Raw genomic sequence first — 104,581 nt, 5'->3', positions numbered from 1 at the left:
CAGATGGAGTCAGATCGCTCAGCTGAACCTTGACCCGGAGACCCCTTTCAGCAAGTGGATTTAATTACCAATCCATTGTGCCAAAAATCATTGATTTTTGGCACACCACTTATTTTTGGCACACTCGTCTGCTGAATTTGCATGCAGAGCCTCAAAGGTGCACCGGCTCTTCTCCTGCTGTACCTGGAAACTGGTAATCACTCCGGTTGATTACGCTTTCAAAAGAGATGTATTGGCGATTTTTAAAGAAAAATCGCAGATACGCCTGGTTCTTTGTACCCATTTTCAGGCTTCAGTGTGAAATTTCCCTAATTTGACGCTCGTTTGACCACGTTGCAGGCAGAAGTACAGAGAAAAAAGGAATCCCTGCCGGCCTCTGTCTGTTTGTTTTTCAGTTGTTTATTCTTCAGCTGTCTATTCTTTGGGCTTCCACTCCCAGTTCTTTTCAGAGATCTCGTTGAGGTCGTAAGGAGTCGCCTGGTAGACATAATAATTGATCCAGTTGCAGTAAAGGTTATTGCTGTGAGACCGCCACTGCAGCAGGGGACGCTGCGTGGGATCATCATCAGGGAAATAATTCTTGGGGACCTCTATGGGCAGACCCTTGCGGACGTCCCTGTTGTACTCATCCCTGAGGGTATTGCGGTCGTATTCCGGATGTCCCATAATAAAAAACCTTCGCCCATCTCTGGACATGCACAGAAGGATGCCCGCTTCTTCGGATTCCGCAAGGATCCGGAGCTCTTTGCAGGCGTGGATCGCCTTGGCGGGAACCTCTGTGTAGCGGCTGTGGGGGATCAGGAAATAGTCATCAAAACCGCGGACAATGGGTTCCTTGCGGTGACGGACTTTGTGGGAATATACGCCGAAGAGTTTTTTGTCCAGAAGACGCTTGGGCAGGCCATAGTGGTAATAGAGGCCGGCCTGCGCCCCCCAGCAGATGTGGAAGGTACTCGTCACGTGGGATTTGCTCCATTCAAAAACACTGCAGAGCTCCGGCCAGTAATCGACCTCCTCGTATTCCATTTTCTCCACAGGAGCTCCGGTGATGATCAGCCCGTCAAAATGGCTATCCCTGAGTTCCTCGAAAGTATAATAAAACTGCATCAGGTGAGAGGCTGCAACATTGACCGAGCGGTGCATGCTTGTCCTCATAAAAGTGATATTGAGCTGAAGCGGGGTATTGGAAAGCATTCGCAGGAGCTGGAGCTCTGTCTCCTCTTTGGTCGGCATAAGGTTGTAGATGCAGATCTCGAGCGGACGGATGTCCTGATCAATGGCTCGTTTCTCGTCAATGACAAACAGATTTTCTCTCTCCAGTATCTCCTTGACCGGTATGTTGTTCTGAATCCTGATGGGCATTAGTTTCCTCTTTTCCACTTTTCCACAGCTTTGCAGGCAGGAAAAGGCGCTGTTTGCTGTCTGATGTCTGATTTTTGTTTTTCCTTAAAAATACTTCTGCTTACTTGTTTCAGAACCATCCGTTTTCTGATCGTAAAAAAGTATTCGTTACTGTTTTTACAAAACTTTATAACTTTATAAAAAAGGCCTGGAAAAACAAGTCTGTTACGTTTAAGTCATGCCTCGCCGGCAAGCTTGAGGAAATCCTCTTCGGAAAGGATCGGAATCCCCAGCTGGGCGGCTTTTTTATTTTTGGAGGATGTCGAAGTGACATCGTTGTTGATCAGATAATCTGTCTTCGCGGAGACACTGCCCGTGACCTTTCCGCCCCGGTCGGCGATGAATTCCTTGAGTTCATCCCGGTTGGAGAAGTGAAATACTTTTCCAGTTACGACGAAGGTCTTTCCCTCAATGGGGTCGGGCCCGGTTTCCGTGCTGCCTTCCTGATCCTCTGAAGACAGTCCCCCTGTCCCGCCTTCGCCGGGGCCGGCGGCAGTCAGTCCGCCTTCCGAAGCTTCTGCCTGACGGGAGGGACGGGTCGATGCCCTGTGGACAGGATGCACTTCCTTCAGGAGATGTTCCAGGACAGACCTGTTCTTTTCAGAGGCAAACCACTCTGAGACCGCGGCGGCCAGCACGGGGCCTATCCCCTCCGCCTGTCCGATCTCCTCCGCGGAGGCAGCTGCCATAGCATCCAGGTCCTCTCCAAAATGATTACAGAGGATCCGGGCATTGGCCGCGCCTATGCCGGCTATGCCGAGGGCATAGACAAGCCTGGGAAGGGTGGTCTGCCGCGACCGCTCCACGCTCTCGATCAGGCGGGTATAGGATTTTTCCCCAAAGCCTTCCATATCCACGATGGCATCCCGGTGCTGATCCAGATGGTAGATATCCGCAAATTCATGGATAAAGCCTTCAGCGATGAATTTTTCCAGGGTCATCTCGGACAGACCTTCGATATTCATGGCGCTGCGGCTGGCGAAAAGGGTAAAGGCCTTGATCTTTTTGGCTGGACATTCCGGATTCGTACATACAAGGACCTCTGTATCGATCTCCCGGCGGATCTCCGTTTTTCCCCCGCACACCGGACAGACCTCCGGGATCTCCAGGGTCCCGGACCTGGTCAGATTCTCCGCGATCTGGGGAATGATCATGTTGGCCTTGTAGACGGTCAGCCTGTCGCCGATCCCCAGCTGCAGGGCACGCACAATGCTGACATTGTGGACGGAAGCCCTCTTTACGGTCGTTCCCTCCAGTTCCACGGGCTCGAAAATGGCAACGGGATTGATCAGGCCTGTGCGGCTGGCGCTCCACTCCACTTCTTTCAGAGTAGTCTCCTGCTGCTCGTCCGCCCATTTAAAGGCAATGGCGTTGCGGGGGAACTTAGCTGTCCTGCCCAGAGAATCCCCATAGGCGATGTCATCCATCAAAAGGACCAGGCCGTCCGACGGAATATCAAATCCCGCAATCTTTTGTTCAAAAAGATCGACCTGATCAGCTACGGTCTCTCCGGTCACAACAGACGTCTCCACCGTTTCAAAGCCCTGGTCCTGCAGGAACCTGAGCTGCTCCAGACGGGAATTGTGAAAGTCCGGAACAGACTGCCCGAAAGATGAAACCACAGAAGCCTCCACCAGGGTGAAGGCATAGAACCGCACCCGGCGTTTCGCTGTGACAGAGCTGTCCAGCTGCCGGACGGAGCCGCTGCAGAGATTGCGGGGATTTTTGTACCTGACGTCCTCCAGGGTTCCCTTTGCGGCAGCCTCCGCGGCAATTTCTTCATTGATCACGGCAAAATCCGAATAGCGGATGACCGCCTCTCCCCGAAGCGTCAGCTTTCCCTTGAAAGGGATCACTGCCGGGAGATTGCGGAAAGCGGCCGCGTTGGCGGTGATCTCCTCGCCGATCTCCCCGTTGCCCCGGGTCACCGCGCGGGCAAGCTTTCCTCCCTCATAGGTAAGTACGACCGTAAGGCCGTCAAGCTTCCAGGACAGAAGGCCTGTCTGGTCTCCCAGCCACTGTGCCAGGGCCTCCCTGGATTTAGTCTTGTCGAGAGACAACATGGGCTGTTCGTGACGCACGCGGGGAAGCTCATCCACGGCAGCATAACCGACGCGGAGTGTGGGAGAGCCGGACAGCACGAAGCCGCTCTCCTTTTCCAGAGCCTGGAGTTCATCATAATAGCGGTCATATTCCAGGTTGGACATGATCTCCGTATCGCGGGCATAGTAAGCCTCTGAAGCTTCGTTCAAAAGTCCCGCGAGGTATTCCATACGGCTTCTGGTCTCAGCAGAGAGTTCCTTCCTGTCTCCCCCCATCTTCTTCTCCTCAATTGATTCTGGTGCCTGCAGATATGACTATCGAAGGTCCTTCCGCAATGCAGATCATGCAGATCATACCGGTCATGAAGGGAAAGCAAGGCTGTACAGCTGCTCCAGCTCTTTCCCGGTGATCCTGCGCTGCTGTCCCGGCTTCATAGCGCCGAGCTCGACGTTAAGGACACGTACCCTTTTGAGGAACCGGATCTCATGCCCCAGGACGGCGCACATTCTGCGGATCTGCCGGTTCATACCCTCAGTGAGCACGATACTGAACGTCCTGTCGCCCAGCCGTTTTACCGTGCAGGGCTTTGTCTTTCTTCCAATCTCTTTTAAATACATGCCGGAGGCAAGTCTGTGCAGGTCCCCGTCAGAGATCCTGCTGCGCACGCGGACGTAGTATTCTTTTTCATGGCCGTTAGCGGCCCGCATCATGGCATCGATCAGCTTCCCGTCATTGGTCATGATGAGAAGCCCCTCCGAATCCCTGTCGAGCCTTCCCGCATAGGTGAGCCTGACCGGATAGCGGAAGGCATCCTGGATGGTCCTCTCGGCGTGAGGATCCCTCTCGGTGCAGGTCACGCCCACTGGCTTATACCAGGCAACGACCACCGGCTCCCGGGCAGGCCTGATCACCTTTCCCCGCACACTGACAGTCTCTTTTCCCCCGATCTGCATACCGGGGACAGCCGGGACCCCGTTCACCAGAACCTCTCCGGCCTGGATCAGGCGGTCCGCCTCCCTGCGGGAGCAGATCCCGCAGGACGCGATATACTGGTTCAGTCTCATTGGGCAGCCGCCTCCGATGCAGGCCCTGAAGAGGCAGAAGAGACATCCTCACCCGGCTCCTCTGTTGCAGGACTGCTTTTGGCAGAAGGTTTTCTGCGGATCCTGGGAATCTTCCCGCCCGGCATAACCTCCATGAACACTTCAATGGCCTTGTCTTTTTCAATACAGATCCCATGCTCAGTGACAAAGGAGATATGCTGCTCCTCCGAGGTCACAAGTTCTCCAAACTCATTTGCCGAAAGGATCCATCTCTCCAGACCTTCAGGTGTGCGGTCGGTCCGACGAAGGATCAGGAAATAGACATCGTCCTCCTTCAGGTAATAGAGCGACGAGCTGACCGGTCCGGCATTGGCAAATACCCTGCAGCAGTCCATTGCATCCCGGATGGTATAAAATGAGAACATATAGGATTCCGGCTTTTTACCGGCGGTTTTATCCCGGTCTTCTCCATCAGTCTTCGCTTCCTTCTCCGGATGCTTTTCTGAAGAAAGAATCGAGCCGATCAGGCTGTCCTGGGCATCCTGCCCGTCGGTCTTTCCGGCAGACTCCTCAGCTGCTTTCGCGGCGATCGATTCGAAGATGTTTTTCGCGATCCGGCGCACCTCATTAATTGCGCCCTCTTTAGAGTCCTCCCTTGTGATCAAAAGACTCAGGGAATGATCCGGCAAAACAGAGACGCGCATGGTCGTAAACTCTCCCTGGAGATCAAAATTCTCCGAGATTGCTGCCTGAATGACTGTCGAACGGATAAAATCGACCGCTTCTTTTTTCTTTTCAAAAAAATCGTCGATCCTGAACCCGTTTGCCCGCAGATCTTCCGGGGAGATGATACAGCTGATCGTATTTTCATTAATTCTTCTGATCTTCATAAATCTCCTGCAAAAAACATGTTAGAACTCGGTTTATTCTTCATCGCGCAATACCCGTGACTTCAGTCGTGGGATACGCGCGCAAAAATAGAAACTTGCTTCATCGCGCAATACCCGAGAGCGAGTCTTGAATGCGTTAAAGCCACGCAAAAGCGCCTGTAATTCTGACTGTATTGTTTTTTTCATCATACCCTTTTGCCGGGAAAGTTACAAGATGCAGTTCGTTCACAGCAGATGTCCGCAAGAGAAAAAAATTCATTTTCTGCGGCAGGAAATGAAAAGAGCGCCTGTATGAAAACAACCATACAGGCGCATAATTGCAAAATCCGGCGCATTCAAAGAGGAAGTATTACCTCTTGATCTGACCCATAACCTCTTCTGCGAAATTCTCGACCTTCTTCTCGATGCCTTCGCCGGTCTCGAAACGGACAAAACGGCGGATAGTGATCTCTGTGCCGTTTTCCTTACCGACCTGCTGGAGATACTGAGCAACGGTCTGCTTGCCGTCCTCGGCCTTGACATAGACCTGGTCATACAGGCAGATCTGCTTGAGTTCCTTGTTAAGTCTGCCGATCAGCATCTTCTCGATGATGTTCTGAGGCTTACGCTTGTTCTCAGGAAGCTTCTCGTTCTCTTCGACTGCCTGTGCGAGAAGAATCTCTTTCTCGTGCTCCTTGTACTCTTCGGGAACATCTGCCACGGAGACATACTTGGGATTCATGGCAGCGACCTGCATGGCAATGTTGGTCAGCGCCTCTTTGACAGCGTCATTGACAACAGCGGTCTTGGCGTCAACGATGACGGCGATGCGGCCTTTGCCGTGCAGATAAGTCACGACGCAGCCGTCCTCGGCAACGACCTTCTCGAAGCGGCGGATGCTGAGCTTCTCGCTGATGACAGCGATCATGTCAACCAGGGCATCCTTGACGGACTTGGCTGCATCATCGATCCAGGGCTCTGCCATGAAAGCTTCGATATCAGCAGAGGCTGTCTTCAGGGCCTGATCGGCGACCTTTGCGACGTAGGTGCGGAACTTCTCGTTCTGAGCGACGAAGTCTGTCTCGGAGTTAACTTCGACGACAGCGGCTTCCTGATCACCGTTGCTGGCGATCAGGCAGATGCCCTCTGCTGCGATCCTGCTTGCCTTTTTCTCTGCCTTAGCCTGACCCTTTTTGCGAAGGACCTCGATAGCGGCATCCATGTCGCCGTTGGTCTCTGTCAGAGCCTTCTTGCAGTCCATCATACCTGCGCCGGTAACTTCGCGCAGCTGTTTGACCTGTGCAGCTGTAATTGCCATAATCTAATACCTCTCGATCTATCGTATATTCCATACGCTGATTTCAAGCCGGAAGACCCGGCCTGAAACAGCATATTCAATTTCAGTTCATTATCAATCTACACGGTTCTTCTCTGAATAGTCCTGAAGGATCAGAGAGTCCCCTCCTTATCCTGCTCAGCCTCGGAATCGGCAGACTCTTTTGCCAGAGCATCCTGCTCAGCGGAATCGGCCTCTGCGCCCTGGTTTGCCTCGATGACTGCATCTGCCATCTTGCTGCAAAGGAGCTTGACAGCGCGGATCGCGTCGTCATTTCCGGGGATGATGAAGTCGAGCTCTTCGGGATCGCAGTTGGTATCGCCGATACCGATCAGAGTGATGCCGAGAGCGTGAGCCTCTGCCACGCAGATCCTCTCCTTCTTGGGGTCGACGACGAAGATCGCGTCGGGAATGCGGTGCATATCCTTGATACCGCCCAGGTTCCTCTCGAGCTTGTCCCACTCCTTCTGGAGCTTTGCAACTTCCTTCTTGGGAAGGACATCAAAGGTGCCGTCCTGAGCCATCTGCTCGATCTTGCGGAGACGATCCACACGGCTGCGGATGGTCTTGAAGTTGGTCAGCATGCCGCCGAGCCATCTCTCATTGACATAGTACATGCCGCAGCGGGTAGCCTCAGCCTTGACTGCGTCCTGTGCCTGCTTCTTGGTGCCGACGAACAGGATCGTGCCGCCCTGCTCAGCGATCTGGAAGACTGCCTTGTAGGCCTCATCTACGAGGATGACAGACTTCTGAAGGTCGATGATGTGAATGCCGTTGCGCTCTGTGAAGATATAGGGAGCCATCTTGGGGTTCCAGCGTCTTGTCTGGTGTCCGAAGTGCACGCCTGCTTCGAGGAGCTGTTTCATTGATACGATACCCATTTTTTTACCTCCTTGGTTAAAGGAAACTGCTTTCTTCTTTTTATGATCCGGTATTGAAAGACCATACAGGGCAGTTTCGTTCTTCCGCGCCCTTTCGCGGTCTGTGAGGATCCTGCCACTTCTTAAGAAGATCTTCTACGTGGTAAGTGTTACGCACCGGGACTGTCCTGTACAGGGCAGATCTGTGCGCAGCGCTCCTTTGTGAATGATCGACATAAAAAGCACCGGCATCCGCTGGGACGCGTGTCTGATAAAAAGACTATTATATGTAACTGTGTGCAGTACTTATAGAAATATGGACTGCAACTCAGCTATCATACCATATTCATTACAAGGGTGCAAGAATAATTTTTATGGCTGCACCTGTTTTCTGAGCCATGCCAGTTCACCGTAGATCGCATCGTTGAGGACCTTGATGTAGGTTCCCTTCATGCCGGATGACCGGGACTCAATGACACCGGCGGACTCGAATTTGCGGAGGGCGTTGACGACGACGCTGCGGGTGATCCCCGCCTTGTCGGCGATCTTGCTGGCGACCAGGATGCCTTCCACGCCGTCAAGCTCCTCAAAGATGTGGATGATGGCGTGCATCTCCGTGTAGCTGAGAGTTCCGATCGCGGACTTGACAACAGAGACCTTGCGGTTTTCCTCCGCGGTCTCCTCTGTGACGGCGCGCAGCATTTCCAGGCCCACCACAGTCGTCCCGTACTCGGAAAGAATGATGTCGTCGACATCAAAGTGTTCCCCATCCTTATAGATAAACACTGTACCAAGGCGCTCCCCTGCGACCTCGATCGGGAGTACGATCCCCATCAGGTCTTTGTCTTCGGGTGAAAAGAAGCCCAAAGTGTTCAGACTCACATTTTCATGTGTGGACAGGATATCCAGGAGCCTGGAATTGAGCTCCGGATCCACGAATGTTCCCACCTCGTCCTCGATCAGGCCGTGGGCTGCGTGAACATTGGCGCACTCTCCGACACCCAGCACCTTTCCTTTTTTACTGATCACCAGGATATGGGCGTCCAGGATCCCGCTCATGACCTTACAGATATCGTTGAACACGACCTTTCCTGTATCATTGTTGTGGATCAGTTTTTCTATTTTTCTTGTATTGTCCAATAGGATCACATTGTTTGCCGCCTGCGTTTTATTCACCTGTACTCTCCTCCAAAAAAGCATTCGCCGGCTCGCTCTGTTCTTCCAGATATCCGCATTCCTTGTCCGCGCAGACCAGCCTGTTTCCTTTTTCCAGCATTATGCCGCCGCAGCGGGGGCATCTTTTGGCAGAGGGTTTCTGCCATACCATGAAGTCACATTCCGGATTGCCCATGCATCCGTAGTATCTTCTGCCTTTTTTACTCATCCTGACGATGATATCCTTGCCGCATTTCGGGCAGGCAACACCGATCTTTTCATAATAGGGCTTCGTGTTGTGGCACTCCGGGAAGCCGGGACAGGCCAGGAACTTTCCATGAGGGCCGTATTTGATGACCATGTGCCGTCCGCAGTTTTCGCAGATCTCTTCTGTCTCCTCGTCCGCGATCTGGATCTTTTCCAGATCCTTCTCCGCCTGCAGGACCGCTTCGTGAAGATCCGGATAAAAATTCTCGATCACGGTCTTCCATTTTACCTGTCCGTCCGCGATCCCGTCGAGCAGTCCCTCCATGTTCGCGGTAAAGGAAAGGTCGACGATCGTCGGAAATGCCTTTTTCATAATGTCATTGACTGCTTCTCCCAGTTCGGTCATGTAGAGGTTTTTGTCCTCTTTGACGATATATCTGCGGGCCAGGATCGTCGAGATCGTAGGGGCGTAGGTACTGGGACGGCCGATCCCCTGCTCCTCCAGGGCCCGCACCAGCGAGGCTTCATTGTAGTGAGGAGCCGGCTGGGTGTAATGCTGGCGGGGGTCAAAAAGATCGAGCGAGATCTCGCTGTTTTCATCGAGACCCTTTCCCAGAGAAGGGGTCTTCTCCTCCTCGTCCTCCATATAAACCTTCTGGAAACCATCGAACAAAAGCCGGGAGGCAGAGACGCTGAAGATCTGGACAGGCATATCCTTGTGGGCAGGTGCAGGTGTCCCCTGGATCCTCACCTGGGTCGTCTCATAGCGGGCCGGACTCATGCGGCTGGCGACAAACCTCTTCCAGATCAGCTGATACAGACGGTACTGTTCCCTGGACAGGGACTCCCTGATCTGGGCGGGCAGACGGGTGACTTCGGTCGGCCGGATACCCTCGTGAGCATCTTGGATCTTTGTGGTCTGCTTTTCCTCCCTGGTCTGAGCCTGGAGATAGTCCTCTCCATAGGTTTCCCCGATAAAGGCTGCCACAGCCGCCTGCGCTTCCTCCGAGATCCTTACGCTGTCAGTTCTGAGATAGGTGATGAGGGCTACTGTACCCTGTCCCTTGACCTCGACACCCTCGTAAAGCTGCTGGGCGATGCGCATGGTTTTCTGGGGGGAGAAGTTCAGGACCTTGCTGGCCTCCTGCTGAAGGGTCGAAGTGGTAAAGGGAAGGGGCGGTTTTCTCGTCCTCTCGGATCGTTTCACATCCCGGACCGCAAAAGCCGCGTTCTCGAGGCCGTCCACGATCCTCATCGTCTCCTCCCGGTTGGAAAGATCCACCCTGGCCGGCTTTCCGACTTCCTCCAGTTTCCCGTAGTAATGCGCGAGAAGGGGCTTCGTCCAGCCCTGTACGGAAAACTGCGCATCCAGTGTCCAGTACTCCTCGGGAATAAAGGAATTGATCTCATCCTCTCTGTCCCCGATCATGCGCAGCGCCACGGACTGAACCCTGCCGGCCGAGAGCCCGCGCTTGACCTTCGCCCACAGGAGGGGGGATATCTCATAACCGACCATGCGGTCCAGGATCCTCCGCGTCTGCTGGGCGTTGACCAGGTTCATGTCCAGCTCCCTGGCATTTTTGAGCGACTCTGTGACCGCCTTTTTAGTGATCTCGTTAAAAGTGATCCTCGAAACCTTTTTATCCGCTGAATCATCCAGCTTCAGGGCTGTCTTAAGATGCCAGGAGATCGCCTCCCCCTCGCGGTCAGGGTCCGTTGCGAGATAGATGCAGTCCGCTTTTTTCACGAGCTTGCGAAGGCCCGCCAGAAGCTCGCCCTTGCCGCGGATCGTAATATACTGCGGTTCATAATCATGTTCTATATCGATTCCCATTTTGCTCTTGGGAAGGTCGCGCACATGCCCGTTGGAAGCCGTCACCTCGTAGGTTGACCCCAGGAATTTTTTGATGGTCTTTACCTTCGCAGGCGACTCCACGATTACCAGATTTCTTTTTTTTCGACTTGCTGCCATAAACTAATTACCGGTTCCTTTTCTTACTTATTGTTACTCCACACAACCTGTCGGGGACGAAGGAGTAACTTGCGGGGCGGCGGGACGCGGGCAGCCGTTACTGACTGTCTCCGATCCCGAGCCTTGCTTTCCGTCCAATCATTTCTTCAACATTTTCAATATAAGTGGCGACATCCTTGCAGTTGTCGCTCCTCTCGATCCTTCCGTGATCGAAGACCGCCTTGGAAATACTGCCGGCGCCCAGGGCAAGGATCGACTGTTTTTCCTCCATGATCAGGATATTGTAGATCCCGGCCTTTCCCGGACGCGCATAGCCGACGTTTTCAAGGTTGCCAGAGATATTCTTCTGCCGGTACAGATAATAGGGCTCCATGCCCATACCGGCCGCCGCTTCAGCTGCCAGTTCCATACATCCGTCCGTATTATAAATAGAAGAAAAACCTTTCTCCTCTATGTATTTCTGCATTCGGGATCCCCGCTTGAGGGCGAGGGAATGCACGGTCAGGCTGTCCGGCGACAGGTCTGTGATCTGCCTGAGCGTATCGCGCACGTCCTCCAGAGTCTCCTCAGGGAGACCAAGGATCATATCCATATTGATATTGTCAAAACCTGCTTCGCGGCACATGGCATAGGCCTGCCGCACCTCATCCACAGTATGCATCCGCCCGATCAGGCGCAGGGTCTCCTCTTTCATGGTCTGGGGATTGACACTGATCCTCGTGACATCATGAGCGCGGATCACCCGGAGCTTGTCCATGGTGATGCTGTCCGGACGGCCGGCTTCGATCGTGAACTCCTGGACGTTCTCCATGGGAAAATACTTTTCCAGCATGGCAAAGAGACGCTCCAGCTGAGCAGGCTCGAGTGTGGTAGGCGTGCCGCCCCCTATATAAACCGTGTCGAGGACCCGGCCTTTCATCATCTCCGAACAGGCCTTCATTTCTCTTTCGAGGGCGTCCAGATAGCTGTCCACTCTGTCCTTCCAGAGCGCCAGGTTAAAGGACGGGAAAGAGCAGTAAAGACATGTCGTCGGACAAAAAGGGATCCCCACATAGAGGCTGTAGCCGTTTTTATAATGAATATCGGCGAGGATCTCTCTTTCTCTCTGGGCGATCTGCGCCGAGAGCAGGGCTTTTCCGGGGCTGACGAGATGGTCATGTTCCATTGCAGCCGCGGCTTCCTCGACAGTCTTTCCATCCAGGAGAGACTGCATGGCGATCTTGGTCGGCCGGATGCCTATGAGCTCGCCCCAGGGGAGCGTCCGTTCTTCCCGCTTCGAAAGCATGTCGTAGAGAAGGTGCTTGAGCAGGGTCTTGAGCTCCTGGCTCTTGCGGTCAGCGGGAAGATCCCCCAGTACAGCGGCTGCGCGCTGGTCCGAACCATCGCAGAAGGACAGGGTGATATTTTTTTCCGCAAAAACCACCCTCAGAAAAGGCTCTCTCGCGATCTGCTGATACTTGCGGCTGCCGACGGCATCCGCTTCTGTCAGGACCTTGACGTCCTCTCGCGGGTAAAAAGCCTTTAGCAGAGAGTGGATTTCATACCTGTACAGGTCAATATTTACGATTACAGTGATCATATGTCTTATGCCCTGACGAACCAGTTGTGCTTCTTTTCATATCCGATCGTGGTCACATCGCCATGCCCGGAAAAGACAGACGTGTCGTCCGGAAGTGTATACAGCCTGGTCCTGATGGACTCTGCCAGTGTCTCACCGTTCCCGGTGGGAAAATCAGATCTGCCGATGGACTGCTGGAAAAGTGTATCGCCGCTGATCAGGATGTGTCCGTCCTCGATGTAATAGGCGCAGCTTCCCTCCGTATGTCCCGGAGTGTGGATCACGCGCATCGTGATCCCGGCGCAGGTGATCTCCTCTCCGTCCTCCAGGTAGTGATCCACCTCGGCGATGCAGGGGCGTCCGATGGAAACGGACTGGTTGAGGGAAGCGGACTCGCACAGCCGCTTTTCATGGATGCAGGCGTAAACCGGAGCGCCTGTACGCTCCTTGAGGGCCTCCAGCCCCATGATATGGTCAAAATGCGCGTGGGTGAGAAAGATGGCCTTCACAGTGAGCCCGCGCTTTTCCAGTTCCTCATACAGCCTGTCTCCGAGATCTGCCGGGTCAAAGACGATCGTCTCACTGCTGCCCTCCCTGTAAAGGAAGTAGAAATTGGTCTGCACCATGCCGACCATAAAGCAGTTAACTTTTATAACAGAACCTGTATCTGGCATATGATCCTCCATTGATCTTCTATTCTTCTTATTTTAAAAATGAAATCTCCGCGCGCTCAGCCGTTGGTCCGCTTGATCGCCTGGACATCCCTGACAGCCTGCAGACGCATCGTGATCTCGTGGAGCTCCTCCCTGCTCTTTACCTCAAAACCGAGTACGAGTGTGGCGATCCCCTGCCTGTTGGTCGCGGAGGAGATCCGGAGGATGCTGATGTCCTTTTCCGAAAAGACTCTGGTCAGTTCATTGAGGAGACCGCTCCGGTCTCTTGCGTAGATCTTGATCTCGGCGAGGAATCCCTCCTCCTTGTCCTGCATGCTCTCTTCTGTCCAGGAGACCTCGATGAGCCTGTCCGCTTCCTCCGGGGAGATATTGGCGACGTTGCTGCAGTCGCTGCGATGGATCGAAACTCCCCTTCCCCGTGTGATAAAGCCGACGATAGGATCTCCGGGAACCGGATTGCAGCATTTGGAGAAGCGGATCGACACGCCGTCCACTCCCTTGATGATCACAGAGCCGGCTCCATGGCCGCCCCGGACATGCTGCTGGCTGTTCTGGATCTGAGAGATGATCTCTTCCTCGGAGAGCTGTTTCCTGTGATCCTCCTGATAGAGATCGGAGAGCTTGTTCATGATCTGCCCTTCCTTGATCCCGCCATGTCCGATGGCGGCCAGGAGGGCATCCCAGTCCCTGAAACCGTATTTTTTCAGAATGAAACTCTGATACTCGGGTTTGAGCAGCTTCTGGAGAGGAAGACTGTGGGTCTTCGCATAAGACTGGATCAGCTCCCTGCCCCTGGTGATATTTTCCTCTTTATTTTCTTTTTTGAACCACTGATTGATCTTGTTCCTGGTGGAGGCGCTCTTTGCTATGGTGAGCCAGTCCATGCTGGGGCCCTTGGAGCTCGCGCTCGTCAGGATCTCGATCCGGTCGCCGTTCCTGATCACATAATCGATGTTGACGATCTTGTCGTTGACCTTGGCGCCCACCATGCGGTTTCCGACCGCGGTGTGGATCGCATAGGCAAAATCGATCGGCGTAGAGCCCGCCGGAAGATTCTTGACCTCCCCGCGGGGGGTAAAACAGTAGACATCATCCGAAAACAGGTTCAGATCGCTTTTGAGCAGATCCATGAATTCACGGTTGTCCGACATGTCCTGCTGCCATTCAAGGATCTGCCGGAGCCAGGTCAGCTTTTCTTCCTCCCTGGTCTTCTCAACCTTCTGGCTGCTGCCTGCCTCCTTGTATTTCCAGTGGGCGGCAATACCATATTCCGCCGCCTTGTGCATTTCATAAGTCCGGATCTGGATCTCAAAGGGCTGCCCCGAGGGTCCGATCAGTGTTGTGTGCAGGGACTGGTACATGTTCGCCTTGGGCATGGCGATATAGTCCTTGAAACGGCCGGGGATGGGCTTGTACATCTCATGGATGGTCCCCAGAACGGCATAGCAGTCCCGGATCGTTTCCACGATCACACGCACTGCGAAGAGATCATAAATCTCCTCCAGCGACTTGTTCTGGTTTACCATCTTGCGGTAAATGCTGAAGAAATGCTTGACCCGGCCGTCCACCTCGCCCTTGATGCCGGCTTCCTTAAGATGCTCCTTGATCTGGGCGGCGATCTCCTGCACATAGCGCTCCCGCTCGGACTTGCGCTGAGCGACCTGGGTCACCAGGTCGAAGTAAACATCCGGATACAGGTACTTAAGGCTGAGGTCATCCAGCTCGACCTTGATCTTGGAGATTCCGAGCCGGTCTGCGATGGGGGCATAGATATCCAGTGTCTCCTGGGATATCCTCTGCTGTTTTTCAAGAGGCATGAACTCCATCGTCCGCATATTGTGCAGACGGTCTGCCAGCTTGATCAGGATGACGCGGATATCCTTCGCCATGGCCAGAAACATTTTGCGCAGATTTCTCGCCTGCATCTCCTGCTGTACCTGGGTCCTGTCCCCGTAATCTCCGGAGAGCTTCAGTTTTTTCAGCTTGGTCACGCCGTCGACCAGACGCGCGACATCAGCGCCGAACTGCTCTTCGATCTGCTGGCGTGTCAGGACTGTATCCTCCACCACATCATGCAGAAGTCCGGCGGCAATGGTTTCCTTATCCAGTTCGAGGTCCGCCAGAATAGAGGAGACATACAGCGGGTGAATGATATATGGCTCCCCGGATTTACGCAGCTGCCCTTCATGAGCATTGCGGGCCACCTCATAAGCTTTTTCAATCAATGAAATATCATCAGAGGGATGATATTTGCGGACGCGCATGATCAGGCCCTGGTACAGGTCCTCCGGACATCGATACTCTCCGATGCTTTCGATCTTACCGGTGTCAATCGCTATGCTGTTTTTCTTTTCTTCTTTTCCCTTTCCGTCCATCATGCTGTACCTCAGCTGTCGATTCTGTCCGTGGACGTCCTACGTCTGCTCTGCAGGCACTGTAATCGGACGCTGCTGCGAATACTGCATGCAGCATCGCGGACAGCATTTTTAAAAACCGGATAAAAAGCTTCAATATTGCCTGAAAATAATAAAAGTAAAGCAATTATAGTCTGTTTTGTTGAGTACGTCAATCAGAGGTTTATGGAAATGTTAAAAATTCAACCTCCCCGGGCGGGGCCGGTTTCTGCCATTTGGACAAAAAACGCCCCGCTCATCCTCCCAGAGGATTCGCGGGGCTTTTTTTCTCATATCGTTGCCCGGCGAAATGTCCGGCCATATTCCCATGCGAGCATGGGATATGGCCGGCCGCTTCGCCGGAGCTTATGCGTTACATCATTCCGGGGGCACCTGCGGGCATAGCGGGCATGGGCTCTTTGATGTTGGCTACAGCAGCCTCTGTGGTAAGGAAGCTGGAAGCAACGCTGGTCGCGTTCTGAAGGGCGCTTCTGGTGACCTTGGCGGGATCGAGGATGCCGCCGTCGATCATGTTGACATACTCTTCCTTGTAGGCATCAAAGCCGACACCGACCTCGGACTCCTTGACCTTATTGACAATGACAGCACCGTTGAGGCCTGCATTTTCAGCGATCTGGAAAAGAGGAGATTCCAGAGCCTTAAGGACGATCTGGGCACCAGTCTTCTCATCGCCGTCCAGTCCTGCGACGACCTTCTCGACTTCCTTGGAGGCGTGGATGTAAGCACTGCCGCCGCCGAAGATGATTCCTTCCTCTACGGCTGCCCTGGTAGCATTGAGGGCATCTTCCATACGGAATTTAGCTTCCTTCATCTCGGTCTCTGTAGCTGCGCCGACGCGGATGACTGCGACACCGCCTGCCAGCTTGGCAAGACGCTCCTGGAGCTTCTCGCGGTCGAAATCAGACTTGGTCTCTTCGATCTGCTTCTTGATCTGGGCGACACGCTGGTCGATCGCATCCTTCTCGCCGAGTCCGTCGACAATGACGGTCTCTTCCTTGCCGACCTTGACGCTCTTGGCGCGGCCGAGCTGCTGCATGGAAGCATCCTTGAGCTCCAGGCCGAGGTCGGAGCTGATGACAGTACCGCCGGTCAGGATAGCGATATCCTCGAGCATGGCTTTCCTTCTGTCGCCGTAGCCGGGTGCCTTGACAGCGACAACGTTGAAAGTGCCGCGCAGCTTGTTGACGATGAGGGTCGTCAGAGCTTCGCCCTCGACGTCCTCAGCCACGATCAGGAGCCTTGCGCCCATTTTGACGATCTGCTCGAGCACGGGAAGAATATCCTGGATGGTGGAGATCTTCTTATCTGTGATCAGGATGAAGGGATCCTCGAGGTTGGCTTCCATCTTGTCCATATCTGTCGCCATATATGCACTGATGTAGCCCCTGTCAAACTGCATGCCTTCGACCAGATCCAGCTCGGTCAGCATAGTCTTGGACTCCTCGATGGTGATAACGCCGTCCTTGGAGACCTTTTCCATCGCGTCCGCGATCATCTTTCCTACGTTCTCATCGCTGGAGGAAACAGTCGCGACCTTCTCGATATGATCCTTGCCCTGAACGGGAGTGCTCATAGCCTTGATAGCTTCAACAGCAGCCTCAGTAGCTTTGCGCATACCCTTGCGCAGGACGATCGGGTTCGCGCCTGCAGCGAGGTTCTTCATACCTTCATTGATCATAGCTTGTGCAAGTACAGTCGCGGTCGTCGTGCCGTCGCCGGCGACATCATTGGTCTTGGTTGCGACTTCCTTGACGAGCTGGGCGCCCATGTTTTCAAAAGCATCCTCAAGCTCGATCTCCTTGGCGATGGTCACACCGTCATTGGTGATAGTCGGAGCGCCGTAGGTCTTGTCCAGAACAACGTTCCTGCCCTTGGGTCCCAGAGTGATCTTTACTGTATCAGCCAGCTTGTTGATGCCTTCCGCCATTGCCACGCGCGCATCTGTGCCGTGTTTAAGTTCCTTTGCCATGGTGATTACCTCCAAAATATAATGTTCCAAGTGACCCGGACTCTGTGGATCCGATCCGGTCGTTCATTTCCGGATCTCACCATTCAGGACCGCATCTGATCCTTTTTCCAGCTCACATGTCTTTTCTGAAACGGGTTATTCTTCGTCTTTATTCAATGATTGCCAGAATGTCGCTCTGTTTCACGATCACATACTTCTCGTCATCGTCAAACTTGACTTCTGTACCTGAATACTTGGAATAGATGACCTGGTCGCCAACCTTGACTTCCATCTTGACTTCCTTGCCATCGACCATGCCGCCGGGGCCTACTGCAATAACCTCTGCCTGCTGCGGTTTCTCTTTCTCATGTCCAGGAAGGACAATACCGGATTTTGTAGTAGTCTCAGCCTCAAGCTGCTTTAATACAACCCTGTCTCCCAGCGGAACTAACTTCATAATAATTACCTCCATTCATAACATTTCATTACAATTGGTGCCTGACGACCCGGATCACAGGATCCATATCCCTTCAGGCTCCTGTACGATCATCTTTAATGTTGTTAGCACTCTATACTGTCGAGTGCCAGCCCTATCGTGTATAATAGTCAGGCTCTCTATTGTTTGCAAATTGATTTAGATAGCTGTTTACTCCATATTTCTCTGTTTTTCTCTATTATTCTTTATTTTTCGAAGTATTTCGTATTTTCCGGTTTAATTTAAGTATTTAGCCCCGGACTGCTTCAAAGCAAAAGCTGTGCAAAAGCTGTTTTTTCAAAATATAGTTGAAATCCCGAAAATACAGTGATATGGTAAATGTAGTTTTTAAAACTACATCTCGACTGTCAGCCAGCCGCATCCCGGCATGTATTGAATGCAGGCACGATCCCTGTTATCTGTACCCGGCTGCGCCTGTACTGTCTGTACCTGATGTTGCATTCAAGACTCGCTGTTTATAAATAATGATGATTTTGTTTATAAAACATGATTGGATTTGAAAGGACTCTATCGAAATGACGGCAAAAGAATTACAGAAATATTTTAAAGATCATCTGGTTCCGTCCCGTTTGTATAATATGAAGGGCGGACATCACAAAAACCGGATCTGCCTTGGCTGGGACAAAAACCGTCAGGAGTGGGAAGTATATTATAGTGAAGGAAAGGCCAAGATCGGCCTGATGCAGTTTGACAATGAAAGTGAGGCCTGCCAGCGTATGAAGGAGGAGGTCAGCACGGTGATGGAGCTCATCTATGGATTGAAGATCGTTTCCTAAAACAGCTTTTCACAAATAATGCTTTGTAGATTTTCATGAAAAGACTTTTGCATAATAATACCTTCGCGAACAAGAACCTTAACACCTGCTTTTGCAGATAAGTATATTCGTAAATAAATATATCTGTAAATAAATATATCTGTAAATAAATGTATCCGTAAATAAATCCCGCCATACCGGAAGTATGGCGGGATTTACATTTTCAAGAATTCTTTTCAGAATCTTCTTTCAGAATCTTTTTCAGGATCTTTTTTCAGAATCATTTTACAGAATCTTTCAGACCCCTTATTTGTTATTGATCGCTGCCTGTGCTGCAGCCAGTCTGGCGATTGGGACACGGAAAGGTGAGCAGGACACATAGTCCAGGCCGACCTTGTGGCAGAACTCGATGGAAGCGGGATCGCCGCCGTGCTCGCCGCAGATGCCCAGATGAATGTCAGGGCGGACCTTGCGGCCATTCTCAGCCGCCATCTGGATGAGCTGGCCTACGCCGTTCTGATCGAGGTGGGCGAAGGGATCAGACTCATAAATCTTGCTCGAATAGTAATCCTGCAGGAACTTGCCGGCATCGTCGCGGGAGAAGCCAAAGGTCATCTGGGTCAGGTCGTTCGTGCCGAAGCTGAAGAACTCAGCCTCCTCAGCGATCTCGCCTGCCAGCAGGGCTGCACGGGGGATCTCGATCATGGTGCCGACCTTGTACTTGATGTCAGAGTTCTTCTCTGCTTTGACCTTTTCCGCTGTCTCAACGACCACGTTCTTGACAAAAGCGAGCTCTTTCTTCTCGCCTACGAGAGGGATCATGATCTCGGGAACGATGCTGTAGCCCTTCTCGGCGTTGACCTCGATCGCAGCCTCCATGACAGCTCTGGTCTGCATGCGGGCGATCTCAGGGAAGGTGACCGCCAGACGGCAGCCGCGGTGGCCCATCATCGGGTTGAACTCATGCAGAGCGTCGCAGCGCGCCTTGACCTCTGCTGCGGTCAGGCCCATATCCTTGGCCAGTTCCGCGATCTCGTCATCCGCAGTGGGGACGAACTCGTGAAGCGGCGGATCCAGGAAACGGATGGTGACCGGACGGCCTTCCATAGCCTCATAGATACCCTTGAAGTCGCCCTTCTGGAAGGGGATCAGCTCATTGAGGGCTGCCTCGCGCTCCTCAGTGGTATCAGAGAGGATCATCTTGCGGATCTTCGGGATCCTGTCAGGATTGAAGAACATGTGCTCGGTCCTGGTCAGGCCGATGCCTTCCGCGCCCATGCGGACCGCGTTGGCCGCATCTTCGGGGGTGTCGGCATTGGTGCGGACTTTCAGTCTGCGGAACTCATCCGCCCAGGCCATGATGCGCTGGAAATTGCCGCTGATGGAAGCTTCGACTGTCGGGATATCACCAAGGTAGATCTTGCCGGTGGAGCCGTCGAGGGACATGTATTCACCTTCTTTGATGGTGAAGCCGCCGAGCTCGATGTACTTTTCTTCCTCATGGACCTTCATGTCGCCGCAGCCGGAGACGCAGCAGGTGCCCATTCCGCGGGCGACGACTGCAGCGTGGCTGGTCATGCCGCCGCGCATGGTCAGAACGCCTTCCGCTGCATGCATGCCTTCGATATCCTCGGGAGAGGTCTCCTGACGGACCAGGATGACACGGCTGCCGGCAGCATGAGCTGCTACGGCGTCATCAGCCGTGAAATAGATGCGGCCTGCCGCTGCGCCGGGAGATGCCGGAAGGGCTTCGCCGATCTGCTTGCCTTCTTTCAGGGCTTTCGCGTCAAAGACGGGATGGAGCAGCTGGTCGAGAGACTTCGCCTCGATCCTGCATACCGCTTCCTCGGGGGTGATCATGCCTTCGTCCACCAGGTCGCAGGCGATCTGGATCGCTGCCTGAGCGGTGCGCTTGCCGTTCCTGGTCTGCAGGAAGAACAGCTTGCCGTCCTCGATCGTGAACTCCATGTCCTGCATGTCGCGGTAGTGCTTTTCAAGGGTATCCGCGATATTGATGAACTGCTTGTAGCACTCAGGCAGATCCTTTGCGAGCTGGGTGATCTTCTGAGGTGTGCGGATACCCGCAACGACATCCTCGCCCTGTGCGTTGATCAGATACTCACCGAAGATGCCCTTGCCGCCTGTTGCAGGGTCACGGGTGAAGGCGACGCCTGTGCCTGACGTGTCTCCCATGTTGCCGAAGACCATGGACTGAACGTTGACAGCGGTACCCCAGGAATAAGGGATATCATTCATCATACGGTAGTAGTTTGCGCGGGGGTTGTCCCAGGAGCGGAAAACGGCCTTGATGGCTTCCATCAGCTGGACCTTGGGATCCTGAGGGAATTCCTCACCCATCTTTTCCTTATAAATAGCTTTGTACTGAGCGATGACATCCTGCAGATCCTCTGCGGTCAGCTCAGTATCATAGGTATATCCATGTTTCTTTTTCACGTCCTCGAGGATGCTGTCAAAGAAAGTCTTGCTCATTTCCATGACAACGTCGGAGAACATCTGGATGAAACGGCGGTAAGAGTCATATGCAAAGCGGGGATTGCCGGTCTTCTGGGCGAAGCCCTTGACAGAGACATCGTTGAGACCCAGGTTCAGGATCGTGTCCATCATACCGGGCATGGATGCGCGGGCGCCGGAACGGACGGAGACCAGAAGGGGATTCTCAGTGTCGCCGAACTTCTTGCCCTGCACGCCTTCAAGCCATGCAAGCGCTTCGAAGATCTGCTTCTGAGTGTCTTCGTTGATGGTCCTGCCATCGTTGTAGTAGTCCGTGCAGGCCTCAGTGGAGATTGTGAAGCCGTTCGGGATGGGCAGACCGATATTGGTCATTTCCGCAAGGTTTGCTCCCTTGCCGCCCAGGAGATTGCGCATATCCGCATTTCCCTCACTGAATTTGTAAACTCTCTTGCTCATTCATTACCTCCTCATGTGATATGTGTTCTGCAGTGTAGCACTTGGCTGCAGTAACCAACAGGGTCATAAACGGTTATTACTATTATAAATAAAGAATTGACAGAATTAAAACAGACAGCTGAACCGTTGACATATAAAACATATAAAAATCGCAGCGAGACCCTGAATGGTTCCGCCGCTGTATGCCGGTCAGTTCTTTTTCCGGTGCGCGGCATCAGGAAGGAAACTGTCAAAAATGAAGACGTCAAAATGTGGCTTCGCGCGCCGCAGCTCCTCCTCGCTGCGCACTGTCCAGGCAGCTGCCTTACCTCTGAAAAGACGGCGGCATAAAGACCTGGAGAGATTGCCCTGATACTTGTGATTATAAGCGATAAAGTCGGGTCTTGTCACGCAATTCGTAACTAAAAACTGAATAAAAAAGCCGGGAGCGATCTTGACAGGTGTCCGGAACTCCTTCTGGTGGATAAAACCGTCAGAAAGCTGCCCCCTCATGACATCCGGCCGGTTCTTCCGGTACCATAAAAGCACCAGAGGATTAAAGGATTCGATACAGTACACGCCCTGATAGTCCCTTAAGAGCCTGTCGGCTGCCCGGCATATACGCAGGTCATAGTACTCGACCTTCATCTCTATGATCAGAGGGACCTTTCCGTCCACAAGCTTCAGCGCTTCCTCAAAGGTAGGGATCCGCTCTCCGCTGTCCAGAAGACGGAATCTCCTCAGCTGCTCCAGGGTATAATCGCAGACCTTCCCCTTCCTCCTGCACATGCGCTTCAGCGTAAAATCATGAAAGACGACAGGGATGCCGTCTTTTGTTACCTGAATATCAAATTCAATCCCGTATCCTGCCTCCACAGCTCTTTTTATAGCGGGAAGTGAGTTCTCCGGATAAGCCGTCCCGTTTTTGTGGAGCCCCCGGTGGGCAAAGAACCGGGTTCGAAACGCCTCTCTGTCCGGTTTTCTGACCAGACGGGGCATGATCGTAAAAAGATAAGCCCCGGAAACAGCCGCCGCGCCAACGGCCAGCCGCCCGGCCTTTCTCAATCGTTTTGCCATACACTCCTGTTCTGCGCCCTCTGCATCCGGCGCATCTGATCTTTCTCTTTCTAAACCTGTTTGATCTGTAAATTGAGATGATCCGTCTATTGATATGATCTTTATATCATTCAATGCAGCCTGTAAAAATTCAGCAAAAATCATTATAGCACCATTTCCCTGTGTCTGCCACATAATATGACAGAGCCTGGCAGAGGAACAGCGGGCATAAGTTATGATGTACTAGTAACAGCATCCTCACCGGATTCTTTCCGGTCAAAGCTGAAAAGTGCATAATATCGATGAAAAAAACGCTGAAAACAGCAGGTGTCCCCATATCACACCTTGCTTTTTTTTATTGAATCATGTATGCTTACTAATTGCTATGTACTAAATACTATATATTGACTGATATATTAATTGCTATCCATTGACAGCTACGTTATGACTGCATTTTATAAACTGCACTTCACCAATACAGACAGATCCTGATGTCTGCCTCATAAAAGAAAGGGAAACAGATATGATCGCAGCAAACGGCGTTACACTCCGCCTTGGCAAAAAAGCACTGTTTGAAGATGTCTCGATCAAATTCACAGAAGGGAACTGCTACGGAATCATCGGTGCGAACGGTGCCGGCAAATCCACCTTCCTGCGCATACTCTCGGGACAGCTTGAGACGACCAATGGAAGTGTCACGATCACCGAAGGGCAGCGTCTCTCCTTCCTGGAGCAGGATCACAACAAATACGACAACCAGATCGTCCTGGATACGGTCATTCAGGGAAATCCCAGGCTGTTCGAGATCCGTGCCGAAAAAGACGCTCTCTACGCAAAAGAGGACTTTTCCGACGAGGACGGGATCCGGGCAAGCGAACTGGAGACGGAATTTGCCGAGATGGACGGCTGGGAGGCCGAGTCCAATGCGGAAGCCCTGTTGAACGGCCTCGGCATCGAGACAGAGCTCCACGGATATCTCATGCGCGAGATCACGGGCGCACAAAAGGTCAAAGTACTTCTTGCCCGCGCTCTCTTTGGAAATCCCGACGTCCTGCTCCTCGACGAGCCCACCAACCATCTGGATCTGGACGCCATCAACTGGCTGGAGGAGTTCCTGATCAACTTCCCCAATACCGTCATTGTCGTCTCCCACGACAGATATTTCCTCAACAAGGTCTGCACCTACATCGCGGACATCGATTACGGCAAGATCACACTCTATGCCGGCAACTACGATTTCTGGTATGAATCCTCCCGCCTTCTGATCAGGCAGATGAAGGAAGCAAATAAAAAGAAGGAGGAAAAGATCAAGGAGCTCAAGGAGTTTATCTCCCGTTTCTCCGCCAACGCCTCCAAATCCAAACAGGCGACGAGCCGCAAGCGCGCCCTGGAAAAGATCCAGCTCGACGAGATCAAGCCCTCCAGCCGCAAATATCCCTATATCGATTTCAGGCCTGACCGCGAGATCGGAAACGAAGTACTCACCGTCAGCGGGATCTCCAAGACCGTCAACGGCGTCAAGGTCCTGGACAATGTCTCCTTCGTCATGGGGCACGACGACAAGATCGCTTTTGTCGGCAGCCAGGAACTGGCGAAGACCACCCTGTTCGAGATCCTTACCGGCAACATGGAGCCCGATGAAGGCACCTACAAGTGGGGTATCACCACCAGCCAGGCCTATTTCTGCAAGGACAATACAAAGGAGTTTGACTCTTCCCTGACCATCACCGAATGGCTCACCGGCTACTCCCCCATCAAGGACGTCACCTATGTCCGCGGTTTCCTGGGGCGCATGCTCTTTGCCGGCGAGGACGGCATCAAGCATGTCAATATCCTCTCGGGAGGTGAGAAGGTCCGCTGCCAGCTCTCCAAAATGATGATCAGCGGCGCAAACTGCCTGATCTTTGACGAGCCCACGAACCACCTCGACATGGAATCCATCTCCGCCCTCAACGAAGGCATGATGCGCTTCCCCGGCGTCGAGCTGTTTGCCTGCCGCGACCACCAGGTCGTGCAGACCACCGCAAACCGCATCATCGAGATCCTGCCCGACGGCTCCATCATCGACAAAGTCTCCACTTACGACGATTATCTGGAGAACAACGCTGAAGCCAGAAAGCGCACTGTCTACATCGCCAACAAGGATGAAGACAGCAACTGACAGAACTATAACTGTAAAAAATCCTGTAAAAAATCCCCGGTATCATCTTGATTCCGGGGATTTTTCAGGTATTTTTCAGTTTTCCTTAGCCTCTGCGGGGATGAAGACTCTTTCCCCGCGGGGATGCAGGGCTTCCTGGGCTTCTTTTACAGCCTCGTCGCAGAAGACGCGCTGGGAGTCGATCAGTTCTTTGCCGCGCTTGTCGACGCGGTCGTAGGAGCCGTCCGCTTTCAGGACATGGGCCTTGACGGTGTCGGCGAGCTCTACGTCGAGGATGTGGGTCACTTTTTCGGCGATCCTGCGGTCCAGGATGGGGAAGAGGATCTCCACGCGGCGGTCGAGGTTTCTGGGCATCCAGTCGGCGCTGGCGGCGAAGACTTCGGGGCGGCCGCCATTCTCAAAGTAAAAGATTCGGCTGTGTTCAAGGAAGTTGCCTACGATGGACCGGACATGGATGTTCTCACTGACGCCGGGGATCCCGACCTTGAGGCAGCAGATGCCGCGCACGATGAGGTCGATCCTGACACCGGCGGAGCTGGCTTCGTACAGGGCCTCCATGATATCCGGATCGCACAGGGAGTTCATTTTTGCCCGGATACAGGCTTTCTCGCCGTTTGCAGCATGGGCAGCCTCGCGTCGGATCAGATGGAGGAACCGGTCCTTGAGCCACAGGGGGGCCAGGGCCAGGCAGTTCCAGTAGCGGGGTTCCGAATAGCCGGAGAGCATGTTGAAAGCACTGGTGGCATCCTCGCCGATGTCGTCCCGGCAGGTCATGATGCCGATATCCGTATAGATCCTGGCTGTGGTATCGTTGTAGTTGCCGGTGGCCAGATGCACATAGCGGCGGATCCCGTCCATCTCGCGGCGGACCACGAGAGTGATCTTGCTGTGGGTCTTGAGGCCGATCAGGCCGTAAATGACATGGCAGCCTGCGTGCTCCAGCATCCTGGCCCAGACGATGTTGTTTTCTTCATCGAATCTGGCCTTGAGCTCCACCAGGACCGTCACCTGTTTCCCGTTCTCCGCAGCTCTGGCCAGGGCCGCAATGATGGGTGAATTGCCGCTGACGCGGTAGAGTGTCTGCTTGATCGCCAGGACTTCCGGATCGTCCGCCGCCTGGGCGACGAAGTCCACGACAGGCTGGAAGGTCTGGTAGGGGTGGTGCATGAAAATATCGCCGCCGCGGATCTGTTCAAAAATATTGCAGCCGGACGGGAGCGCCGGAATCTCCTGCGGCTTCGCGTACCTGCTTTCCCGCAGCCACTCAAAGCCCGGGATCCCGTAGAGCTTCATGAGGAAGGTCAGGTCCAGAGGACCGTCGATCTCGTAGATCCTGTCGTCTCCGACCTCGAATTCTTTTTTCAAAAAGCCCAGCAGTCTGGGATCCATACCTGCTTCCACCTCGAGCCGGATGGCATAGCCCCGCTGCCTTTTTTTGAGCTGTTTCTCTATCTCCTTGAGGAGATCGGCGGCCTCGTCCTCGTCGATCGAAAGATCTGCATTCCTCGTTACACGATAGGGATAGGCGCAGACGACGTCATAATTCAGAAAGAGTCCGGGAAGGTGATGGCGGATGATCTCCTCCAGGAAAATGATCCTCCTGACAGGGCTTTCCGGCAGTTCAAGGATCCGGGGCAGGACCGCGGGGACCTGGATGGTCGCATACTGGAAGGGGTTCTTTTCCTTTGCGTCCTTCTCCTTACCTGTCTTTACATCCTTTTTATCCGTCCTGGCATCACGGGAATCCTTTTTGGCCGCCTTTTCCCTTGCGTCTTTGGCGGCGGTCTTTACATTGGCGGAATCCTTTCCGGTGCCTTTCGACCCCTTCGCTGTTTTTCCGCCCTTGCCCTCTTTTTCCAGAATGGAAGTGTTAAAAGGATCCCAGCTGTCCTCTCTGATCTCCCGGTCCGCCTTTTTGGGCTTGCGCATATATCCCGGGATCCCCTGTCCCGTCCCTTCTTTTCTCTTGAGAAGGGCGCAGATGTTCAGGCTCTTGTTCCTGACAAGGGGGAAGGGCCTGGAGTTGTCCACGGCCATGGGAGTCAGCACGGGAAAGACTTCGTTTTCAAAAAACTCCTCAACAAATTTCTGTTCTTTTTCTGTCAGGTCTTCATAACTGCCGACGATCTCCAGACCATTCTCTTTGAGACCGGTCACCAGCTGCTTATTGTAGGTAGAATACTGCCTCTGCATAAACTGATGAGTCTCCGTCAGGAGGGCATCGAGCTGCTCCTGGGCTGTCATGCCGGCAATATCCCGCTTTTTATATCCCGCATTGATCATATCCTGCAGGGATGCCACCCGGACCATAAAAAATTCATCGAGGTTGGAGGCCGTGATGCTCAGGAACTTGAGGCGCTCAAACAGGGGATTGTCCTTGTTTCTCGCCTCGCTCAGACATCTCCGGTCAAATTTGAGCCAGCTCAGTTCCCGGTTCTGATAATATTGCGGATCTGTATATTTTACCTTCTGATCTGCCATGTCTGATCCTCCATGTTCCTGATCCCGCAGGGATCTGAGTGTTTCATTTTTATTTTTTCTTTTGTTTGATCACAGGGCGGAGTCCAAAGACTTCCTCAAAGAATTCCGCGCTCTGGTCAAACAGGCCTTTTTCCAGGGAAATATCCTCTTCTGTCTCAACCGTGATGACCATCTTTCCGTCCTGGTTCCTTATCTGGAAATCACTGAATTTCTGCCGATGGGAGACGTCCAGACCGTCAGCTACGCGGAGGATCGCTGTGAGTCTGGCGACCAGGATGCAGTCCTCCCTGTCAAGGGAAGCCTCCTGACTGCGGAGCACCCGGAAGGAAAACTCCTCATGCTTGTACAGGACCGCGCAGGCTATGATCAGACGCTCGATCTGGGAGATACCGATGATCTCGGTCGATCTGATGATGTTGCTGGAGCATTCCGCCTGATTGGTCATGCTGATATACTGGCCGCAGTCGTACAGGATCGCAGCGATCTCCAGAAGCAGCCGCTCTCTGTTCCCCATTCCGTGGAGCTTTTTCGTACTGTCAAAGATTTTGACGGCGATAGACCTGATCGTTCCGGTCCGCTCTTCGCTTCCCCGGTAGCGCCTGCTGATCTGCTCGGCGCAGGCAAGGATATCCTGTTCAAAATTATGGGCTGTACGCAGGTATTTTCTCTCCTCGGCAAATTCGTAGACAATGCCGTCACAGAGCGTCACACAGGGGAACCACAGGAGCTCTGCCTGCATCCTCTCCATAATACAGCGGACGGTTATGGCGCTGATCCTGAGAAGAGGTACATTGTCATCCTCGATCCCCAGCCGCCTGGCCAGATCCGTGTGGTTGATCTTTCCCAGCTCCTGCATATACTGGCGGAAATCTCCGGCGGATACAAAATTCCCGGACTGCTTCATTTTGTCCGGTGTTTCAGTCATCCCTGCCTGGAAATCATACCGCCTCCTGCTGAGCACTTCTGAAATATAATCATCGACAACGATGATGTTGCGGATCCCTCTACCAGCCAGATAGAGTTTGTCAAAGACATTGAGCTGGGAATTGACCATTTCCTCCACAAGCATGGCCAGCCTGCGGCTCCCTGCGCCGATGCGGTGCAGGAGCTCATTCATACGCAGGACGCCCAGCTGCAGATTCTGCGTGAGTATCAGCCGGTCCTTTTCAAAAAGGGAGATCTGGATGCTCCCGCCGCCGATGTCAACGATCGCTGTCCCCTTGCCGATCACGCGGTTAAAATCCTCCCCCTTCGAGGCAATGGATTTATAATCGAGAAAGCGCTGCTCTGCATTGGCCAGGATATCGATGTGGATCCCGGTCTCCTGCTCGATCTGGCGCAGGACCACTGCGGCGTTTTTCATATCCCGGAAGGCACTGGTCCCGTAGGCGCGGTAGTTGGTGACGCCATAGGAGGTCATGATCCTCTTATAATCGAGAAGGATCCTTTTGATCTCTGCAACATGCGCAAAGCTGATCCGCCCGTCATTATAGGTATCCGTCCCGAGATCAGTCAGATGAACGACATCATCCACCTGCCGGATCCCGCTCTTTCTGGAAAGTTCAAAGATTTTGAGCTCGATCTCATGGCTGCCGACATCGATCGCGCCGAAAAGATTTGCCATGTTTTCCCCCTTTTTCAAGACAATGCCCTTTCATTCAGGACACGCCTGCAGGTCCCCTATACCTGTCTGAAAACCGGTCATAAACAGCCGGTAAAAACACCTGTGTTCACCGGCTGTCAGGAACAGTTCCTGACCTTCTCCGCTGAAAACTCTCTCCGCTGAAAACTTTCCCTCCGCCGGGAAAGCAGTGTTCAGGCGCTCTCGCCCAGCTTCATCAGCTTGGCTGCCTGGTCCGCCGCGATCAGAGGATCGATGATGTCATCCATATCGCCGTTTAGGAAGGAATCCAGCTTGTAGAGCGTGCACTTGATCCTGTGGTCCGTGACTCTTCCCTGCGGGAAATTATAGGTGCGTATCTTTTCCGACCGGTCGCCTGTCCCGATCTGGCTGCGCCTCAGGTCCGCCTCTTCATCGTGGCGTCTCTGCATCTCGAGATCATAGAGCCTGGAGCGCAGGAGTGCCCAGGCCTTCGCCTTGTTCTGGAGCTGGGATTTCTCCGTCTGGCTGTAAATGACGATTCCCGTCGGATAGTGGGTCAGCCGGACAGCGGAGTCTGTCGTATTGACGCACTGGCCGCCGTTTCCGGAAGCACGCATGACGTCTATGCGGACATCCTTGTCCGGAATATCGATCTGGATGTCGTCGCCGACCTCCGGGATCACCGCCACTGTGCAGGTCGAGGTATGGATCCTGCCGCCGGACTCGGTCACCGGGACGCGCTGCACCCGGTGCACGCCGCTCTCATATTTCAGTCGGGAATAGGCTCCTTTTCCGGAAATAATAAAGCTCACTGATTTCATGCCGCCGATCCCGATCTCTTCAAAGCTGACCGTCTCGACACGCCAGCCCCGTCCCTCCGCATAATGGACATACATCCTGTAAATATCACCCGCGAACAGAGCGGCCTCATCGCCGCCAGCCCCCGCGCGGATCTCCACGATGACATTTTTGTCATCATTGGGGTCCTTGGGCAGGAGCAGGATCCGCAGTTTTTCCTCGAGGACCGAGACCTGGTCTCTGGCCTGCGCCAGCTCTTCCTTGGCCAGCGTCCGCAGTTCCTCATCATTCTCTTCAGCCAGGAGGAGCTGGGCGTCTTCCGCATCCGACTGGGCTTTTTTATAGGACTGGTAAGTCTCCACCAGAGGAGCCAGATCGCTCTGCTCCTTCATGAGCGCCATGAACCGCTTCTGGTCCGAAGTCACGCCGGGACTCATCAGTTCCTGTGAAATGTCCTCATAGCGGAGGACTACTCCTTCCATTTTTTCAAACATAAATCAGGTCACCTTATTGTAAAATATGGATGATAAAAAACGGGTTTGCAGGGCGGGTGCTGAAACGGGGACGGAGACTCAGTTTCTCTTCTGAGCCAGGCTGCAGACTGCAGTGGCTATGCGGTCATTGCCGCCGTAATCCTTCAAAATCTCTATGCCGTAATATCCTGCTTCCCGCAAAAGATCTGAGACAGCCTCCGCCTGGTCATAACCGATCTCGAGGAGAAGACGTCCGCCGACCACCAGATGGGCAGGCGCCTCCCTGATGATCCTTCTATAGAAATCCAGTCCGTCTCCGCCGCCGTCCAGGGCCATCCGGGGCTGCGCGCAGCGCACCTCAGGCTGCAGGGTGTCGATGACAGATGTCGGAATATAAGGAGGATTTGAAATAATCATATCATATCCCGAGGTATAAGACATGCCCGGAAATCCCGATTCTGACTTTTCCGACTCTGTACTTTTCTCTGCCTGGTCGTCTCTGATTTCTTCTCTTTTATTATCTTCTTTTTTATATTTTTCTCTTTTATTATCTTTATCATCATTATCTTTTTTATTTAAAGGATCCAGCGCATCAAACAGATCTCCCTGGAGCCACACAGTCTGGTCGGAAAGTCCATGAGCGGAAGCATTCCGGCGCGCGATCTCTAAAGCTTTCTCCGATAAATCCGTACCCACACCGATACAGCCGTTTGTATAGTGAAGCAGGCTCAGAAGGATGCATCCGCTGCCTGTGCACAGGTCCAGGATCCTGGATCCGTCGTCGATCAGGCGCAGAGCTTCCTCAACCAGGTTCTCCGTATCCTGCTCGGGGATCAGGACATCTTCAGACACGATAAAGGGAAGTCCCATAAAGGACTGCTCCCCGACTATATAAGCGAGCGGCTCCCTGGCTGCCCTGCGCTTTATGCCTTTCAGAAAAGCGCTCCTAAGGTCATCGCTGACAGGCATCCCCGGCTCAGCAAGCAGCCTGTTGGTATCGATCCCGCAGAAATGCTCCAGCAGCAGCCTTGCATCCAGCGCCGCATCCTCAAGCCCGGCCAGAAGCGCCATGCCTTCTTCATAGACATCCCTGCATGGATAAAACTGAACTTCTTCAATCATAGATTGCTGCTCCTGTTACCTGATTTCATTCTGCAATACAATCTGCTGCTTCCCGCCGGCCGCCCGGAAACTCCCTTTCCAGATAATCCCGCCAGTCAAAAACGGCTTCGACAGAGGCAATTGCCACCTCCAGCATCCGATCATCCGGCTCCTTTGTCGTCAGACCCTGCAGCATAAGTCCGGGTTTGGACAGAAGGGCGATAACAGGGTTGTCCGAGCTTCCCGCAAACCGGATCAATTCATAGGAAATGCCGGAGATCACCGGCAGGAGCAGGATCCGCAGGCCCACTCTGGCAATAGGATTTCTGACGCGGATAAAGAAAAACAGGACGATGCTCACCATCATGACAAACAGAATGAAACTGCTGCCGCAGCGCTTGTGGAGGCGGGTGGCCTTCTTCGCGTTTTCCACAGTCAGTTCATTTCCGCCCTCGAGGCAGTTGATACACTTATGCTCCGCCCCGTGGTACTGGAAGAGCCTCCTGATATCTTTCATCTGTGAGATCACCAGGATGTAGCAGACAAAGATAGCAATGCGGATGATTCCCTCAAAGAGGGAGAGCAGGGCCGTGCTGCCGGTCAGCTTCACCACATGAGAAGCCAGAAAATAGGGGAGCACCATAAACAGACCGATTGCCAGAACAAAGCTCAGGACCATCACAACTGCTGTCAGGGCCTGTTCGCCGAAGGATTCCTTTTTTTCATCGGAATTCTTTTCCGAGGTCTCTCCCGGATCGTTTTCAAGAGCAGGAGAATCCGCTTTGTCCGTATTTTGGGACGAAACCGCAGAACCAGCGTTTTCCGAATCCTTTCCTGTATCCGAGGAAAGGGCATTCGACTCCTCCCCATTCTTTTCTGCATTCGCAGAATGGGCTTTCGGATTCTCCTCATTCTTTTCTGCATTCGCAGGATGGGCTTTCGGATTCTCCCCATTCTTTTCTGCATTCGCAGGATGGGCATCCGGATCATCCTCTGCATAGATCTCCGCGGAATAATTCGTGCAGCCCAGTCCCAGGATCATGGAATCGATAAAGACAAAAATGCCCCGGATAAAAGGGATCTTTTTCAAAACGGAATCCGCCAGGATTCCCTTGTAAGTATCCTTTTTTAAAACAATACTCCCATCGCTTTTGCGCACGGCAATGGCATATTTATCCTTGTTGCGCATCATGACGCCCTCGAGGACAGCCTGTCCGCCGATTCCTGAATTGCGCTGTCTGCATTCTTTAATAACACTATTACCTGTATTTTTATTTGTATTTGCTTTTGTTTTTGTTCGTGAATTCATATGCTGTTTCTTTAACCAGACAAGGTGGGCCTTGTCTGTCTTATATCTGTCTTTTATATATAACAACAACGGCAAGACACAGCGGAAAATCCGCTGCTGCCTTGCCGTCTGCATTTTTGTATCAATATTAGTTGTTGCCCAGGCCATACTTCCTGTTGAACTTATCGATACGACCCTTGGCAGCCGCTGTCTTCTGCGTGCCGGTGTAGAATGAATGGCACTTGGAACAAACTTCGACGTGGATCTCCTTGGAAGTGGAGCCGGTCACGAAGGTATTGCCGCAGTTGCAGGTTACAGTTGCCTGGAAATACTTGGGATGGATTCCCTCTCTCATGATTTTTCCTCCTTACCTGAGCGCCTGATGCCGAATCTTCCGGTAGATTTCTGAAAAAGACTCCGGGAGGATACGGATACTGGTTTAAGCGCCCCGTATGATTCAAAAAAGTGATATGCGTCCGTTGGTGCAGGATACACAAGTGAACTGCTGTGGTGAAATCCTGACTTTTCCCATTTATCAGGGTTTTCCTGAACAGCATTTCAGATTATATCACGCACTCCCACGGCATGCAAGAGAAAAATTATCTTTCTCACAACTGCCTTTCTCACAACTCGTCCAGATCCGGCAGTTCCGGTGTATCGTCTTCCTCAAAGGTCTCTTTGCCAAGTTCCGTGATTCTGGTCTTACCGGCTTCGCCGTACTGGTAGAGCTGGTCAAAAAATTCGATAGCGGCGCGGATCTTGGTCCGGAGCAGGTAGCCTCCGGCTTCGGTCGCTGCATAGATGGACTCGGCGGAGACGTCCGGGTGCCAGCCATATGCCTTTCCGTGGAAATCCTGGATGCTCATGAGGATCCGGGTGATCTCCTCCTTCGTCAGAGGCGCTAGCTCAGGGGCGTTTTCGATCGCTCTGAGCGAGGCTTCCGCCGCTGAGAGAGCATCGCCGTCTTCGGCGAATACTTCACGCACATTCTCAAATTCTTTCTTTTTATCGATCACATCTTCCACATAGGAAGAGCTGAAGGCAAACAGGGAAAACACCCCTTCAAGCTTCGGAGAAGGCTTCAAAAAGCGCTGCATCTCTACGTAGCTTTTTGCGCGGGCCTTCTTGCCCATGCCCCCGATGAGTTCCGCTTCGTCAAACAGCAGCACCCATCCATTGTAGCCGAGCTGTTTGAACAGATGGCTGATAAAGCAGAAATAATCAAAAACATGTTTTGTCTTGCTGAAATTCTGATTAAATTTTGCTACAGATCCTGTGATCCTCCTGTAGCTCCGTTTGATCAGCGGACCTGTCGTAAAGTCACCCTCGAGGTCGGCGAGGAAGGCGTACCGCTCCTCTTCCTCCTGTGTTCCCAAAAAGGCGCGCAGGAGAAAATAGAGTTTGTCCGTTTCCATCTCCTTTGCCGCATAGGCCAGAAGTTCACCGGAAACATTGCTTCCCTGTGTCAGATCCTCCAGCTTCCTGCGGAAGCCCGGCTGGGCAGCACCCGGCAGATAAGTGTTGGCAATGATCTTAGGGTACAGCTGATGAAGCTTGTCGACAGGGGTCTCCTTGCCCAGAGAAACGCAGGATACCGCCATGTTTTCCGCGAACGCCATGCTGAACACGGTATTGAGCAGGTGTGTCTTTCCCTCTCCGTAACGTCCGGTAAACACCATGCCTCCGGAACGTCCCGTCTCGCGCACGGACTCCAGCCGGTCCTGCACCCTGCGGAGCATTGCCGGCCGCGCCTCCGAAAAATACTCGCCGACCGCGCGGGACGGCACTCCGCTGCGCAGCGCTTCAATCACATGACGCGCATTGAAGTCAGTCTCCCCATGCTCGCGTCCAGATTGCTCTTGTATCATTTACAGCCCTCCTCTTTCCGCAGACTCAGCTGATATCGACAGTTTTTACCTCTTTGACACTCAAAAACTGCCGAGGCTGGTCAACGGGCGGTCAGTCATCAATTATCTTCAGACAGCACTTCGCGCACCACCAGATAAGGAAGCCCGATCCCGCCGAACTTTGATCGTTCCAAAAGCCCGCCGGCTTTTTCCTTATCCAGTATTTTTGCCGGCCTGCCATAGTCAGACAGGACCTGTGCGATCTTTCCGGACATCTCGATCAGGACATCCTCCGTGTAGAATTCCTCCGCGTAGCGGTCCAGGTCAATGATATCCGCAAACCGGTTAAACCGCGTGCTCACCACTTCGTTCTGGATCCTCATCCAGAGAGCCTGATAAGTCTTGAATCCGGTGTTTTCATTGTCCATGAGGCCGCGCTCGAATCCGAACAGGAACATAATGTAGCGCATGTTGTCGATATCATCGATCAGCTGCCGGATGCTCTCGAAAGCATCGTTGCGGCGAAGCTTCGTGTAGCGCATGGCACTGCCTGCCGCCCGGTTCATGACCATCTCAAGATCGTCGATACAGACGATCAGCCCCCTGTATCCCGCCCGATGCACGACCTCGGCCAGAGAACGCAGCAGATGGCGGGCATTGATTTTTGTGACTCTGGAAGGAGACAGCCCCAGCGTGCGGAGCTGCCCGAGCTTGACAGACTTGTCTCCGTATAAAAAAGACAGGACCAGCTCCCGGCTGGCCGGCTCCAGGACAGGGTGCCCCAGGATCCCGCCGGTCAGAATCGAACAGCAGCAGGCAAAGTTGTTGTCCAGCAGAGGGTTTTTGGTGAAATATGACCGCAGAGCACTGCGGATCTCTCCCCGGGAGATCGGATCTGCCTCTCCCTTCTCAGAGAGATGATCCATGAAGCTCTTCCCCGGGCCGATCTGCGCCGGGTCATAGCCCAGTTCCCGCACGATCTGGTCCGCACAGCCCTGCAGGATATGTTCGATATCGCACTGCCGGAGGATCTCCAGGTAGATTTCCCTGAAATCATGGAGCCAGACATCTTTCGCGGAAAAGGAAACCGTCAGGAATCCCCTGGCCGCAGCTTCATCCAGCATACGCATGGAAAAATGGGTCTTACCGCTCCCGCTCCGTCCGGTGACGAACTTCATTTTGCTCCCGCCCCGGCTTATATAATTTTCCAGATACTGGTCACACAGAAAAGCTGTCAGCGGATCCAGACCGGCCGTCATTTTTTCCAGAAGGGCGCCCCGTCCCGGGGGCATCCCTTTTTCCAGCCGTTCAAGCGCAATGCTGCCGCCCGCCATTTGCTCCGTCATGAGATCGTCCCCTTTCAGTCTTCTTTAATCATCTTTAATGTGTTAATGAAAGATTCCACACCGGAACTGCTCAGGACCCGGATACCGCTCTTCCCGTCCCGGCTCGTTCCGAAATAATATTTTCTGCCGGTTCTGGAAACCCAGGCATCCGTCCCTTTTTCGTAGAGCCTTGCAAGGTCAAAGGCATAGGCCTGCTTGTCATAATCCTTTCTCGCACGGGCAGTAGGGGCAAGGAATTTATATATTTTATCCAGACTCTGCGTACTGCCGGTCCGGGCATTTGACTTCAGGCAGGCCAGCTCATAGGCATCCGCCAGCTCTGTCATAAAGGTCTGTTCATTGAATTTGGCGTTATAGAGCCTGGCCTGGTCAGCGTGAATGGATTCCGCCACAAAAGAAGGCCGGAAGCTGGGCAGCTTTTTGCGGTTGATCCAGATCTCACTGTCGTGTTCCTCATCGCCGATGATCCTGACCTTGAAGGGGAACATCTCATAGACGCCCGTCTCGCCGCGCACATCGACACCCTTTTCCGCACAGGCCTCCAGAAGCTGCTTTGTAAAATCTCCGTCGGCAAAATATGCCCTTGTGTCAAAAGAATCTATTTCGCTCCGGACGGCATCAATGCCCTCCTGCAAAGTCTTCGCTGCTTCCGCGATGGCTTCAAGACTTTTTTTCACTTCCGCCAGGTTGCCGGTCTCTGTATTCTTCTGGATCGCTTTCTGCTGCTTTGTGACAGCCGCCGCCGAATCCTTCAGCGCCTTTTCCAGAGGCTGGAGCGCCCCGTAGAGTTCCTCATAATTCTGCATGACAGTTTGTCTCCTCTCATATGCCGATCGTCTGCTGATCGTTTTCTGATAGTTTGCTGATCGTTTCTTGTTGTGCCTGTGTTTTGATCCGTATACCTTTTTCCGGACTTATTTCCGGCCTCGGAAGGCATCCCCGACGCGCTTCATGGCGCTCCAATAGTTGCGGTCGTGTCTCTCCTCTGACGACCGCGCTCTCTCCGCCTGTACCTTTGCAGGCAGCAGGTAATCCGCCCGGGCCAGGCCCTCAGTGAGGCATCTTCGCACCTCCTCGAGCTGCGCGGTATCGTATCCCCGCTCCCTCGCCGACCGCACCAGGCTGCCGCCGACGTATTCATACAGATCGTTGGCGAAAACATCTTCAGCCGTATAATACCGCAGACTGAAAGAATCACATTCCTCCAGTCCGGGAAGAAATGCGGCGTCGTCTGTCGATTCCCGTATGTAAATATAATAAAGGCAGGCTGCCGCCTTGCCCTGCGCCCGTCGTATCACGCGTCCCAACCGCTGCACACGCTGGCGCTCCACAGCTGTTGAACTTAAAACGATCCCTATATTGGCATCCGGAACATCAATTCCCTCATCCAGGGCCCTGCAGCTCACCAGGATCCGGAAAGACTGGTTCCGGAATTCCGACAGGACCCGTGCCCGCGCTTCCTTTGTCATCTGCGAATGATAGATCCCGCATACATTGCCAAAAGCCCTCCGGATCTGTCCGACCATCTCCTCAGCCTGGGTGATCCTCTCGCAGAAGATCAGGACCCGGTCATCCCGCCTCAGCTGACTCAAAATAGAGAGACAGCAGGAGATCCTGGCCCTGGCCAGGGTGCTGATCTCCTTTCTCTGCCAGGTCAGCATCAGATAGGCGCAGGCTGTCTCCTCGGGATCCATGTCCGCCTCCCTGGCGATACGCATCACAGCCCTGATGAAGGATTTCTCTCTTCGCTCCCTCAGCTTTTTCAGCTCCGGATGTTCCCTGAGAAGCTGCACGAGCGTTCTCCCTATCCTGTAGGTGAGGTCGGCATATTCCTGCCTCTCATCTGCAAAAAAAGAGGCTGACACCTCGCATACTGTAAAGGGAGAAATGATTCCTTCTTTTACAGCGGCGTCAAAGCCGTACTCATAAATTTCCTTTCCCAGAGATCTGAGCAGAACCTCGTCATTGGAAGTCCCGAACGGCGTCGCCGACAGTCCCAGGCACAGATACAGGGATTCCAGCCTGTCTGAGGATTCATTCAGGTCTTCCACAAATCCAAAAATCTTCCGGTTTTCTTTACTGGTATAATGGTGGCATTCATCACAGATCAAAAAGACATGCCTTTGCAGAGCCAGGTCCCTGCGGATGTGCCCCGCAAGCGTATCCCTGGCCGAATTGATGATATAGATCATCACCCGCCGCTCTGGATCGTCCCTTTTTCCGCCGCCGAAAAACCCCGGCCTCCATTTTTCCGAACCGGCCTGATGCAGAAGCGCCGTCTCCCACTGATGAGCGAGCGGGATCGTGGGCACCACGATCCTGACCATGAGGTCAGGAAACAAGTCCCTTGCCCGATCGATCGCCGCAAGAGCCAGATATGTCTTACCGGCTCCGGTCACTACATTGATGATCCCCCGAAACCGGTTTCCCTCCCATGCAGCAAGGCATTCCTTCTGCCAGGCGTACAACTTCTTGTTCTTCATAACTCCCGCACAAATGGAAAAGTCCCGCGCAAAATGAAAAAGACAGTTCTTTTGTCTGCCTGAAATCCTTTTAGATCCCTGTTTGACCTTTTAAAGCCCTTTGTGACCTTTAAATTCTTACAAATCCAGTACAGACATGGCGGACAGTGCTTTCTCTGCCATAAAACATTAAATCTCAGTATACAGGAATATTCGCCATTGGACAATCGTTAAATGATCGGTCCTGCTTTTCACTTCAATATTCGAGTGGCATTGTTGTCAATCGCAGCGCCGTTGTGACTCCTTTCTCCGCATTGAACACTTGAACGTCAGTCATACGGCAAACGGATATATTGACGGACATGAAGAGAATGGTATTTTCGTAAACAAGCAGATCGGATGGGGCAGGAAAAGACTACCCATCCGATCTGTTTTCTATTTGTTATTCTTTTCCCCTGTGGTTCCTTCCATTGTATAGTCATGACCACTACACCAGATGTAATCCAGATCTCCCTCTCATTTCTTGACAAAAAGATTAACAGGAATTAAAATGCATTTGAAATTTAACAAAAGTTAAAAAGAATTAATTAAAATTAAAAGGAAGGATTATGAGGGAGGCGTATAATGAACAACCCTTTTACGATCTCTTTTGGAATGCTGCCGCAAAAACTGATCTCCAGGCCTGCGCAGACTAACGAAATTATCGATGCTTTCACGTCTGATCAGGCTCCGACACATACCTTCATGATCACAGGGGTACGTGGATCCGGAAAAACTGTCATGATGACGGAAATCTGCAATGTTCTCCGAAACAGAAAAGACTGGACAGTCCTGGAACTGAACCCGGAAAAGGATGTTTTAAAGAGCCTCGCCTCCAAGCTGTATAACTTAGATACATTGAAACACCTTTTTTCCAATGCGGGTATCAGTGTCTCCAGCATGGGCTTTGGATTTACTATCGACAACACACCGGTGGATGATTATGAAGTTATTGTGGAAAGAATGCTGAAAGTGCTGAAAAAACACCACAAACATCTCCTGCTTGCTGTGGATGAAGCGGTGAACAATCCTTATATCCGGGAGTTTGCGCATGCTTTTCAGATATATCTTCGCCAGGATTATGATATTTTTCTTCTGATGACGGGGTTATATGAGAATCTGTATGAACTGCAAAATGAGAAATCTCTGACCTTCCTGTACAGAGCACCAAAAGTTTTTCTGGAGCCTCTCAGTTTTGACATGATTGCAGAAAGCTATTCGGCTGTATTTGATCAGGAGCCTTCTGTCTCCGTTGAGATGGCAAAACTCACCGGAGGTTACGCATTTGCCTATCAGGTCCTCGGATATCTGAAGTGGGAACGAAAACCCGCTGAAATAAAGAATCTGCTCCCGGAATTTGACCATTATCTCGCCGATTATGTGTATGACAAAATCTGGTACGGGCTGACAGAAAAGGAGAGGCTGATCCTGCATACAATTGTAAAAAAGGCAGGCAGCCAGTATGCCCGCAGCATGAAGATCAGGGATGCCACCGGGATAACAAAAAACGCATATGGCGTCTATCGGGACCGGCTGGTGCACAAAGGGGTCGTGGACGGGCGTCTATATGGACAGCTCCGTCTTGCTCTTCCCGGCTTTGAAAGATTCATCCAGAAGAAGGAACTGTATGCATGAGCCGACAGCGGCATGGCGCTATGCTCTCTTCCATGTTAAACTATGTTATGTGTTTCCGGCGGAGGTAACCTTATGATTCATGATATTGAGATCCATACTATGGATGATCTTTTCCGTATGGTTTCGGAGCAGGAATACCGGGAAGATCTGGGCCGCAACAGGGACCTGTTCGTCTACCGCGGCGAACCGGATGCTTCTTTTACGCTCTCTACGAGCCTGAAGCGGAACTGCAAAGATAAGAGGACACTGCTTGAGCCCACCATGCTGCTCAATTTTACCAAGTACGCTGTACTGGAGGAGCCGACGATCGAGAAGTCGATCTGGAACCAGATGATCCTGGGGCAGCATCACGGACTGCCCACCCGCCTTCTGGACTGGACCTTCTCTCCCATGGTGGCTCTGCATTTTGCGATGACAGAAAATGACCTTGAGATGATGGATGCCCACGATTCTGTCGTCTGGCGCATCGACATTCATGAGCTGCATGCCATGCTGCCGCTCAAATACCGGAGGATCATCCGCAAATACAACACGACAGTCTTCTCTGTCGACATGCTCAACGAAGCCTGCAGCAGTCTGCACCAGTATGACGAAGATATGCAGGACCGCTGCATGGCTGTCATTGAACCGCCCTCATTCGATCCCAGGATCATTAACCAGTATTCATTTTTTTCTGTGGTACCGGGGAAGATGGAAAATGTGACAGAGTTTCTGAACAGGCACACAAACCTCACAGCCCGCTATATCATTGACAAAAAGCTCCGATGGCGGATCCGCGATATGCTCGACCACCACAATATAACGGAGCGCATTGTTTATCCCGGGCTTGACGGCCTTTCCAGATGGCTGGGACGTCATTATTTTGTAAAAAGCTGAAGGAACAGGCGTTTAGAGCATTCCGTTCAGAGTATTATTATAAAAGATTGATAAAGGAAGTAATCACAAGAGCTGTCATAAGTTTTTAAGAGCTATAATTATAAGAGCTATAATTAGTTTTACGTTTTTTTCAAAAGGTATTGCAAAAGGAGATACTCCATGAATAAACGACCTCCCCGTGATTCGGTTTTTTCCCGTGATTCTGTTATTTTCATGCTCCTCAGAAACAGGATCTTCCTCCTGCTGATGCTGGTGATCATCAGTCTCGTATCGGTCTTTTTCCTGGAACCCTGGGCAGTTTCCCCTGAGGTCCAGGAGCACACGATCACCTCATTGGATGAGAAAAAAAAGGATGTGCAGGAGCTGACGGCTGCAGCCACAGCTGCTTCTGTAGGGATCACGCTCCTTCCCGGCGATGCCGCGACTCCGGTCGCGGATAAGATGGCTGACCTGAGTACATACATGCTGATCGTTCTGTGCGCGATCTATTTGGAAAAGTATCTGGTGACGGTCATGGGTATGGTGACCTTCCGTTATATCATCCCCTTTGCCATGGTGATCATGGGGGTTTCTTTGTTCTGGCGAAGGCGGATGTGCAGGCTGCTCTCTTTGAGAGTTCTGCTCTTCGGGCTGGCTCTCTATTTCGTGATCCCGATCAGTGTAAGGATCACGGATATCATTGAAACTACTTATAATTCCTCCGTGCAGAGTGCTGTTGAAGCGGCAAACGAGCTTTCCAGAGAAGCCAAGGCACAGAAAGAACAGGAAGAAGAAGCCAAGAGGCTCGAGGAAGAGCGAAAAAAGGAGGAAGAGGCGCAAAAGGGTCTGCTGGAAAGAATAAAGGATATTCCTTCCGCCTTCTCAGAATCCGCGTCCGACGTCGTTGCCAGCGTCACGCAGGTCTCAGAGGAAAAGATCAAAGAGCTTGAAGTCATGCTCAACAATTTTCTGGAATCGATTGCAGTCATGATCATCACATCCTGCGTGATCCCGATTCTGGTCCTTCTGGTCTTCTTCCATATGATCAAGCTGGTACTCAACCTTGGAAACGTCGAACATCTGGCTGTCCTGCACAGCAGGAGGGACTAAACCGGGCAGTCATCGGAGACGGCAGCCTGTAAGAAAAGCCCATCGAGGAATTATTTATGAGGATTAGTTTTGTAACGAGGTAAACACAGTCAAAATTATGAATCAGCTTCTATATAATTTAAAAAAACATGGATTCAGATCCGTCCTGGTCCTCCTGTTCGCTGCAGTCCTGCTGACTGTTTTTCTGTTCACCCCCGATCTTGCTTTCAGGGCGCCGCGGCAGGAGTATGAGAACAACGATGTCAAGAACAGCCGGATCATTTTTTCAAAGCCCTCCGGCTTTTATAGGGATCCTTTCACTCTAAAGATCAAGGCTCCCACTTCGGAGATCTACTATACCCTGGACGGGACGGATCCCGTGCGCGGGCAGGAAGGCACCTTCCAATATACGCGGGAGGGTGTGGAGATCACGGACGCCACAGACAATGATAATGTCCATTCCATGCGCACGGATGTGACCACAGGCTTTGACCTGAAGGCTGTGGAGGAGCTCAGCAAAAACCGGCGGCCCATGAATTATCAGGTTCCCGATTATAAAGTCGACAAGTGCACGATCCTGCGCGCAGCTTTCTATAATGATGACGGGGAACGGAGCGAGATCCAGACAGGCGCCTGGTTTATCGGTTTTGAGGGCCGGGAGGGATACGGCGGGATCAGGACGGTTTCCATTGTGACCGACCCCGCAAACCTTTTTGACTATGAAAAAGGAATCTACGTCACCGGTAAGGCTTTTGACGATTTCGTAAAGGCGGATGGATTTAATGACAGCCACAAGTGGTACCGCCACTTCTGGTGGTGGTGGGACGCCAACTACCGCAACGGCGGCCGGGACTGGGAGCGGCAGGCCAATGTCCAGTTTTTTGACAAAGACGGGCAGCTCCTTTTGCAGCAGGAAGCCGGCATCCGGATCCAGGGCGGCGGCAGCCGGGGTTTCTATCCCAAGAGCCTTAATCTCTACGCCCGTAAGGATTATGACGGCAACTCCCGCTTTCACTATGATTTCTTTGACACGGGATTTGAGGCAAAACGCCTGACGCTCACGACCGGCGGCGACGATGTCTATACGAAGCAGAAGGACAGGCTGGTCTCGGAGCTGACAGCGGATCAGGATTTTGCCATCATGCATTATGTGCCGGTCTTCCTTTTCCTTGATGGTGAATTCTGGGGCGTCTACCATCTGACGGAAAAATATGACGAGAAGTATTTCAGTTATTATTACGATGTTCCCGAGGAAGAAGTCCTGGAGATCAAGAACAACTCGATCGAGGTGGGGACAAAAGAGGACCTCGCTCTGTATGAGGAAATGAAATCCTTCATCGAAGAATCCGATATGTCGGTCGAAGAAAATTATGAAAAAGCCTGCGGCCTGATGGATATGGACAGCTTTATCAATTACTTTGCTGTTCTGACCTACTGCGCCAGGTGCGGCGACTGGCCGAGCGGAAACTTTGCCCTGTGGAGAACGAGGCCTCCCGCAGATCCTGAAGCACAGGAAACACAGAAGACACAGGAGATACAGGAAAAAAAGGAGACCACTCCGGCACCTGCTGCTTCCGGAGGAGGATCCCCCTACCGGGACGGCCGCTGGCGCTGGGTCCTGTTCGATGTCAATTCGGCCGCGATCTCCTCTGAACTGAAGCAGAATCAGCACGATACTCTGCAATATGTCATCAAGACCAGTAAAATGTTCGAAAGCCTGAGTAAAAACCCCGGCTTTCGGGAACAGTTTTCCCGCCAGATCCTGGAATACGGGCGCACGGTCTTTTCTCCTGAATCCGTAAACGAAAAGACGGACGAGTACGAGGCAGAACTGACCGAACCCATGAAACTGCATCTCAAGCGGTTTTTCGGGGAGGATTCCGAGCTCGATTTCAATCAGATCACAGAGACTGAAATCCGGGATTTCTTTACCGACAGATACAGCATCGTTGAAAAGATACTGGAGGAAAACTTTCAGGATGATTCTGAAGAATAAGAGCTGAAAAACCAGAAAAGCCGCCGGGACAGTATGATCAGACCCGGCGGCTTTTATTCTTATTATTGTTTCTTCTCTTTCTTCTCGATTGTTCCTTATCTATTGTTCCTTTTCTATTATTCCTTTTTTATTTCTCTTCAACCTTTTTTATTCTGGAAAGTTTTTTCTTTTGGCCGAAAAGTTTTTTTTTATTCTGAAAAGTTTTTTCTTTATTCCGGAAAGATTCTGGTCTTATGCAGATCCGACATGGCAGGATAACCATATGCGGTCTCCGCATTCTGTACCCCGTCGAGAATAGCTTCCGAAACTGCCCAGGCTGCCAGAGTTCCCACTGTATCAATTCCTGCGGGAATCTCCCCTGTGCTTTCCGTATCACAGTCGGCATCTATGACTTCAAAATGGTGGCTGCCGCCCCGGGTGACCGAGAGGGCGATGATGCTGTCCCCGTCTCCGGATGTGTGGATCGGGGAAATGGATCTGGCAAATCCGTCATGGGCCATGGCCGCCATCTTGCACAGCTCAGCCTTGCTTAAAGAAGCATTGGTAAACACGATACCGATCGTGGTATTGAGAGCTGTCTCCGCCGCAGGAGCATCCTGAATCCTGGAGGCTTCGTTTTTTCTCAGAAAAGAGACCATATCCTCCATTCCGTACAGTCTGCCGTCGTCTGTGCGCGCGCCGGCGATCTTCTGTCCGGTCTTCCAGTTATAGATATCCCCGAAGGCATTAACTGCCACAATAGCGCCGACCATGAGGCGGCCTTGTCTGAGTACGCAGGAACCGATCCCGCCTTTCATGGCATGATCTCCGCCTGCGTATTTACCAACAGTGGCTCCGCACCCTGCGCCATAGTTTCCGCTGCGAAAGTTTCCTCTCTTTCCGGCCTCTGCCATCTGGCAGGCGGCGTAACCCATTTCCTGATCCGGGCGGACGCGCGGGTCACCCACCGGCAAATCAAAAATGTCCACCTGTGTGACCAGGGGAACATGGATATCGCGGACTTCCACGCCAAATCCCTTTTTCTCCAGATAACGCATGACACCGCCCGCAGCATCGAGGCCAAAAGCGCTCCCGCCGCCCAGAACGGCAGCATGGATCCTCTGTGCCGTCGCTACCGGATTGAGGATGCCGGTTTCCCGCGCCGCGGGACCGCCCCCTCCGATGTGCAGGCCTGCGCGCATTCCCTCCGGGTCTTCACAGAGAAGGACTGTGATCCCGGTACCGCCGGCTTTGTTTTCTGTCTGTCCGATCCTTATCCCGGGAAAAGAATCCAGGGAGACCTTTACTATATCCATTTTTTGTTTCCCCCTTTCTGATATGGGATCAGGGATGTATCTGTTATTTCGCTGCATGTTCGCGCTGCGCGATCAGGGCTGTACCTTTTGCTGCCAGGTCGGGTTCATGGATATAAGGGTGCCTGATCCATTCTGAGACCACTCCGGCGTTTCCGCCTGTCAGGACCAGGGTCAGCGGGCAGCCAAGCTGCTCTTCCACATGGGCTGCCAGGCCGTCGATCATGGCTGCCGCTCCAATGACTGCGGCGGAAAGCATACACCCCGCCGTATCCCGTCCGATCAGGTCTTCTTTCTTGACGTGTCCGGGTTCCAACTGAGGGAGCTGGGCCGTTCCCGAGCGGAGGGCGTTCAGGGAGGTCCGCACGCCTGCGGCGATCATGCCGCCTAGAAATTCCCTGTTTCCGCTGACGACATTGATGGTCGTCGCAGTCCCCAGATCCGCTGTCATTACCGGCAGAGGATATCGTTCAGCTGCCCAGGCGGCATCCGCGATCCTGTCCGCTCCGACTTTTTCCGGAACCGGAATATCGGAAAAAAGCAGGCCGGAATCGCAGTGGCAGTTGACGACTACCGGAGAGACTCCGCAGATTTTTTCGGCAAAGGCAGCAGCCGCAGGAGTACAGGCCGGAACGACGCTGGAAACAGCGGCCGCCACAATCTTCTTATCCGGTGAGACATTCCGCCTCAGGATCCCTTCCGCAGCCTCCATAAAAGAGGGCAGATCTTTCCCTGTCTGTGTGGGAATCTTCTCCATAAAACAGATCTCATAATCCGAGGGCAGACCGGGTTGAAATGGATGCTTTTCTGTTGAGGCGGAAGTGCCGGTCCTATCCCCCGCTTCATTGAACTGCGGTTCCAGTCCTGTAAATGCGATTGTCGTGTTTCCTATATCGATTGCGAGTACCAAGACGGGGTCTCCCTTCTTTCGCGCAGCAATGAGCCCATGCGCAGATGAAAATGACGGCAGCCGCTGTGAGCCTGCTCACAGGCAGACGAAAGGCATTTTCTGATACATACGGCGAATGCCGCGGCAACGAACGATGAAGCTGTGAGTCAGTCGGTATGGCGAAACGCTCCCCGATACAGTAATTACTACAGTTTCACAAACCCACAGCTGCTTCTCCACTATTACTCGGGCATTTATTACTCGAACATTTATTACTCGGACATTTACTACTCAGACATTTACTACTCAGACATTTATTACTCGGTCATTTATTACTCGGACATTTCACTGATCCGGTCCAGGATCCTCGCGGCGACATCGTCCTTGCTCATGATGGGGAGCTCCTGTGCCCCGTCCTTAGTAATGAGGGTGACCACGTTGGTATCTGTGCCGAAGCCGGCACCCGCAGTCCGAAGGCTGTTGGCGACGATCATGTTGAGCTTCTTTTTCTCCAGCTTTTTGGAAGAATTTGCCAGGAGGTTTTCAGTCTCCATGGAGAAGCCGCAGACAAACAGGCCGGGATGATGGTTTTCGGCGACCCATCCCAGGATGTCCTGTGTGCGGGCAAGCGGGATATACATACCGCTGCCATCCGTGACAATGGGGTTGTTTTCATCGTCGATGCCTTTTTTGATCTTGTTCTCAGCGACAACAGCAGGCCGGTAATCCGCCACAGCAGCGGATTTGATCAGGATATCCGTATCCGGCAGTTCCTCCTTGATGGCTTCAAACATGTCCGCGGCGGAAACAATATTTCTCTGACGGACAAAAGGAGCAGTCGGAAGGGAGACAGGTCCGGATACTAGAGTGACGTCGGCACCGCGCAGCATGGCCTCATGGGCGATGGCATATCCCATTTTTCCGGTGCTGTGATTGGTGAGGTAGCGGACCGGGTCGAGAGCCTCCTGGGTGGGGCCGGCTGTCACAACGACCTTTTTGCCCTTCATGGGCTTGTCCAGATAGGCGACCTCCCTTTCGATCCACTGGCAGAGGACTTCAGGCTCAGGAAGCTTGCCGCTGCCCGTATCGCCGCAGGCAAGATAACCGCTCGCGGAATCAATGATCGTAAAGCCGTATTTTCTCAGGATCTCGATATTATCCCGGGTGACGGGATTTTCCAGCATCGCGGTGTTCATCGAAGGAGAGACGAGCTTTTTGCATTTGGCGGCAAGAACGACCGTCGTCAGCATATCGTCAGCGATACCGTGCGCCATCTTTGCGATGACATTTGCCGTAGCCGGTGCGACCAGGATGACGTCCGCCTCCTTGGCGACCGAAATATGGCGGACATCAAACTGAAACTCACGGTCAAAAGTATCGATCATGCACTTTGACCCGGTCAGGGTCTCAAAGGTCAGCGGCGTGATAAATTTTGCCGCGTTTTCTGTCATGATGACATGGACCTTTGCGCCGGCCTTGTGCAGCGCGCTTGCGACATTTGCCATTTTGTAGGCGGCGATCCCGCCGGTGATCCCTAAAAGCACACATTTTCCTGTCAGATCTTTCATTTTGCTCATTCTCCCGAAAGTGTTGGTTTGTAAAAATGTAACTCGTTGACCGGTCTCAAGGTGTTTTCATGGTGCCACCCCGGCCGGAGTGTGACCGGTAAGGTCAGAAATGCCGCACCACTTCAAATCTCTCCAGCTGGTAGTTTTTCTCGTTCACCTTGAGCCCGGCCTTCTGAAGGGCGATGCTGATCTGTTCCTCCACGGTATCCACGCCGTCCAGGTTGGGCAGAAGAAGTCCCCGTCTGAACCCTTTGGATACGATGACGCCATAGCGTTTGACGTCGAGCTGATCAGGGGAATCGATCTTTTCCGTTTCCCCGAGCACATCCACAGTGATCTCCAGAGAATCCAGTTCATCGGGACGGATCTCGTTAAATCTGGGATCTTTGAGGGAAGCGCTCACAGCATTCTGGGCGATCTCCTGGGCTATGCAGCTGCAGGTCGGGGCGATCGTCCCGATGCAGCCGCGCAGACGGCCGTTCTTGTGGATGGAGACAAAGGTGCCTGCCTGCCGGTTGAGAAGGTCATCCGCATCTCCGATCAGCGCGCGGATCTCTTTGTCGGGAAGCTTTTTGTGCCTGAGGACTGCGGATTCCACACCCGCCCGCGCAAGCTGTACAAACAGGTCTTCACCGGCCCGCCTCTTAAGGTTTTCCTGCTTCTTTTTTTCGGTCCACAGATCCAGAAAATGCCTCATCTCATCCGCTCCGGTCACTTCATAAGTGCACACGCCGTATCCGACACCGAAGGTCCCCTCATGAGAGAGCCTGTGGGTCCGGACGGCCATGCCGTCCAGGGCACCGGCCATCATGACAAAGCTCCTGTGCCCGCATTCCGCGGCTCTGTCGCAGAGGGTCTCGTCAAAATCCAGGAGTTCGTCAAACTGCCCTCTTCCCATGACATCCATGATCCGGTCATCGTACACCGGCCCGTTTTCATCAAATCCATAAGGACCGTCGTCCTTTAATTTGTGGGACAGATCGCCGCTGGCGATAAAAACGATCCGGCGGCCCAGGCGGTCTGCCGCCTCCCTGATCTTCATTCCCAGCCGGTAATGGTCCTCAAGCGGCAGCCCGGAGAGACCGATGCGGACGATCCTGTATCGGGAGGGATCCATAAACTGATTCAGGAAGTATAGAGGGATCATGGTCCCGTGGTCGAGCTCCGGATCACGTTCTCCCATGGTCCCCGCCGGAAAAACATCTCTGTCGCAGAGCCCGCTGAGGGTATGAACAAATTCATAGTCATATTCCACATGGATCCCGACATCGCGGGCACGGAAATTGCGGAAATCCCCCCTCGCTTCCACTCCCGGCGAAATGTGGAAATAATCCCTGTACATGATACTGTGGGGAGACGTGATCACCAGTGTCTCCGGTTCCAGGGACGCCGCAAAAGACATGGCTTTTTTAAATGCATCCGACGTCGCCTTGATCTTCTTTTCTTCTCCCCGTCCGATCTCCGGGAGGATGATCGGGGGATGGGGCACCATCACACCGCCTGTAATTGACATTTTCTTTTCCTCCTGGTCTAAAACATCCACAGCAGCTGCCAAAGCACCCTGGCCACTTGCCGGAAAGCGTATTCTGCAGCTGTAAAAAACCACCTTCTGCAGTTACCGGAAAACGTCTTCAGCAAAGGTAAAAAACACCTTCTGCAGCTGAGAAAAAGCACCTTCAGCAATTGCCGGTATAAACATAGTCCAGTTTTTCCCGCGCGGTTTCTGCCAGTCTGTAGACAGTCTTTACGCTCGTCGCGGGAGCCGTCCATTTGTAGCGGGGAAAATAACGGGAAACGTGGATCGGGATATCTTTTCCCGTTCCGCCCCTCAAAGAAGCGATCCAGGCGGCCATCCTGCGCATCTCGCTCTCGCTGTCATTTTTCCCGGGAATGATGAGTTTCGTGATCTCGACGTGGCAGCCTTCTGCCGCCGCGGAGATAAAATCCTTTACCATATTCAGGTCTCCGCCCACGAATTCCCGGTAATAATCCTCAGTAAATCCTTTCAGGTCAATATTCATGGCATCTATGCAGGGAAGCAGCTCCTGCAGGATCTCCTGAGAAGCCATGCCGTTCGTGACGAGCACAGTCTTCATGCCGTTTTCGTGAAAAAGCCTGGCAGTGTCACGCACAAATTCCCACCCGACCAGCGGCTCATTATAGGTGAAGGCGATCCCGATATTGCCGCGCGTGCGAAGGTCAAGCGCAAGGCTGCACAGTTCCTGCGGCGTGTACTCCGCAATTTCCAGCCTGTGTTCACGGCCTCCGCTGTTTTTCCCGATCAACGGTCCGGGGTCTTTGTAGGTAATAATTTTATTATTCCCGCTCTCCTGCCCGGGGCCGCTGCAGGTAATGGATGATCCACTCTCCTGCCCGGGATCACTACTGGTTATGGCTGTTGCCCCGCTCTCCCTCCCGGGGCCGCTGCTGGTGACCGCCGACCCGGTAGTACGATCAGTATTCCTGCCCGCTGATTCCCCACAGGCATTGTCCATGCAGGCCGGTCTTGCCGAGGCGATCTCGTAATTCTGGCAAAAGGGACAGCGCAGGCTGCAGCCATAACTGCCCACGGAAAGGATCAGGCTGCCCGGCATAAACCGCGCCAGAGGCTTCTTCTCGATCGGATCGAGTGCCAGAGCTGTCAGCCTTCCGTAGTTGGAAGCTGTGATCTGTCCTCCCTTATTCGTGCGGGCCCCGCAGGCTCCTGTCCGGCCCTCCTCCAGGCTGCAGTGATGGCAGCAGACATTGCAGATCGCTCTCATGGCACCCCTCAAAATAAGACAATGTTCTTGTTGTTTTTAATTATATCAGGTGACGGGATAATATCAATTGAAAGCACATCGAGGCTGGCACAGGTGTGACTTGTAACGTTACTGTCCACGCCCCCTCGAAGGGCGTGGACATGTAACGCTTGCGCGCGGCGATTCCAATACGCTTCGCTGTGCGCAACACACTCTGCGAGTGTGTTTGCGCCGTTGCACTCGGGTTTTTCGCAAAAAAGCCGCGAAAAACGCCTCGAGTTTCGAGCCGGTCTGTACTGTAACCTTGTAACTAATGCTCACTCAGGATCCGGGTCCGGATCAGTCCCGAGGCCGTAATACAAAACCTCATTGTAATAAGCATTGGCCAGCTGTGCTTCTTTTTTCTTTCTCCACGCTTCGATCTCGGATCTGATCGCCAGCATTTCGTCCACGACGACCTCCGCTTTTTTCGGCTTTACATTTTCCAGATATACTGTCATCCGGTCCATCGCCCTGGGACTGCCGAGATTTTTGACGATAGCATTCCCCAGTTCCCCGGGAAATCCCAGGGAGGTCAGGGTGCGGATCAGTCTGTCACGGGAACGGCGCCATTCTGTTTTATTATCCATGCTTATTCCTTTTTTACATTCCGTTTTCTTCTCTTTTACAGCAGATAATCCGCCAGGACATAATTGCTCACATCAATCCCGCGTGCGGTCAGGCGGATCCCTTTTTGTGTGCGCTCAGCAACTCCCTGGCGGATATGCCTGCGGATCACATCCCCGTATACGGATTCCAGTGATCTGCCGAATCTGCGCTCAAATTCCCCGGCATCTGTTCCGTCCGTCATGCGCAGGCCAAGGAACAGGAATTCCTCCATCTTTTCCTTGTCTGTGAGAGAATGGACCTCTTCCCGGATGCTTTCAAGGTCAGATCCATCCGCAGCTTTTTTCAGTGCTTCCAGATAAAAGGACAGATCTGGCGTATTGGAAAACCTGCATCCGCGGATGTATGAGGCCGCCCCGATACCAAAGCCCAGATACTCGTGACCCGTCCAGTAGCCGATATTGTGGCGGCATTCTTTTCCCGGAAGAGCATAGTTGGAGATCTCATACTGGCGGTAACCGGCTCTGCCCAATATTTTTCCTGTAGTATGATAAATGGTTCTGTCGTCTTCTTCCCCGGGAACAGGCAGCAGCTGTCCTTTTTCCTGCATTTCGGCGAATGCAGTACCCGGCTCGATGATCAGGCTGTAGGCAGAGATGTGCTCCGGCTTCCAGTTAATGGCTTTAGACAGATTGTACTCCCATTTTTCCGGCGTCTGTCCGGGGAGGGCACTGATCAGGTCAATATTTATGTTTTCAAAGCCTGCTTCCCTGGCCTGCAGGAAAGCTGTTTCTGCCTGGGCAGCAGTATGGATCCTTCCCAGCAGACGGAGTTCATCATCATGCAGAGACTGTACGCCGATGGACAGGCGGTTGATACCGGCCTGACGGAAGGCGCGCAGCTTATCCGGTTCTGCCGTGCCCGGATTCATTTCCAGACTGATCTCCGCATCAGGCCGCACATAAAAATAAGCATGCACTGCCTCCATGATCCGGCTGATCTGCTTTTCTGTCAGGATTGACGGCGTACCGCCCCCAAAGAAAATGGTATCGACTTTTGTGCCGGAGAAACAGTCCCCCTGAACCAGGATCTCCCGGATCAGCGCCTGCACATATTCCTCCCATGTCCCTTCATCCTGCGGGGAAGAGAGAAAATCACAGTAGCTGCATTTTCTGATACAAAAGGGAATATGCAGATACAACGAAGTGTCAGGAGGATAATCCCCCTGACACACCGTGTTCTTAATCTCTGTATTTTCTTTGTAGTTATTCTCCGGATCCCGGAAAGCCGTTCGTTGTGCCAGGCTGACTATCCTTTCACTATTCATGGTCACTCGCTTAGGCGCTGTTAAGCATTAATCTGTACACTCTGCTTGTCTTTCTACTTGATTGCTGTGTCAGAAAGCCTCGCTGTACTTACCGTTTGAAAAACCTGTTTCAGAAATACCTTCCGGAAACTCTCATCTCAAAAACTGTCCCTGAGAAACAGGTACTGAAGATCCTCTCCTGGAAACCCGTCCGAAATCTCTCAGGATCATCACTGGGTATCCAGCTTGAGGACACTCATGAAGGCTTCCTTGGGGATCTCCACGCTGCCGACAGTCTGCATACGCTTCTTGCCCTCCTTCTGTTTCTCGAGGAGCTTCTTCTTTCGGGAGATGTCGCCGCCGTAGCACTTGGCGAGGACGTCCTTGCGCATCTGGCGGACGGTCTCGCGGGCGATGACGCGGCCGCCGACAGCAGCCTGGATAGGCACGTCAAAGAGCTGGCGCGGGATCTCATCCTTGAGTTTCTCGCACATCTTGCGGCCGCGCTCGTAGGCGCCGTCCGCGTGGACGATGAAGGAAAGGGCATCGACAGGCTCCTTGTTGACCAGGATATCCATCTTGACCAGCTTTGAGTCCTCGTAGCCCTTAAGCTCGTAATCAAAAGAGGCATAGCCCCTGGAACGGGATTTCAGGGCGTCAAAAAAGTCGTAGATGATCTCGTTGAGCGGCAGCTCGTATTTGAGCACGGCGCGGGTCGTCTCGATGTAGTCTGTGCTGATGTAGCGTCCTCTCCGTTCCTGGCAGAGCTGCATGATGGGCCCGATGAATTCAGTGGTGACCATGATCTCCGCGTTGACGATCGGCTCCTCCATTCTTTCAATGGCTGTGGGTTCCGGCAGGTTGGAGGGATTGGTCAGCTCCATCATTGTTCCGTCGGTCTTGTAGACCTTGTAGACGACTCCCGGCGCTGTCGAGATGAGGTCCAGATCATATTCGCGCTCGAGGCGCTCCAGAATGACCTCCATGTGGAGGAGGCCGAGGAAGCCGCAGCGGAATCCGAAGCCCAGGGCAAGTGAGGTCTCGGGCTCAAAAAAGAGCGAGGCGTCATTGAGCTGGAGCTTTTCCAGAGCGTCCCGGAGATCTGGGTATCTGGGAGTTTCGGAAGGATAGAGCCCGCAGTAGACCATGGGCTGGGCCTTCTTGTAGCCCGGCAGAGGTTCCGCGCAGGGATTAGTACTCTCCGTCACCGTGTCGCCGACACGGGCGTCGCGGATATTCTTGATCGAAGCAGTAAAATAGCCGACCATGCCGGCAGAAAGCTCGTCGCAGGGGATGAACTGGCCGGGACCGAAATAGCCGACCTCCACGACCTCAGCCACTGCTCCGGTCGCCATCATTTTTACTTTTGTGCCGCGTTTCAGCCTTCCGTCCCTGAGACGGCAGAAAACGATGACACCCTTGTAGGAATCGTACAGAGAATCAAAGATCAGGGCTTTGAGGGGCGCGTCAGGGTCTCCGTCCGGGGCAGGGATATTTTTGATGACCGCCTCCAGAACATCCTCCACGCCGATCCCCTGTTTGGCGGAGATCAGCGGCGCTTCGGAGGCATCGAGTCCGATGACGTCCTCGATCTCCTCCCGCACCTTCTCCGGCTCGGCGGATGGCAGGTCGATCTTGTTGATGACCGGAAAGACATCCAGGTTGTGCTCCAGGGCCAGATATACATTGGCAAGGGTCTGGGCCTGGATCCCCTGTGTGGCATCGACCACCAGGATCGCGCCGTCACAGGCGGCCAGGGACCGGCTCACTTCGTAATTGAAGTCCACGTGACCGGGGGTATCGATCAGATTAAAGATATACTCCTCCCCGTCCCTGGCCGTGTAGACCAGACGCACCGCCTGTGATTTGATGGTGATGCCTCTCTCCCGCTCCAGCTCCATGTTATCGAGGACCTGATCCTGCATTTCACGACTGGTGAGGAGGCCCGTCTTTTCGATCATGCGGTCCGCCAGCGTCGATTTTCCGTGGTCGATATGGGCGACAATACAGAAATTTCTGATTTTATCCTGTGTGATTTCCTTTTGCATAAGTGATTTTTATCCATTTTTGAAAGGCAGGCTCCCATGCAGATCTGCTGTGGGAGCCTGCGCCGGACTATATGATCATATTGCCAGTGAATTACGCTTCTGGTCACGCCCTGACCGGGGTGTAACCTGCAGCTGGATTACTCATTCTCCTTGAGATAGACCTGTACGCGGCTCTGGATAATATCCGCCACTTCGTCAACACTCTTCTGACCGGCAAAGTAAGCGCCGGACTCTTCCGCGATGATATTCAGAATATCCGATCCGCCGTTGACAGGGAAAGTCAGACCTTTCAGTATGGCTTTGAGCTTCGCCAGATCTTCCTCATTAAAGTCGGGCATGGTGTTCAGATCCATCTGGACACCGTCCTCCTGCATGGCCTCCTCGCCATCGATAACAACTTCCTCCGCCTGCTCACTGGTATCCGCGCGCGCTTTTTCATCTTCCAGATACTGGAGATACTCCTCGTGTGTACCGTTGAAATCCTCTTCCGACACAGGTTTTCCTGTGAGGTCTTCGGACTCCGTGACTTCTTCAGCCGCTGCCGCTGTATCAGCAGCAAACTCAGCAGCCGCGCCGGTCCCGGCCTTACCGGAGTCTTCCATTAATTCCTTAACCTCCTCCGGCATGGGCTCCTCGGAGATCAGAGAGCTGACGCCTGTCATCTCATCGTTTTCCTTCATGAGAGCTTCGTATTCCTCTCTTGCCTTCTTCTCTTCCTCAATGATGATCTTGCCCTGCTCGTCGATCGCCTTTTCACTGACAGGCAGGCAGGATTCCATCTTGGTCTGGTATTCAGGCAGGTAGAAGCGCCGGACAAACTCCCAGCATCCGTCAGGATCAGCGGTGTTATTATTGATCCCCATTTTAAAGGTCGCCGCAACCGCAGGTCCTTTGTTTTCCCTTGAAGGGAAACCGGTCACCGTCACATCCAGATCACCGTACAGCTGCCTGGTCATATACTCATAGTCATACAGGGTATTGATATACTGGATCCCTACGAGCGCCTTGTCCATGAGATACTGCGTGAAATAGTCGTTGTACTGGTCGTCATTGATCTGCTCCGGAAATACCTTCACAAATTCAAGAAGCTCTTTGAACTCATCGCTGTCAAAATGGCAGGTGCTGGTCTCCCGGTCAATAAACTGATCGCCTGAAAACTCGACTGCAGAAGAAAGGACCTGGTCTCTTAATACGATTCCGAAAATATCGGAATCTTTTATTCCGCGGGCGGCTGCGATCTCTTTTAATTTTTTGATCGTGAGATCCTTCCCGTCTCCGATATATTTGGTCTTTCCGGAAATACCGGTGACTGTGAACCCGGGGACAGCGACGTACATACGTCCATCCGTCTTAAAGGCATCAATGATGTTCTGGAGGAAATCTTCTTTTTCAATTCCCTTATCTTCATTGAATTTGTCCGTCAGATCCAGGAATACACCCTTGGCAATATAATTGTCCGCGGGCATCCTTTCGGTGAGCAGCATGATATCAGGAGCATTGCCGGTGACGATGTCTGTGTTCATTCTGTCAATACCGGTAGAGTTCTCATAATCATCGTCTTCCAGATTGTACTGGCTGTAGTCAATGATCCGGATACGGTAGTCCTTGCTCTCCTTATTGAAACTGATCACCTCACTGCGGACCTCATAATCGATATAATGACCGCCCAGGGTCAGCTCCTTTTTCTCCTCGACATCCTCCGGCGCAACGGGATCCAGAATATAAGTGTCAAGAGTACTCTCATTGCTGTAGACCTGGATCACAAGCTTTCCGTCCTCGATCTCGATGACCCTGACGATTCCCTGGACATCGAGATCGGAATTGACAAAGTTCACGACAGGCGCCAGGGCATCCGAGCCCAGGTTTGCCCCATAGATGCCGTCATCCCCGGCCACATAAAAATCATAGGACTTCCCCACAAACAGCGTCGAAGCCGCAAGCGCTGCCGGAAGTGTCATACTTTCCGTAAACTTACCGGATCCTTTATCATAAGTATTGATCTTCACGTTGGCTGCAGCGTCGTCCACCATGATGATCCTGCCATCGTTGAGGGCATACAGATTTCCTGTCAGCTCGTCCGCCTTGACTGTGCAGGCCTTTTCTATAAAAGAGCCATCCTCTTTGGAATAAGAGGAGATACCCTCAGAGGAGAGGACCATAACGCCGTTTTCAGTCACTTCGATCGAATTGACATAGTAGTAGTCACTCGCAGCTGCCTCATCGAGAGTGATCTTCCACTTTTCCTTTCCGTCCAGATCCACGCAGCAGAGTTCATAGATGCTGGAAGCATCCTCACTATACTCATCCGGGATCTCCATGGCATCAAAATCAGTCGCGCCTTCATTGGCGAGGGCATAATCCAGTGCAGGAGAATTGGTATAGGAAGTGACCGCCAGATAGAAACAGCCGTCGCGAAATGCCGCTGCCGCCACATCCTTTTCATCAATGTCTATCTTGTAATTGACCGTTTTCAGATCACTTCCATCAATGCCAAAGCTCAGGAGCTGATACTCCTCAAGGCCGTCCTCCTCAAAGCTGTTATTGGCGGCATACATCCGATCCCCTTCAATGGCAAGGATCTGCAGACCGTCAGTTCTGAAATCCGGATTGGAAAAAGTAACCTGCGTGGAGCGGGCGACGCCGTCCCTGACACTGACCTCGGGCATGGAAGGCCCCTGGCTGGAAGAAGGGGTTGTGGGGGTATTTCCTCCGTTGCTGCCTGAGCCTGAACCACAGGCAACCAGTGACAACAGCATGGAAATCACGATCAGTACCGCGGCAGCACGCCGGAATCTCTTTTTCATATTCATCTTGTTCCTTTCTCTATAGTTTCACTGCCAGCCGATGCGTCATTTTCTCCGCCGGCTGCAGGTGTATTGTCCCCGTCGGGAGTGAGAGCATTTTCCTCACCGGCCGGGGCTTTATTTTCCAGGCCGGGCGCGAAAGCACTTTCCTCACCGGCCGGGGCTTTATTTTCCAAACCGGGTGTAACAGAATCTTCCACGCCGGGTGTGGATATGTTTTCTCCGCTGGCTGTGACAGCATTCTCATTATCTGCTTCCAGTGCAGCGCCGGGACGTCTGCCGTAGATCTTCTCGGACTGACGGTCATAGATCTCATCCTGTACATTGCGGATGATCCCGCCCAGAGTCCAGCTTTTATGCGTCGCATACCAGAGTACCAGATATAGCAGGAAGAGAAAAGGGGAAAATCGCAGAATGAGCTGAAAAAGAGCATAGGGGATCAGCAGATCCTCCCAGGCCAGAGCCACGTTTTCCCAATAGGGATAGCGTATGGCGGCGGTCTGCATGCTGCGCAGTCCCGGTTCTGCTGCTAAAAGAGCCAGTCTGGTGGTTTCATAGCGCGCGGAATTGTCCACTATGGTCATCTGTTCAGAAGAAATCCCTGCCTCAGTCATCACGCCCCGTACCATTTTGAGGGCAAATCCGGTCACGGGATCCGGAAGGATGACCTCATAGACAGTGAGCCTTGAGCGGTCAACCTCCTTCTGGTCCTCGTCGCCGACCCCGGACGGAGCAGAACCGCTCGAAGCGCCTCTGTCGCTGTCCGACATATGATCATCGAGGTCCTCCGGTTCAGTCTTTTCCTCCACTGTTCCGGAATCAGCACCTTCGTCCGATGAGTCAGTATCACTGTCTGAGCCGGAGTCCATGTCCGTGTCCTCCAGCGCATACAGAACCGCCGCATCTCCGGAAACAAATCTCCATGCTGCGGCGGCAGGAAAAGCTTTACCGGCAGCAGCACTGCCGCCGCCGACCTGTGCGGGCATTCCCGCGTCAACTTTTTTTTCATCCCGGATCGAAGCCTCCGGACTCAGAGATCCGCCTGCACCGTCTCCGTCTCCGCCTCCGTCAGGGACTCCCTTTTCGGTATATTTACATAAAGATTCATAAGAGGCAAAGATCAGATAGTCTCCCATTCCTGCCGCACTGTAAAATCTCCCCTCCGGCCTTTTGAAAACGCCCGCAATATAATGCGGCTCGCCTCCGATCTGCACAGACAGGCCTACGACATCGGGGGACCCGAACAGGCGCCATGCTGTCTGGTCATCAAGCAGCACCCTGTCCCTCATGAGCTCTTCCTCGGAAAAATAATAGCCGGACTGAAGCTCCAGGGGATGAAAATTGAAAAAATCACCGCCCACGCCGATCATGGTCACACTTACGGAATCATCCGGCGTCGAAACGTCAGCGGACGCGATCCCGCAGTAACAGTCGTCCATGAGGCTGGCCCCGTTTTCGAGCTGCTTTTCGGTCAGGGCGATCGATTCAGATTGAAGCGCGTTCGAAAAAGCAGCGCGCAGCTCTTTTACAGTATCATCGGAAGCTGCCGCGGATTCGGACAGATAGGTGCTGATCTGCGCACAGTTTCCCTCAGGCGACCATCTGGACCGGTAGGTCTGGTCCGGCATTGTCGATGTGATCCCGTCGAGCACTGCCCCGATGACTGCAGAGAGGATCCAGAAGACTGCGCAGAGGATCAGACCGGCCTTCTGCCACAGACGGAGCCTGCTCAGGGCGCCTGACGCCGCAGACGCCGCCCGGCGCGCTCCCTTTCCGGCAGCATCGAAAGCCCTATTCAGTTTGCTGTCTTCCATAGCTGCCTTTTTCAAAACCTCTACCCCTTAGGAACTGAAACTTTATGACTTTCGCACAATTCCTTACTCTTCAGTCCTCTCCTCCTCATCGGCCAGACGGACCTGATCACCGGACTTTACTGACTTGTTTGAAGTCGTGATCACGAAGGTATATGCTCCGATCGCACCGCTGATCGCAGTGTTGGAATCATCTTTTGCGAGTACCTTGACATCCTCCCTCATGGCAACGTAACGGTTTCCGAGAGGGCTCTGCCTTGTCTGCAGCACCAGGACGAATTTGCCGTTGGCATCGGTGCGGACCGCAGAATTAGGAACGACCAGGTCATAGCTCTTGGTGCTCTCAGCCAGCTGCAGCTGCACGGAGTCTCCGGCCGTAACGGAGGAGCTGGTGATCTCAAATTTCAGAAGTCTCTGGTTTTTGGGGTCGCTGGAATCCGCTGCGATCTGCCGCAGGACAGCCTTGAAGTCATCTTCATATTCCCATGGATTCTGGGGCTTTGCCTCATCCCCCACTTTAAGCTTCTGCGCCTGCTCCTTTGTCACGGAAAAGCTGACCGTCAGGCTTTTGCCCGCCAGACGGATAATAGCGACAGGAGAATCCGCTGATGTCGTCTCTCCGGCGCCGTAGCTGAGCGAAGTCACGGTTCCGTCGACAGGGGCAGTGATCGTCGCTCCGATTTCTTCCTTCTCGAGCCTCTCCACCTTGGCCTCCGCCTTGGTGATCGCGTCCTGGATCCCCTTGAGCTCCAGCTCCGCGCTGATGCTGTTGATCACCTTTTCCTTCTCGGCCGTGATCTCCGCAAGCGCCAGATCCGCGTCGATCTTGCGGATATTGGCCTTTTCGAGCTTCTTCTGATATTTGCTCTTTTTCCTTCTTGTGGGATCATCATCCGTAGTTCCTTCGCTGGCGTCCTCCGGAGCATCTATCCCGGTATTTGTCTTTTTAGCAGCGACGGCAACGTCGTCGTCAGGAACCTCTTCCTCAACCGGCGTACTCGAAGAGGGTTCACTGTCATCCTCCTCCGCAAGGAGTTTCTCATACGCCGCGTCCGCCGCCGCCTTTTCTCTGTTGGCACGTTCGTAGCGTCTGTTGATCGAGGCGAGCTCCGACTGGAGTTCATCATCAGAGCGGTAGTTACCCGCCCTCATTCTGGTGATATCACTGTCTGACAGGGTACCGTCAAAAAGGCGCTTGGTGAAGTTCGCCTTCTGGTCGTCCAGCTCCTGCCTGGCATTCCTCAGTTCCTCGGATTCGCTGTCTTCGAGGTAGTAAAGCACGTCCCCACGCTTCACCTTCTGGTCCTGACGGACTGCCACGCTCTTGATCGTTCTCGCCTGGGCTACAGTCACAGAAAAGGGATCATCGACTTCCGCAGTCCCCTGTCCCCTGATCCTCGGCGACACCTCACCCTCACTGACGATGTGCGTCGCCACCTGGGGCAGCGTGAGGTTCATGATCGTCCTGGAAAAGAAGGTCAGCGCCAGCAGGATCAGCAAAAACACGATCGTGATGTTTTTGATGATATCTTTTCGTCTCTGGGATCTCCGAAACTGTTCCAGTTCCTTATCTTCGATATTCATACTCCTGTACCATGACCTCCTGTTCACAAACATGTATGATTCAAGACTCGATCGCGAGTCTTTCTCCCCCGTGTGCGGATTCCCCGCTGAAAGAAAGGACAAACTACCTATTCCTTGATACCGCCCTGATAGACAATGCCCTCTACCAGAGATTCCTCTCCGTACAGGAAGACCATCATGGGAAGGACCATATAGATGACCGCGACGGCAAAAGCCAGCGAGATCTCGCCTGTATTGATCTTCGAAAGGAACACAGACAAGGGGTGCATCTGCTCATCGCTGAGCAGGATCAGCGGCTGCTCGACCATATTCCAGTAATCGATAAACAGCAGGATCGCGATCGATGCAAGGCCTCCTTTGCAGTTCGGCAGACAGATCTTTGTAAAGATCTGCCATTCCCCCGCGCCGTCTATTTCTGCGGCCTCATAAATGGATTTCGGGATCCTGCGCATATATTTTGTGAGCATATAGACTGCAAAGGGTGAAAAAAAGCCCGGCAGCCATATTGCCCATCTGGTGTCTATGATCCTGAGCCAGGAGGACACCAGGAAATTCGGCACCAGAGTTACCTGATAAGGCATCAGCATCAGGATGATGTAAGCGAAAAAGATGACCTCCCTCACCCGCCCCCTGTACCTGGCAAAGCCATAGGAAGCCAGGGAAGCGATCGCCAGCTGGAAAAGGACGATCGGAACGGTGTAGAAAACGGAGTTCCAGAACTTCATGAGGTATTCCGGACTCATGACCAGCACCTTGAAATACTGGCTGAAAGAAATTATATCCGGAATAAACTTCAGGTTCACGGTCTGGCTGATGAAGACGCGCACCCCGTTCTTTTTCGCGAAGATCACGCCGTAGTTGGCATTGATCTCCGACACCGTCATCAGTGAATTCGTGATCGTCAGTACGATCGGCATGAGGAAAAGGATGGCAAAAAAGCCTGCGATCACAGTGCGGAGAACCATTCGGATCATTTCGCGCCGCTCTTTCGTCAGAGCTTTCCGCGCACTGGCGATCCTCGCGGCAGACAGGTCGGACAGACTCTTTAGTGCGTCCGGCCCTGCAGCTTCCGGCTCCTTTACCGGAGCCGCCGCCGGGGCCTCCGCAGGAATCTCAGCCGGAGCCTCCGCTTCCCCTGCGGCGGATCCATCTTTGTCCTGGTCATTTTCACTTGGTTTTTTAAAAGGATAAAGAACGGGAGGCCCCTGCTCAAATTTGACCCGGTCCCTGATGCTGCCGACAATATTCTTTCCCGGCCCGTTCTTCCTGTTTCCCAGATTCAAACTGCAACTCCCTCTGAGCGCACACACATGCGCCCGAACTGTTGTCAATCCCCCGGATTATGCTTTTTTACTCCAGATCCCGTCCGAACCTGTCCTCCGCCAGAAACAGAGCCCCGATCACAACGATCATGAACAGAGCCATCATGACAGCGGCCGAACTGAGCTTCTGATAATCCAGAGAACGGAATGTATTATTCATGAAATGCTGGAGCATATAAAGGGCATCATAAGGATAATCCCCTGACATCAGATACGTCTCCCTGAAGACCTTGAAAGAATTGATCAGGGACATGATCGTCACAAAAAGGATCGTAGAAGACAGATATCTGATCTTGATGAGCCAGAAGATCTGAAACTCCGTCGCGCTCTCCAGCCTCGCCACCTCGATCTGATCCCGGGGAATATTGGCCAGCCCCGACATAAACAGGATCATATTGTAGCCCAGATTTTTCCACAAAAACAAAAGGATGATCGGCACCTGCGCATAGGAGGACTTGAGCCAGTCGATCTTTCCGACCCCGAATTTCGCCAGCAGGACATTGGCCAGTCCATTGTAATGAAAGAGGATCTGCCAGATCATGATGACCGATGCAGTGGGGACCATCATGGGGCTTAGGAAAAATGACCTGAACCTGCTCTTCCACGGGAGCTTCTGCTCCATGACTACGGCAAGCAGCAGGGACAGGGAAACCGCCAGGGGAACCGCGACCAGGGAAAACTTCAGCGTATTTAAGGCCGCCAGCCTGAAAGCGCTGTTGTTAAAGACCCTCACGTAATTGGCAAGCCCGACAGGCCTGTGCCGGACGGGATTGTCGATCATGGAATAGTAAATGACCACAAAAAAGGGAAGGACAAAAAACATGGCGACCCCTATGATGCTGGGGGCGAGGAAGGTCCAGCTCACTCTGATCTCCCTGCGCTGCCTGACCGACATTCTGCTTTCCTTCGCTGCCGCCTGCCCGCTGCCGGTATCCTGCCCGTTCGCGTTTTTCCTGAGCGCTCTGTTGAGTTTTTGTCCGGCAGAATGTAAAGATGCACCCGCATCTTTGAACTTCTCCGGTATTTTCCTCTTCAAATCCATGGTCTTCAAGCTGTCCGCCCAGGACCGGCACACCTGTCCAACCGGACTGTGCCGTCACCTGGATACTATATCTTGATGATTTCAAGATAGTCTACTACTGCACATATACACTTATAATAATGCATTTTATTCTGTTTGGATACACTGTATTCAACATTTTCACAAAAAAATCGCGAAAATCCGCCCTGTTTTTTCAATATGTATGCTGATTCGTACAAAATAAGTCAATATCTGGGGAAGAAAAAGAATGCGGATCCGTCCTATCCTGAAGGGATCCGCATTCTCTGTTCTGTTATCTATAAAATCATCTATAGAATTGTCTTTTTTCTATTGTTTTTCCGATTCTGTTATTTTTTCAGGAGCAGGGATTTTCCTGTCATTTCAACAGGCTGCTCTTTACCCATGACCTGGATCAGGGTGGGAACGATATCGGCGAGAACGCCGCCTTCAGCCAGCGTGTAATCTTCATCGTAGTTCACCAGGATAAAGGGAACCGGGTTGGTCGTGTGGGCGGTATGGGGCGCGCCGGTCTCGTAATTGATCATCTGCTCGCAGTTGCCGTGATCCGCGCAGATAAAGACGACACCGCCGGCCTTCTTGACAGCCTCGATCGCCTTGCCGACACATTCATCGACGACTTCGACCGCCTTGATAGCAGCGGGAAGAACGCCAGTGTGGCCTACCATGTCAGGGTTGGCGAAGTTGATCACGATGGCATCATACTTGTCGGACTCAATGGCTCCGATCAGCTTTTCGAGCACGCCGTAGGCACTCATCTCGGGCTTGAGGTCATAGGTGGGGACATCCTTGGGAGAACGGACCAGGATCCTGTCCTCGTTCTCATTGGGTTCCTCGACGCCGCCGTTAAAGAAGAAAGTGACATGGGCGTACTTCTCTGTCTCGGCGATCCTGGCCTGCTTCATGCCCTGGGCAGCGAGCCACTCACCGAAGGTATTGGTGACATCGACCTTCTTGAAGGCGATCTCCTTGTTGGGAATCTCGGGGTCATAGTCCTTGAAGCAGACGTAAAAGACTTTCTTTCTGGGTCCCCTGTCAAACATCGTGAAGTCGTTGTCGCAGAAGCAGTGTGTGATCTCTCTGGCGCGGTCGGGGCGGAAGTTGAAGAAGATCACCGAGTCGCCGTCCTTGATCAGGGAGACAGGCTTGCCGTCTTCCGTGATCACAGTGGGCTTGACAAACTCGTCGGATTCATCGCGGTCATAGGAGCCCTGGATCGCCTCGGCAGAGCTGGAGGCCGTGAGGCCCTCACCCTTTGTCAGAGCATCATAGGCGATCTTGACACGGTCATAGTTGTTGTCCCGGTCCATAGCATAGTAACGGCCGCTGATCATGGCGATCTTTCCGACCCCGATCTCCTTCATCTTGTCCTCGAGCTGGGCGAGGAAATCAATTCCGCTTCTGGGAGGTGTATCACGGCCGTCGAGGAAACAGTCGACATAGACCCTGTCGAGACCATTGCGTTTCGCCATTTCAAGGAGAGCATACAGATGTGTGTTGTGGCTGTGCACACCGCCGTCAGAGAGAAGTCCATAGAGATGCAGATCCGACCCGCGGATCTTGCAGTTGTTAATAGCGGCAAGAAGTTCCGGGTTCTCAAAGAACACTCCGTCCTGAATCTCTTTGGTAATCCTTGTCAGTTCCTGATAGACAATGCGGCCCGCGCCCATGTTCATATGGCCGACCTCAGAATTGCCCATCTGTCCGTCGGGAAGACCTACCGCCATCCCGCTGGCATAACCTTTCTGGAAAGGACACTCTGCCATCAGCTTATCCATAACAGGTGTATTCGCCATCGCTACGGCATTTGCTTCCGGATTATCATTCAGTCCGTATCCATCCAGGATCATTAAAACTACTGGTCTGTGACTCATACACATCTCTCCTTTTCTATGTGTCTTTAGGGATCCTCTGTTGCCAGTCACCAGTTGGCCTTTGTGTGACCAGTCGCCCGTCGGCTCTTGTGTGACCACCAACGTTCCGCTGCCGGGATTCTTTCTCTTTCAGTCGCTATTCTACTACGAATCATTCCATTGTTCAACTGCCGGAATGAGGGCGAAGAAATGGTTTCGCGCCGACGGTAACACTGCTGTTACTGTCCACGCCCCCTCGAGGGGCGGAATCATTGCTTCGCAATGCAGTAACTTGCGTTCGCCCATGCTGAATTCGCTTCGCGAATGGGGCGAACGCCGTTCCACGCGGGTTTTCCGCGAAAAACCCGCGAAAAACGCCTCGAATTTCGTGCCGGTCTGAAAAGTAACACACTGCTTCGTCAAAATAACATTGATTCAGATTTAATGATGTTGAGATCAAAGCTTTTTGTTATACTATATTCAGCAGAATCCCTGTTTCCGTACAGATGTCGCCTCGAAGCAGTCCTTTCCGCTTTTCTTTATTCTAAATGCTGTCCACATATAGAGCATCTGCCACAGGAGCAGTGCCTGCACTGAAGAAAAATGAAAGTGGACAGAGAGTGTTCTGACCTCTGTCCACTTTGTCCCATTATTTTCGGAAAACAATCTTTGTTCTGCTATATGCAGGTTAGGAGTCGTATACTGTGGGAATCTACTTAAATCCGGGAAATGAAAATTTCAGACGCGCATCCATAGCAGATGTCTATGTCGATAAAACAATGCTGATTGAGGCGACAAACCGTTTTATCGATAAAGGAAACAATTATATCTGCATTTCCCGTCCGCGCCGTTTCGGAAAGACCCTTGCCGGCAATATGCTCAGCGCCTATTATTCGAAGGGCTGTGATTCTTCGGATCTGTTTGCGCGCTTTAAAATCGCGTCCGCTGGCGGATACAGAGACAAGCTGAATCAATATAATGTCATCAAGATCGACATGAACAGCGAATACCAGAATACTCTCAACAAGAGTCGCATGCTTCTTCGACTGACAAGAGAAATAAAAAAAGAAATGAAGGCTTCTTTTCCTGACATTGCTTTTGAAGAGGACGATTCGCTGGCACAGTGCATCCTTCGGATTTATGCTTCCACCGGCGAGACCTTCATCATCCTCATCGATGAATATGACGTGCTGGTGCGGGAACAGGCCAGCCCGGAACTGTTCGACGCATACCTTTCCTTTCTCAACGGATTGTTTAAGAGCGACACCTTGCGTCCGGCGATTTCCCTCGCTTACCTGACCGGAATCCTGCCGGTCGTCCGGGACAAGATCCAGTCAAAGCTCAACAACTTCCGCGAATATACGATCCTGAACGCAGGCCCACTGGCGGAGTTTGTCGGATTCACGTCACAGGAGGTCCGGGCAGAGTGCGAAAAAGGCGGGGTCAATTACGAAGAGTGCCGCCGCTGGTATGACGGATATCGTCAGAACGGCTATGAAATCTATAATCCGGAATCGGTGGTCCGATGCATAGAAGACAGGCGTTTTGGCAGCTACTGGGGGCAGACCTCCTCCTACACCGCCATCTCTGACCGGATCAGACAGAACTTCGCCGGAACGAAAGACGCCGTGATCCGGATGCTCGCAGGCGAAGAAGCAGATGTGGATGTCTATTCCTACCTGAATACCATGACGGATTTCACCAGCAGGGACGACGTATTCTGTTACCTGATCCATCTGGGCTATCTCGCGTATAACCAGGACGAGAACACCTGCCGCATCCCCAACAAAGAGGTTCGTGAAGAATGGTTCCGCGCCCTGAACAAGATTCCTGAAGAATACGCCGTCACCTCACAAATCATCCAGTCCTCAAAGGAACTGCTCGCCGAAACTCTCCAGGGAAATGCGGACGCCGTCGCTAAAGCCCTGGACATCTCCCATATCCATGTCACCAGCAACCGCAGCTACAACAATGAAGACGCCCTGCAGAGCGCCATCTACCTGGCTTTCATTTATGCCCTGAACCGCTATACGGTAATCAGGGAAATGACAGCGGGGAAAGGATTCGCAGATGTAGTGTTCATTCCTTTCCGGGAATCCGATCCCGCTATGATTATTGAGCTGAAGCGCAACGGCTCTACAGACAGCGCGATCCGCCAAATCCGGGACAGGCAGTATTTTGACTCCCTCTCTCACTACCAGGGCCGCCTGTTGTTCGTCGGGATCAACTATGATGAAAGCAAAAAGACGCACACCTGCAAAATAGAGCGGTTTGTCAAGTAATTAAAGAAATCATCTGAGGTACTTGTTTCTGTTCGCCCATGTATTATTAAACAGAGCGATTTAAAGAAATTGCCTGGCTCAGAGAAGTGTTGAGGAAGCTCCGGACAGTCCTCCGCGACGACTGGCATGCGGGATTTGAGGCAGTCCTCAGGATTGAGATGCACTCGTACGGAGAAAAAGTTACGATCGGGATTAAGAAAATCCTGTGAGAGGAGCCTCCGCGGGCGTAGGAAACAGTCCGCCTTCTCCTGTGAACAGGTTCTTGAGTTCCTCCGGGAACTCCCCGTTGATCAGCTTGTCAATCGTCTTGATCTTGCGGCCGCAGCGCTCGATGATGGTCTGACATTTCTCCACGGAAAGGGGGCTGATCCGAATGTCCACCTTGTTGGGCAGCTTGCGGTTGCCCTGGACGCGGACCTCCACCCTGCCACCACGGATCTTGAGGACGACGACCGTTCCCGAGCGGAAATAGCAGCGGCCCCGCCGTAGGCGTGTGGACATCCTTCTGCTCACTGCCATTTCCCTTTCCCTTCTCAATACTTCCTTCTCAATAATTCCTTCTCATGATCCTTTCTCAAATCCCTCTCAAAAATCCCTGAGCCTTTGGTCTTTCCCGCTGCTTTTGTTTTTTCAAAAACGATTTTCCATAAAAAACAAAAGACCGGCCTTTAAAGGCACAGATTAACCATTTCTTCCTAACATAAAAAATAAACAAAGACATCTCTTTTAATGTTTTAGGGGACTGAGGTCAATCAGCGCCATAGGCCAGCAGGCAACAGGGTTTTGAATGAGCGTTCCTGATCGGATCCTAAGCCTTTTTACATTCCCGATTTCCGGTCCCGGTTTTAAAAGCCCGTTTTTAAAGCAAAAATCAGGATTGAGACAAAACGCAATAGTGTGCTATACTGAGTCGGTCTAAAAAGAATGAAATATATCGTACGCCGTCGGTCAGGATCATCCGGAGGCGGCCTATCGTTTTAAACGATAAATGAATGTATTTTTACGATATAAGCTCGTAACAAGGAGGAAAAAACATGATCGAAGAAACCCGGCGTCTGCCCGAACTTTTCGGAAGCATGGTCTTTCATGAGCAGACCATGAAGGAACGCCTTTCTCCATCCTGCTATAAAGAATGGAAAAAGGCAGTTTCCGACGGCACGCCACTGGATATTTCCACTGCCAATGAAATTGCGGAAGCCATGAAGCAGTGGGCGGTGGAAAAAGGCGCCACGCATTATACACACTGGTTCCAGCCTATGACAGGCTTCACTGCCGAGAAGCATGACAGTTTTATTCAGACGGACGATGGCGGCAGAGTCGTCATGGAGTTCTCCGGCAAGGAGCTGGTGCGCGGAGAGCCCGATGCCTCCTCCTTTCCTTCCGGCGGACTGCGCGCGACCTTTGAAGCCCGCGGCTATACGGCATGGGATCCCTCTTCCTTCGCTTTTATAAAAGAAGGTTCTCTCTGCATTCCCACGATCTTCTGCTCCTATTCCGGCCACGCCCTGGACAAGAAGACCCCTCTTTTGCGCTCCATGGACGCCGTCAGCAAAGCCTCGGTGAGGATCCTGCGGCTTTTCGGCGACACCACGACCAAGAGAGTCATCGCCCAGGTTGGGCCCGAACAGGAATACTTCCTGGTCGACAAGGATATGTATAAGAAACGGGAGGACCTGATCATGACGGGCCGGACCCTGTTCGGCGCCAAGCCTCCCCGGGGACAGGAGCTCGCTGACCATTACTACGGAGCTATCCGCCCCCGCGTACAGGCCTATATGCAGGACCTGGACAACGAGCTCTGGCAGCTGGGAGTCTTTTCCAAGACCAAACACAACGAAGTTGCCCCATCACAGCACGAGATGGCTCCCATCTATACAGATGCCAACAGGGCCTGCGACCAGAACCAGATCACCATGGAGATGATGAAAAAAGTGGCAGACCGCCACAATCTGGTCTGCCTTCTCCACGAGAAGCCCTTTGCGGGCGTCAACGGATCCGGAAAGCATGACAACTGGTCTCTCTCCAAGGACACCGGCGAAAATCTCTTTAAGCCCGGTTCCACACCCAGAGAGAACGCCCAGTTCCTGCTCTTCCTGACTGCCTTCCTCAAGGGTGTCGACGAATATCAGGACATGCTCCGCGCCACGGTCGCCACTCCCGGAAATGACCACCGCCTGGGCGCCCAGGAGGCACCGCCCGCCGTCGTCTCCGTCTATCTCGGTGAAGAACTCAGCGCAGTGGTAGATTCCATCATCAATGATACGGACTACACAAACGCGGGAAAGAGGAATCTGGCGATCGGTGTGGACACCATGCCCCCTATCCCCATGGACAACACGGACCGCAACCGCACCTCCCCCATGGCCTTCACCGGCAACAAGTTTGAATTCCGCATGGTGGGCGCCTCGCTCTCTGTTTCCGGCCCCAATATCGTCCTCAACACCATGATGGCCGAGGAGCTCGACCAATTCGCGGGCGAACTTGAAAAAGCAGATGATTTCCACAATGCCCTGCACGCACTTATCCGCCGTGAACTGACGGCGCACAAGCGGATCATCTTTGACGGCAACGGCTATGACGAAGCCTGGATCGAGGAGGCCAAGCGCCGCGGCCTGTCCAACAATGTCTCCGCTGTGGACGCACTGCCCGCCTATATCACGGAAAAGAATATCCGCCTCTTCACGGACCATGCGATCTACACCAGCGATGAGGTGCACGCCCGCTACAACATCCATGTGCAGAACTACACTGCTACGATCTCCATCGAGGCCAGGACCATGATCGACATGCTCCGCAAGGAGATCCTGCCTGCCGTCTCTAGCTACGGGACCACCCTTTGCACCGGACTGGAGCGCCGCAAGGCTATGGGTCTTCCCTCTAAATACGAGGAGAACAATGCCCGCAACAACTGCCTTCTCTCCAACTGCCTCAGCGATGCCTGTGACCAGCTTGAAAAAGACCTCCGCAATATCCCGGCGGATCCTGAAGAAGCCATGAGATACAGCCGCACAGTCCTTGTTCCCGACATGGACGAATGCCGCAGCTATGCGGACGAACTCGAGACGATCACCTCCAGGGATGCCTGGCCGATCCCCGTTTACTCCGACCTCCTCTTCAGCGAGATCTGAGCCAACTGCAAATACAAAACCCCTTTCCGGAAGGCTGCTGTCACAGCCGCCCGGAAAGGGGTTTTTTCAGTATTTTTCTGTATTCAGTATTTTTCTGTATTCAGTATTCTCTATACACAGTATTTTTTCTGTATTCAGCATCCTTCTGACCGGACCGTCAGCGGCTGCCTTTCGATCATCAAAGGATCAAAAGAGGAAAAGTCCCCGCGGGTTCTTGTCAGGATCATCAGGGCTTTGCCTACCCTGACGGTCACAGATGCCCTCAGTGTGTACGAAATTTCAGATGAAATTTCATTGCTTACCCCAAGGGGGAAAGAATTAGTGAGCTCTCCATCCTGCAGGGGATATTTCATCCCCTCCAGTGTGACTCCCGTCACTCTGCTGTCCAGGGCCAAAAGGGAAAAGATCCCTTCAAAGTTCTCCGGAAAGGTGACTTTCTCGCTGCTGAGCACACTGACCAGCGTTGTCTTCCCGACCAGGTAGGCCCGGGCGTCTCTTTCCCTCAGCCAGGCAAGGGTCTGGATATTTGCCATCGTGTGATCCAGCCGCCCTCCCAGGGCTCCATAGATCAGGAAGTCCCTGTATCCCTGCTCCAGGCACAGCCTGGCAGCGTAGATCGTGTCGGTGTCATCCTTTTCCCGGGGCAGGCGCAGGACCTTTTTTCTCCCGCATCTCTCCAGTTTTTCCAGGAGAGGAAAGAGGTCTTCTCCCAGGGAATCAAAATCCCCCAGGATCAGGTCCGGCTCGATCCCCTGGGCGAGGAGACGGGGCAGTCCGCCGTCCACCGCTATGACAAGATCCTCCGCCCGGCGGAGGATCTCCATTTTTTCATATTCACCCGCGCACATCAGGATCGCCCGCGGGGCTATACTGCAAGTCTTTTTCATGTTTTCTTCATGCCGCGCTCAATCCGGTCACACACCTGAATTTCGGCAGGTCCCATTCCCGATTTGTCACAAATCTTTGGCAGACTCAATTCCCGGTCTGTTTCAAATCTCTGGCAGGTTCTGTTCCCGGTCTGTTCCAAATCTTTGGCAGATTCAATTTCTGGTCTGTTTCAAATCTCCGGCAGGTTCCATTCCCGGTCTGTTTCAAATCTCCGGCAGATTATCTGATTTACTTCAGTTCCATGGTCCTGACCACATCCATATTCTGCTGGATATAGGTGATCAGGGAAATGATTGTAAGGGCAAGAGCAATCCACATGACGATCTGTGTGACCATGGCGAGGGCAGGCAGATTGACGATCATGAGGATGATCATGATCATCTGGAAGGTGGTCTTCCATTTTCCCCAATAGTTGGCCGCAATGACGATCCCGTGCTCTGTCGCGATCAGTCTGAAGCCGCTGATAATGAACTCTCTGGCGACGATGATCACAACGATCCAGGAGGGGATACGCCCCAACTCGATCAGGCAGATCATACCGGAGATCGTCAGGACCTTGTCCGCCAGGGGATCCATAAATTTCCCAAATGTCGTGACAAGATTGTATTTTCGTGCGATCTTACCATCCAGAAGGTCTGTCAGAGAGGCTGCGATAAAAAGGATCAGCGCGATCCATTTCAAGGATTCCGATGATTTTGAAAGCAGCAGAAATGCCACAAAAAAGGGCACCAGGATCACTCGCAGCACAGTCAGTTTATTGGGCAGATTCATTACTATTACCTCCCTTTTACACAACAGACAAAAAGCTCCTCAATCCAACGAAAAGCTCCTCAATCATATAATAATTCTCGATCAAAAAAAAATCCCTCAGTCAGACAATGAGCTCCTCAATCAGCCGGAAGGCCGATCAGGTCATATTGATCCGAGCCGGTGATACGGACATCGATCATGTCCCCGGTCATCAGTTCCCTCTGTGTCTCAATGAACAGGGTTCCGTCCACACCGGGCGCATCCATATAGGTGCGGGCTGTATAGACATCCTCTCCCGCGATCCTGCCTTCCACGATTGCCCGGACTGTCCGGCCTTTCATGCGGCGGGCTTTTTTAAAGGCGATCTCCTGCTGCAGGAGCATCAGTTCCCGCAGACGTTTCTTTTTGACAGGCGCGGGGATCTGTCCCTGCATTTTCGCGGCAGGCGTTCCCTCCTCCCGGGAATAGGCAAATACACCGAGCCGGTCAAATTTCATCCGGCGCACAAAGCTCTTGAGCGTGCGGTGATCCTTTTCCGTCTCCCCGGGAAAGCCTGTGATCAGTGTCGTCCTGATACAGATGTCCGGGATCTCGACGCGGAGAAGGGCAATGACCTCCTCGAGCTGCTTCCGGTCGGTCCGGCGCCCCATCTTTTTCAGGATCTCATCCGAAGCATGCTGGACCGGCATATCAATATAGTGCAGGACCTTGGGTTCCTCTTTGATCGTCCGGATCAGTTCCCCGGTGACTTCTTCAGGGTAACAGTACAGAAGCCGGATCCATTCGATCCCTTCGATCTTTGCCAGTTCGTGCAGGAGCTCTGACAGCATCTTCTTTCCGTACAGGTCTGTCCCATAGACCGTTGTCTCCTGGGCGACCAGGATCAGCTCCCGGACACCCTGTCCGGCGAGCTCCCCCGCCGTCCTCAGGATCTCCTCCATGGGAACGCTCCTGTAGGGACCGCGGATGGAAGGGATCACACAGTAGGTGCAGTGCTTATTGCAGCCTTCCGCCAGGCGCAGATATCCGGACCCGTTTGCCGTAGTCAGCACACGGTCCGCGCCAACGCGCGGCTTTCTGCGCAGATCCTCCAGGCGGATCGCTTCCTGCCCCTGTATCTTACCGCTTTTCAAAACTGTCCGGAGCGTCTCTGTCAACGTTCCCTGAGCGGTCGTCCCGATGACAGCATCCACCTCCGGAATCTCCCTGAGGATATCCTCACTGTAACGCTGGGCCAGGCAGCCAGTGACGATCAGGGCTTTGAGCTGCCCCGCAGTCCGTCTTTCCGCCAGTTCCAGGATACTCTCTATGCTCTCTTTTTTCGCGTCATTGATGAAACAGCAGGTATTGACAACGGCAGCTTCCGCTTCCTCTTCATCGTCAGTAAATTCAAACCCTTCTTTCATCAGGTCGCCGAGCATCTCTTCGGAATCGATCAGGTTTTTATCACATCCCAGAGAAACAAACAGGATCTTCATGCCTCAGCCCCGGCTTCTTCCGCTGAAATTTCCTCTCCGGCAGTTTCTGACAGGACTCCGCCGATGGGCTCTTCCTCTAAAAGGACTTCCTCTACGGGTTCTTCTTCCAGCAGTTCCTCCTCAACAGGCTCCTCCGCCGGCAGCTTCTCCTCTACAGAATCCTCTGCTTCCCGCAGGGAAAGAACAGAGGCCTCCTCAGCAGAATCATCAACAGCAGAAATTTCGTCAGAAAACACCTGTGCTTCAGCTGCAGGCTCTTCGGATTCGGAAACTTCAACGGCGTCTTCTTCTCCGAATTCTTCCCCTTCCTCTCCGATCACTTCTTCACTGCCGGGCAGGATATACTCCTCTTCGACCTCGTCCTCCGCAAGAATACGGATCTCGCCCTGGTTAAGCTCATCGACCGCGATCGAAAGAGGCTTTTCTCCTCTGGAGACCTTGACAAGAGGCTCGTCCCCGTCCACGATCTGGCGGGCACGTTTTGCAGTAGCCATCACGATGGAATAGCGGCTGTTGATGACAGGAGTCTCTCCCTCTTCGACATCTTTGTTGACAACTTCCATAAGATCCACATAGGACGGATGAATCATAAACATTTTCCTTTCTGAAACGATTTTCGTGTCTTAAAAACAGGATAACAGATGTACCCCTGGTTATTTTTTCTTACTTTTTCTTTCTTTTTTTCTATTATAATTTTTCTTTCTTATTTTTTCTCTCTGATTTTTTCTCTTAATATTCTCGTCTATTATTTCTCCTGGTTATCTCTCCTGGCCAGCACCTGATTGAGTTCTTCTTCAAATCTTTCAGAGAACGCCTCCTTGTTTTCCCGGGATGTGAGGATCCTCCCTCCGGAAAGGGCAGCGGCACCGACGTCTGCCCGGGCTCCTGCCCCGGTCTGACAGGCTCCCCTGTCTCCCCTGATCAGAGAGTTGATATCGGACGCACAGGTCTCTACTTCGTCATTAAACACCAGGAAGGGATACTCGGGGACAGAGGAAATCTCCTGCAGAGCCTGCCGAAGTCTTTTCGTCACAGTTTCCGCACTGTCCGTCCCTCTTCCGACCAGTCTCCTCTCCAGCTCTTGCGCATTCCTTGGAGAAACAAAAATAAGGACCGCCTCAGGAAAACGCTTCCGGATCTGCATGGCACCCTGCACTTCGATCTCGAGCAGGACATCTCTGCCCGCATTCATATTCTGCTCCGCAAAAGCACGGGGAGTGCCGTAGTAATGATTTACATATCCGGCATGTTCGAGAAAACCTTCCTGACGGACCAGGTCTTCGAATTCTTCATTTGTGACAAAATGGTATTCCACACCGTTCCGCTCACCGCTTCTGGGCTGCCTGGTGGTCATGGAGATTGAAAGCACATAATCGCCGTACTCCTCCATGAGCCTGCGAACTACTGTTCCCTTGCCTGCTCCGCTGAAGCCGGAGATCACAACCAGTTTTCCTTCCATACTTACTGCCTCATCTGTTCTGCCGCATCTGTGCAGTGTCTGCCAATACGATACCTGTCTCTGCCGCATCTGCACAGTGTCTGCCTGTTCGGTATCTGTCTATGCTGCGTCTGTGCAGTGCCTGTCTAATCGGTATCTGTCTCTGCCGGATCTTTGGCTGCAGGACTCTGACCCGATCCCTGAGTCTCATCGCCGTCGTCTTCCGACATGGCTCTGCCCCGGATCGTTTCAGGCAGGAGAGCGGACAGGACGATCCTGTCATTTTCCATAACAATGACAGATTTCGTCTTTCTCCCCTGAGTGGCATCGATCGTCCGCCCGTCATTTTTGGCCTGTGAAACCAGGCGGCGGACCGGAGCCGACTCCGGGCTCACGATCGCGATGATCTTTTCCGCGTTCACGATATTTCCGAATCCGACATGGATCAGCCTGTTACCGGTCATACTTTTTCCTGCCGCTTCTGTTCCTTATTATATAATATCCTTATTCTATAACAGATCCCAGATTATGTTCTATATTATTCTATGTTCTGGACCTGCTCGCGGATCTTTTCCACTGACGTCTTGAGTTCGATCGCGTGATCGGAGACCTCGCGGTCATCGGATTTGGAGAGAATGGTATTGGATTCTCTGTTCATCTCCTGGGCGATGAAATCAAGCTTCCGCCCGATGCTTCCGCTCTTGGAAAGCTCGTGGCGCGTCGCCTCGATGTGGCTGCTCAGCCTCACCAGCTCTTCATCCACACAGACCTTATCCGCATAGATCGTGACCTCCTGGGCGATCCTTGATTCATCGATGCCGGAACCGGCCAGAAGCTCGGCGACCTTTTCCCTCAGGGAAGTCCGGTACCGCTCGATGAGCTCCGGCGCTTTCTGAGAAATACAGTCGACATAACCGCACATTTCATCCAGCTTGGCGATCATATCTTTTCTGAGGAATTCCCCTTCACGGATCCTCGCCTCGTCAAACATCTTCACGGCTTCTGTGAGAACCCTGAGCAGGACATCCCAGATTCCTTCGGGATCGGCGGGTTCCTCTTCCATGGAAAAGACATCCGGAAAACGGGACAGGGAGGAAACAGTAATATCGTTTCTGATCCCGAACTGATCTGCCATCTCAGAAAAATGCTTCCAGTATTCCTGCGCAATGCGGGAATTGTACATGACTGTCTTGTTGGCTTCCGTCAGGTCTTCATAGGAGATGAAAACATCCACCTTACCCCGCTGCATATATTTTTTCAGTTCTTTGCGGATCTGCGCTTCGAGCTGATTGAGCTGTCTCGGCATCTTGATATTGATGTCCAGGTATCTGTTGTTGACTGACTTGATCTCAACCGCGACCCTGCAGGAGTCATCGGAAAATTCGCTCCTGCCGTATCCTGTCATACTTCTGACCATCTGCACCTCCTGTGGGGGGCTGCCTCCTGAGGGCACACAAATAAGATGTCCGCATGCCCGCGGGCAGAGATAAAACCAGTAACCATTATAGCATTATACTCCAAGCCGTCAAGAAATACCCTGACATAAGAAACATAAGAAACGTGCAAAATAGCTCCAAATTTGAAAATGGAGCCATTTTGCACATTCTCAAATGTCAAAAAAAGAAGATTCTTAAATAAAAATGTTGTTTGCACGGCAGACAAAGACCGGAAGGACTGCCAGAATGGAAAGCAGCAGAGAAGTGATTATGGAAAACCCCGCGTATCGGTGTATTACGGACTCTGGTACTTTTCCAGGTCAAGCAGCTTCTCTGCCTTGGCTACAACCAGTGCAGCCATCACGTCACCGGTCGTGTTAGACATGGTGATAAACATATCCAGGAGGGGATCAATCGCGATGATCAGACCGATGGCCTCAACGGGAACATTCAGTGCCGTCAGCACAACGCTCATGCAGACCAGAGCAGCTCCCGGGACGCCCGGCGCACCGAGGGATAGCAGTATGATTGTCACCGCAATCGAGAACAAAGAGGAAGGCGAGACACTTACGCCGTATGCCCTTGCCAGAAACAGTCCCATAACACACAGATAGATACAGGTTCCATCCATGTTGACGGTGGCGCCGAGAGGAATGGAGAAGTTGCACACTTTAGGGGAAATTCCGAGCTTGTCCGTGCATGTACGAAGATTGGTGGGCATCGACGCGGAGCTTGAGCAGAGCGTGAAGCTCGTCAGCATACCTTCCCGGTTCTTACGGAAAAACGTGAGAGGATTCAGGCGGGCCATCACGAGGACCAGTATGCCATAGACACAGAGCATACAAAGGGTTATCAGAACATGTGTCAAGCCTGCTCCCAGGACCGAAAGCAGAGAGCTGCCTCCCAGTTCAATCACCAGCAGTGACACAGAGCAGAACACTGCTGCCGGGATGAACCGGGCGATCATCGTGGTAATAGTCAGAAACAAGGAATTACAAGCCTCAAACAAATCCTTAAGCGTCTTGGAATATTTACCGATCATTCCCACGGCCACTCCACAAACAATGGCCAGGAATATAATCTGCAGCGTGTCCGATTGCACAAATGGAGCAATGAAGTTGGAAGGTACAATATTGACAATGGTGTTAAGGATTGAGGTATCAACGCTTGTATCCACAGTGACTGCCGCAGTCGGGACACTTCCGGACAGTGCGAATGCCCACTCCCCCGGCTGCACCAGAAGGGTAATGCTGATTCCCAGAAACACGGCGATCACAGTGGTCAGCAGATACATTCCCATCACCTTGGCACCCAGGCGCCCGAGCTCTAGAATGCTGTTGAATTGCGATATGCAGGTGACGATTGAGAAAAAGACAACGGGAGCAATGATGACTTTCAGTGCATTCATGAAGATTGTCTTCACCGGGGTCAGGAGATACGTGCAAAGACCGGTCGTCAGGACTTCCGGGAAAACCAGTTTTGCCAATGCGCCGAAGATCAGTCCCAGTACCAGCGCCGTCAGCGTGAGCACCAGCATTGACTGGTCTGCCTGGCCTGACAGGATCCGTACCCAGTTGGCGTTGTTTATATGGCGGTACTTGAAGTTTTCCCCAAAGGAGCGCATCACGATGGAACGGATGGCTTCCTCCATGTCCTTGTCGTCTTTTTCAGTCAGACGGACGGTCTCCACGGCGTCGGCAAAAGGGTTGAATTCATCGCCCTGCATGTGGAAATTGACGCTCGTATCCCCCAGGAACCGCCGGATCCTTATGTAAAGGACGGCGTCCGTTGTGGTGGCATGCTGTATCATCTGAACGATCATTTCTTCAGCCAGAAGCTCTGTTTTGGTAACAAGTTTCTCTGCAATCCCCAGTTCGCTCAGGGAAGTATGGATAAATTCTATGGAATCCTCCATAAAACTTCTGCTGTCGGTGGCAAAACTCTGTCTTTTATCGGTGATTTTCACTCTTTTCATCGGTAAAACTCCTTGTGCATCCTGAAATGTACCTTATTTACATGTACCTGAACTTCAAAATAATATCATGGCAGAAATATATTAGCAAGAGTGCCTCCTCCCAAGTTCAAGACTCGCTTTCGAATCTTGCGCCTATGCGCAACATGGGTTCACATCTACGGGTTTTCCTTATCTTTGTCTTGTAAAGACAAGGGGAACATCTTCCGCACCGCACGCGTGGTGCATCCAACACACCTTCGGTGTGTCGGAGCGTTTATTTCTGTTTATTTTTCAGCAATTGCTTTTACCACTTCCAGCAGGATTTCCACGCACTGATCCATCTCTTCTGCAACAGCATGTTCATAATAACCGTGGTATGCGTAGCCGCCCGTGCCCAGGTTAGGACAGGGCAGGCCCCTGAAGGAAAGCTGGGCACCATCTGTTCCCCCGCGAACCGGCCTGGAGACAGGTGTAAGTCCGACAGCGCGAATTGCACATTTTGCGATCTCCACTACCTCGGGATGTCTTGCTGCCACTTCTGCCATGTTCCGGTACTGGTCTTTGATCTGATAGTCCACAGTGCCTGCACCATATTTTTGATTTAACTTTTCCGCCGTCTCCTGTACTTTCTGCTTTCTCCGGTCAAATATCTCCGCGTCATGATCCCGCAGGATATAGTCAGCTGTTGCTTCACTGACATTTCCTTCGGCACCAGTTAAATGATAAAAACCTTCACGGCCTTCTGTTTTTTCCGGCACCTCGTCCGGTGGAAGCATGCCATTGAATTCCATCAGTACCTTCATAGCATTGATCATCCGCCCTTTTGCATCTCCGGGATGCACCGAAAAACCATGGGCTGTCAGATGGACCGCTGCTGCGTTAAAGGTCTCGTACTCCACCTCGTCCGGTGCGGAACCATCCACTGTATATGCAAAATCTGCACCAAAAGCACCTACATCCAGATACACAGCCCCATGTCCGATCTCCTCGTCCGGGGTAAAGCAGACGCAAATCCTGCCATGCGGCCTTTTCTCCCTGACCAGCCGCTCACACATTGTCATGATCTCTGCAATACCGGCCTTGTCATCTGCCCCGAGGACAGAGGTACCATCCGTTGTCAGGATAGTTTTCCCCCGGCATTCTTTCAGATGCGGGAAGGCATCCGGATCCAAGGTCTTCCCGGATGTCCCCAAAGAGATGGGTTTCCCGTCATAATTCAGGATCAACTGCGGCCGGGTTTCCGTCCCTCCGCAGTCATCTACTGTATCCATGTGAGAGATGAAACCAACAGATCTGCATCCTTCGCAGCCTGACGCTGCCGGCAAAAAGCCATAGACATAGGCATGCTCATCAACGTGGACATCTGTCATGCCCAAAGATTTCATTTCATCTGCCAAAAGATGCGCAAGGACAAACTCTCCCTCTCCCGAAGGTGTTTTCTCCACCTCTTCATGGCTTGTTGTATTGACCGTGACATATTTCAGTAGACGCTTATACGCTCTCATTTTTTTCCTTCTTAATTATAAATAGTTATCAATTTTAAATAGTTATCATTATGAATAGTTGTCAAATATAGTTACAGAGAATAACGTTGTCTGTATCATTATCCCCGGGTTCTTGAAAGAACGTTGTATGATATTCCCGTAGACAAGAAAGAAGTGCTATACTATTTCAGTAAAGAAAACTGTTAGGAGAACTATTATGGCTTTTGATGGAATCACTGTCGCCGGGCTCTGCAGAGAGCTGCAGGAAACACTCACCGGCGGCCGAATTTATAAAATCGCGCAGACAGACAGAAACGAGCTGGTGCTCACCATCCGTCCTGCCGCGGACCGGGGCGGCGGCCAGCTCCGCCTCTACCTCTGCTCCGACCCGTCCCTCCCCCTCGTCTATCTGACACGGACCTCCAGGCAGGCTCCCCTGCAGGCGCCGGCCTTCTGCATGCTGCTGCGCAAACATCTTCAGAACGGACGCATCCTTTCTGTCGAACAGCCCGGTCTGGAGCGCGTCCTGCGCATCACGGTCGAACACCGCAACGAGATGGGCGATCTGTGTACCCATGTCCTGGTCGTGGAGATCATGGGCAAGCACAGCAATATCATCTTTCTGGATGACAGCGACATGATTGTGGACAGCATCCGGCACATCTCTTCAATGGTCAGCTCCGTCCGCGAGGTCCTTCCCGGCAGGCCCTGGTTCATTCCGGACACCCAGTCCAAAAAAGATCCTCTCACAGAGACGAAGGAAGGATTCATGGCAGTTCTGGAAAACGGGCATACAGAGGCGCCCAAACTTCTCGTGCGCAACTATACCGGCTTTTCCACTGTCATCGCCCAGGAGCTCTGTGACAGGGCAGATCTCTCACAGGACAGGTCGGCTGCCCTTCTGACCGCCGAGGAAAAGGAGACTCTCTGGACTCAGTTTGAAGCCCTGATCCGGACTGTCCGCTCCGGAAGCTTTGCCCCAGCCATGTACTGCAGAAAAGGAGAAGGGGCAAATGCGGGCGCTCCTGCGGAGTTTTCCCTCATTCCCCTCAGCCACTACGCGGACTGTACAGAAGTCCCCTATGACTCTCCCTCTGCCCTGCTCGAGGATTTTTACGCCAGAAAAAATCTGTACACCCGCATCCGGCAGAGGAGCGCAGACCTCCGCCACATCGTGCAGACGATCCTGGAGCGGGATGTCCACAAATATGACCTCCAGTGCAGGCAGATCAGGGACACGGAAAAAAAGGACAAATACAGGCTCTACGGAGAACTTCTGAATGCCTACGGCTACTCCATCCCCTCCGGAGAAGCAAGCTGCGTAGTCGACAACTATTATACCGGCGAGAAGATGACGATCCCGCTCGATCCCTCCCTCACGCCGCAGCAGAACGCCAAAAAATATTTTGACCGCTATGCCCGCATGAAGAGAACCAGCGAAGCCCTGACCAGTCTGACAGCACAGGTAAAAGCCGAGATCGACCACCTCCGGAGCATCCAGAACGCCCTCGAATTCTCCACGACGGACTCTGATCTTTCCCAGATCCGGCAGGAGATGGAGGAAAGCGGTTATCTGCGCCGCAAATACGCCGGGCAGAACAGCGGGCGCAAAGTGAACCGGTCCCGCCCTCCCCAGAGCAGGCCTCTCCATTACATCAGCAGCGACGGCTATGACATTTATGTTGGAAAAAACAACCTTCAGAATGAAGAGATCACCTTCCGGATGGCGGACAGCCGCGACATCTGGTTCCACGCCAACGATATGCCCGGCTCTCACGTCCTGCTCCGCACCGGCGGAAAAACCATAGATGAGATCCCCGACCGCGCGTTTGAGGAAGCCGCCTCCCTCGCCGCCTGGTACTCCAGCGGGCGCAGCCAGGGTAAGGTCGAGATTGATTATCTCGAGAGAAAAAATGTCAAAAAGCCCTCCGGCGCCGCCCCCGGCTTCGTCGTCTACTATACCAACTACTCTATCCTGGCAAAGACAGATATCAGTGCCCTGAAGGAAGTGACCGAATAAAGACGCCCTTCAGTGCGGCCGCGGCCCCGGACCTGTTTTTTGCGATGAATCTGCCCGCGCAGGGGTATCCATACTTGCGGCCATAGGCGAGCGCCCACAAACATGTATGAATAAAGTATAGAACCGATCTACAGCCAGTGCAGCTTTTTCAGAAGCCGCGCCAGCGAGTCTCCTTTAGGAAGCCCCAGGATGTCTTCCCGGGTAAATCCTCCGGTCTTTATCAATACGAAGAAATAGACCGGAATGGCGACTAAGATCGCCGGGAGGACAGCCGCAAAATTGGAGAAGTATTCTCCTCCGAACCCGGAAACCAGCTTGAAGATCCCCCGGTAGACTCCAAATGCAGCCGCTCCCATGACAGCCGCGCTCAGGATCGGTTTGAGATAGACCTGGACCGGATCGATCCTCAGACCGAGATAGTGCCTCAGGAAGAGCTCGTTCAGAGCAAAGATGATCGCTGCGTACAGGACGCTGACAAAGACCATCGCGTAGATCCCCCAGTCCGTGAATCGCAGAAACCAGGCGAGGACCGCTGTCTGGATAATGAGGGCCGCGCCCGCGCTGACGATGGGCATGTTCATTTTTCCAATGGCCTGCAGGACGGCGTTTGTGATCGTACCAACGGATAAAAAGATGACCGTCACAGCCTGCAGGGCCAGAAGAACGGAGGCAAGCTCCAGCGTCTCCCACTGAGGGAACATCAGCATCGTAACGGGCCTTGCCAGCACCGTCAGGCCGACGGCACAGGGAACGGCAATCACCAAAGCCATGCGCGCTGCATTGACAGACCGCCTGCGGGTCTCTTTGAGATCACCGGAGGCATGGGCTGTGGCGATATTCGGTATGATCGCCGCCGAGACGGCTGTGGCGACTGAGACCGGAATGTTGATGATGACAACGGCTTTATTGGAAAAAAGACCGAAGACAGTCGTCACCGCGGCCTCCGACAGCTTTCTCCCGTCGATCAGCATATTGAGGTAGATCATCTGGTCCAGTGTCGTCGTCAGATTCAGGATAAAATTGCTCACGACAAAGGGAGTGATCACGAGGATAGTGCTCTTCATGATCGCTCCGTAGGATTCCACTGGCCCTTTGTCCGTCCCGATCCTCCGGATAAACCCCTTCCGGTAGCGGAGATAGGCGGCCGTCATAAAGATCAGAGCTGTGATGACACCGCTCCCGGTTCCCATGGCGCTTCCCATGGCTCCCCGCACAGCCCGCTCCGTCTCAGTGGCCAGCGCAGGAGCAGACCTGATCAGAAGGATGGCGGCTCCGATACTGATGCCCGCATTGGCAACCTGCTCCAGGATCTGGGAGACCGAGGTCTGGACCATCGACTGATTCGCCTGGAAATACCCTCGCACCGCGCCCAGGATCCCGAACAGAAAGATCGTCGGCGCAAAAACCCGCAGAACGGGAACCGCATTGTGTTTTACCAGGACTCCAGCTCCAAAGTACAGGAGCAGGCTCCCCATAGCCCCTACGATCAGAGAGTATATAAGCGCGCAGTGAAAAGCGCGCTGCGCATTCCTGTACTGCCCGACAGCGATCTTGGTGGACATCTGCCGGGAAATAGCCGCCGGCAGCGAATAGGAGGAAAGGATCAGGATGATCGTATAAATATTATAGGCCGCGCCGTAATAGCCGTTGCCCTCATCTCCGATGATCGCCGTCAGGGGCGCCCTGTAGAGAAGCCCGATGATACGGACCACGATCGTCGCGATCGCCAGGACTCCCGCCTGCACCGCAATACTCCCTCCCGAAACAGGAGCCTCACTGTTCTTTTTTATCTTTTTCTGATCGTTCATTTCCCGGGTTCTTTCTATAAAACAGTCTGTGATTGATCTGCCTGCGTCATCCGCTGCATGACCTGTTGTGCAGTCTTTGCGTCATCCGCTGCGTGATCTGTTGTGCAGTCTGTAAGCAGCCTGCGGATTTTACTTTGAGCTGACGATTATCGCAGAGATCAGGGCGTAACCCCCCCGGCAGATCCTGTGCAAGAAAATCGCGGCAGGACAATCGCTATCCTGCCGCGGCAGCCTGTGCAGGATCTGCACAGTCATCTCTTTTTATTACTATCCTTTTATTATCCTTATTACCGGTATTATTATCCATCATCCGGAATACTATCCGGCTCCCGGAGCCTCAAGCTATTCCAGGAAAGCGGTTCACCCCGGAAGTACATCCAGAAAAACTCCGGCCCTCCGGACTGATTGGATCATCGGCTTTCATCGGCCTTCAAACTGATCGGGCAGTCACCCAGCCGCTGATTTCGAAGAAACAGAAACAGCTTAGGAATACCTTCAAACCGGTCAGGCTGTCACTCAGCCGATGAGCCAGTCGTACATCTCCTGATACTTGGCTGCGGACTGTGCCCAGGAGAAGTCCGCGCGCATGGCGCGCTCAACCATCTTGTTCCACTCGAGGCGCTTGTCATAGTAGACCTGCTCAGCGTAACGGATCGAGTGCATCATCTCGTGAGCATTGTAGTTCGCGAAGGTAAAGCCTGTCCCGGTGCCCTCAAATTCATTGTAAGGCTCGACCGTATCCTTGAGGCCGCCGGTCTCGCGGACGATCGGAAGAGTGCCGTAGCGCAGGGACATGAGCTGGCTCAGTCCGCAGGGCTCAAACAGGGAAGGCATCAGGAAAGCATCGGAGGAAGCATAAATCTTGTGAGAGAGCTCATCCGAATAGTAGATATTCGCGGAGATCTTGTCGTTGTACTTCCAGTCGAAGTAGCGGAACATATTCTCATAGCGCTCTTCACCTGTTCCCAGAACGACCATCTGGATCGCGTCAAGGGAAAGGATCTCCTCGAGGACATAGGCGATCAGGTCAAAGCCTTTCTGGTCAGTCAGCCTGGAGACAATACCGATCATGAAGCACTTCTCATCGACCTTCAGGCCCAGTTCCTTCTGAAGGGCAAGTTTATTTTTGACCTTCAACTTGCGGAAATTGTCCACCGTGTAGGGCTGGGGGATCTTCTTGTCATTGTCCGGTGAAAAGTCGGTGTAATCAATGCCGTTGATAATGCCTCGCAGGTCATGGCTCCTGGCATTCATCAGACCGTCGAGACCTTCGCCGTAGAACTGCGTCTTGATTTCCTCGGCATAGGTCGGAGAAACGGTCGTGATCGCGTCCGCATAGACAAGACCGCCCTTGAGGAGGTTCGCGTCCTTATAGGCTTCCAGCTTGTCCGGTGTGAAATAATAACCGGAAAGACCTGTGATATCCTCGACATCCCTGACATTCCATTTGCCCTGGAACTTCAGATTGTGGATCGTCATGACAGTCTTGATCCCCTGGAAGAACTCGCCGCCCGCAAACCGCTCTTTGAGATAGACGGGCACCAGACCGGTCTGCCAGTCGTGGCAGTGGATCAGGTCGGGGTGGAAATCGATGGCAGGGAGCACAGACAGGACAGCTTTGGAGAAGAATGCAAACCGGGTGATCTCAAACATGGGATCATCGGTATAGGGCTTGTCGCTGGTAAAGAAGCCCTCATTGTCGACGAAGTAAAACTTGATCCCATCGACCTCGGCCTGGAGAACTCCGACATACTCACTCTTCCAGTGGAAATCCATATAGAAGTGAGTGACATACTCCATCTTGTCTTTCATATCCTGCTTCATGCAGGAATACTTGGGCATGATCACTCTGACATCATAATATTCTTTATCCAGTTCCTTGGGAAGGGATCCGACAACATCTGCCAGACCTCCTGTCTTGATAAAAGGAACGCCTTCTGATGCCACAAAAAGAATTTTTTTCATAAGTCAATGACCCCCTGTTACTGTACTGAAATGATATGCTATAAACTATGCCATTTTTGCACCGGCAGTAACAGCAGTCTCTCACAACCGGAACTGGCAAATGAAACATTCCTAATCCATTATACCTTATTTGGAGTCAATATGCTCAAAGATTTTTTCAAAAATCAGGGATTTTTCGCTTTTTTTGCCAGTAAAACATATTTTTTCACCGCGGCAGTCCCAATTCCCAGCATCCGGGATACACTGGCGGGCTCCGCGCCTCTCACAAGGAGGCTGACCGCAAATGAAGAGCGAAGATTTTCCGGAGAAAGCCCTTCCCCGACGCCTGCGGCCTTTCCATATTTTCTGACCAGCTTCCAAACAGCCTGCCTGGAGAGCACCCCGTTGTTCCTTCCCGTGAACACCCTGGTCAAAGGACCCTCAGCCCTTCCTCGGATATCATAGAGATAATCAACCAGGGCTGAACGCGTTCTCTCACCGAAAGGGACCATACGGACTTTCTCCCCGCTTTTTTGCCCGGGAAGCAGCACACAGGATATCTGCAGGTCAAGGTTCTCCAGCCTCAGGTCCAGCAATTCCTGCGTCTTGAGGCCGGCATCGCACAAAAGGCTCAGAAGGGCCCTGTCCCGCCTTCCCGCGCAGGTACCGGCATCGGGCAGATCCAGGATTCGCCTGATCTCTTCCTGCGTCAGCAGCTGTTCTGTCTTGTTCATATCCACACCCTCGGAGTTGTGCGAATAATATATACATTCATTCACCGAAAATGACAGTCAGTACGACACAGGTACCGGGTAAATGAAAGCTATTTGCACAGAGAAAAAATTTTGCACAGAGAAAAAAATAATAAGTGCCGGTTTTGGACAGATACCAGGAGAGAATTGCCGGTCTTGGACACATACCAGGAAAGAATTGCCGGCATTGCACAGATGTCAGGAAAAAATGAAAGAGGAACTGCAGAATCCTGTCGGGCATCTGCAGTTCCTTATTGTTTACAGTTTAAATAAAATAATAATCCTGAAGTATCCTGGTATTATTTATTTCGATATTATTTATTTCGCGTAATCCGTAACTCTGGACTCACGGATCACATTGACCTTGATCTGTCCGGGATATTCCATATCTGCTTCGATCTTTTTGGAAATATCTCTTGCCAGCAGCACCATATCAGCATCACTGATCTGCTCAGGAACTACCATGACACGAACTTCTCTTCCTGCCTGAATGGCATATGAATTACTTACCCCTTTAAAACTGTTGGTGATTTCTTCTAACTGTTTGAGCCTCAAAGTGTAGGCTTCAAGAGTCTCTCTCCTGGCGCCCGGACGGGCTGCGGAGATCGTATCCGCTGCCTGTACGATGCACGCGATCAGGCTGGCGGGTTCAACATCCCCGTGGTGTGCTTCCACGGAATTGATCACTGTCTGAGATTCTTTATACTTTCTGCAGAGTTCAGCGCCCAGCTGTACATGAGACCCCTCCATCTCATGGTCTACAGCCTTGCCGATGTCATGCAGCAGGCCTGCGCGCTTTGCGAGACGGACATCCAGTCCCAGCTCGCTGGCCAGCAGTCCTGAAAGCTGAGCCACTTCAATAGAATGCTTGAGAGCATTCTGCCCATAGCTGGTGCGGAAACGCATCTTGCCCAGGAGCCTCACCAGCTCCGGATGGATGCTGTGGACGCCGACTTCCAGAGTGGCTGCTTCGCCCTCCTCCTTGATCCTGGCTTCCACTTCCCGCTGTGCCTTGGTGACCATCTCCTCGATCCTGGCGGGATGGATCCGCCCGTCGACGATCAGTTTTTCCAGCGCTACGCGCGCCACTTCACGTCGGATCGGATCAAATGCGGAGATGACTACCGCCTCAGGTGTATCGTCAATGATCAGATCGACACCTGTCATGGTCTCGAGAGTGCGGATATTGCGCCCCTCGCGGCCGATGATCCTGCCCTTCATTTCATCGCCGGGCAGCTGTACGACAGAGATCGTCGCCTCGGACACATGGTCCGCGGCACAGCGCTGTATGGCACTGACCACATATTCCTTGGCGCGTTTCTCGGCTTCCTCTTTGGCTTCTGCCTCGATCTCCTTGATCATTCTGGCAGAATCCAGCTTCACTTCATCTTCAACAATTTTTAAAAGGTGTTCTTTCGCCTGTTCAGAGGTCAGACCTGAAATTCGTTCGAGTTCCTGTATGCGCTGCTCGTTTAACTGTGAAACTTCTTTCTGAAGCTTCTGCAGGTTCTCTTCCTTTGCTGCCAGACTCTGTTCCCTGCGCTCAAGCTGCTCGACCTTGTTGTCGATCTGCTCTTCCTTCTGCTGAATCCTGCGCTCGTTTTTCTGCACTTCGTTGCGCCTGTTCTGGATCTCTTTTTCAAGCTCGTTCTTTGATTTGAACGTCTCTTCCCTGATCTCCAGCATGGCCTCACGCTTTTTGGATTCGGCTTCCCGAAGGGCTTCATCAATGATCGACCTTGCCCGGGCATCCGCACTGTCCACCTTGATCTCGTCCTGCTTCCTGTGGTTTTCGGAAGTGACGTACCAGGTGATGGGAACTGCTGCAGCCAGTGTGAGAATCACTGCAACTATGATTCCCATAAACGGCATACAGGAGCACCTCCTTATTCAATTGACCTGTTTGTATTTGTATAGAATATCCAGACCTGCATCCCAGAAAACAGCAGGAAACCGTCAATTCTACGAACAAACTCACAACATTTTGATTTTAATCTTAATAAGTGTCTATGTCAAGGACAAGTTCAATAGTGGAGCGGCGCTCCCGGCGGTTCCTAATACACCATCGGGATCTCAGATATAGCCTTATGAATCAAGTAAAAAAGAGCCGCCGGGGAGCGGCGGAAGATCAGCATTCTCCCCGGTGACTCTTCTATTTTCAAAACTTCTCTCAAAACTTCTCTCAAAAATTTCTTTCAAAACTTCTGTCCTGTTTACTCAGGCTTTTCTTTATAGAGCCCTTCTGTATACTCCCTGACCATGGTCTTCAGGTCAGCATCCTCATGGATATTATTCTCATGAACATACTGCAGATGGAGACGTACGATTTTCTGCAGGAAGGCCTGGCTGATCACATCCGATCCCGTCAGGACAGAAAAAAGTTCCCGGTTGTTCATTTCAGTAAGTGGTTTCATCGTGTTTATTGACCTCCGCAAAGACAATGACACAATATCAACTTCCTGTAGTTCCCAGATAAGCTGCCTTCACACTCTCATCCTCCAGCAGTTCTCTGCCGGAGCCTTCCATGGTTATTCTTCCATTCTCGATGACATAGGCGCGGTCCGCCACGTGGAGCGCCATATTGGCGTTCTGCTCGATCAGAAGAACTGTAGTCCCGTCCTGATGGATCCGGTTGATGATCTCAAAAATCCCCTGCACGACAATAGGGGCAAGTCCTAAAGAAGGCTCGTCCATCATCAGGAGCTTCGGTCTGCCCATCAGGGCGCGGCCGACAGCAAGCATCTGCTGTTCGCCTCCGGAAAGGGTTCCACCGGCCTGCCAGGAACGTTCCTTCAGCCTGGGGAAATAATTGAACACCATCTCCAGGTCGCTGGTCAGGTCATCGTTTCTCAGATAAGCGCCGATCCTGAGGTTCTCAAGTACAGTCAGGTTGGGGAAAATCTTCCTGCCCTCGGGAACCATCATCAGGCCTTTGGAAACGATCTGCGTCGAATCCTTACCTGTAATATCCTCTCCGTTAAACAGGATATTACCGCCCCTGGGTTTGACCAGTCCCGAGATCGCCCGCAGTGTCGAACTCTTTCCGGCGCCGTTGGCGCCGATCAAGGTTACGACCTCGCCCTCACGGACATCAAAGCTGATGCCGCGTACGGCATCGATTCCGCCGTAACTGACCTTTAAATCCCGTATCTGCAGGATCTCACCCATTTTAATCTCCTTCCCCTCAGGCGGATTATTGTACGCCTGTCTCTGATCCAATAATTACACCTGTCTGTTTTTAAGGACTATCACACTTGTCTGTTACATATCTGTCTTAAGAATTGTAACATTTATCTGTTGCATATCTGTTTTAAGTATTGCTCTTATCCTCTTGATCTTCACTGATGCCCAGATAAGCTTCGATGACTCTGCGGTCGGACTGGACCGTCTCCGGGACACCCTGGGCGATCTCGCTGCCGAAATCGATGACATAGATATAGTCGGAAATATTCATGACCAGATCCATGTGGTGTTCGATCAGGAACACGGTAAGGCCGTATTTTTCACGGATTTCCTGGACAAAATCCGCCAGCTCCAGGGTCTCCTGGGGGTTCATGCCGGCTGCCGGCTCATCCAGAAGGAGGAGCTTCGGATTCGTCGCCAGTGCGCGCGCGATCTCAAGGCGTCTCTGCAGGCCGTAGGGCAGACTGGTCGCCAGCTCGTCCTTTACGGTCTCCAGCCCCTGCTCGCGAAGAAGATCCATCGTCTCCTCGCGCATTCTCTTTTCCTCTGCCAGGTTCATCCGCAAAATGGCGGAAAAAACATTCTGCTTTGCCCGCATATGCTTTGCGGTCAAAACATTTTCAAAAACAGTCATGCTCTTCCAGAGCCGGATATTCTGAAAAGTCCTGGCGATGCCCAGCTGGGTGATCTGATCCGGTGTAGGCGTCAGCACATGCTGACCTGCGTATTTTTCCCTGTTCTGGCCCTTATAGATTTTCGCGTCCTTCCCTCTGGGATAGGTCCGCACCATGGGCTGACCCATAAACTCGATCAGTCCGTTGGTGGGCTGGTAAACGCCGGTGATACAGTTGAAAGCTGTTGTTTTACCGGCTCCGTTGGGGCCAATCAGGGCGATGATCTTTCCCTGAGGGACATCAAGGCTCAGATTGTTGACAGACACGACGCCGCCAAACTGCATAGTCACATTTTCCAGGTGCAGGGCGAGAGGTTCATTCCCGCGGCTGGGTCCATGGCTTCCCGGATCCGCCGCACCGGCTGTCTGGTTCTGTGTGTTTATTACACTGTCAGTACTCATTTTTTTACCTCGTCCTGTGCGGCATCGTTTACAGTTTCTTTTAAATTCTCATCCGCGGATCCGCCTTCTCCTGCCGAAATCTCTTTTGCCGGAGCGGTTTTGTCTGCCGCAGACACTGAAATGTCAACAGTTCCGGCGGAGCCGGCCGCAGCCGCCGCCTTTTTACGTCTGCTGCCTCCCGAAAACAGGGCGCCGATATTGATCTCCCGGTCTCCCATAATACCCTGAGAGAAAAACAGAACGATGACCATGATGACGATCGAGAAGACCACCATTCTGAATCCGTTTCTGAGAAGCGGTACCTTGAAGCCGCTTTTTAAGACAATTTCACTGTCGAGGAAGCGCAGCCACCATTCCGAGCACGCCACATAGAGGAAGGTGGCGATGACCGAGCCTGAGACAGAGCCGATACCGCCGACAACGACGATCAGCAGGATCTCATAGGTCATAGTGGAGGTAAAAGCCTTGGCCTGGGCGTTTGCCACGTACATGGCAAAGAGTCCGCCGCCGATTCCGGCAAAAAAGCTCGAGATGACAAAGGAGATCATCTTGTGCTTTGAGAGGCTGATCCCCATCGCTTCGGAAGCGATCTCATCGTCCCTGATCGATTTAAAAGCCCGCCCGTAGGAAGAATTGATCAGAAGAACGATCAGCAGGATGCAGATCGATGATACCAGAAAGGGAATAAAGGTGGACAAGCGCAGGATGACCCTCCCGGACCCGTCTGTGATATTAAAGCTGGAAAATGTGGGAAACCCCTTGATCATATTGGCACCATTGGTCACAGGTCCCAGCTTCTGCCACTGAAAAATGGCGCGCAGAATCTCCGCGAAGCCCAGCGTCGCGATGGCCAGATAGTCACTCTTGAGACGAAGGACCGGAAGTCCGATCAGAAAAGCAAAGAATCCCGCCACACAGCCCGCCAGGATCAGGGCCAGGATAACTCCCAGGATCATGGCGACCGCCCGTCCGGGACCGGAGGTCCCGAAAACAGCGCCGAAAAGGTCTACCAGGGAGGACTCGAAAGCACAGCCCCCGAACAGATAGTAGACCTGCTCCTTCATGGCTGCGGGAACTGTCAGGATCGCATAGGTATAGGCGCCCAGCAGCATAAAACCCGCCTGGCCCAGTGAAAACAGGCCTGTAAAACCGTTCAACAGGTTCATAGTCACTGCCACCAGAGAATAGACAGCGCCCTTTTTAAGTACTGTGAACAGAGGACTCGTGGGCTGCAGCACCTGGGGGACACCGGGGAAAAATGTACTCAGATTTTCCAGCAGGATCACCAGAAGCAGCAGTACGCCGATGCTGATCATGGCGGACAGTTTTCGGGAGATCCCGGTTGTATTACTCTGTTTCATGTGTCACTTCCTTTTTTACGATTTCATCATACATGTTTTGCCAGCCGTGACGTTTACGTTTTGGCAGCTGTAGGGTTTCAGCGGCTGTAACGTTTTGACAGCTGTTATGTTTCAACAGCTGTAACGCTTTAGCGGCTGTTATATTTTAGCATCTGTACTCAGCGTCTTCTCAATCGTTTTTATTTTTTGTTATACCTTGTCCGTGGCTGCTTCGCCGAAAAGTCCCTGAGGCTTGAAGATCAGGATTATGATCAGCAGCGCAAAGGTAAAGGCGTCAGAGAATACCGACACATCCCAGGCCGAAGGCAGGCCCTTGATAATGGTCTCACAAATCCCGATCAGGAAAGCTCCGATGACAGCTCCGGGGATCGATCCGATCCCTCCGAAAACAGCTGCGACAAATGCCTTAAGCCCGGGCATGGCACCTGCCATAGGTGTGATCGCAGGATAATTTGTAAAAAAGAGAACCGACCCGACTGCCGCGAGCGCGGAGCCGATAATAAAGGTCGTGGAAATGACACTGTTGATTTTGATTCCCATCAGGCGGCTGGTCTCGAAATCCTTGGACACCGCCCTCATGGCCATACCAATCTTGGTCCGGTCGATCAGCTGGGTGAGGACAAAAACCAGAGCCAGCACCAGGAAAGGAGTCAGGATGACCACCCACTTGGTCTGAGTGCCGGCAACATTGATCGTATTGGACAGAAACGGGATCTTCGGATATGTCATGGGCTGGCCGCCGGTGACATAGGTCGCCGAATTCTGGAGCAGATAGCTCACGCCGATGGCAGAGATCATAACAGACATACGCGGCGCGTCCCGAAGCGGTTTATAGGCAACGCGTTCTATGGCAAAGCCCAGCGCCACTGTGACCAGGATGACCAGCGGGATCGACAGGGTGATTGGAAGGACCGCGGTAAAATAGATTCCCATCAGTCCGGCTACCATGAACACATCACCGTGTGCGAAGTTGATCAGGCGCAGGATCCCGTAGACCAGCGTATAACCGATCGCGATCAGCGCATATTGGCCTCCTACGGATATACCGGAGAGCAGAACCGAAATGACATATTCCATAATTGTTTTCCTCTTGCAGCAGTAACAACAGCTGTAACAGCATTTCTCCCGAAGGGGAACCCCCTCCGGGAGAAACCGCAGACTAATATCAGTTACTTATAAAAACACTTATAAATATACAAACTTATAAACTTTTATACCTGAGTTCGTCCGAAACTATCAGTTGCCGGAACCGGTCTGAACCTTTTCGAATGCCCATGTGCCGTTCTCGGTATCTGCTGTCTTGATGTAAGCGGTATCACGTACTGCATCGCCCTGTGCGTCAAACGCGATGGAGCCGGAGACTCCGTCATAGGTCACGCCGCCGATAGCGCCCTTGATCGCAGCCTTGTCGGGACCGCCGGCCGCCTTGATTGCCTCAAGGGCAACATAATAGGCATCGTAACCCATGGCTGTGACCGCGGAGATGGTGTCGTTGCCGCCGTTGTTGGTCAGAGCAGCGGAATCGCTGTTGATGTATTCCTTAATGCCCTGGTCAAATGTCTCGTCGCCGCCCTCCTGGTAGAAGGTGGAGACATAAAGCTTGAGGTTCGTTCCTGCTGTTGCCTCGAGGACCATGTTGTCATCGAGTGTATCAGAACCGAGGAAGGGAATCTCGATCGAAAGAGAGGCCGCCTGCTCCATGATCTGCTTCGCATAGGCGATAGAGACGGGAGTGAAGATAACATCCACGCCCTCGCTCTTGGCCTTATTCAGGTAGGAAGTAAAGTCAGAGTTGTTGGTGGGGAAGGAGTCTTTGATGACCTGACCGCCGGCTGCGGTAAATACCTTCTCAAAGAAAGCGATAAGGCCCTGGTCATACTCGTTTCCGTTCTCGCCCAGGCAGTAAGCCTTCTTGGCGGAGAATTTCTCCATGGCAAAGTTTGCCAGGACGTCCGCCTGGAAGTTGTCCAGGAAGCAGATGCGGAAATAGTAGTCGTTGCCCGCTGTGACATTGGGGTTCGTGCAGGTGACACCGATCGCTGCAAGACCGGCTTCCTCAAACTTGGGACCGCCCGCCATGGAAACGCCGGAACCATAGGAACCCAGGACCAGAGAGACATCCTTACCGATCAGCTCGGAAGCTGCGGAGGGAGCCTTGTCGGAAGAAGAACCGTTGTCCGCGTAAACCAGCTCTACCTGATAGGTCTTGCCGCCGGCTTCGACGGTAGGAGTATTCTTGTTGGCATACTGCATGCCGAGGGTTTCCTTCTTGCCGCCCGATGCGGAATCACCGGTGGAAGGCTCGAAGACACCGATCCTGATCACATCGCCTGAAGCGCTGCCTTCCGCGGGAGCTGCATCACCGCCGGCATTCTGCGCCGGAGCTGTAGTAGAGCCGCCTGAACCGCCGCAGGCTGCCAGACTCAGAGCCATTACTCCTGCCAACAGAAAAACGATCAACTTTTTCATTTTACTATTTCCTCCTTAATAGTATGATTTGTATCTTTTCCCGCCTGTATACTATCACGATAGTATACAATCAGGAGTCTGATAAATTAATAAATATTCTAATGATTACCGGGCTGATTGTCAATTCTGTAAAACAGATGACAAAAACCACTGTCAGAAACCGTTTTTCAAGTCACCTCCATTCAAGCCCGAAATCACGACCTGCAATCAGATATTACAATCAAAAGGCGGCAGTACACCCCTCGAAAGTTTTCATTGCAGCCTGTCGCGGTCATTATGAACACAAATGATTTCTTTTCCAAAAGAGAGATGTTCGTAATCAAACTACATTATTTCAAAAATAATGCCTCCTTTGCAAACAGGTTGTCGTTTGCAAAGGAGGCATCTAATGCTCACAGAGAAAGATCAAGAATCCTTTCCCGTTCAATACTTCGAGGTACACCTTGATCTGCTTAATCATGATAATAGTAAAAAGAGGAGGCTTATCATGTGCTATAGCACTTTATAGATCATCTCTGCACTCCATCGCCCGCCGGATCAGGTCAGGCTCATAACCCTTTCGGTGCAGAAAAGCCATGGTTTTCTGCTTTTCTTTAAAATCGGGTGCATCCGGGTCAAAACCTCTTTTTTTCAACAGATACCGAATCTGTCTGAACTGTGCCTCTTCCGGATCTGTCTCCTCCCCTGCCGCCGCAAAAGCTTCTTCGATCACATATTCTGCTATTCCGCGTCCCATTAAATCCTGCGTGATCCTCAGCCTGCTTCTGTCGTTCAAATGGCTGCGCACATAGCTCTGGGCATAGCGTCGGTCATCCAGGTAATGGGCATCAATAAGCTTTCCGATACACTCTTCAATAATCAGAGGGGGGAACCCGGCCTCTCCCAGCTTTGTACGAAGTCTTTTTACTGTGTAGTCCCGGTTCCCGAGGAGAGCTCCGCAGCGCCGCATACAGGAACTCCTGAGATCCGAAAGGATCTCTTCATAAACATCCTGTGTCATCCCGGCTCCCGACTCAAGGCCCAGACGAAGTGCCTGACGTTCGGATATTGTAAAGGATTCGCCGTCTTGCATCGTCACCCGCAGGCGGCCGGATATTCTACTGCCCCTGGAAGATGGACCACCCTTAGAATATTCTGAGGTTGGCCGCTCCGTTTTCATGCAGTCTGTCATCCTGTTCCCTTTGGATAAGGTGGGCTCTGTTGGTTCCGGGATGTACTCTGTCACTCTGCCGTATCTGTCCAGTTTTTCGATGGAAAGAATCATCTTCAAATTCTCATCTTTCCAGCTTTCATCCTTCAAGATCTCATCTTTCAAGTTCTCATCTTCCAAGATTCCATCTCCAATCAAACCTTGTTCTTCGGGTCATTTCATGACATTTCATGAAAACGGCTGTATCATTTTTTCGCAAAACAGGAGATCACCCCGAAAGCGGTGGTTCTGAACAGTTACTGTTCTTCTTTTTCCGGCAGCTCATCGGCAGCCTCCGGTGTAAAGGTCCTGGCCCCCTCCGGATCGAGGTTATAGTGCTCACGGACCTTGCGGTCGATCTCGGCGAGGATATCCGGATGATCCAAAAGGAACTGTTTGGAGTTCTCGCGGCCCTGGCCGACGCGGTTTCCCTCGTAGTTATACCATGCGCCGCTTTTGTTGACGATGTCGCAGGCAGCGGCAAGGTCCAGGACGTCGCCGACGTAGGAGATGCCCTTGCCGTACATGATATCAAACTCGGCCTCTTTGAAAGGCGGAGCGATCTTGTTCTTTACGATCTTGACCCTGGTCCTGTTTCCAATACTCTCACCGCTCTGCTTGAGGGTCTCGACCCTGCGCACGTCCATTCGCACGGAAGCATAAAACTTGAGGGCGCGGCCGCCGGTCGTCACCTCAGGATTTCCAAACATAACGCCGACCTTCTCGCGGAGCTGGTTGATGAAGACGACTGCACAGTTGGATTTGCTGATGACCGCCGTAAGTTTGCGGAGGGCCTGGGACATCAGGCGGGCATGCAGGCCGACGTGGGAGTCACCCATATCGCCGTCGATCTCCGCCTTGGGCACGAGAGCCGCCACGGAGTCCACTACGACAATGTCGATCGCGCCCGACCGCACCATGGTCTCCGTGATCTCCAGCGCCTGCTCCCCGCTGTCGGGCTGGGAAATGTAGAGGTTGTCGATGTCCACCCCGATATTCTTTGCATAGACCGGATCAAGGGCGTGCTCGGCATCGATAAAGCCCGCGATACCGCCCCGGCGCTGTACCTCCGCGATCATGTGCAGGGTGACTGTCGTCTTGCCAGAGGACTCAGGGCCGTAGATCTCAATGATCCTGCCGCGGGGAATTCCTCCGAGCCCGAGGGCGATATCCAGGCTGAGAGATCCCGTAGGGATCGTCTCAACATTCATCTGGGCAGCCGGGTCGCCGAGTTTCATTACAGCTCCCTTGCCGAACTGTTTCTCTATATGTGTAAGTGCCGCATCCAGGGCCTTCTGCCTGTCTTCTTTTGAAATTGCCATATCAATTCTCCTTTAATATTTCAGAACATCCGTTCGTTAAAAGTATACCATCAAGTACTGCTGTCTGCAAGCCTTTTTTTCGAACTTTTTTTCGATTTTTAATCGATATAACCGTCTTTTATAAATTGCTGAAACAGGCTCAGTCCGGGACGCCCGTTCCGTTGAACTTCTTTTCACAAAAGAGAACTCTCTTCTGCAGCTGAACAGATCCCGCTTTTCACAGACTAGCGCGCAACAAAACCGGGCACGAAGCATACGCCTGCGCCCGGCTGTAAATTACATTGATCAATTATCACTATAGGTCCAGATCAAATCTCTCACGGATAGTCTGTATGAAAAGAGAACGATTTCTTTCAAGCAGTATTATAACCCTTTTTCCCTGCCCGGGTCAATTCATTCAGAAGGGAGGAGCCTTCTGTTACAACGGCTTGTGTTTCGATGGCCTGGTCTTTGTGTTGGTAATTATACAAGACCACCCGGTTCTCGATACAGTCTGAGCTGTAAGGGGAAGTTTTCATGAATCCATAAAGATTTCATAAATCCATAAGGGAAGTCTCATGAATCCAGGGATTCGATCCCATCCCCCGTCAGTCTGAGGGCCTCCCTGATCTGGTCCAGGGTCACGTCTCCCTCGTCCGCCAGCTCCTGCGGAGTCACCTTTCTGCCGAGGATCTGCGAGAGCTCTTTAGCCTTGTCTGCCACAAGGTTGACAAGGTCCTCCATCTCTCTGTCCCTGGTGTTGTTTTCCATGGTGACTGCGATCAGGTCCTCCATGCTGTCCATGACTCTCCTGGCGAGCTCTCCGTCTACTTCCCGCGGGCTGTCGAGATGGCCCAGGAGCTTCACTCCCGTCACAAGCGCCTCATTCCCCGTTCCGATCAGTTCCTCAATACTGATCCCCTGCCCGGAATAGAGTCTGGCGATGTCCACGACCTTGTCGAGCATCTGCTCTGTCAGCTCCCTCTGGGCGGAGCGCTCCCCCGCCATCGCGGAGATCCTCACCGCATCCATCACCTGATCGGAGAGCTTCGGGATCTCCTTCAGGCTCTCCATATAATACTCCAGAAATTCCCTCTCCTCTTTTGCCAGAGTGTCATCGCCGTTTCCCGCAGCGGATCCGACCGCCATCTTGTGGGCTTTCAGATATGCTTCGATCTGCCCCATCTGGTCTTCATCCAGTGAAAAAGAGGAAAAAAGCTCCCTGATATCATCCCTGGAGATTCTCCCGCCGTTTTCTTTTGCCTGTCTGAGCGCCTTTTGAAGGAGAGCGAGGAATTCCTGTTCCTGTTTTATTGTATGATCATCCATAAATATTAATCTGCCTCTTCTTATTTGAAACCGCCCGTTTGAAACCGCCCGGCTCAATGTTTTTCATCAGACTTCCCTCACATTTTCATCATGTGGGGCGGCTCGCCCTTCTTTACATGGGTATGGATAAACAGGTGGTCCTGACAGTACTCGAGCCCACCCTCACATTTCGTACAGTAGCGGAATTCGAGTGTGTCGTCATCTTTTTCCGTGCGGCCGCAGATCGCGCACCTGTGCAGGGACTGCGGACCGGCAGCGCTCTTTTTTCCCTCGTTGACAGATCTGCGGAATTTCTGCCTGCGGATGACCTGGCCGGGTGAATAGCTCATCCAGTTGCGGGACCGCATAAAGAGCAAAAGGACATTAAGCAGGGCCGCTCCGATCACGAAGCGCTCGGCGCTGTTGCCTGTGACCATGCTCAAGAGCAGGAAGCCCACATCGACCCAGCCCAGATATTTGACCTTGAGCGGGAGGACGAAGAACAGGTAGACCTGGGCCTCCGGAAAGGTGAGGGCAAATGCCAGGAAGATCGACATATTGATGTAATATGTGCTGAAGAAGGGGGCTGCCGATTTGCTCAGGACCGCCAGTTCAACCGGCGTAAGACCTCCGGTCAGCCTGACCAGCACATACCAGGCCAGAGCACTCAGGACAGTCAGAAAGATTCCAAGAAAAATAAAGACATTGTATTTAAAATCTCCCCACACCCTTTCCAGGGATGTCCCGATACTGTAATAAAAGAACAGCATGATGGCGACGAAGAACAGATTAGAGCCTCCATCCGGGGGCACCAGGAGCCAGGAGACGACTCTCCAGATCTGCCCGTTCAGAAGAGCGGTCACGTCCAGCGTCAGAAGGGCGAAAATACCCGGCATTGTATAATACAGCACATATCCGATCACATAGAGTACGACCAGCTTCAGGGATAAGCCGCTGACAGCATATTTCCCGTATTTATTTTCAAGATTATTCATTTATTTCCTCCGGTTCAGGATTTTCTCCTGCTCTCATCCTTCATTCTGATACAGTTTTTATCGGTCTATTGTACCATGATACAGTAAGGATGACAATTCCGGCGATCCAGACAGAAATATTCCTTGATGAAATCCTTGATGAAATCCCATTTATAAAAGAAAAGAATCCAGCCGTCCCCCCCCCGTAGGAGGATCTCCGGCTGGATTCTTCTGTTCATGTCCCGGGACCTGTCCACTCATAGTTCATGGATATCTCCTGCACCTTTTTCCCGTGCATTTTACCCACGTATTTTTTCAGGCAGCTCCTTACTTTGTGATCTTTATGGATTTCACACTGCTCCAGACAGATCTATAAGTGGTACTGCCGACCTTCTTGACGGCGCAGATTCTGAAGTACCAGGTCTTTCCCTTCGTAAGATTCCCGATAACCTTCGAGACCGTCGTCATGCCTGCGATCTTTGCGGTATTTGCGCCGCTGAAGTTCTTCTTGAGGCTGTACTGGATCTCATAGCCGGTCGTCTTGAGTTTTTTGCCCCAGGTTACTGTTGCCTTTTTAGAGGCGGTGTTTTTCACGGACTTGATCGCCGGAGCGGAGACCCGGAATATTGTCACGGATCTCGACAGGGTGCTTGTGCCGGTCGAAGCATTTGCCACAACCTTATAGGTATATTTAATACCGTCTGTATCAGCCTTTGTATCGGCCCAGGAGACGGTTGTGCCTCCCGATATTGCTTTGACTTTGCTGTTGTTGCAGTAGATGATATAGCCTTTGGCACCGGCAACCTTCTGCCAGGTGATCTTGATTCCCTTAGCCTGGTTGGCTGCGGTCAGTTTCTTAGTTGCCCCGGGAGCGATCTTGATCGTCACAGAAGCGGAGGCGGGATTGAAGTTTGGCTTTGCAGCGGCCGATACTGTGATCTTTACAGTCGCGACCTTGTTTGCTGTTACTTCACCCTTGCTGTTTACTGCCGCGGCTGAGGAATTGGACTTGAAGGTCTTCGTTCCCTTTGCTCCGCTGACGGATACGGTCGTTGTCTGTCCGACACTGATCAAGGCCTTTGCCGCTTTTACAGTAAGCTTCTGGTCAGCCTTCGCGATGGAGAAGGTCTTCTCCACGGCTCCTCTGTAATTGCCTTTGCCGGTGACCGTCACCTTTGCGGTGCCCGCATTGAGGTTATCCGCATAAACAATAGTGTAATCCTTGTCCGCTGCCAGTTTTCTGCTGCCCTTTTTGACCGTCACTGCGGGAGTCTGTTTTTTCCCGTTATAGGTGAGCGGAGCAGGGTCAACGGTCACATCGCCGGCCGCCAGTCTGATCCTGTTGACGGTGACTGTAAGCTCTGTTTCGGCAGGGAGATAGTTTTCCGTCTCTTTTGCCTGGACAGTGATCTTTGCGGTTCCGGCTTTTTTGCCGGTCACGGTACCATCGGCATCGACAGATGCTATGGCCGGGGTGCTGCTGGTATAGCTGACGCTTCCTTCAGCTCCGGTAAGTCCGATCCTGCCGCTGCTGAAAACATTGACTGCCAGGTCATCCGCTTTCAGATTCTGGCCAGCCTTTGCGATGGAGAAGGTCTTCTCCACGACTCCTTCGTAATCTCCTTTACCGGTGACCGTCACTTTAGCAGTGTTCTCTCCTGCGTTCACGTTGCCGCTGTAGGAGACCTCATAATCTGTTCCGGCTTCTAGGACTTTTTCATCCACGGTAACAGTCACTTCCGGTTCTTTGGCTTTTCCGTCATAAACCAGCCCGGTGCCGGAGGCAGGGGCGAGGACAACATCCCCTTCTTTGATTTCCTTTAAGACAGGAACATTCTTATCGGCATGCACCCGGAAAGTGATTCTCTCTTCATTTCCATACTGATCGCTGATATAGCAGTAATAAAGATTGTAATAGCTCTCTCCCCCGGCATTTTCCTGTTCAGGAGCTTTGACCCGGCAGCTGCCCGGTGTATCGGAGAAGATCTCCTCCTGCACATCTCCGTCATCCAGCCATTTATAAGTCAGAGCGCTCGTGTCATCCGCGGTGACATCTACTTTGAGAGTCGCCATTCCTCCAGGATATGCAAGGACCTTCCAGGCGTCGTCCCAGGACCCATCTTTCTGGCCGACTGCACTGGTCGCGCGGAAGTGGTTGGTCCTGATATTGAACACTGCCTCAGGCGTGTTCTCTGAGTAGCCTTCTTCATTTGTGACCTGGCAGATATAGCGTTCATTCGCGCGCGCTTTAGAGATCACCAGAGTATCCGAAGCTGCTCCGTTGATGATCTTCTGCCTGCCATCCGTGACATCGATCCAGCGGTAGGTATAGGTTTCTCCCTCTTCCGCATTATCAAGGACGACCTTCAGGGAAACAGGTTTGCCGTCTTCAGCATCCACGATGACTTCATTTTTTCCTTCTTCAGCGCCTTCCGGTCTGGCTGAAAAATGCTTTTCATCAATATAGATCCAGAAATTGACTTCTTCTTCATTGCCATACTTGTCACTGACGGTACACTTGTAGAAGCGGTTGCCGGTTACAGGTTCTGTGGTCAGACTGTCACTGTCCGCGCCCTCTATCTCTCCGTCATCATCTACCCAGCTGAAGGACACATCCTTGTCGTCCGCATCCCAGGCTGTTTCGAGCCTGACTGCAGCTCCCTCTTCCACATACCGGGAGTCGTAACTGCTGTACTCTTCCTTCCCCTTTGGCCAGGCCCTCAGATGATTCACCTCAACCTGAAAACCGACCCAGGCCTCATTGACAGATTTACCACTGACGTAGCAGCAATATGTTCCCGATTTTTCCGGAGTTATAGTCAGGGTATCCGAGGTTTTTCCTTTTAGAACATCCCCATTGGCTTCCCACATATAGGTGAGTTCTCCCGCATCGGGACCTCCCTCGGCTTTCACCTTCATAGTTACGCTCTCGCCGGGGATGACAGAAAACTCAGAGGGACCGTCTGCCTCTGCCACGACCGTATCTACGCTCAGATTGAAGCTGATCTCTTTATTGTTTCCATATCCGTCAGATACCCTGCAGCGATAGGTGGCAGTATCCGTCACGCCCTGCAGGATCAGGTCCCTGTCCGATCCGACCGTCTGTACGTTTTCCCGATACTCCCATGTATCTGAATCCCATATTTCTTCAACCTTCTCCCAGGTATAGGTCACTTTGGACAGATCATCGCCTCCGGTCCCGATCCGTAACGTCACATCTCTTCCCGCTGCTGCCCGTACATCGACAACTTCCCTGTCGGGATCATCCGCGGTCCAGGCGCGGAAATGATTTACAAGAACGTCAAAATAAGCCTCTTCCTGATTCCCGTAAGAGTCCCTGACCTGGCACTTATAAGTTCCGGTCTTGCTGATCTGGTCAAGGACAAGCTCCGCCGTGGAGGAAGCGCTGTCAAAAGTACCTGTCACAGGAAGATCGGAATCAGTTTCCGGATCCAGATATTTCCAGGTGACCACTGTCCCGGGATCAGATGTCACGACCTTTGCCTTGAGGGTAACTGTCCCGCCGAGCGCAGCCTCGATTTCCCGGAACCTGGAACTCGTCGTCCTGCCGACCGGATAAACGTCCAGCTTGTTCAGATTGATCTTAAAATAAGCGCTGCCGCTGTTTCCATACTGATCCTCGACCCTGCAGCAGTATCCTGTCTGCTCTGTCACCGGTCCTGTCACAAGGCTGTCCGACGCGCCGTCCACCTGGACATCATAATCGGATACTCCTTCCTCTGTTACGGTCTCCCGGAACCATTTATAGGTGAGACCCGTGCTGTCATCCGCCTCGACGATCGCCTTCAAGGTGACGGGTTTCCCGGCCTCCGCATAGATCTCCGCGGTATCATCTTTTCTTCTGTTTCCTTCCGGATAAACGAAAAGATGGTTTTCCGCCTCGAGGTAGAAAGTGGCGTGGGCCGATACGTCCTTTCCCGCAGCGGTTGCCACACAGCGGTAGTTTTTATGAGGATCCTGTACCTTCAAAATGCGGTCCGTTTCCCCTGCGATAGGCTCGCCCCAGTCCTCCGGATCCTCTTCCTCCGAGGCATACCAGGCATAAGTGATCTCCCCGGCAGGTCTCGTCTCTGCGACCGTTTTGAGTGTGATCTCCTGACCGGGTGTATAGCTTATGCGCGCGTCTCCCGACTCGCAGTCTCCTCCATAGGCGCCCCAGTTTCTGAAAAAGGTCTGCTCAGGCGCGGCAGCAATCTTGGTCTTGACAGAGATCACAAAATAAACGGTAGCGCTCTGGCCGAAGGAATCGGTCAGAGTGCAGCTGATCCTCTCGCCGTCCTCATAATCGTCCTTGCCTTCTCCATAGTAATTATAACCATATCCGGACCTCATTTCTTCTCCGTTTCCATCCTTCCAGGTGTAAAGGATATTGTCTTCATCCTCTTCTCCCTCATAGATGGCACGCATTGAGAACCAGGTGGGCTCATCCGGGTCAAATTCGACGATCGCGGTGTCTTCTCCCTCTTCTGCTCCATCCGGTCTGGCTGCCATGAGCGGCGCGATTTCTTCAAAATGGAATTCAGCGGTTTTTGAATTCCCGTGTCCGTCGCTGACCTCGCAATAGAAGGTTTCTCCCCCCTCAGGCAGCGAAACTTTCAGCGTGAGCTCACCGGACCCCAGAACAGTGCCTTGTTCTTCATCGAGAATCCGCTCTTTACTGCTGTCTGCCCGCCAGTAATACGATACTCTCTTTCCTTCTTCTACATGGACCACCGCGGTCAGAGTTATCTTGTCCATACCGGCAACAACATAGGAAGCCGATGGATGATCAGCACTTGCCCCCTCCGGATATACCTCCAGGCCGATATCTTCAAGGAAGTAATATCTCGCGGTCCCGCTGTTTCCGAAACGGTCGGTCACCTCACAGTAATAGGTCGTGTTGCCCTGCGGCTGATGGTCAATATAGAGGCTCTCCTCTTCTCCGATTCCATCATAAGTATCATTTCCATCCCACATGCTCCACGAGTACCGGAGGCCCTCCATATCGTCCGCTTCCACATGCGGAGTCAGCGTATAGGTCTCTTCATTTCTGGGGTCAATAGTCAGATCATATACCCAGTTGTCATTTTCGTATCCGGCATAGACCTCCAGATTGTTATTCTGGCGGAAATAGCACCATAGAGTGGAGCTGTAGCCATATTTATCTCTTGCATTGCAGAAATAAGCTGTCCCGTTCTGAGGATCCTGCACGGTGAGGGAATCTCCTGTCTCTCCCTCCAGTTCCACAGCATCCTCTCCATCCTGACGGTACCACTGGTAGGTGATTCCATCGAGATCCTCCGCGTAGGTCTCCAGATGGATGGTAATGCTGTCCAGCCCTCTCACATCCTGAATGTTATCTATTATATAACCGTCCTTTTTAAAATCCCGGGTGATATAGAAGCCATTTTCAGCACGGAGCTCGAAATCCACATATCCCTCATTCTGATCCGCATCTGTCACAACACAGCGGAACCTGTCCAGACAGGTGGGAGCTTCCACCACGTAATCTTTTTCTGTGGCGTCCGCAATCTCCGTCCATTCATCTTCAAAATTGGAATTCTGATCCTGACGGCTCTCCTTAAACCACTGATACCGGATCTCATG

73 protein-coding genes and 1 pseudogene (1 of these 74 only partly in view) are annotated in these 104,581 nt (G+C 52.5%); 9 read left to right on the top strand and 65 right to left on the bottom strand.

Annotated features, from left to right (window positions below; translation table 11 throughout):
• Window positions 1–414: 414 nt before the first annotated feature.
• The 13 genes from metA to BLT02_RS00990 all read right to left on the bottom strand — a co-directional run bounded on the left by metA (window position 415) and on the right by BLT02_RS00990 (window position 17,937).
• On the bottom strand, window positions 415–1,362 hold the full coding sequence (metA, locus tag BLT02_RS01050) for a homoserine O-acetyltransferase MetA (RefSeq protein ID WP_092990990.1): 948 nt from the start codon (window positions 1,360–1,362) through the stop codon (window positions 415–417).
• Window positions 1,363–1,577: 215 nt separating this feature from the next.
• The gene (gene ligA, locus BLT02_RS01045) at window positions 1,578–3,719 is read right to left on the bottom strand and encodes an NAD-dependent DNA ligase LigA (protein ID WP_242869656.1); all 2,142 of its coding nucleotides are present in this window, start codon (window positions 3,717–3,719) and stop codon (window positions 1,578–1,580) included.
• An 84-nt stretch (window positions 3,720–3,803) separates the two neighbouring features.
• Entirely contained in the window at window positions 3,804–4,508 is a 705-nt protein-coding gene (locus tag BLT02_RS01040; RefSeq protein ID WP_092990989.1) for a pseudouridine synthase, read from the bottom strand.
• Window positions 4,505–5,377, bottom strand: coding sequence for an adaptor protein MecA (locus BLT02_RS01035; protein ID WP_092990988.1), 873 nt, complete (start codon window positions 5,375–5,377; stop codon window positions 4,505–4,507). The genes BLT02_RS01040 and BLT02_RS01035 overlap by 4 nt, the downstream gene beginning before the upstream one ends.
• A 349-nt stretch (window positions 5,378–5,726) precedes the next feature.
• Window positions 5,727–6,674: a translation elongation factor Ts gene (gene tsf, locus BLT02_RS01030; protein WP_092990987.1), complete on the bottom strand. Its 948-nt coding sequence runs from the start codon at window positions 6,672–6,674 to the stop codon at window positions 5,727–5,729.
• Window positions 6,675–6,805: 131 nt separating this feature from the next.
• Window positions 6,806–7,573, bottom strand: coding sequence for a 30S ribosomal protein S2 (gene rpsB / locus BLT02_RS01025; RefSeq protein ID WP_092990986.1), 768 nt, complete (start codon window positions 7,571–7,573; stop codon window positions 6,806–6,808).
• A 351-nt stretch (window positions 7,574–7,924) separates the two neighbouring features.
• Complete coding sequence (gene codY, locus BLT02_RS01020; protein WP_278277360.1) at window positions 7,925–8,728, bottom strand: GTP-sensing pleiotropic transcriptional regulator CodY; 804 nt, start codon at window positions 8,726–8,728, stop codon at window positions 7,925–7,927.
• Window positions 8,721–10,886 (bottom strand): type I DNA topoisomerase, encoded by a 2,166-nt coding sequence (gene topA / locus BLT02_RS01015; RefSeq protein WP_092990985.1) that lies wholly within the window; start codon window positions 10,884–10,886, stop codon window positions 8,721–8,723. The genes codY and topA overlap by 8 nt, the downstream gene beginning before the upstream one ends.
• Before the next feature lie 97 nt (window positions 10,887–10,983).
• Entirely contained in the window at window positions 10,984–12,465 is a 1,482-nt protein-coding gene (gene hemZ, locus BLT02_RS01010; protein WP_092990984.1) for a coproporphyrinogen dehydrogenase HemZ, read from the bottom strand.
• Window positions 12,466–12,470: 5 nt separating this feature from the next.
• The gene (locus BLT02_RS01005) at window positions 12,471–13,118 is read right to left on the bottom strand and encodes an MBL fold metallo-hydrolase (protein WP_092990983.1); all 648 of its coding nucleotides are present in this window, start codon (window positions 13,116–13,118) and stop codon (window positions 12,471–12,473) included.
• A gap of 56 nt (window positions 13,119–13,174) precedes the next feature.
• Window positions 13,175–15,496, bottom strand: a complete 2,322-nt coding sequence (locus BLT02_RS01000) for a RelA/SpoT family protein (protein WP_092990982.1) — start codon at window positions 15,494–15,496, stop codon at window positions 13,175–13,177.
• A gap of 388 nt (window positions 15,497–15,884) precedes the next feature.
• Complete coding sequence (gene groL, locus BLT02_RS00995; RefSeq protein ID WP_092990981.1) at window positions 15,885–17,501, bottom strand: chaperonin GroEL; 1,617 nt, start codon at window positions 17,499–17,501, stop codon at window positions 15,885–15,887.
• Between the two features lie 148 nt (window positions 17,502–17,649).
• On the bottom strand, window positions 17,650–17,937 hold the full coding sequence (locus BLT02_RS00990) for a co-chaperone GroES (RefSeq protein ID WP_092990980.1): 288 nt from the start codon (window positions 17,935–17,937) through the stop codon (window positions 17,650–17,652).
• Between the two features lie 554 nt (window positions 17,938–18,491).
• Here BLT02_RS00990 and BLT02_RS00985 point away from each other — a divergent pair.
• Window positions 18,492–18,752, top strand: coding sequence for a hypothetical protein (locus BLT02_RS00985; protein ID WP_092990979.1), 261 nt, complete (start codon window positions 18,492–18,494; stop codon window positions 18,750–18,752).
• A 285-nt stretch (window positions 18,753–19,037) separates the two neighbouring features.
• Here the strand turns inward: BLT02_RS00985 and ppdK are convergent, their stop codons facing one another.
• Together ppdK and BLT02_RS00975 are read right to left on the bottom strand one after the other, a co-directional pair.
• Window positions 19,038–21,659, bottom strand: a complete 2,622-nt coding sequence (gene ppdK / locus BLT02_RS00980; protein WP_092990978.1) for a pyruvate, phosphate dikinase — start codon at window positions 21,657–21,659, stop codon at window positions 19,038–19,040.
• Between the two features lie 189 nt (window positions 21,660–21,848).
• Window positions 21,849–22,715: a glycerophosphodiester phosphodiesterase family protein gene (locus tag BLT02_RS00975; RefSeq protein WP_092991011.1), complete on the bottom strand. Its 867-nt coding sequence runs from the start codon at window positions 22,713–22,715 to the stop codon at window positions 21,849–21,851.
• Between the two features lie 502 nt (window positions 22,716–23,217).
• Between BLT02_RS00975 and BLT02_RS00970 the strand changes: the two genes are divergently transcribed.
• Window positions 23,218–24,855, top strand: coding sequence for an ABC-F family ATP-binding cassette domain-containing protein (locus BLT02_RS00970; RefSeq protein ID WP_092990977.1), 1,638 nt, complete (start codon window positions 23,218–23,220; stop codon window positions 24,853–24,855).
• 75 nt (window positions 24,856–24,930) lie between these two features.
• Here BLT02_RS00970 and ppk1 read toward each other — a convergent pair whose 3' ends face one another.
• The 10 genes from ppk1 to BLT02_RS00920 all read right to left on the bottom strand — a co-directional run bounded on the left by ppk1 (window position 24,931) and on the right by BLT02_RS00920 (window position 38,275).
• Window positions 24,931–27,336, bottom strand: coding sequence for a polyphosphate kinase 1 (gene ppk1, locus BLT02_RS00965; RefSeq protein WP_092990976.1), 2,406 nt, complete (start codon window positions 27,334–27,336; stop codon window positions 24,931–24,933).
• 49 nt (window positions 27,337–27,385) lie between these two features.
• Window positions 27,386–28,960 carry a Ppx/GppA phosphatase family protein gene (locus tag BLT02_RS00960; protein ID WP_092990975.1) on the bottom strand — a complete coding sequence of 525 codons (1,575 nt, stop codon included), beginning with the start codon at window positions 28,958–28,960 and terminating at the stop codon, window positions 27,386–27,388.
• Between the two features lie 191 nt (window positions 28,961–29,151).
• Entirely contained in the window at window positions 29,152–30,231 is a 1,080-nt protein-coding gene (prfA, locus tag BLT02_RS00955; protein ID WP_092990974.1) for a peptide chain release factor 1, read from the bottom strand.
• A gap of 78 nt (window positions 30,232–30,309) precedes the next feature.
• Window positions 30,310–31,332 (bottom strand): N5-glutamine methyltransferase family protein, encoded by a 1,023-nt coding sequence (locus BLT02_RS17660; RefSeq protein ID WP_092990973.1) that lies wholly within the window; start codon window positions 31,330–31,332, stop codon window positions 30,310–30,312.
• Window positions 31,333–31,357: 25 nt separating this feature from the next.
• Window positions 31,358–32,620, bottom strand: a complete 1,263-nt coding sequence (locus BLT02_RS00945) for a DUF1385 domain-containing protein (RefSeq protein ID WP_242869655.1) — start codon at window positions 32,618–32,620, stop codon at window positions 31,358–31,360.
• A gap of 127 nt (window positions 32,621–32,747) precedes the next feature.
• Window positions 32,748–32,954, bottom strand: a complete 207-nt coding sequence (gene rpmE / locus BLT02_RS00940) for a 50S ribosomal protein L31 (RefSeq protein WP_092990971.1) — start codon at window positions 32,952–32,954, stop codon at window positions 32,748–32,750.
• 268 nt (window positions 32,955–33,222) lie between these two features.
• Window positions 33,223–34,467, bottom strand: coding sequence for a BREX system ATP-binding domain-containing protein (locus BLT02_RS00935; RefSeq protein WP_092990970.1), 1,245 nt, complete (start codon window positions 34,465–34,467; stop codon window positions 33,223–33,225).
• Window positions 34,468–34,565: 98 nt separating this feature from the next.
• Entirely contained in the window at window positions 34,566–35,792 is a 1,227-nt protein-coding gene (locus BLT02_RS00930; protein WP_242869654.1) for a BREX system ATP-binding domain-containing protein, read from the bottom strand.
• Between the two features lie 14 nt (window positions 35,793–35,806).
• A complete protein-coding gene (locus BLT02_RS00925; protein WP_092990969.1) occupies window positions 35,807–36,598 on the bottom strand; it encodes a hypothetical protein in 792 nt (263 codons plus the stop codon).
• Window positions 36,599–36,706: 108 nt separating this feature from the next.
• Window positions 36,707–38,275 carry a DEAD/DEAH box helicase gene (locus BLT02_RS00920; RefSeq protein ID WP_092990968.1) on the bottom strand — a complete coding sequence of 523 codons (1,569 nt, stop codon included), beginning with the start codon at window positions 38,273–38,275 and terminating at the stop codon, window positions 36,707–36,709.
• A 603-nt stretch (window positions 38,276–38,878) separates the two neighbouring features.
• On the opposite strand from BLT02_RS00920, the gene BLT02_RS00915 reads away from it, so the two are divergent.
• From BLT02_RS00915 to BLT02_RS00900, 4 genes are all read left to right on the top strand, one after another.
• The gene (locus BLT02_RS00915) at window positions 38,879–39,928 is read left to right on the top strand and encodes a hypothetical protein (protein WP_092990967.1); all 1,050 of its coding nucleotides are present in this window, start codon (window positions 38,879–38,881) and stop codon (window positions 39,926–39,928) included.
• Between the two features lie 72 nt (window positions 39,929–40,000).
• The gene (locus tag BLT02_RS00910) at window positions 40,001–40,804 is read left to right on the top strand and encodes an FRG domain-containing protein (RefSeq protein WP_175453621.1); all 804 of its coding nucleotides are present in this window, start codon (window positions 40,001–40,003) and stop codon (window positions 40,802–40,804) included.
• 159 nt (window positions 40,805–40,963) lie between these two features.
• The gene (locus tag BLT02_RS00905) at window positions 40,964–41,893 is read left to right on the top strand and encodes a hypothetical protein (protein ID WP_092990965.1); all 930 of its coding nucleotides are present in this window, start codon (window positions 40,964–40,966) and stop codon (window positions 41,891–41,893) included.
• A 97-nt stretch (window positions 41,894–41,990) separates the two neighbouring features.
• Window positions 41,991–43,868: a CotH kinase family protein gene (locus BLT02_RS00900; RefSeq protein ID WP_092990964.1), complete on the top strand. Its 1,878-nt coding sequence runs from the start codon at window positions 41,991–41,993 to the stop codon at window positions 43,866–43,868.
• Window positions 43,869–44,077: 209 nt separating this feature from the next.
• Here the strand turns inward: BLT02_RS00900 and BLT02_RS00895 are convergent, their stop codons facing one another.
• The 15 genes and pseudogenes from BLT02_RS00895 to gpmI form a co-directional block, all read right to left on the bottom strand.
• Window positions 44,078–45,163: a P1 family peptidase gene (locus BLT02_RS00895; protein WP_092990963.1), complete on the bottom strand. Its 1,086-nt coding sequence runs from the start codon at window positions 45,161–45,163 to the stop codon at window positions 44,078–44,080.
• Window positions 45,164–45,206: 43 nt separating this feature from the next.
• Window positions 45,207–46,070, bottom strand: a complete 864-nt coding sequence (locus BLT02_RS00890) for a type III pantothenate kinase (protein ID WP_175453620.1) — start codon at window positions 46,068–46,070, stop codon at window positions 45,207–45,209.
• Window positions 46,071–46,381: 311 nt separating this feature from the next.
• A complete protein-coding gene (gene coaBC / locus BLT02_RS00885; protein ID WP_092990961.1) occupies window positions 46,382–47,617 on the bottom strand; it encodes a bifunctional phosphopantothenoylcysteine decarboxylase/phosphopantothenate--cysteine ligase CoaBC in 1,236 nt (411 codons plus the stop codon).
• A gap of 103 nt (window positions 47,618–47,720) precedes the next feature.
• Window positions 47,721–49,130, bottom strand: a complete 1,410-nt coding sequence (gene amrA, locus BLT02_RS00880; RefSeq protein ID WP_092990960.1) for an AmmeMemoRadiSam system protein A — start codon at window positions 49,128–49,130, stop codon at window positions 47,721–47,723.
• 163 nt (window positions 49,131–49,293) lie between these two features.
• Entirely contained in the window at window positions 49,294–50,112 is an 819-nt protein-coding gene (locus tag BLT02_RS00875; protein WP_347474849.1) for a radical SAM protein, read from the bottom strand.
• An 18-nt stretch (window positions 50,113–50,130) separates the two neighbouring features.
• Window positions 50,131–50,379, bottom strand: a pseudogene (locus BLT02_RS18165) (radical SAM protein); the annotation flags it as partial.
• Window positions 50,380–50,675: 296 nt separating this feature from the next.
• A complete protein-coding gene (locus tag BLT02_RS00870) occupies window positions 50,676–50,987 on the bottom strand; it encodes a hypothetical protein (protein ID WP_092990958.1) in 312 nt (103 codons plus the stop codon).
• 35 nt (window positions 50,988–51,022) lie between these two features.
• On the bottom strand, window positions 51,023–52,291 hold the full coding sequence (gene hemW, locus BLT02_RS00865; RefSeq protein ID WP_092990957.1) for a radical SAM family heme chaperone HemW: 1,269 nt from the start codon (window positions 52,289–52,291) through the stop codon (window positions 51,023–51,025).
• A 209-nt stretch (window positions 52,292–52,500) separates the two neighbouring features.
• Window positions 52,501–54,318, bottom strand: a complete 1,818-nt coding sequence (gene lepA, locus BLT02_RS00860; protein WP_092990956.1) for a translation elongation factor 4 — start codon at window positions 54,316–54,318, stop codon at window positions 52,501–52,503.
• Between the two features lie 137 nt (window positions 54,319–54,455).
• The gene (locus tag BLT02_RS00855; RefSeq protein WP_175453619.1) at window positions 54,456–57,122 is read right to left on the bottom strand and encodes an ABC transporter substrate-binding protein; all 2,667 of its coding nucleotides are present in this window, start codon (window positions 57,120–57,122) and stop codon (window positions 54,456–54,458) included.
• A gap of 2 nt (window positions 57,123–57,124) precedes the next feature.
• Entirely contained in the window at window positions 57,125–58,936 is a 1,812-nt protein-coding gene (locus BLT02_RS00850) for an ABC transporter permease (RefSeq protein ID WP_139187337.1), read from the bottom strand.
• Window positions 58,937–58,999: 63 nt separating this feature from the next.
• A complete protein-coding gene (locus BLT02_RS00845; RefSeq protein WP_175453618.1) occupies window positions 59,000–60,517 on the bottom strand; it encodes an HlyD family efflux transporter periplasmic adaptor subunit in 1,518 nt (505 codons plus the stop codon).
• 107 nt (window positions 60,518–60,624) lie between these two features.
• Window positions 60,625–61,800 (bottom strand): carbohydrate ABC transporter permease, encoded by a 1,176-nt coding sequence (locus tag BLT02_RS00840; RefSeq protein WP_242869653.1) that lies wholly within the window; start codon window positions 61,798–61,800, stop codon window positions 60,625–60,627.
• Between the two features lie 67 nt (window positions 61,801–61,867).
• Window positions 61,868–62,881, bottom strand: a complete 1,014-nt coding sequence (locus BLT02_RS00835) for a carbohydrate ABC transporter permease (RefSeq protein WP_242869652.1) — start codon at window positions 62,879–62,881, stop codon at window positions 61,868–61,870.
• Window positions 62,882–63,228: 347 nt separating this feature from the next.
• Window positions 63,229–64,773 (bottom strand): 2,3-bisphosphoglycerate-independent phosphoglycerate mutase, encoded by a 1,545-nt coding sequence (gene gpmI / locus BLT02_RS00830; protein WP_175453617.1) that lies wholly within the window; start codon window positions 64,771–64,773, stop codon window positions 63,229–63,231.
• Between the two features lie 683 nt (window positions 64,774–65,456).
• Here gpmI and BLT02_RS00820 point away from each other — a divergent pair.
• Window positions 65,457–67,034 (top strand): AAA family ATPase, encoded by a 1,578-nt coding sequence (locus BLT02_RS00820; protein WP_092990950.1) that lies wholly within the window; start codon window positions 65,457–65,459, stop codon window positions 67,032–67,034.
• A 192-nt stretch (window positions 67,035–67,226) separates the two neighbouring features.
• Here BLT02_RS00820 and BLT02_RS00815 read toward each other — a convergent pair whose 3' ends face one another.
• Window positions 67,227–67,553, bottom strand: a complete 327-nt coding sequence (locus tag BLT02_RS00815) for a hypothetical protein (protein ID WP_092990949.1) — start codon at window positions 67,551–67,553, stop codon at window positions 67,227–67,229.
• 515 nt (window positions 67,554–68,068) lie between these two features.
• Here BLT02_RS00815 and BLT02_RS00810 point away from each other — a divergent pair.
• Window positions 68,069–70,162: a glutamine synthetase III family protein gene (locus tag BLT02_RS00810; RefSeq protein WP_092990948.1), complete on the top strand. Its 2,094-nt coding sequence runs from the start codon at window positions 68,069–68,071 to the stop codon at window positions 70,160–70,162.
• A gap of 134 nt (window positions 70,163–70,296) precedes the next feature.
• On the opposite strand, the gene BLT02_RS00805 is transcribed toward BLT02_RS00810, so the two are convergent.
• From BLT02_RS00805 to pepT, 9 genes are all read right to left on the bottom strand, one after another.
• Window positions 70,297–71,049: a thiamine diphosphokinase gene (locus BLT02_RS00805; protein WP_092990947.1), complete on the bottom strand. Its 753-nt coding sequence runs from the start codon at window positions 71,047–71,049 to the stop codon at window positions 70,297–70,299.
• A gap of 229 nt (window positions 71,050–71,278) precedes the next feature.
• The gene (gene pgsA / locus BLT02_RS00800) at window positions 71,279–71,821 is read right to left on the bottom strand and encodes a CDP-diacylglycerol--glycerol-3-phosphate 3-phosphatidyltransferase (protein WP_092990946.1); all 543 of its coding nucleotides are present in this window, start codon (window positions 71,819–71,821) and stop codon (window positions 71,279–71,281) included.
• 116 nt (window positions 71,822–71,937) lie between these two features.
• Window positions 71,938–73,278, bottom strand: coding sequence for a 30S ribosomal protein S12 methylthiotransferase RimO (rimO, locus tag BLT02_RS00795; RefSeq protein WP_092990945.1), 1,341 nt, complete (start codon window positions 73,276–73,278; stop codon window positions 71,938–71,940).
• Complete coding sequence (rpoZ, locus tag BLT02_RS18160; RefSeq protein ID WP_092990944.1) at window positions 73,275–73,868, bottom strand: DNA-directed RNA polymerase subunit omega; 594 nt, start codon at window positions 73,866–73,868, stop codon at window positions 73,275–73,277. The genes rimO and rpoZ overlap by 4 nt, the downstream gene beginning before the upstream one ends.
• A 155-nt stretch (window positions 73,869–74,023) precedes the next feature.
• On the bottom strand, window positions 74,024–74,737 hold the full coding sequence (gene gmk / locus BLT02_RS00785; RefSeq protein WP_175453616.1) for a guanylate kinase: 714 nt from the start codon (window positions 74,735–74,737) through the stop codon (window positions 74,024–74,026).
• Between the two features lie 125 nt (window positions 74,738–74,862).
• Window positions 74,863–75,180, bottom strand: a complete 318-nt coding sequence (locus BLT02_RS00780; protein WP_092990942.1) for a DUF370 domain-containing protein — start codon at window positions 75,178–75,180, stop codon at window positions 74,863–74,865.
• Between the two features lie 74 nt (window positions 75,181–75,254).
• Window positions 75,255–76,133 carry a YicC/YloC family endoribonuclease gene (locus tag BLT02_RS00775; RefSeq protein ID WP_092990941.1) on the bottom strand — a complete coding sequence of 293 codons (879 nt, stop codon included), beginning with the start codon at window positions 76,131–76,133 and terminating at the stop codon, window positions 75,255–75,257.
• A gap of 314 nt (window positions 76,134–76,447) precedes the next feature.
• Window positions 76,448–78,127 (bottom strand): dicarboxylate/amino acid:cation symporter, encoded by a 1,680-nt coding sequence (locus BLT02_RS00770; protein WP_092990940.1) that lies wholly within the window; start codon window positions 78,125–78,127, stop codon window positions 76,448–76,450.
• A gap of 263 nt (window positions 78,128–78,390) precedes the next feature.
• Window positions 78,391–79,611, bottom strand: coding sequence for a peptidase T (gene pepT, locus BLT02_RS00765; protein ID WP_092990939.1), 1,221 nt, complete (start codon window positions 79,609–79,611; stop codon window positions 78,391–78,393).
• Window positions 79,612–79,807: 196 nt separating this feature from the next.
• Between pepT and BLT02_RS00760 the strand changes: the two genes are divergently transcribed.
• Window positions 79,808–81,610, top strand: a complete 1,803-nt coding sequence (locus tag BLT02_RS00760) for an Rqc2 family fibronectin-binding protein (RefSeq protein ID WP_092990938.1) — start codon at window positions 79,808–79,810, stop codon at window positions 81,608–81,610.
• A gap of 128 nt (window positions 81,611–81,738) precedes the next feature.
• Here the strand turns inward: BLT02_RS00760 and BLT02_RS00755 are convergent, their stop codons facing one another.
• From BLT02_RS00755 to BLT02_RS00680, 15 genes are all read right to left on the bottom strand, one after another.
• Window positions 81,739–83,418: a putative polysaccharide biosynthesis protein gene (locus BLT02_RS00755; protein WP_092990937.1), complete on the bottom strand. Its 1,680-nt coding sequence runs from the start codon at window positions 83,416–83,418 to the stop codon at window positions 81,739–81,741.
• Between the two features lie 516 nt (window positions 83,419–83,934).
• Window positions 83,935–85,383, bottom strand: coding sequence for a glycogen synthase GlgA (gene glgA / locus BLT02_RS00750; RefSeq protein WP_092990936.1), 1,449 nt, complete (start codon window positions 85,381–85,383; stop codon window positions 83,935–83,937).
• Window positions 85,384–85,547: 164 nt separating this feature from the next.
• Window positions 85,548–86,096: a tyrosine-type recombinase/integrase gene (locus BLT02_RS00745; RefSeq protein WP_092990935.1), complete on the bottom strand. Its 549-nt coding sequence runs from the start codon at window positions 86,094–86,096 to the stop codon at window positions 85,548–85,550.
• A gap of 336 nt (window positions 86,097–86,432) precedes the next feature.
• Window positions 86,433–87,986, bottom strand: coding sequence for a ribonuclease Y (gene rny, locus BLT02_RS00735; protein ID WP_347474848.1), 1,554 nt, complete (start codon window positions 87,984–87,986; stop codon window positions 86,433–86,435).
• 341 nt (window positions 87,987–88,327) lie between these two features.
• Entirely contained in the window at window positions 88,328–88,528 is a 201-nt protein-coding gene (locus BLT02_RS00730; RefSeq protein WP_139187335.1) for a hypothetical protein, read from the bottom strand.
• Between the two features lie 37 nt (window positions 88,529–88,565).
• A complete protein-coding gene (locus BLT02_RS00725; RefSeq protein ID WP_092991006.1) occupies window positions 88,566–89,273 on the bottom strand; it encodes an ABC transporter ATP-binding protein in 708 nt (235 codons plus the stop codon).
• A gap of 151 nt (window positions 89,274–89,424) precedes the next feature.
• On the bottom strand, window positions 89,425–90,255 hold the full coding sequence (locus tag BLT02_RS00720) for an ABC transporter ATP-binding protein (RefSeq protein WP_242869661.1): 831 nt from the start codon (window positions 90,253–90,255) through the stop codon (window positions 89,425–89,427).
• A 113-nt stretch (window positions 90,256–90,368) separates the two neighbouring features.
• Window positions 90,369–91,733: a branched-chain amino acid ABC transporter permease gene (locus BLT02_RS00715; protein ID WP_242869651.1), complete on the bottom strand. Its 1,365-nt coding sequence runs from the start codon at window positions 91,731–91,733 to the stop codon at window positions 90,369–90,371.
• Window positions 91,734–91,922: 189 nt separating this feature from the next.
• The gene (locus BLT02_RS00710; protein WP_092990931.1) at window positions 91,923–92,810 is read right to left on the bottom strand and encodes a branched-chain amino acid ABC transporter permease; all 888 of its coding nucleotides are present in this window, start codon (window positions 92,808–92,810) and stop codon (window positions 91,923–91,925) included.
• Between the two features lie 159 nt (window positions 92,811–92,969).
• Window positions 92,970–94,202, bottom strand: a complete 1,233-nt coding sequence (locus BLT02_RS00705) for an ABC transporter substrate-binding protein (RefSeq protein WP_092990930.1) — start codon at window positions 94,200–94,202, stop codon at window positions 92,970–92,972.
• Window positions 94,203–94,704: 502 nt separating this feature from the next.
• Entirely contained in the window at window positions 94,705–95,532 is an 828-nt protein-coding gene (locus BLT02_RS00700; protein WP_092990929.1) for a regulatory protein RecX, read from the bottom strand.
• A 116-nt stretch (window positions 95,533–95,648) separates the two neighbouring features.
• Window positions 95,649–96,713, bottom strand: coding sequence for a recombinase RecA (gene recA / locus BLT02_RS00695; RefSeq protein ID WP_242869650.1), 1,065 nt, complete (start codon window positions 96,711–96,713; stop codon window positions 95,649–95,651).
• 555 nt (window positions 96,714–97,268) lie between these two features.
• Window positions 97,269–98,021: a sigma-70 domain-containing protein gene (locus BLT02_RS00690; protein WP_092990928.1), complete on the bottom strand. Its 753-nt coding sequence runs from the start codon at window positions 98,019–98,021 to the stop codon at window positions 97,269–97,271.
• 77 nt (window positions 98,022–98,098) lie between these two features.
• Window positions 98,099–98,995, bottom strand: a complete 897-nt coding sequence (locus BLT02_RS00685; RefSeq protein WP_092990927.1) for a hypothetical protein — start codon at window positions 98,993–98,995, stop codon at window positions 98,099–98,101.
• A gap of 306 nt (window positions 98,996–99,301) precedes the next feature.
• Window positions 99,302–104,581 carry the 3' portion of an Ig-like domain-containing protein gene (locus BLT02_RS00680; protein WP_092990926.1) on the bottom strand. 837 nt of this gene lie beyond the right edge of the window, so 5,280 of the gene's 6,117 nt are visible here — the last part of the coding sequence; its start codon lies beyond the right edge, outside the window; the stop codon is at window positions 99,302–99,304.

The organism is Sarcina sp. DSM 11001, from assembly GCF_900101015.1.
GTDB lineage: Bacteria > Bacillota > Clostridia > Lachnospirales > Lachnospiraceae > CAG-791.
Note: the sequence above shows the minus strand (reverse complement) of the source record. Positions and strands in the feature narration are given on the sequence as shown.

Excerpts from the sequence above, each read along its gene's own strand:
- hemW (WP_092990957.1), bottom strand. The coding sequence starts at position 52,291 with ATGAATAGTGAAAGGATAGTCAGCCTGGCACAACGAACGGCTTTCCGG.
- BLT02_RS00925 (WP_092990969.1), bottom strand. The coding sequence starts at position 36,598 with ATGCAGAATTATGAGGAACTCTACGGGGCGCTCCAGCCTCTGGAAAAG.
- BLT02_RS00755 (WP_092990937.1), bottom strand. The coding sequence starts at position 83,418 with ATGAACGATCAGAAAAAGATAAAAAAGAACAGTGAGGCTCCTGTTTCG.
- BLT02_RS00780 (WP_092990942.1), bottom strand. The coding sequence starts at position 75,180 with ATGACCGGTAACAGGCTGATCCATGTCGGATTCGGAAATATCGTGAAC.
- BLT02_RS00810 (WP_092990948.1), top strand. The coding sequence starts at position 68,069 with ATGATCGAAGAAACCCGGCGTCTGCCCGAACTTTTCGGAAGCATGGTC.
- BLT02_RS01035 (WP_092990988.1), bottom strand. The coding sequence starts at position 5,377 with ATGAAGATCAGAAGAATTAATGAAAATACGATCAGCTGTATCATCTCC.
- BLT02_RS00770 (WP_092990940.1), bottom strand. The coding sequence starts at position 78,127 with ATGAAAAGAGTGAAAATCACCGATAAAAGACAGAGTTTTGCCACCGAC.
- BLT02_RS00745 (WP_092990935.1), bottom strand. The coding sequence starts at position 86,096 with ATGAACAAGACAGAACAGCTGCTGACGCAGGAAGAGATCAGGCGAATC.
- gpmI (WP_175453617.1), bottom strand. The coding sequence starts at position 64,773 with ATGAGTCACAGACCAGTAGTTTTAATGATCCTGGATGGATACGGACTG.
- BLT02_RS00985 (WP_092990979.1), top strand. The coding sequence starts at position 18,492 with ATGACGGCAAAAGAATTACAGAAATATTTTAAAGATCATCTGGTTCCG.
- BLT02_RS00705 (WP_092990930.1), bottom strand. The coding sequence starts at position 94,202 with ATGAAAAAGTTGATCGTTTTTCTGTTGGCAGGAGTAATGGCTCTGAGT.
- BLT02_RS00775 (WP_092990941.1), bottom strand. The coding sequence starts at position 76,133 with ATGGTCAGAAGTATGACAGGATACGGCAGGAGCGAATTTTCCGATGAC.
- BLT02_RS00805 (WP_092990947.1), bottom strand. The coding sequence starts at position 71,049 with ATGAAAAAGACTTGCAGTATAGCCCCGCGGGCGATCCTGATGTGCGCG.
- recA (WP_242869650.1), bottom strand. The coding sequence starts at position 96,713 with ATGGCAATTTCAAAAGAAGACAGGCAGAAGGCCCTGGATGCGGCACTT.
- BLT02_RS01000 (WP_092990982.1), bottom strand. The coding sequence starts at position 15,496 with ATGATGGACGGAAAGGGAAAAGAAGAAAAGAAAAACAGCATAGCGATT.
- BLT02_RS00690 (WP_092990928.1), bottom strand. The coding sequence starts at position 98,021 with ATGGATGATCATACAATAAAACAGGAACAGGAATTCCTCGCTCTCCTT.
- BLT02_RS00905 (WP_092990965.1), top strand. The coding sequence starts at position 40,964 with ATGAATAAACGACCTCCCCGTGATTCGGTTTTTTCCCGTGATTCTGTT.
- BLT02_RS00720 (WP_242869661.1), bottom strand. The coding sequence starts at position 90,255 with ATGCAGTTTGGCGGCGTCGTGTCTGTCAACAATCTGAGCCTTGATGTC.
- lepA (WP_092990956.1), bottom strand. The coding sequence starts at position 54,318 with ATGCAAAAGGAAATCACACAGGATAAAATCAGAAATTTCTGTATTGTC.
- BLT02_RS00975 (WP_092991011.1), bottom strand. The coding sequence starts at position 22,715 with ATGGCAAAACGATTGAGAAAGGCCGGGCGGCTGGCCGTTGGCGCGGCG.
- BLT02_RS00875 (WP_347474849.1), bottom strand. The coding sequence starts at position 50,112 with ATGGACAATGCCTGTGGGGAATCAGCGGGCAGGAATACTGATCGTACT.
- BLT02_RS00990 (WP_092990980.1), bottom strand. The coding sequence starts at position 17,937 with ATGAAGTTAGTTCCGCTGGGAGACAGGGTTGTATTAAAGCAGCTTGAG.
- BLT02_RS00870 (WP_092990958.1), bottom strand. The coding sequence starts at position 50,987 with ATGGATAATAAAACAGAATGGCGCCGTTCCCGTGACAGACTGATCCGC.
- BLT02_RS00935 (WP_092990970.1), bottom strand. The coding sequence starts at position 34,467 with ATGATACAAGAGCAATCTGGACGCGAGCATGGGGAGACTGACTTCAAT.
- glgA (WP_092990936.1), bottom strand. The coding sequence starts at position 85,383 with ATGAAAAAAATTCTTTTTGTGGCATCAGAAGGCGTTCCTTTTATCAAG.
- BLT02_RS01040 (WP_092990989.1), bottom strand. The coding sequence starts at position 4,508 with ATGAGACTGAACCAGTATATCGCGTCCTGCGGGATCTGCTCCCGCAGG.
- BLT02_RS00945 (WP_242869655.1), bottom strand. The coding sequence starts at position 32,620 with ATGAATTCACGAACAAAAACAAAAGCAAATACAAATAAAAATACAGGT.
- BLT02_RS00855 (WP_175453619.1), bottom strand. The coding sequence starts at position 57,122 with ATGAAAAAGAGATTCCGGCGTGCTGCCGCGGTACTGATCGTGATTTCC.
- BLT02_RS17660 (WP_092990973.1), bottom strand. The coding sequence starts at position 31,332 with ATGATTGAAGAAGTTCAGTTTTATCCATGCAGGGATGTCTATGAAGAA.
- pepT (WP_092990939.1), bottom strand. The coding sequence starts at position 79,611 with ATGAGAGCGTATAAGCGTCTACTGAAATATGTCACGGTCAATACAACA.
- BLT02_RS01005 (WP_092990983.1), bottom strand. The coding sequence starts at position 13,118 with ATGCCAGATACAGGTTCTGTTATAAAAGTTAACTGCTTTATGGTCGGC.
- pgsA (WP_092990946.1), bottom strand. The coding sequence starts at position 71,821 with ATGAATCTGCCCAATAAACTGACTGTGCTGCGAGTGATCCTGGTGCCC.
- BLT02_RS00895 (WP_092990963.1), bottom strand. The coding sequence starts at position 45,163 with ATGGATATAGTAAAGGTCTCCCTGGATTCTTTTCCCGGGATAAGGATC.
- BLT02_RS00850 (WP_139187337.1), bottom strand. The coding sequence starts at position 58,936 with ATGGAAGACAGCAAACTGAATAGGGCTTTCGATGCTGCCGGAAAGGGA.
- amrA (WP_092990960.1), bottom strand. The coding sequence starts at position 49,130 with ATGTCAATTACAGGCGGTGTGATGGTGCCCCATCCCCCGATCATCCTC.
- BLT02_RS00920 (WP_092990968.1), bottom strand. The coding sequence starts at position 38,275 with ATGAAGAACAAGAAGTTGTACGCCTGGCAGAAGGAATGCCTTGCTGCA.
- rpmE (WP_092990971.1), bottom strand. The coding sequence starts at position 32,954 with ATGAGAGAGGGAATCCATCCCAAGTATTTCCAGGCAACTGTAACCTGC.
- metA (WP_092990990.1), bottom strand. The coding sequence starts at position 1,362 with ATGCCCATCAGGATTCAGAACAACATACCGGTCAAGGAGATACTGGAG.
- ppdK (WP_092990978.1), bottom strand. The coding sequence starts at position 21,659 with ATGAGCAAGAGAGTTTACAAATTCAGTGAGGGAAATGCGGATATGCGC.
- BLT02_RS00970 (WP_092990977.1), top strand. The coding sequence starts at position 23,218 with ATGATCGCAGCAAACGGCGTTACACTCCGCCTTGGCAAAAAAGCACTG.
- tsf (WP_092990987.1), bottom strand. The coding sequence starts at position 6,674 with ATGGCAATTACAGCTGCACAGGTCAAACAGCTGCGCGAAGTTACCGGC.
- rpoZ (WP_092990944.1), bottom strand. The coding sequence starts at position 73,868 with ATGATTCATCCGTCCTATGTGGATCTTATGGAAGTTGTCAACAAAGAT.
- BLT02_RS00910 (WP_175453621.1), top strand. The coding sequence starts at position 40,001 with ATGATTCATGATATTGAGATCCATACTATGGATGATCTTTTCCGTATG.
- BLT02_RS00930 (WP_242869654.1), bottom strand. The coding sequence starts at position 35,792 with ATGACGGAGCAAATGGCGGGCGGCAGCATTGCGCTTGAACGGCTGGAA.
- BLT02_RS00760 (WP_092990938.1), top strand. The coding sequence starts at position 79,808 with ATGGCTTTTGATGGAATCACTGTCGCCGGGCTCTGCAGAGAGCTGCAG.
- rimO (WP_092990945.1), bottom strand. The coding sequence starts at position 73,278 with ATGAAGATCCTGTTTGTTTCTCTGGGATGTGATAAAAACCTGATCGAT.
- ppk1 (WP_092990976.1), bottom strand. The coding sequence starts at position 27,336 with ATGGCAGATCAGAAGGTAAAATATACAGATCCGCAATATTATCAGAAC.
- groL (WP_092990981.1), bottom strand. The coding sequence starts at position 17,501 with ATGGCAAAGGAACTTAAACACGGCACAGATGCGCGCGTGGCAATGGCG.
- BLT02_RS00960 (WP_092990975.1), bottom strand. The coding sequence starts at position 28,960 with ATGGCAAATCTTTTCGGCGCGATCGATGTCGGCAGCCATGAGATCGAG.
- BLT02_RS00715 (WP_242869651.1), bottom strand. The coding sequence starts at position 91,733 with ATGAAACAGAGTAATACAACCGGGATCTCCCGAAAACTGTCCGCCATG.
- hemZ (WP_092990984.1), bottom strand. The coding sequence starts at position 12,465 with ATGATCACTGTAATCGTAAATATTGACCTGTACAGGTATGAAATCCAC.
- BLT02_RS00685 (WP_092990927.1), bottom strand. The coding sequence starts at position 98,995 with ATGAATAATCTTGAAAATAAATACGGGAAATATGCTGTCAGCGGCTTA.
- rpsB (WP_092990986.1), bottom strand. The coding sequence starts at position 7,573 with ATGGGTATCGTATCAATGAAACAGCTCCTCGAAGCAGGCGTGCACTTC.
- prfA (WP_092990974.1), bottom strand. The coding sequence starts at position 30,231 with ATGTTTGAAAAAATGGAAGGAGTAGTCCTCCGCTATGAGGACATTTCA.
- BLT02_RS00710 (WP_092990931.1), bottom strand. The coding sequence starts at position 92,810 with ATGGAATATGTCATTTCGGTTCTGCTCTCCGGTATATCCGTAGGAGGC.
- BLT02_RS00845 (WP_175453618.1), bottom strand. The coding sequence starts at position 60,517 with ATGAATATCGAAGATAAGGAACTGGAACAGTTTCGGAGATCCCAGAGA.
- BLT02_RS00730 (WP_139187335.1), bottom strand. The coding sequence starts at position 88,528 with ATGAAACCACTTACTGAAATGAACAACCGGGAACTTTTTTCTGTCCTG.
- BLT02_RS00900 (WP_092990964.1), top strand. The coding sequence starts at position 41,991 with ATGAATCAGCTTCTATATAATTTAAAAAAACATGGATTCAGATCCGTC.
- BLT02_RS00915 (WP_092990967.1), top strand. The coding sequence starts at position 38,879 with ATGAACAACCCTTTTACGATCTCTTTTGGAATGCTGCCGCAAAAACTG.
- coaBC (WP_092990961.1), bottom strand. The coding sequence starts at position 47,617 with ATGAAAGATCTGACAGGAAAATGTGTGCTTTTAGGGATCACCGGCGGG.
- gmk (WP_175453616.1), bottom strand. The coding sequence starts at position 74,737 with ATGGAAGGAAAACTGGTTGTGATCTCCGGCTTCAGCGGAGCAGGCAAG.
- rny (WP_347474848.1), bottom strand. The coding sequence starts at position 87,986 with ATGCCGTTTATGGGAATCATAGTTGCAGTGATTCTCACACTGGCTGCA.
- BLT02_RS00815 (WP_092990949.1), bottom strand. The coding sequence starts at position 67,553 with ATGGCAGTGAGCAGAAGGATGTCCACACGCCTACGGCGGGGCCGCTGC.
- BLT02_RS00835 (WP_242869652.1), bottom strand. The coding sequence starts at position 62,881 with ATGGATTTGAAGAGGAAAATACCGGAGAAGTTCAAAGATGCGGGTGCA.
- topA (WP_092990985.1), bottom strand. The coding sequence starts at position 10,886 with ATGGCAGCAAGTCGAAAAAAAAGAAATCTGGTAATCGTGGAGTCGCCT.
- ligA (WP_242869656.1), bottom strand. The coding sequence starts at position 3,719 with ATGGGGGGAGACAGGAAGGAACTCTCTGCTGAGACCAGAAGCCGTATG.